Below are 93,994 nucleotides of genomic sequence, written 5' to 3'. Positions count from 1 at the left end.
CGAGACGCCGCCGAACGCACGATAGAGGCAACATGGCGCAGGATCGGTAAGCTGCTCGACCGCTTCACCCCGCAGGAATGTGCGAATTACCTTGTCAACTCAGGATACGCTTCAACCTGATCTCATCCTGCTCTAGTTGAAACATCTAGCCCCAGTGCGGCGTTGCCGACCGACAGGCCAAGTTCGCGCGGCGGATCAAGCAATTTGCACAGGCCGCACAAATCAATGCCAGCGCTTTTGAATCCAGTGTGGGCTCCGCTGCGTTTTCCGGAATTGAGACGCCCTGCAAGAGCCAACTCGATAATGTGTTCGATACTGCATGGACCTGTCACGTTTTCGTGCCGCTCCGATTACTCACTTAAGCTGCCTTTCGTTCGAAAGCCAAGGGACTCTTCCACCCGAGGGCTGAATGCACCGCTCCGGGTTTTCCGGAGGCTCCAAATCAAGGAAAGATTGGAGCCATGGAAAAGGACAACAGAGCGAACCGCTGTTCACCTGAGACACGCGAGCGAGCGGTGCGGATGGTGCTTGACAATCAAGGCAGCTATCCGATCTTAGGCCCTTGCTTTTGCGGTGACTTCATACCCCAAATGTGACGCGTTTGATCAGTCGCACAATGCTGAATCATGGCACTTTTCCTCTTTACAAAAGGGATCCCTTTTGTAAGTGGCGCTGTGCTTGGGTTCTGTCGGTCGAACTCCGCCGAAAAAACTGTGGAAAACTAACGCTGGCGGACTTCGAGGGTGAGTGTGTGATAGCCCTAGAAAGAGGGGTCCCTTTTGTGTGGCGATCAAGACTTGCCGCCAAGGATGCCTATCATGAGGACCCATACTATTCTGATCGCAGCCGCTGTCTCTGCTCTTCCCGGCCTCTACGGCCTTGGCTATGTGCAGGGCACAGGTGCCTGTAACGCTCAAAGGATCAAAGAAGCTTTTGGCGAGCTATCCCAAGGTGTTTTGATGAACACGCCTCTGATTAGTATCCTTTATAAGCTTGGGCTGAAGTCAGGTATTGAGGGGAACTGTAGCGAAGACGAACTGGTCGCACTGGTTTTCACTGGTCAGAGCGATTTGATTAACTTGGACACGCCTGAGGCATTGCGGTAGACAGGTTTCACCATTTGACGGCAAGCACAATGGAACTGGAGTGGCTGGCCTCATCTACCTTTCTCTCTTTCATGGTCATGATTGGTTGCTCTTGCAACCGAACTAGGCCTGTCCTTAGTCAGATAATTTGGTACAGCTGAGCGTTTTTTGATTGGAGGCTCTGGCTCAAGAAAGCCGCTGCCCCGAGTATGCTGCAAGCAAAGGGTATCTGGTTGCAGCGGTTTTCCCCGACACGATTTCAGGCGGCGGGGATTTCATGAAACGCCTTGGCATGCTGGCTTTGCTGTCGTTCTTGGATGCCCAGCCGAACACCAACTTCGTGGCGATGATTGACGATCTCAAGCGCTTTGCCCGTGACACGCGGTTCCATCTCGACCTGCGGGATGCGTTCCGCTGCCGCGGGGCCAGTATCGAATGCCTGAACTTTAAGTTTGAAGATACGCCCGAAGGAGAATTCATTGAGACCATCATGGCAGCCCAGGGCGCATTAGAGCGTAAGCAGAACGAGCGGCAAGTCTCTCAGAAGATGAAAGCGCGCATGCAAGATGGCTATTGGGTGTTCCCCGCCCCCATCGGCTATCGCTATGAGAAAATCCGCGGCCACGGCAAGATATTAAAGATGGATGGGTGCGCCAACAGGAAGTAACGCGCCTGCTGGACAGAGAGATTTATGCAGGGCTGATCAGCTATGGTCCCTGGGGCCTGTCGCGGATCAAGGGGCACCATGCGCCCATTATCTCGGCCGAAACCTTTAGACGCCTCCAAGAGCGCCGGTCGCAAAAACAGCTCGCCCCTGCAAGAAAAGACATTGGCGAGGATTTTGCGCTGCGGGGCTTTGTCACCTGCCACGATTGTGGCGCGGCCCTGCGGTCCTGTTGGTCGAAAGGCAAGACCAAGCATCATCCCTATTATCTGTGCCAGACGAAAGGATGTCCTTCTTACGGCAAGTCAATCCGACGCGATGTTCTGGAAGGGGATGTCGGCAAGCTTATCCGTCGCCTGGAACCGACCCCAAAGCTGATTGCCCTCGCAAAGCTGATGTTCCGCAAGGCATGGGACATGCGGATCGCACAACACCGTCACGATGCTAAGACCTTCGCAAAGCAGATCGCGGATATCGACAAACAGATCGATGTCTTGGTGGGTCGGCTCATGGACACCGACAATCCGACCGTGATCCGAGCCTATGAAACCAAGATCGCGGCGATGGAACAAGAAAAGATAAATTTACAAGATAAACAGGCCCAACAGCCCGCACCACACAGAGACTTTGATGCTGTGCTAGAACTCTCCCTCAGCTTCCTGGCAAGCCCTTGGAAACTTGGGGACTCTGGCCATATAACCTTCCGTAGAACCGTCCTGAAACTGGCCTTTGCAGACCGCCTTGCATACTGCCGGGAAACAGGGCCTAGAACACCCCAATTGTCCATACCGTTCAAGGCTTTAGCTGGAGCGGAAGGTATGTTGGGGACAAATGGTGGAGCCTAGGGGAGTCGAACCCCTGACCTCTTGCATGCCATGCAAGCGCTCTCCCAACTGAGCTAAGGCCCCAACACCAGCGTCACTTAAAGAACGACGGGGGCGAGATCAAGTGAAAACTCGCCCTGCGTTTAAGCTTTAGGAATCGTCGTCATCCGATGCGACATCGGCAATGTCGTCCAGCGAAACGCTGTCATCGTCGTCGTCTTCCAACACATCGTCGCCCAGATCAACATCCGCGGCGTCATCATCATCCAGAACCGCATCATCTTCTATATCAGCGGTTTCCATTTTGGCGGTTTCAGGATCTGCCTTGTCCGCGATCATGTTCTGGTTTTTTCCAGTGTCCAGCGTGACAACTTCACCAGTGTACGGGCTGACGACCGGATCGCGGCCCATGTCATAGAACCGCTTACCGGTCGTTGGGCAAAGGCGCTTTACACCCCATTCTTCCTTGGCCATCGGTTTTCCCTTTGAAACTTGTTCACATTGCAAGGTAATCAGCGCGAACTGCCATATGTTGCGCGTAGTGTCAAAGTGATTCACAGTCTTTTTGCAACCAGACGGGACGCGGGATGAATAAATATGTGCTAAAGGGCAACCCACCGGTGGAAATTGCGCTTAGACGCTCGGCCAGGGCGCGCCGTTTATCATTGCGGGTGTCGCAGTTGGACGGGCGCGTGACCTTAACCATGCCATCAATCATGCCCGCGACCGAGGCCCTTCGGTTTGCCGATGAAAAGGCGACGTGGGTCCGTGAAAAGCTGGCGGATCAGCCGGGTGAACTGCGCCCGGTCTTTGGTGAAAAAATGCTGTATCGCGGTGAATACCTGGACATTGTGGCCGGTGGGGGGCGCGTGGCACGGATCGAAGGCCATCAAATACGTGTACCTGGCAATCATGATGACGTTGCCCGGCGGATTGGCGCCTTTCTAAAGGCACAGGCCAAGGTCAATCTGCATCGGGCCAGCGAAAACTATGCGGATAGGTTGGGAAAGACGTACAACCGTATCACTCTGCGCGATACGCGGTCGCGGTGGGGATCATGTTCGTCGACCGGCAACCTGAACTATTCGTGGCGTCTGATTATGGCACCGCCCGAGGTACTGAACTATGTCGCCGCACATGAGGTCGCTCATCTGGCACAGATGAACCATTCACAAACATACTGGAATACGGTGCAGGCCATTCATGGCCCTTATGATGCGCCGCGACTGTGGTTGCGTCAGAATGGTCATCTGCTGCACCGATATCGGTTTCAGGATTGACGTTGCCGTGTTTTGTGATCACGTTTGACAGATGCTGATCCAGTCCAAATCCGAAGGCGGTATTCCCCCGCAAAGCGCCATTCACGATCAGATTTACCGCACACTGCGCACACGTATCATGCACGGAGAGCTTCTGCCAGGACAGGCCCTGACCCTGCGCGGGATCGGCCAGGAATATGGCGTGTCGATGACCCCTGTGCGCGAGGCGATGCGGCGGCTGGTCGCCGAGGGCGCACTGTTTCTGTCATCCTCGGGCCGCGTTTCCACGCCCGAGCTGTCAGACGACCGGATTGAGGAACTGGCGGCATTGCGCGCGCTTTTGGAACCTGAACTGGCATCGCGTGCTTTGCCACGGGCGCATATCGCGCTGATCGATCGGCTTGGTGCGATCAATAACACCATCGCGATCGTTGTCGCCAAAGGCGACGCTGTCGGCTATATTCGCAGCAATCTGGAGTTTCACCGCACGCTTTATCTGCGCGCGCAGGCACCCGCGATGCTGGCGATTGCGGAAACCGTGTGGCTGCAACTGGGGCCGACGATGCGCAAACTTTACGGCAAGCTGCAGCGCACCGAACCGCCGCGTCATCACCGTCTTATTCTGGCCGCCCTGAAAGCGGGGGATGAACCCGGCCTGCGACTGGCCGTCCGCACGGATGTCACAGCCGGGTTAAAAATGCTGACACAATAGCAGCGTCAGAGCGCCCCGTGGCAATGTTTAAATTTCTTACCTGACCCACAGGGACACGGATCATTACGACCGGGATTGCCCCAGGTTGAGGGATCATCTTCAACAAAGCCTTCAATAGCATTTGGAAACTTCTCGGCGGGCCCGGCCACCTTTGCCATCGCATCCCGTTGCGCCTGGATTTGGGCCAGCATCGCTTCCTGTTCTTCCGGGGTCATTGGACGGACCTGGGCCAGTTTTTGCGTAACCTCTTCACGCAAACTGTCCAGCAAACTTTCAAACAATTGGAAAGCTTCGGTTTTATATTCGTTCAACGGGTCGCGCTGCGCATATCCACGGAAACCGATAACCGTGCGAAGCTGTTCCAGGGTCACAAGATGTTCGCGCCACTTGGTGTCGATGGTCTGCAATAGTAGCTGCTTTTCAATCTGCCGCATCTGATCGGAGCCAAACGCAACGGCCTTTTTCGCCATGAATTCATCGCTGGCCTTTTCAAGCCGTTCGCGCATGATTTCGTCATCCACGCCCTCTTCCTGCGCCCAATCAGCGACGGGTGCGTCCAGCCCAAGGCGTTCCAGAACCGCATTTTGCATTGCCTGAAGATCCCACTGATCGGCATAGGTTTTGGGCGGCATGTATTCATAGACCAGATCATCGATGACCTGGTGACGCATGTCCTGAGTGATTTCGGACACATCATCAGTTTCCATAATTTCGCGGCGTTGGCCAAAGATCACCTTGCGCTGATCGTTCATCACATCATCGAACTTCAGCAACTGTTTGCGGATGTCAAAATTGCGGCCTTCGACCTTGGCCTGGGCTTTTTCAAGCGACTTGTTGACCATCGGATGCACGATGGCTTCGCCTTCTTTCATGCCCAAGGCCGACAGAACCCTTTCAAGACGTTCCGACCCGAAAATCCGCATCAGATCATCTTCCAGCGACAGGAAGAAAGATGAACGCCCCGGGTCGCCCTGACGCCCCGACCGACCGCGCAGCTGGTTGTCGATCCGGCGGGATTCATGGCGTTCAGTGGCAAGAACGAACAGACCGCCCGCCTCTTTCACCTTTTCCTTTTCATCAGCGACCTCGGCCTCGATCCGGGTGCGGACCTGATCCGGGTCAGCTTCGGGGTCTTCGGCCAGCGCCTGCAAGACGCGCATTTCGACGTTGCCGCCAAGCTGAATGTCTGTACCGCGTCCGGCCATGTTGGTCGCGATGGTCACAGCGCCCAGCTTGCCCGCGTCTGCCACGATCTGGGCTTCCTGTTCGTGTTGACGGGCATTCAGAACGTTATGCGGTATCTTTTCCTTGCTTAGAAGCGCGCTAAGGAACTCGGACTTTTCAATGGATGTGGTGCCGACCAGAACCGGCTGATGCTTTTCGTGGGCCTGTTTGATTTCGTCGACAATGGCACCGTATTTTTCCTCAGCGGTACGGAAAATCTGATCATGTTCATCAATGCGGGCAATCGGGCGATGGGTCGGAATTTCGATCACACCCAGACCGTAGATCTGGCCAAATTCTTCGGCCTCGGTCAGAGCGGTCCCGGTCATACCGGCCAGCTTGTCGTAAAGGCGGAAATAATTCTGGAACGTCACACTGGCGTGGGTGACGTTTTCAGGTTTGATGTCCACCCCTTCTTTGGCCTCGATTGCCTGGTGCAACCCCTGTGACAGGCGACGGCCGGGCGTCATGCGGCCGGTAAATTCGTCGACCAGCACAACCTCGCCGTTGCGGACGACATAATCCTTGTCTTTGGTAAACATCTTGTGGGCCCGCAGACCCTGGTTGATGTGGTGTACAATTGTGGTGCTTTCGGGGTCATAAAGCGTTTGATCTTCGGGCAAGATCGTCAATTCATGAAGGCGCTCTTCAAGAAACTCGTTGCCTTCATCGGTCAGCGAAACATTACGCTGTTTTTCATCCAGCTCAAAATGGTCATCTTGCAGTTCTGGGATGACCTTATCGATCGCCTCATATAGGTCAGATCGATCTTCGGCCGGGCCCGAGATAATCAGCGGTGTACGGGCTTCGTCAATCAGGATGCTATCGACTTCATCCACAATCGCGAAATTGTGTTTACGCTGTGCGATATCGCGCAGGCTGGGCTTCATGTTGTCGCGCAGATAATCAAAGGCCAGTTCGTTGTTGGTGGCATAGGTGACATCAGCAGCGTAAGCCGCTTTTTTCTCATCATCTGGCTGCATCGAATAGACAACGCTGCAGGTCAGACCCAATGCGTTATAGACCTTGCCCATCCAATCCGAGTCGCGCTTGGCCAGATAGTCGTTCACGGTCACGATATGCACGCCCTTGCCGGTCAGGGCGTTCAGGTAGGCGGGGAAGGTCGCAACAAGTGTCTTGCCTTCACCGGTCTTCATTTCGGCAATATTGCCACGGTGCAGAAAAATGCCGCCGATCAACTGCGTATCAAAAGCACGCAACCCAAGCGCACGGCGCGCAGCTTCGCGACAGTTGGCGAAGGCTTCGGGCAGCAGATCATCCAGACTTTCGCCCTTCATCGCCCGTGTGGCCAATTCTTCGGTCTTGTCTTTCAGGCCGTCGTCTGACAGCGCCTCGAATTCAGGTTCCAGGGCATTTATCTTTTCAATAAGCAGTCGGGTCGCCTTGACCTTGCGGTCGTTTGTTGTGCCAAAGACCTTCTTGGCAATTGTTCCAATACCCAACATAATCTCTCCGCGCCGTCGCTTAACGTCATTGTCATGAGGGAGTTGCTTGCTCGTCCGGGTTCCTGCCCATAGAACATGCCAGATACAGGCCCTCACGCACGCAAGCGATGTAAGGGGCCGGTTCAAGAGTGTCAACGTCGCCCTTACGTGCGGCTGATCCAAAGGATGAATAGATGTTGAAACGACATAACCTTCTGACCGCAACTGTGCTGACAGCGGCATTGGCGTTGCCCGTTTTGGGGCAGGACGCATTGCCCGACGCAGAGGACGGTGTAACGGCCGAAACTGTCGTCGCCACAGTCAATGGTCAGGACATAACAGTGGGCCATATGATCATCGCGCGATCGCAGTTACCCATGCAGTATCAGCAGCTTCCCGACGATGTGCTGTTCGAAGGGCTTCTGGATCAACTGACACAACAGGCGTTGCTGGCACAGTCAGTGGAAACGACCCCGCGGCGCGTGGAAATGGCCCTTGAAAACGAACAGCGCAGCATGCTGGCTGGCGAGGCCATTCAAGGCGTCACTGAAAGCGCCATCACTGACGAGGCGGTCCAGAAACTATATGACGAAACCTATGTGAATGCCGATCCTGAACAGGAATATCAGGCAGCCCATATCCTGGTTGAAACCGAAGAAGAGGCGATTGAAATCAAAGGCCAGCTGGACGAAGGCGCCGATTTCGCAACGCTGGCGCAGGAAAAATCGACCGGCCCATCGGGACCGAACGGTGGCGATCTGGGATGGTTTGGTGCAGGCATGATGGTTCAGCCTTTCGAAGATGCCGTTGTCGCACTTGAAGCCGGGCAGGTTTCAGACCCTGTTCAGACACAGTTCGGCTGGCATGTGATCAAGCTGAATGAAACCCGCGTCAAATCGGCCCCTGCACTGGATGACGTTCGTGCCGAACTGGAAACGCAGGTGCAGCGCGATGCCGTCGATGCGCGCTTGGCTGAACTGCGCGAACAGGCCGAAATCACCACCTCTGAAGAGGGCGCGGTGAACCCGTCGGTCCTGCAAAATGTCGATTTGTTGCAGAACTGAGCCATGAAAAAATCCCCATTGGCGCCGGATCATTTTCCGGCGCTTCCTATGATTCAGGGCGTTCGCTTTTCGGCGCTTGAGGCAGGCGTGCGTTATAAAGGTCGCGCCGATGTCATGCTGGCCGCCCTTGATGCGGGCACAACAATTGCGGGTGTCTTTACCAAGTCCACAACGCGCGCGGCACCTGTTCTGGATTGTCAGACCAAAATCGGCGGTGCCGCAGATCAGGGCGCTGCTTTCATTGTCAATTCCGGCAATGCCAATGCTTTCACCGGCAAAAATGGGCAAGAAGCTGTTTCGCGGATTACCTTAGCCGTTGCAGATCAGCTTGGCGTGCCCCAGGCACGCGTTTTCAGCTCATCCACTGGTGTGATTGGTGAACCCCTGCCGCATGACAAGATCACTGCGAAAATCGCACAGCTTTGGGATGGCTTGTCGCCCGATGGCATCGAAAGTGCGGCCCAGGCCATCATGACCACAGACACGTTTCCAAAGGGCGCTGGTTGTAGCCTGCTGATAGACGGGAAACAGGTCAATATCGCAGGTATCGCCAAAGGGTCAGGCATGATTGCCCCCAATATGGCAACGATGCTTGTATATATCTTTACTGATGCCGCAATCCCGCAAGCTAAACTGCAGCAGACGCTGACCGAACTGACCAATGTGACCTTCAACTGCATCACCGTCGATAGTGACACTTCGACGTCGGACACCTTGCTGATGGCCGCAACCGGTACGTCGGGCATAGATGTTAGCGGCGATGACAGCTTTCGAGAGGCGCTGCACAACATCATGCTGGATCTGGCCCATCAGGTCGTCAAGGATGGCGAGGGCGCCACGAAGTTCATCGAAATCAATGTCACCGGTGCCGCCAATGACGCCGATGCCAAAACCATTGGACTGTCGATTGCAAACTCACCTCTGGTGAAAACGGCAATTGCGGGCGAAGATCCGAACTGGGGGCGCATTGTTATGGCTGTTGGAAAGTCCGGTGCGCAGGCCGATCGGGATCGCTTGGCAATACGTTTTGGGGATATTCTGGTCGCTGAAAACGGGTGGGTATCGCCTGAGTATAAAGAAGAGCTTGGCGCGGGTTATATGAAAAATCAGGATCTGACGATCCGGGTTGATCTTGGGCTGGGGGACGGTCGGGCACGTGTCTGGACCTGTGATCTGACCCACGGATATATCAGCATCAACGCGGATTATCGGTCATGAAGGTTGTTCTGGTGTCCGCCGTTGCGCTGATTGACGTGGACGGCCGCGTTTTACTGGCGCAGCGCCCCGAAGGCAAATCGATGGCCGGTTTATGGGAATTCCCCGGCGGCAAGGTCGAAACCGGCGAAACACCGGAGGCTGCCCTGATCCGAGAATTAGACGAAGAACTGGGCATTAACACATGGCAAAGCTGCCTGGCGCCCCTGACGTTTGCCAGCCACAGTTACGATGATTTCCACTTGCTAATGCCACTGTTTGCCTGTCGTAAGTGGGACGGCATCCCCCAATCGAAAGAGGGTCAGAAACTGGCCTGGGCCCGCCCGAACGAACTGCGCAACTACCCGATGCCAGCGGCAGATATTCCCCTGATCCCGATCTTGCGCGACTGGCTATAGGTCACATCTGCACAAAAAATCTTCACATATTGCGTGAAATTTGTGCAAAAATATCAGTAATATGACGAAAATATAGCTGTTCAGTAAACAAATTCCGGCTATATTCAGCCTACCCAGAGAGGAGGGTGTGAAATGCTAAGAACTATAACAATAGGCAGTTGCGTTTCCGTGCAAGGTGTTTTGGTATCCAAGCTTTCCAATGGCAAGATCCGCATTCGTGTGGGCGAAAAGACTTACGAAGGCTTTCCCGTTTCAACAAAAATAGCCGCGTGAAGGCTAATAAACGACCAACGTAAAACAGGGGCGCTTTTGCGTCCCTTTTTGATTATTTCGCGTCCCTACATCGAAGGTTTGACGCAAAAATACGCAATCACCGGATTTATGTCCCGTCTTTGCCTTATTCCCTGCGATTTAATCGGGCATTCATATCCTGATGCTATGAGTTTTATGATTCCGGGCTGGACAGATGACGATCTGCTTACGTAACATTGACGTGAGGATCTGAAACATACAGCCTTGGAATCAATCCAGGTGTAACGAGCAGGACCAAGGTGTGACGCGATTTTTCTGTAAAGTGGTTTGCGGTGTTTGTACGGCAAGTGTGATGCTGACAACCCCGCTGATGGCCGAACGGAACAAGCTGTATCTTGAGGCAACGACATCCGCCGCGACCATGGGCGGGGGGACGTCGGCAAATCGCCAGAAAGCACCATTTTCCTATTATCGTCAGCTTGAAGCGAGCTATGTGCAACGCGGTCATCTGCGCAGCGAACATGCGCCGCAAGACGTGCCATGGGACCGTGCGACACTGGCTGAAAACTTCATTCAGATCGCGCTTTATAACGAATACAACAACCGCAATGGCGGCTTTTCATCCTCAAAAACAGAAAGTGTGCTAAGACGATGGGAAAAGCCCGTGCGCATCAGCACTGTGTATGGCAAAGGCGTTTCGCCTGAACGTCGCCAGGCCTTTTCCCGTGAAATCAGCCGGACGGTGCAGACCTTGCGATCCGCGACCGGTCATTCGATTTCCCGCAGCAATGATAAACCAAATCTTCTTGTCCTAGTGGTGGGCGAGAAGGAACGTCAAAACCTAAAGCCATTTCTAACCCAGAAACTGCCCGACATCAGTCCGCAAGGCCTTCGCGCGATCATCAATATGCCGAAAAACGTCATGTGCATGGTTCTGGCGCGCCCGTATTCGGACCTTAGACATGGGTATAAGGGGGCCGTTGTGGTGGTCCGGGCCGAACATTCGCAACGTATGCGTAAATCCTGCATTCAAGAGGAATTGGCCCAGTCCATGGGTCTGCCAAATGACAGCCCAATGGCGCGCCCATCAATTTTCAACGACAACGAAGAATTCGGGGTTTTGACCAATCATGATCTGGCACTTTTGCGGATGCTGTATGATGACCGCCTAAGGCCTGGAATGACGATTGAGCAGGTCAAACCGCTGCTGCCGGCCCTTACAAAAGCAGCATTACATTAACGTAAAGCAGATTCGCTGGGTCCCAGACTTGATCCTGGGCCGCATGAATCAACCAGCTGAAAACAAAAGACCCCGGATCAAGTCCGGGGTCTTTTAAGTTCCGCAATCAAAGCGTTAGTCCAAAGAACGCTCAATCTCTTCGCGTTCAAAGATTTCAATCACATCGCTAGGGCGGATGTCATCGTAGTTTTCAAACGCCATACCGCATTCCTGACCTGACTGGACCTCGGCCACTTCGTCCTTGAAACGTTTTAGGGTTTTCAGTGTACCTTCGTGTATCACCACGTTATCCCGCAGCAAGCGCACCCCGGCAGACCGGCGGGCAACGCCCTCTGTGACCAAACAGCCCGCGACCTTGCCAACGCCCGAGACTTTGAAGACTTCTCTGATCTCGGCATACCCGATGAAGTTTTCCTTGATCTCGGCACTCAGCAGACCACTTGCAGCAGCTTTAACGTCATCGACCAGATCGTAGATCACCGAATAGTACCGTATCTCGACACCCTTTTGGTTGGCCGTATTCCGCGCCGATGCATTAGCCCGAACATTAAACCCGAAGACCGGCGCACCGGACGCTTCGGCAAGACCAATATCAGTTTCGGTGATGGCACCAACACCCGAATGCAGCACGCGCACGCGCACTTCGTCGTTTCCGATCTTTTCCATCGCCTGAACGATCGCTTCGGCAGAGCCTTGAACGTCGGCTTTTACCAAAATAGGCATCTCGGTGACGTTTTCGTCTTCTTTCGCCTTGGCCATCAGCTGTTCCAGCGTTGTGGCAGCACCCGCCGCCGCACGCTTTTCTTTCGCGGCTTTTTCGCGATATTCTGCAATTTCGCGCGCCTGACCTTCGGTATCGACGACATTCAGAACATCGCCAGCCTCTGGCGTGCCGTTCAGACCCAGAACCTCAACCGGAACGGATGGGCCAGCTTCCTCGACACGGTCCCCCTGATCGTTGATTAGCGCGCGTACTTTACCATACTGCTCACCCACGACAAAGATATCGCCCTGACGCAAGGTTCCGTTCTGGACCAGAACAGTCGCAACAGGTCCACGCCCCACATCCAACTGTGCTTCGATCACAGCGCCCGACGCGGCACGTTCAGGGTTTGCTTTCAGCTCAAGAATTTCGGCCTGAAGCGCAATAGACTCAAGCAATTCGTCCAGACCTGTACCCTTGACGGCCGAAACCTCGACGTCCTGCACTTCACCAGACAACTTTTCGACGATCACTTCGTGCTGAAGCAGATCCGTTCGCACCTTGTCAGGGTTCGCACCGGGCTTATCAACTTTGTTGATTGCCACGATCATTGGCACTTTGGCAGCTTTTGCGTGGTTGATCGCCTCAATCGTCTGAGGCATCACAGCATCGTCTGCCGCCACCACCAAGATCACGATATCAGTGACCTGAGCACCCCGTGCCCGCATGCTGGTAAAGGCCGCATGGCCAGGCGTATCCAAGAATGTCAGCTTTGTGCCATTCTGGTCAACCTGATAGGCACCGATATGCTGTGTGATCCCGCCCGCCTCGCCAGATACCACCTTGGCATTGCGGATCGCGTCCAGCAATGACGTCTTGCCGTGGTCAACGTGACCCATGACCGTGATAACCGGCGGGCGCGACTGCAGATCGTCATCAGAGTCTTCGACCTGATCGATCACGTCCTCGACATCAGAATCCGAGACACGGGTGACCTTGTGACCGAATTCTTCGATAATCAACTCAGCCGTATCAGCATCGATGGTTTGGTTTTGCGTCACCATCATACCGTTCTGCATCAACGCCTTGACCACATCAGCCACACGTTCTGACATCCGGTTCGCCAGTTCTGACACCATGATCGCTTCGGGTAATTGAACGGTGCGGATAACCTTTTCGCGTTCCTGGCTACCGCCCATGGCTTTCTGACGGGCGCGTTCCTGTTTCCGCTTCATCGCGGCCATGGACAACTGGCGTCCGCCTTCGCGACCCGAAAGCGCCTGATTCAACGTCAGCTTGCCCGAACGGCGTCCACCATCATCACCACGACCGCGACCGCGATTATCGCGATCAGCCTGTTCAGCTTCACGACCCTTGTTGCGTACTGGTTGCTTGGCTGCACCGCCCCGCGCACCGGCATCATCCTTTGGTGCCGCTTTTTCCGCTGCAGCCCGCTTGGCCGCTTCTTCTGCTTCGCGCTGGCGGCGTTCGTCTTCCTCGGCCTTGGCTTTGGCACGTTCCTGCAGTTCGCGTTCTTCGCGTTCCTTGGCTTCTTGCTCTTCCCGGCGGCGCTGACGTTCTTCTTCGCGGGCTTTTTCTTCTGCTTCGCGCTGCGCTGCATCTTCCGCTTCACGCGCCTTAGCGGCCATCAGGGCTTTGCGCCGACGCTCCATCTCAGCATCGGTGATGCCTGCGGGCCGCTTTGATGCATCGCCTTTGACCGGCTGACCGCCACCACTTTTGGCCGCACCGGGCTTGGGGACCACAACGCGTTTACGTTTGGTTTCAACCACGACGTTTTTCGTCCGCCCATGGCTAAAGCTTTGCTTTACATTGCCCGAGCGTGGTCCGCCGCGCAGACCCAAAGTTTTTTTACCGTCGTCTTCACTCATCTAGAGTCTTTTCCTTTCCGGCGATCCTTACCACCGTCTATATCGCGCACGCCTTTCAGCTTTGCAGCAGTCTCTACAACACGTGTCGTGAGTCCACCAGTGGCGAGTGCGCCGTGTATCACACTTTCCCGTCCAAATGCCAAACCCAATTCTGCAGAAGTCAAAACACCGATAAAATGCCCACCTTCTGGCGTCCTGAGCTTGGATTTACCCCTTTCAGAACCGTCCGAAGCCTGCAACAGCACCTCGGCCACGTCCTTGATCAACCAGTCCTTGACCTTTTCGTATCCTGCGACCGCCTCGCCTGCTTTCCGCGCAAGTGAGATCAGATCAACCATGCGCCGCACAAGCTGGCGATCAATCTCGGCCATCAGACCGTCTGGCACTGTGACCTGTCGTTTCGCCCCGCGCGAAAACAGCCCCTTACGCGACGCGGTTTCCAGCGCTGTCTTATCGGCCGAAACCCACAGGCCGCGTCCTGGCAGCTTTTCCAGAACATCAGCGACCACATCGTCGTTTGGCCCTACGACAAAGCGGATCAGCCCAGCTTTTGGCTGAACCTCACCCGTCACCACGCATTTGCGTTCGGACAGATCGCGGTTTTTTGTTCGACCACCACGCGTCATCGGACCCCCAAGAAACAAGGCCCAAGATCAGGCCTCGGCCTCTTCTTCGACAGTATCTTCTTCATTGGCCGTCAATTCTTCGGGATCGACCCAGCCCAACATGACGCGCGCTGTCATGACCAGGTTCTGCGCTTCCTCAAGGCTGACATCGAACGGCTCAAGAATGCCGTCGTCTTTCACACGTTCGCCCTCAACAGTGGTCCAACCACCTGCCAATTCCCAATCAGCGCAGGTTGCGAAATCTTCCAATGTCTTGATGTCGTCCTTCGCCAAGGCCTCAATCATTTGGGGTGTCAGCCCCTCAAAGTCAACCAGGCTGTCCTCAACCCCCAGTTCGCGCGCCGCATCCAAGGCCTTTTTGTTCATCGCCTCCAGATGATCACGGGCACGGGCCTGAAGTTCGTTTGCGGTGTCTTCATCGACACCGTCGATGACCAACAGTTCGTCGATTTCCACATAAGCGACCTCTTCCAGATTGCTGAAGCCTTCGGACACCAGCAACTGCGCAAAGAATTCATCCAGATCCAGCGTGTCCATGAACAGCTTGGTGCGTTCGGCAAATTCTGCCTGACGACGTTCGGATTCATCGCTTTCGGTCATGATATCGATGTCCAACCCGGTCAGTTGGGATGCCAGCCGCACGTTCTGACCGCGCCGCCCGATGGCAAGCGACAGTTGATCGTCGGGTACAACGACCTCGATTCGCTCGGCTTCTTCGTCCAGAACAACCTTGCTGACCTCGGCCGGTTGCAGTGCGTTCACCAGGAAGGTCGGCTGATCTTCGTTCCAGGGGATAATATCGATCTTTTCGCCCTGAAGTTCGTTGACAACCGCCTGAACCCGGCTGCCACGCATACCGACACAGGCACCCACAGGGTCGATTGAGTTATCGTGGCTGATCACCGCAATCTTAGCGCGGCTGCCGGGGTCACGCGCGACGGCCTTGATATCGATGATGCCGTCATAAATCTCGGGCACTTCCATTTTGAAAAGTTCCGCCATGAATTCAGGTGCTGTCCGGCTGAGGAATATCTGAGGCCCCCGCTGTTCACGCCGCACATCTTTGATGTAGCAGCGGATGCGGTCGCCATTGCGATAGCTTTCGCGGCCGATCTTTTCGTTCCGGCGCAGCACAGCTTCGCCCGCGCCGATATCGACGATGACATTGCCGTATTCCTCGCGCTTGACCAGCGCGTTGATGATCGTGCCCGCGCGGTCCTTGAATTCTTCGTACTGACGGTCGCGTTCTGCTTCGCGGACCTTCTGCAGAATGACCTGCTTGGCGGACTGTGCGGCGATCCGGCCCATCTCAACGGGCGGTATTTCTTCGATCAGCAGATCACCAACGGCGGGGTTTTCCAGATATTGCTTGGCCTGCTCAACGGTGAACTCGGCTTGATAATTCTCAAGCTCTTCATCCTCGACCACCGTGCGTACGCGGGTGAAGGTCGCCTTACCGGTCTTGCGGTCAATGGACACACGAATGTCCATCTCGGCGCCGTAGCGCGACTTTGCGGCACGGGCCAGACTTTCTTCCATCGCTTCGACGACCAGACCGGGGTCGATCATCTTTTCGCGGGCCACGGCCTCGGCCGTTTGCAGCAGTTCAAGCTGGTTGGCGGATGTTATTGCCATATCAGTTCTCCTCGGACTGTGTCTCAGTCTCTATTTCGTCAAAATCATCTTCGTTCACAACGCCCGCCGCCTTGCGCTGGCGCAACATTTCCTTGATCAGATCATCGGTCAGCACCAGCTTGGCATCTGCCAGCCAGTCGAACTTCAGCCCGATCGTGCCTTCTTCGATATTGATCAGCACCTCATCGCCTTCGGTTCCGGCCAATTCGCCCTTGAACCGACGGCGCCCGTCGATCAGTTCAGTCGTCTCGATCTTGGCTTCATAACCTTCCCACTGATCGAAATCCTTCAGACGGGTCAGGGGGCGGTCGATCCCGGGCGAGGACACTTCAAGCGTATAGGCATCCACGATCGGATCTTCGACATCCAGCGTGGCACTGACCGCGGTCGAGATATCGGCACAATCGTCAACTTCAATCGTACCATCGGGCCGCTGCGCCATGATCTGCAGGGTCGAGGTCTTGCCCCCCATCAGCCGCACGCGCACCAGCTCATAGCCCATGCCTTCGATGACAGGGGTAATGATTTCAGCCAGACGGCGATCAATGGCAGCTTTCGCGATAAGGTCATTCATAGTGATCAGCTTCTGCGTATCCAGAGCACAAAAAAACGGGCGCGCGGCCCGTTGGTGTTTCCCGGTGGAGCGTCGGTGTGGACCCGAACGCGCCGCTGTTGTTGGTCATATACGCGCGGGTAGGTGAGTCTGCAAGGGCTTTTGCCAAGCTTAAATCAATCCTTTGACAGCAGCATCCTCAAAGCGCGTTGCCCTTTGCACATCGATATGCATAGTCAATATCGGCTTCTGATAATTCCGGATGACTTTCGACGTATTTCTTGACGATATTTTCGGTATCAGGATGGGCAACATGATTAAGCCCATGGAGCGCCGCCGATTGGCAATGGACAGATTCAAGCAGAAGTATCTTGGATAAGACTTCAAACATTGCATCCTGAATGCGTTTGTCATGCGGATTGTTTTCTGGGTCGGCACGTTTCAATGGATGAATTTCATATGCCAGACCATCCCACCACATTTCACAAGCCTCTCCTAATGGATCGACCGCAAAGAGATCGCGATATATGAAATACATTGATGCAATCAAATCTTCCTTGGTCTTGATTGGAATTGCGCTGTCCCAGATCAGGTAGTTCAAGTTTCCATCGAAACCTGAAAACATAGCCCAGCACCCCTGCTCCAACTTTTCTGAGTCGTATTTTGACAGTAATCCTTTTGCGTCTGTTAACATTTTGATGAAACAGCGCGCGTTGTGTTCGTCATCAAATCTAATTTCCAAATCAAATTGATGATACCACACCTGATCGCTACCGATGCTATGTACAGCATGATCAAAAACAAAATCTTTGAACTGATCTAATGAAGCGTTTCGGATATCAATAACTGTTCTCGGCATTAAAACTTTATGAGACAAACCGTTTTGTTTTGAAAGGGCGCTCGACGATGAGCGCCCTTAACTTCGTTTCAGAAATCAGTTGCTCGCCTCTTCCCAAAGCGTGTTGTCCCAGTATGGGAACGGACGCTCGTCGCGGACTTCGAACAGGATGCGGTCGGAGAATTCTCGGCCGTCGTCCAGTACTGCCGTCACCTCGATTACATGGGCCCCAACGGGCAGATTGGCGGGCATCTGCAGGCGCCACAGGTGGGTTGAGCTGTCGGCAATCATCCACGGATCAGCCGACTGGGGACTGGCCGGGCCAAAGCTGGATCCTTGCCAGACCTCAAACCCTTGCGCGCGCTGATTGTCCGTCTGCGATTGCCAGGCATAGCGTCCGATGGTCATCTGCCGCGGAACCGAAAACGGATCGGCCCATTCGGCCCCTGACAGAACATCTTCGCCGTTGCCGGGTTGAGTGCGGGTCATCGGCAGACGCTCACCCCCATTGATCGTCGCATAGACCTGCGTGTTCCGGTCCCCGCGCCAGATGTTCGCGGTCAGCCAGACGGTTTCACCTAATTCCTCGGGCGTGAACAGCTTTTGGTCGACCAGATCGTTGACGGTGACAGGCGGAAGTTCGGCCGCAGGATCTTCGCGGTTGGATGTCCATTCAAAAAGCTCATCAAACCAGCTGCGGAATTGCGGTGTATTGAAGCTAAGCGCCATTTGGCGATCCGGGTCCTGATTGGCCGCGTGGAAATGCACGGTGAAATCCGAGCCATCAAAGTCGACAATCATATACCCGGGGGGTGTTCCACCACGCGCGAATGACATCGGTGTTCCATCAAACCCCAGATCGCCCCAGAACCAGTTACCGGACGGCGCGCCGCCTACAACGTGATCAAAGGGCAGCCGCTTTACACCGACCTGTTCTTCCCAGCCCTGAAACCATTCCCCTGCAGCCAGATATTCAAATGTATGCGTATGACCGGAAAAGGATACCGCAGGCCGACCGGCCAAAAGCGCGTGAATCTCAGCCAGATTGTCCGTCTGATGCCGCCCGGTATTCGAATCGATGAAACTGACGAACGGAATGTGGTGCATCATGACGATCAGGCGATCTTCGGGGATTTCGGCCAAGGTCGCCTCAAGCCACTGCATCTGGCGATCATTCACACGACCATTATACACAACCCGTTCCGGATCGGTGCAGGCATCGCGCCCACCGGGGCCGTCATCTTCGGGTCCGCAAGGATAAATCACATTATCCAGCGCTATGAAGGTTACATTGCCAATATCGAAACTATAGTAGGCTGGCCCGTAAATCTGGCGCCAGCTGTCGGCAGAATGTTCATCGGTCGTCGCATCGAAATCAAAATCGTGATTGCCGTGGATGTAGTATTGCGGCAGATCAAGCACCGACCAGATGTTCATAAACCGGGGCAAAAGACTAAGGTCATCGCCCATCACATCGCCCAGCATGATCACACATTCAGCTTCCGACAGATCCCGATCCAACAGGCTGTCCAGAACGCCGTCACGAACATAGCTGACCTCGGTGTTCGAATAGGGTTGCGCGTCGCCCATCATAACGCAGGAAAACTGGTCATCCGTGCCAGTGCGGATCATCGGAAAGTTGATTTCTTGCGGCAAAGCCCCGGTGGCCTGCAAACCGCCATAGCGCAATGTCTCGGGCGTACCTTCGGGCAGGTGATGATAGAAAAACTGTGGCACGCCGTTTTCGTCAACGGGCACGTCCCAGGCCGATGGTTCATGCACCATGACGGTCATATTGTTATAAACCGGCAGGGAATAACTGCCATCTGCGGCGGTTGTCGTTACATCACGACCGTTCGACACGATCACGCCCGCCACACCGGGTTCATCATCCTGACGCGTGCCGTCGCGGCTAAGATCGTGGAAAACATGGCCAGTCACGGCCTCGGCTGTACCATCGTTACTGCCGCGGATCACATCGATGTCAGCAACGTAATCGGTTCTGGCTGAACCGGCTGTTGTGAAACCCATTGAGATGGCCGCGATTAAGCATACTCGACCTGTGAACGTCGTTGTCATTGGCGTCTCCGAAATTGTCGATAATGTTGCTTTAAGTTTTGAGTGCTACCACATCTGCCCGAGTCGGATGACACGCATATGGCAGCCAAGTTATTTAAAGGTGATACGGCAATAATCTGCCAAGCTGATTAGGCATGATGCACTGGTCCGAAAAGCCGGTTGAAGTCCTGTTCACCCGCTGGCGAAAACCGGACGACACGGCTGGCGCTGTCGCGCGTGGACCAGCCCAGATCTTCAAACCGGTGCATGAAGGCGCGGCCAAGGCTGCCTGCCAGATGCGACCTGCGTTCGCTCCAATCCAGACATTCTTTGCACAGGGGGGATTTTTTGGCCTTCAGCGCGTCCAGATCAATTCCAAAGTCGACAACAAACTGCTGGCCGGTTTCGGTCAAAACAGGCTCTTTCCCATCCGTGACCAGATGCTGACGTGCAATCAGCCCATCGAAAAGCTGAATGCCCATGTCACCGGCCAGATGGTTATAACAAACCCGCGCCTTACGCATGGCCGTGTCTTTTGGACCTGTCCGCGTCCTTAGATGCCCCGCACCGGCGGCAAGGCCCATCAGGCTTTCCAACACATGGGCCACATCATCGCTGGTCAGCGAAAAATACTTATGCCGACCTTGTTTACGCTGGCGTATCAAACCGCCATCGTCCAGTTTCGCTAGATGAGAGCTGGTGGTTTGCAGTGTTATCCCGGCCTCATTGGCCAGCTCACTTGCGGTCAATGCCTTACCGCTCATCAACGCCGTCAGCATATTCGCACGCGCCGGATCGCCGATCAGGGCGGCAATACTGGCAATATCGGGGCCTTCTTTCATAGTTCGATGATAACCGAAGCATTTGGGATACGCAATTCTTTAAAGTAGCCTTGTGATTACTTCAAAGGACCCAAACCATGCTGACTTGCATCATCCGCTATCACATCGACCCGACCAAAAAGGAACACTTCATCCGGTACGCCCAAAACTGGGGGCAGGCCATTCCCCGCTGTGGTGCCGATCTGATCGGGTATTTCGCGCCGCACGAAGGGTCCAGCACCCTGGCCTATGGCATCTATAACATTCCCAGTCTGGCCGATTACGAAACCTATCGCGCACGTCTGGCTGCTGACCCCTTGGGGCGCGAAAACTATGAATTTGCGCAGAAAGAAAAGTTTTTGTTGCGAGAGGACCGTACATGGCTGACGCTGGCCTCTGCACCACATGGGGGAAAAGAATGATCGCCGTGATTTTTGAGGTCGAACCAGCGGATGGCCGCAAGGATGAATACCTGGACATCGCTGCTGCGATGCGCCCGATGGTGGATCAGGTTCCGGGGTTCATATCGGTCGAGCGGTTTCAAAGCCTGACCGATCCCAAGAAAATCCTGTCACTGTCATTCTTTGAGGATGAGGCCGCCGTTGAACGCTGGCGCACCCTGGCCGCGCACCGTTCAGCGCAATCCAAAGGACGTGGCGGGATTTTCGACGACTACAGATTGCGCATCGCCCATGTGATCCGCGATTACGGGATGTTTAATCGGGCCGAGGCACCGAAGGACAGTAAAACTGTACATGACACTAAGATATCAAACCGTGAAGAGTGACGTGTCCGAATAGACGCGCCAATCGGCGATACGATCACCTTCAAAATTATATATATCCGTGCATGGGATGACGATCTTTGCGCCATCTTTCAGCCGCGTGAAATGAGAGTCCACTTCGAAAACCGCCGTCTGCCCCCGGCTAAATTTCATACGCAGATCATGGCCGTCCCAACGCACCAGCGCATTCTGCCAGGTCATGTAGTCCTTTATGCCCGAAAGTCCGAAAAACGGTGGTCTGTGGCCGACACGATATAGGACATCTGGCGTGAAGAATTCATCGGCCGCATCCCAGTTGCCCTGACCGACGGCGGCTTCCATTTGTTCAACGCGATCGGTCAGTAGGCTTGGGTCGATCTTGGGCAGCATCGCTTCCATCGGCTATGCCTTAATCCCATGTGTCACCATGGTTTTCTGAACAACCTCGGTTGCGCAGATACGATCGTAGAATGCATTTGTCGCAGGCCATTCGCCCAAACCGCCCTCGATCATCAGCGTGACCCACCGCAGCATGGGAACGGCATAGAAGTCAGCGACCGTGGTGGAAGCGCCAACAAACTGTTCGCGACCCCCAAGATGCGCTTCGATCTGGTCCAGCCCGTTGCGGACCAGTTTCATGCCCGCCTGCTTTACCTTGTCGCGGGCGGCATCACTGTCATCTGCGGTATAACGGTGGGGTACGAAAATGGGAAAGAAAGCGGGGTGAAAATCGCCCGTGAAAAAGGCGCACCACTTGGCAGTTTCGGCCTTAAGGCGCGTGTCATCCCCACCCAGAAGATCTTCGCGCCCTGCATCTTCGCAGATGTACTGCAAAATCGCGTTGCATTGGGTCAGCACATAGCCATCGGACAATTTCAGCGCAGGTACAGCACCATTAGGATTGATCGCGCGGTAGGATGCATCGCGTGGGGCCAGAACAGCGTCATACTCAGCACCAATTGCGTTCAACAGGATATGCGGTGCCAGCGCGCAGGCGCCGGGCCGATAGTACAAGGTCATTTTTGACATCAGCGTCCCCTATGTGGCTTAGTGTGCCTCGGCCCAGTTGGCCCCGCGTCCTGCATCGACCGTCATAGGCACGTCCAATTTAATCGCGGGGTCCGAGGCGTTTTCCATCACACCCTTGGCGACCCCGATCAGATCATCCACGGCATCCTCGGCGACCTCAAACAGTAGCTCATCGTGAACCTGCAGCAGCATTTTAGCGGGCAATGCTTCAATCGCGTCTGGCATACGGATCATCGCACGGCGGATAACATCGGCCGCGGTGCCCTGAATAGGCGCGTTGATCGCAGCGCGGCGAGCGAACCCGGCTGTCGGGCCCTTGGCGTTGATCTCGGGCGTGTTGATCTTGCGCCCGAACAGCGTCTGCACATAGCCGTTTTTCTTCGCAAAATCAGTCGTCTGATCCATATAGGCGCGAATGCCGGGGAAACGTTCGAAATAGGTATCGATAAACGCCTGCGCCTCGGCGCGCGGGATGCGCAGGTTGCGCGCCAGACCAAAGCCCGAAATCCCGTAGATCACCCCGAAATTGATCGCCTTGGCCTGACGGCGGATCATCGGGTCCATCCCTTCGATGGGCACATTGAACATCTGACTGGCGGTCATCGCATGAATATCCTGACCTTCGTCAAATGCCTGTTTCAACGCGGGAATATCGGCGATGTGGGCCAGGATGCGCAATTCGATCTGGGAATAATCCAGCGCGACCAACACATTACCGGGTTCGGCCACGAACGCTTCACGTATCCTGCGACCTTCTTCGGTGCGGATCGGGATGTTCTGCAAATTCGGATCGGTCGAGGCCAGCCGCCCCGTGTTCGCCCCCGCAATCGAATAGCTGGTGTGCACGCGGCCCGTATCCGGGTTGATGTGATCCTGCAGCGCATCGGTATAGGTCGATTTCAGCTTCGACAGTTGCCGCCAGTCCAGCACGCGCGCGGGCAGCTCATGTTCGGTTGCCAAGTCCTCTAACACATCGGCACCCGTGGCATAGGCCCCGGTCTTACCCTTCTTGCCGCCTTCAATCCCCATTTTATCAAACAGGATTTCGCCCAACTGCTTGGGCGATCCGACATTAAACGTTTGCCCGGCCAGTTCATGAATTTCCGCCTCAAGCCCCGCCATTTTCTGGGCAAAGGCATTGGACATCCGGCTAAGCGTATCGCGGTCAACCTTGACGCCCGTCATCTCCATCTGCGCCAACACAGGCACCAACGGACGTTCGAGTGTTTCGTAAATCGTCGTGACCTGTTTTTGATGCAACTGCGGTTTAAAGGTTTTCCAAAGGCGCAGGGTGATATCGGCGTCTTCGGCCGCGTATTTAAAGGCATCATTGATTTTGACCCGGTCAAAGGTGATCGCAGATTTACCCGTGCCAATCAGGCTTTTGATCGGGATCGGCACATGACTTAGATATCGTTCGCTTAGCGTGTCCATGCCGTGATTATGCAGCCCTGCGTTCAGCGCGTAGCTCATCAAAAGTGTGTCATCGATCGGCGCGACCACCACGCCATTGCGCGCAAAAATCTTCTGGTCATACTTCATGTTCTGGCCGATTTTCAGAATGCTGTCGTCCTCCAGCATGGGCTTCAGCATCTTCAGCGCTTCGTCTAGATCCATCTGCCCTTCGGCCAAAGCGTCGGATCCAAACAGATCATCCGACGCGCCATCCTTATGCGTCAACGGGACATAGCAGGCCTGTCCAGGTTCAACACACAGCGAGATGCCCACCAGATCGGCCAGCATTTCGTTCAGGCTGGTCGTTTCGGTATCCACTGCCACATAGCCGCGTTCATAAATCCGGTCGATCCACACCTGCAGGCCAGCGGCATCGCGCACCCATTCGTAATCATCTGGCTTGAACGGCAATGCTTCGGGCGCATCCACCGGGTTGGCACCTGCGGGATCGACATCGGCAATCACAGGCGGCTCAACGTCCAGCGCGGTGGCGATGCGCTTGCTGAGTGTCCGGAACTCCATTTCCACCAGAAACCCAAGCAGCTTATCCGCGTCGGGTTCACGCACCTCAAGATCGTCAATCGTGAAATCCAGCGGTGTGTTTTCGTCCAGCTGAACCAGCTTTTTCGACACCCGTATCTGATCGGCAAAATCAATCAACGTTTGGCGGCGCTTGGGTTGCTTGATCTCGCCCGCCCGTTCCAACAGCGTGTCCAGATCGCCGTATTCATTGATCAGCAGCGCCGCCGTTTTAACACCGATCCCCGGCGCGCCGGGGATATTGTCGACCGAGTCGCCCGCCAGCGCCTGCACATCGACCACACGGTTCGGCCCGACGCCAAACTTCTCCTCGACCCCTTCGACATCGATGCGTTTGTTTTTCATCGCATCCAGCATCTCGACCCCGCCGCCCACAAGCTGCATCAGGTCCTTATCTGAGCTGATGATCGTGCACCGCCCGCCCGCATCACGGGCCTGAACGGCCAGCGTGGCGATGATGTCGTCGGCCTCATACCCCTCAAGCTCTTTGCAGGCGATGTTGAACGCCTCGGTTGCGGTACGGGTCAACGGGATCTGGGGGCGCAAATCCTCGGGCATGGCTTCGCGATTGGCTTTATATTGATCGTAAATTTCATTGCGGAAAGTATGACTGCCCTTGTCGAAAATCACCGCCACATGGGTCGGCGCATCAGGGCCGGTGTTGCCTTCAACATAGCGCTGCAGCATGTTGCAAAAGCCGCTGACCGCGCCGATGGGTAGACCGTCAGACTTCCGTGTCAGGGGCGGCAGCGCATGATAGGCCCTGAAGATAAAGGCCGATCCGTCGATCAGATGCAGATGACATCCCTTGCCAAACGTCCCCATGCCGCGCCCCCTTGTTCTGCTGCCTTCCGACAGCTACCGCGTTGGCGGGGCGGGGTCCAGATACTGGTTAGCTATCTTCGGTCTCAATCCCGAATTTCGCCAAAACCTCGGCCGCGCGGCTTTCATGGACAAACAGCTTGTCGCAATAGCCGCATTCGACATACCCCGTGTCACGATCAACCGAATAATAGACACGCGGATGCCCCAACGCGCCTTCGCCCCCGTCGCAATGCACGCGCCATGTGGTCACTATTTCATATTCAGGCACGGGAACGGGCATATATGGCTCCTTTGGTTGTCGGCGGGCTGTACATGGCCTAAGTCGAAGCAGCAATAGTGCATGACGCGCAGCCGGACAAGGCCAGAGAGGGATCGAAATGCCAGAATATGCGATTGAAATCACTGGCCTAAAGAAAACCTATGCCGGCAGTGGGGGTGAACCGCCCAAGGATGCGCTGAAGGGTATTGAACTGACGATTCCAAAGGGATCGATCTTCGGCCTTCTGGGTCCCAATGGTGCCGGAAAATCCACGCTGATCAATATCCTGGCGGGCCTCGTGCTGAAAACCACGGGCCAGGTTCGGATCTGGGGCTTTGATCAGGATGTGAACCCCCGCCAATCGCGTGCATCCATTGGGGTCATGCCGCAGGAACTGAACCTTGATCCGTTTTTCAGCCCCCGCGGCGCGCTTGAGGTGCAGGCGGGGCTTTACGGTGTGCCCAAATCCCAACGTCGCAGCGATGAAATCCTTGAAATGATTGGCCTGACCGACAAAGCCAACGCCTATGCGCGCACCCTGTCGGGCGGCATGCGGCGACGGCTGTTGCTGGGCAAGGCGCTGGTTCATCACCCCCATATCCTTGTGCTGGATGAACCCACTGCTGGCGTCGATATTGAACTGCGCAACATGCTTTGGACCAATGTGCGCAAGCTGAACGAACAGGGCATGACGATCATCCTGACGACGCATTATCTGGAAGAGGCCGAACAGATGTGCGACGAGATTGCCATCATCAACCACGGTGAAGTCGTGGCCCGTGACAGCACCCGCGCGCTGTTGGGCCGTCTGGATGCGAAAACCATGCTGATTGAACCCGAAAATGCCTTACAGGGCGATCTGCACATGCCTGATGGGATCGAATTCTGCCCCCGCGATGATGGCTTGCTGGCGTTCAATTATAACCGTGTCACAATCAGCGCTGAAACTGTGCTGGAAGCCGTGCGTGACGCGGGCATCCGTATTAAAGACGTTAAAACCGTCGAGGCCGATCTTGAAGATGTGTTTCTGTCACTGACATCATCGGAAACCCTGGTATGACGACCCAGATAACCATCCCGGCCAAGGAAAAGGGCGTGGTTCGGATTTTCAGCGTCAACCCGCCCGAACCGTTCAATCCTGCAGATGACGACGCGCCACAATGGCTGTTGACCGCATTGGGCCTGTCGCATCTGCCTGAAGAAAGCTACGAGCTGTTCCCGATCCGGCAGTTGGACGGCATCGGACTAAGCGGATATCTGACCGAAGGCTGGGGAATTTCGACTGACGAGCTTGCACAACTTGCCCCACAACTGGATGCCTTGAAAGACCATGTTCTGCTGCTGCGGCCCAACGCGTTTGATACCGAAACCACGCTGGCCGTTCAGCAGCCCGTCCGCTATGTTGCCACTTTGCAGGAAGATCGCCCGCCGGTTCATTTCGATGCTTTGCCAAGCGGGTCAGCAGAGCTTCAGCTGGCGGAAACCCCGCAAAAGCAACCCTCAGAAGCCGCTATCATGGGTCGCGTTGCGATGGTCGCTTTGCTGGTCCTGTTTGCCTTGGTCGGCCTGATGATCTGGATTGCGTGATCAGACCTGCCAAATACACAAAGGGTCTATGATCTGACGCAACGCGTGATAAATGACAGATATGACAACGCTTTTCACGAACGCGCGCCTGATTGATCCTCAGGCTGGAACCGACCAGATCGGATCACTGCTTGTTTTGGATGGGCTGATCAGCAAAGTATTTGGGCAAGATACTGATTTAAAAGAAGAAAATATAACTGCCGTTAACTCTTTCGATTGTGCGGGCAAATGCCTGGCCCCGGGTATCGTCGACATCGGCGTCAAGGTGTGCGAACCGGGCGAACGTCACAAGGAAAGTTTCCGGTCCGCGGGGCAAGCCGCTGCTGCGGGTGGGGTTACGACGATGGTGACGCGGCCAGATACCCTTCCCGCCATAGATACACCCGAAACACTTGAGTTCGTCACCCGCCGCGCACAGGAAGACAGCCCCGTCAACATTCGCCACATGGCTGCCCTGACCAAGGGCCGTGAGGGGCGCGAGATGGTCGAAATCGGCTTTCTGCAGGATGCAGGTGCGGTGGCGTTCACCGATTGCGATAGGGTTGTTCAGTCCACAAAAGTGTTTGCGCGCGCGCTGACATATGCGCGTAGCCTGGGTGCTTTGGTCATGGCGCATCCCCAGGATCCAGGGTTATCGCAGGCAGCGGCTGTGACCTCGGGCAAGTTCGCGTCACTGCGCGGTCTGCCGGGTGTGTCGCCAATGGCTGAACGCATGGGTCTACAGCGCGATCTGGCCCTGGTCGAGATGACGGGTGCCAAATACCACGCCGATGGCATCACGACGCAATCGGCGTTGCCTGCGCTTAAACAAGCGAAAAGAGATGGTCTGGATGTCACAGCCGGTATCAACATCCACCACCTGACGCTGAACGCGCTGGATGTTGGTGATTATCGCACCTTCTTCAAAATCAAACCGCCCTTGCGCGATGAAGACGACCGTGTGGCCATGGTTGAGGCCATCGCGGATGGCACAATCGATATCATCAGCAGCATGCACACCCCGCAGGACGAAGAAAGCAAGCGCCTGCCGTTTGAGGAAGCCGCCAGCGGCGCCGTCGCACTTGAGACGCTGCTGCCTGCGGCGATGCGACTTTATCATTCGGGTATGATTAAGTTGCCCATTTTATGGCGCGCACTGTCGTTGAACCCGGCCAAACGACTGGGGCTGCCAGCAGGTCGTCTAAACCCCGGTGCGCCTGCCGATCTGGTACTTTTCGATCCAGACGCGCCCTTTGTTCTGGACCGGTTCAAACTGCAATCAAAGTCCAAAAACACACCCTTTGATGGACAACGGATGCAAGGCAAGGTCATCGCAACATTCGTGGGCGGCAAACAGGTTTTCGGCGCATGATACCGGCCATTGAAACCGCACCCGCGATGCTGTTGCTTTGGACAGCGGTTGGATATCTGTTGGGCAGCATTCCGTTCGGAATGGTTCTGGCCAAACTGATGGGGCTGGGCAATCTGCGCGATATCGGGTCGGGCAATATCGGCGCGACGAATGTTTTGCGGACGGGCAACAAGGCGGCCGCGTTTCTGACCCTGGTTCTAGATGGCGGCAAAGGCGCTGCCGCCCTGATCCTGGCGCGGGTTTTTGCGGGTGAAGATGCCGCACAGCTGGCGGGTTTCGCGGCCTTTTTGGGTCATTGCTATCCGGTCTGGCTTGGGTTTCGTGGTGGCAAGGGGGTCGCGACCTTTTTCGGCCTTATGTTTGCGCTTTATTGGCCACTGGGTTTGATCTGTGGGGCGATCTGGCTGTCGGTTGCGTTTATCTTTCGCTACTCATCGTTGGCAGCTTTGGTGAGCGCTGCCATTTCACCCGTTGCCGTCCTTTTGATCGGGCGGCCAGATGCAGCTCTATTGTGTCTGGGACTTGTCGCATTGATTTATCTGCGGCATGGCGCAAACATTCAGCGCCTGATCGCGGGAAATGAACCCAAAATCGGGAAATCCAAAGCAACTGATAGCGCTAAAGTTGAATAAAACTGCTTAAAAAGCGAAAAATGGCCAAGACAATTGATTTTCAGCAACGCCAAGCGTTTTTGAACAAAAAACCTTGGCCCGATGCTTGATTTTGGAAGCGATTCGGGAATTGTGGCAACCAGAATAAAACTAAACAAAGAGAGAGACAGCCAATGGGTTTTATGGAAGCGGTAAAGACGTGTTTGAATAAATACGTCACATTTTCGGGTCGTGCACGTCGATCTGAGTACTGGTGGTTTTATCTTTTCGCATTTCTGGTGACGCTTGTTGCTACGATTATTGATGGTGTCTTGGGCATCATGATCCTTTATCCTATCACTGCTTTGGGGCTGTTGCTGCCTTCAATTGCGGCTGGTGTGCGTCGTCTGCACGACACAGATCGTTCAGGGTGGTGGTACCTGATTGTCCTCGTGCCAATTGTTGGTCCGATCGTTCTGCTGGTTTTCTGGGTCATGGATGGCACCAAAGGCGACAACCGCTTTGGTCCTGACCCTAAGGGCGACACAGCTGACGTTGACGCCTTCACCTAGGATCAAAAAGATGTAAGAATGAAACGCCGTCCGATCTGGGCGGCGTTTTTTGTTTCAGTAGAAGCTTTGCGGGTCGATATCGATTGTCAGGCGCAGGTTGTTTGGCTGCTTGAATTGTGCGACCCAACGCGAAAGCGCTGCTTGCAATGGTACTGATTTATCCGCTTTGACCAATAACCTGACGCGATGACGTCCACGAACCCGTGCAATGGGGGCCGGTGCAGGGCCGAAAAGCTGGGCGTTCACCTGCCGAAGTGGTCCATCGTTGCGCGCCATTTCATTCCCGAAATCAAAGACTTCCTGAATATCGGGGCTGCTAAGAACAATGCCCGCCATCCGACCATAGGGTGGCACGGCCGCATGGCGACGTTCGGACGCCTCGGCGCGCCAGAAGTCCTCCTCATCCCCCGACAGGATCGCGCGGATCACCGGGTGGTCGGGTTGATAGGTCTGCAATAGCGCCTGCCCTGGTTTGTCAGCGCGGCCGGCCCGGCCAGACACCTGCCGCATCAGTTGAAATGTGCGTTCCGCCGCGCGCAGGTCGGACCCCTGCAGACCCAGATCAGCATCGATCACGCCGACCAGCGTCAGATTTTTGAAATTATGCCCCTTGGCCACCAACTGCGTGCCGATGATCAGATCGGCGCCGCCATTCGCAATTTCCTCGATCTGTGCCTTCAGCGCGCGGGCCGATCCGTAAAGATCCGACGACAGCGTGGCGATCCGCGCATCAGGAAACAGCTTCGTAGCCTCTTCCGTCAAGCGTTCGACGCCCGGCCCGACGGCGGCCAGCCGGTCCTCGGCCCCACAATTCGGGCAGATCTTTGGGATAGGCTTGGTTTCCCCACACTGATGGCACATCAGGCGTTTTTGAAAACGGTGTTCGACCATCCGCGCATCACAGTGGTCGCAGCCAATCTGATGCCCGCAGGCGCGGCATAGCGTAATGGGCGCATAGCCCCGACGGTTGATGAACAAAAGCGCTTGTTCGCCCTGATCCAACCGAGTTTGCACGGCCTTTTGCAGTGTATCAGAAATCCAGCGATCCGATGGCAGGGTTTCATCCCGCATATCAATCGCCCGCATATCCGGCAGCATCGATGAGCCAAACCGCGACGTCAGTTCAAGCCTGTTGTACTTGCCGGCCTCGGCATTGGCCCAGGTTTCCAGCGATGGCGTGGCCGAGGCCAGAATAACTTGCGCCCCAAGGATTGAGGCGCGCAAAACAGCCATATCGCGGGCGTTGTAAAGCACGCCGTCCTCTTGTTTGTAGGATGTATCGTGTTCCTCATCTACGACGACCAGACCCAGGTTCTGATAGGGTAAAAACAGCGCCGATCGCGCGCCCACCACCAATTGTGCTGCCCCCTGACCCACCATCTTCCAGGCGCGACGGCGTTCGGTCATGGTGACGCCGGAATGCCATTCAGCGGGCTGCGCGCCAAAGCGGTCTTGGACACGCGTCAGAAACTCAGACGTCAGCGCGATTTCCGGCAACAATACCAGGGCCTGCCGCCGCTGGCGCAGACATTCGGCGACGGCCTCAAGGTAGACCTCGGTCTTGCCAGAGCCTGTGACACCTTTCAGCAGCGTCGTGCCATAGTCGTCTGTGCGAATACTGGCGCGCAAAGCATCGGCGCAGGTGGCCTGATCGGTTGTCAGATCCTTGCTGGCATGATCGGAATCAAGATGGGGATAGGGCAGGTCGCGCGGGCTGTCTTCTTCGGCGACGGCGCTCAGTTTCACAAGCCCTTTGACAACAGACGTGGTGACACCGGCCTGTTCGGCCAGTTCCTTCAGTGTAAATGACAAACCACCATAATCGCGCAAAACCTGCAGCACGCGCGCCCGTGCATCGGTCAGGCGATCCGGCATGCTGGACCCCAAGCGATAAATCTTGCGCATCGATGGCGGATCCCCCAGGCCCGGCGCGCGGGTGGCCAACCGCAGCATCGCCGGCATAGGGGTCAGCGTATAATCGGCCGCACGGGTCAGAAACAGGCGCATTTCCTCGCGCATCGGGGCCGCGTCCAAGACACGGATAACACTGCGGATTTTGGCATAGTCATAATCACCGCGCCCTTTGCCCCAGACAACACCGATGACCTTGCGCGGCCCCAACGGCACCTCAACAAAAGCCCCCAGAGCACAGCCGCCCTCGGGCGCCTTATAGTCCAGCAGCCGGTCCAGCGGTTGCGTTGTCAGCACCGCGACCAGATCACCTTCGTCAAAGAAATCAGAAGTTTCCACGCCACGTCCATCAGGGGTTTCAGCCAGCCGTTCCTTGGGGTAAACGCTGAAGTGCAAAAGGCCAACCCTAACAGGATCACCAACATGAAATTCTTCGTCGACACCGCTGAAATCGATCAAATCGCAGAACTGAACGATCTGGGTATGGTGGATGGGGTCACGACGAACCCGTCACTGATCCTGAAGTCGGGTCGCGACATTCTTGAGGTCACAAAAGAGATCTGCGACCTGGTCGATGGCCCCGTCAGTGCCGAAGTTGTTGCAACCGAAGCGGACAAAATGATTGCTGAAGGTCGCCATCTGGCTGAAGTTGCGCCAAATATTGCCGTTAAGCTGCCATTGACCTGGAATGGCCTGAAAGCCTGTAAGGTACTGACAGGCGAAGGAAAAATGGTAAATGTAACGCTTTGCTTTTCGGCAAATCAGGCACTGTTGGCCGCAAAAGCGGGTGCTACGTTCATTTCCCCCTTCATTGGCCGGCTGGATGACATTAACCTAGATGGTATGGATCTGATTGCAGATATTCGTCAGATCTATGACAACTATGGGTTCGAGACGGAGATTTTGGCAGCTTCTATCCGGTCGGTGAATCATGTGCTGGACAGTGCGCGGATCGGCGCAGATGTGATAACGGCACCACCAGCTGTGATAAAAAAGTTGGCCGAACACCCGTTGACTGATAAAGGACTTGAAATGTTTCTGGCTGATTGGGCAAAAACAGGCCAGAAAATATTGTAACGATATAACGATAGTGGTGGGATCGTGGAAAATCAGCGTGAGGAACAGCTAGAGCAGCCTGCACAGATCGCTGAGGATGTGCGCGCAAAAATAATCGAAGAACCTGATCTTATCCTTGAAGATCAGGATGTTATGCGGGCGTTGGTCGATGGCAACACTCAGTCGATGGGTGACAATATCATTGATCTGCGTGGCATTGCCATGCAACGGCTTGAATCGCGGTTGGACCGCTTGGAAGGCACTCATAAATCCGTCATCGCCGCCGCCTACGAAAATCTGTCGGGCACAAATCAGGTGCATCGCGCCATTTTGTCGATGCTGGATCCGCTGGAATTCGAAGATTTTCTTTGCAACCTGAACGGTGACGTTGCCCAAACCCTACGAGTCGATGCCATTCGTCTGGTGCTGGAAACGGTGCAATCTGATCCTGATTTGAATGTTGATCAGCTGGATGACGTTCTGATCGTTGCCGAACCCGGGTATGTCGACAATTACATCACCTTCGGCAACGGCGTCACTGAACGCCCTGTTACTCTGCGCAGCGTCGAATACATTGACGAGGCGCTCTATGGCGAAGGGGCCGAGGAAATTCAGTCAGAGGCCTGCATCAAACTTGATCTGGGCAACGGACGTCTGCCTGGCATGTTGGTCATGGGATCGAAGGATAAAGATCAGTTTCAACAAAGCCAAGGCACTGATCTGTTGACCTTTTTCGGCGGGGTTTTTGAAAGATCGATGCGCCGCTGGTTGTCGTGACCCAGATTTCGCCTGCCGCACGCGATGCACTTGAAAACTGGCTGAAACATCAAAAATCGCTGTCGACATCGTCTGATAACACGATCACAGCTTATCGCACGGACGTCGTCGCTTTCCTGACATTCATGACGGGTCACAAAGGCGGCCCCTTGGGTATCAGCGCCTTTTCCACCATTAAAATCAGCGACATGCGCGCGTGGATGGCCCATGAGCGGGGGCGCGGTATCAGCGCACGGTCTTTGGCGCGGATGCTGTCGGCAGTCAAAAGCTTTGTCCGATGGCTGGCCGAGCGTGAAGGGTTTGGCCCCACCGCCATTCTGGCAACGCGATCCCCGCGCTTTCAGAAAAAACTGCCCCGGCCTTTGGCCAAAGACGCCGCAAAGACGCTGATTGAAACGGTTGAGCTGCAATCCATGATACCCTGGGTCGCCGCCCGCGATGTGGCTGTTGTGACGTTGCTGTATGGCTGCGGTTTGCGCATTTCCGAGGCCCTGGGCCTGACCGGGCGAGATGTGCCTTTGTCCGAAAGCCTTAGAATTATCGGCAAGGGTGGAAAAGAACGTGTTGTTCCGGTGATCGGTGCTGCGCGCGATGCGGTTCAGGCCTATGTCGACATCTGCCCGCATCCGATCACGCCTGATACGGCGCTGTTCAAAGGCGTTCGTGGCGGCGCCTTGTCCCCCCGTCTGATCCAGAAGGTCATGCAGCAAACACGACTGCAGCTTGGCCTGCCCGCAACCGCGACGCCGCATGCAATGCGCCACTCATTTGCAACGCACCTACTGACGGCGGGTGGTGACCTGCGGGCGATACAGGAATTGCTGGGGCATGCCAGTCTGTCGACAACCCAGGCCTATACCGCCGTTGACACCGCCCATCTGATGGAAGTTTACGAAAAAGCGCACCCAAAAGCCTGATTGAACTACCGATTTTTTTACGTCATGACATTTTGATGAGCCAACGTATCAAAGCCCTTCTAGTGCATCTTTTCACCGCAACCGGCGCCGTTTTCGCGATGCTGGCCCTGATTGCTGCGGTGGAAGAGGACTGGAGCATGATGTTCTTGTGGCTGGTCGTGGCCCTGGTGGTCGATGGCATCGATGGGCCCTTGGCACGGCGATACCACGTCAAATCCCACGCCCCCGAATTTGACGGCGTGCTGTTGGATCTGATCATCGACTATCTGACCTATGTCTTCATTCCGGCCTATGCGCTGTTCAAATCGGGGTTGCTGACGGGTTGGCCGGGTTGGTTTGCGTTGATTGTCATCACCTTCGCCTCAGCCATGTATTTTGCCGATACCCGCATGAAAACAAAGGATAATTCATTTGCCGGATTTCCCGGATGCTGGAACATGGTTGTGATTGTCCTGTTCACAACGCAACCGGGCGATTTGATCGTTCTGGGAATTGTGACCGTCCTGGCCATCGCGATGTTTGTCCCGTGGAAATTCATTCACCCGGTGCGAACCCTACGCTGGCGACCGTTGTCGCTGACCATGATGATCCTTTGGACGATCTGTGCGGTTTGGGCCGCTTGGGTGCAGTTTGACCCCAATCCGTGGATCATCTGGGCGCTTTCGATCAGCAGTCTCTATCTGGTGCTGGTCGGGTTGGTGCAGCAGGTATTTCCGGCGTCAAAGGCCTGATCCATCGGAAAAAGATAGAAACTGTTAACTAATTTGCCCCATCAAGGTGAACAGATGGTAAATCAGTTCAGAGGCCGGGTGTAACGTCGGATGGGGCGGTTTTGCAGATAACGCCAGTTCTTTTGTGTGGAGGGTCGGGGACCCGTCTTTGGCCACTGTCGCGGGGCAGCTACCCAAAGCAGTTTGCATCGCTGTTGGGGGACGAAAGCCTGTTTCAGGCGGCCGTGCGCAGATTTAGGGCGTCTGACTTCACACAGCCCATGGTCGTCACGGCTGATCCGTTCCGATTTATCGTTACAAAACAACTGGATGTGGTTCAGGCCCGCCCGACCGATATCCTGATTGAGCCTTTCGGGCGAAACACCGCACCCGCCGCTGCCGTGGCGGCATTAAGGGTGATGCAAGGCGACCCTGATGGTCTTATGGTTCTTGTTCCCTCGGATCACGCGATTTCTGACGCCAGGCAATTTCGTCAGGCGGTTAGGGCGGGCGTGCCAGCAGCGCTGGATGGTCAGATCGTGACCTTTGGGATCGTGCCGACGCGGGCCGAAACCGGCTATGGCTGGATCGAAGCGGGAACGCAGACGTATCCAGACACCAAAACACTGGTGCGGTTTACCGAAAAGCCGGATGCACCGCAGGCCCAGGCTTTCTTGAAAGACCCCAATTACCTTTGGAATGCAGGCGTTTTTTTGACCAAGTCCCGCGTTCTGATCGACGCCTATGCCGCTTATGCGCCTGATATCCTGGCTGCGGCGCGTCAGGCGCTGGAAGACGCGCAAATGGATCTGGGCTTTACCCGGCTGGACCAAAATGCGTGGCAGGCCATGCCGGATCTGTCGATCGATTACGCGATTATGGAGAAGGCAGACAACATGGCTGTCGTCCCCTTTGACGGGCAATGGTCTGATCTGGGCAGTTGGGGGTCGGTCTGGCAGGAAAGTGAGAAAGATAACGATGGCAATGCGTTAAGTGAAAACGCAACCGTGCTGGATTGCGAAAACACGCTGTTGCGGTCCGAGGCGGACGATATCGAGTTGGTTGGAATTGGTTTGAAAAATGTGGTGGCAGTAGCGATGCGTGATGCAGTGATGGTGGCCGATATCTCAGAGGCGCAAAATGTGAAACAGGCTGTGACGGTCCTGAAGGAAAAACAGACCCGTCAGGCCGACCAGCTACCGATCGATCACAGACCCTGGGGCTGGTTCGAAACGCTGGTGCTGGGCGACCGGTTTCAGGTCAAACGCATCCATGTGCATCCGGGTGCATCGCTTAGCCTGCAAAGCCATGTGCACCGGTCGGAACACTGGATCGTGGTGGCTGGAACCGCGCGTGCGACGGTGGGCGAAACCACGAAACTGTTGTCAGAAAATGAGTCGATCTATGTGCCGTTGGGCGTGCCGCACAGGCTGGAAAACCCGGGCAAAGTGCCGATGGTCTTGATTGAGGTTCAGACGGGCAGCTATCTGGGCGAAGATGATATCGTGCGGTATGATGATGCTTATGCGCGTAAGTAAGCGATTAGACTCAAGAGGTCCCGGATCAAGTCCGGGACTGCGACAGAGTTTGGCAAACATGCGCCGCCCCTGAAATCAGCACAAAATTTCAATGATGAAACAGCTCTTCGCTGGCGTGGCCCAGTCTTAGCAGGCGTTCTTCGGCGAAGGGCATGCCCAGCAAAGTAACCCCGACGGACGGTGTGTGGGTGGGTAGTGTCAGACCGCATAGGCCCATCAGATTGCCGATGCGTGTGTTTCGCAGGGCCAGCAGGTTTTGCGTCACGAAGTAATCGGAATCCGCGATCAGGCGATCAAGTTTGGGCGGCATGTTGGGGGCCGATGGGACGATGGCCGCGTCGAAGCCCGACAGGCGGGCCAGAAACGTGGTGCGCAGCTGATCCAGCTTTTGCCAGGCGGCGACGTAGTCCGGGGCCTTCACCTGGGCCCCCGCGCGAAAACGTTCGCGGACCTGGTCGAACATCATATCCGGGTTAGCCTCAATCATGGTGCCCCATGTGCCATAGGCCTCGGCCGTGAAAAGGGGACCGGCGATGGCTATTGCTTCGGCCACCTCGGGCGCGTCGACCTCGACCAGGATAACCCCTGCCCTAGCAAGCCGGTCAAGGCTGGCGGCGAATTCGGCCGCAATAGGTTCGGCCAGATCGTCGTGCGCCACGGTTTTCAGGACCATCATGCGGCGCCCTGAGAGCCCCGCACCGTTCAGATCGATCGGCGTGTTGCCCTCAAGCACTGCCAGCGCCAATGCCGCATCTTCGACCGAATGGCACAGCGGGCCGACGGTATCGAACTTCGGACAAAGCGGGACGACGCCCTGCAGCGACACCCGGCCCGAGGTTGTTTTCAGCCCGACCAGATCGTTCCACGCCGCGGGCAGGCGCACCGACCCACCGGTGTCGGACCCGATGGCCAGAGGCGCCAGATGAAAGGCGACCGAGGCCGCGGCCCCCGACGATGACCCGCCCGACACCGCCTGATCGTCATTCACACAGGGCGGCGTTGCGGTGACCGGGTTATAGCCCAGCCCCGAAAAGGCCAGTTCAGACAGATGGGTTTTGCCCAGGCAGATCAGGCCCATGGCGGTTGCGTTTTTCAGGACCTGCGCGTCGTCATCAGGTATGCGGCCCTTTAGCAGAGCTGATCCGGCCTCGGTCGCGGTGCCTGCGGTGTCGAACAGATCTTTCCAGGATGCGGGCACACCGTCCAGCGGGCTAAGGCGCTGCCCGGCCTTGGCGCGGGCGGCGGCGGCTTTCGCCTCGGACAATGCCCGTTCGGGGGTCAGGCGGGCATAGATGCGATCTTTCAGCGGGTGTGCGTTGATGGTGTCCAGAAAGCCCTGGGTCAGCTCAACCGGGTCAATTTCACCCGCCGCAATGCCACGGCCCAGGGCGGCTGCGCCCATTTTCTTCCAACGCCACATGTGACCCCCATGGATGGTTTTGCGGCAAGGTAGCGACAGCCAAACGCATGGACAATCCCGATCCGATGCCCATATTGCCAAATATGGAAAATATAAGCGATATTTTGATTGTGGGGGCCGGGTTAAACGGGTCAGCCATGGCGATTGCAGCCGCACAGGCGGGCTTTCGTGTGACGCTGGTCGACAGCCTGCCCACAGCGACCCGACGCCTGCCTGCTTTTGACGGGCGCAGCTATGCGCTGGCGCTGGCGTCACAACGGTTGTTGTCGGCCATCGGGGTGTGGGGTGCGGTTAGGGATAGCAGCCAGCCCATTTTGGAAATCAAGGTATCAGACGGTCGTGCGGGCGAAGGGGCGTCGCCGTTTTTCATGCATTTCGACCATGCCGAGATTGAGGAAGGCCCGATGGGCTTTATGGTCGAGGATCGGCATCTGCGGCGGGCGTTTCTGGATCAGATCAAGGCCGAGGATCGCATCACTTATATCCCCGAAGAAACGGTTATCACGCAAGAGGTTCACGCGACCCATTTTGTCGTGACGCTGGCGTCGGGTCGTGATCTGGCCGCGCGGATGATTGTCGGGTCGGATGGGCGGCAAAGCGGAACGGCGGAACGCGCCGGGATCAAGCGGACCGGGTGGGATTACGGGCAGACGGCGCTAGTTTGCGCGATTGAGCATGAAAAGCCCAACAACGGCATTGCACATCAGTTTTTCATGCCAGCCGGACCCCTGGCGATTTTGCCGCTGACGGGCAATCGGTCGTCGATTGTCTGGGCGGAAAAGACGGAAACAGCGGCCAAGATTACGCAGATGAGCGATAGTGATTTTCTGGATGCCCTGCGGCCGCGGTTCGGGGATTTTCTGGGTCAGATCAAGCTGGCCGGCAAACGGTTTTCCTATCCGCTGAACCTGACGCTAGCGAATAGTTTTGTGGCGGACCGGCTGGCGCTGATCGGGGATGCGGCCCACGGGATTCATCCGATTGCGGGTCAGGGGCTGAACGCCGGGCTGCGGGATGTGGGGGCCTTGGTTGAGGTTCTGGTGGAGGCACGGCGGCGCGGCGAAGATCACGGTACGCGCCCGGTGCTGGACCGGTATGAAGGCTGGCGGCGGTTTGATTCAGCCACGCTTGCGCTGGCGACAGATGGATTTAACCGGCTGTTTTCGAATGATAATGCGCTGCTGCGTTTGGGCCGTGATCTTGGGATGGGGCTGATCAACAAGCTGCCCCGTGCACGTCGCGCCTTTATCCGAGAGGCCGCGGGGCTGACCGGCGACGTGCCGAAGCTGTTGCAGGGGAAACCAGTTTAGGACAGCTTGCGCGCCTCATCCACCAGCATGATCGGAATGCCGTTGCGGATGGGAAAGGCCAGTTTGGCCCGTTTTGAGATCAGTTCCTGCTGGTCCGCGTCATAATCCAGACGCTCATGGGTTTGCGGGCAAACCAGTGCCTCAAGCATATGGCGGTCAAAGGTGGTTTCGGTCACTGCAGAATTTCCTCGCTGGTGCCGCCGCGCAGGGCGAATTCCATCAGCGTTATCAGCGTTTCGCGGCGCGTGGCAAGCGACGGGGCCTCGAGCAGGGCCTGTTTATCTTCGGCGTCGAAAGGACAAAGCATTGAAAGTGAGTTGATCAGCAATTCGTCTTCGGCCTCTTTCAGGCTGCTCCAGTCTGTTGACAGTTGCTGCGCTTCGAAAAACTTGCCCAGAAGGTCCAAAAAACCTTCGCGTTTAAAGCCAGTGTCATGTTCGGGTGCGCCGATATCGCGTTCGAAGCCCTTCCACGATACCTCGCACCGGCGGTAAGGGGTGAAACCGGTGATCTCACTCGTGACGCGAAACCTGCAAATTCCGCTAAGCGTGATCATATAGCGGCCGTCCTCGGTTTCGGAAAACGCCGTAAGACGCCCCGCGCAGCCGATAGAGTGAAGACGTTTTTCATCGGTCCCTGGCACTTCGTAGGGTTGGATCATGCCCAGCAGCCTGTGCGATGTCTTTAGCGTATCATCCAGCATCGCCAGATAGCGCGGCTCAAAAATATGCAATGGCAGCCGGGCACGGGGCAACAAAAGCGCCCCGGGCAGTGGAAAAACTGGAATGACGTCGGGCAAATCCGCAAGTTTCAGCATAGCGGTCTACCTAGGCCGATTTGGGTATTAGACAAATATCATCGATGAAAGTTTGCGACGTCCGTTCAAGGCAATCGGATCTTCGGGTTTCAGGGCGTCGAAGATGGTGAAAAGCTGTGTTTTTGCGGCCCCGTCGTTCCAATCCCGATCGCGGCGGAAAAGTTCCAGCAACTCGGCTACGGCTTCATCCACCTGACCACCGGCATGCAGGGCTGTGGCCAGATCAAAACGGGCCTGATGGTCGTCGGGGTTGGCGTCGACCTGGGCCTTCAGATCACCGATGGGACCGGCCCCGGCGGCTTGTTTGGCCAGTTCCAGCTGAGCGTGGGCGGCCTCAAGTTCGGGCGCGTTGCTGATTTCAGCCGGGGCGCCGTTCAGGATGGCTTCGGCCTGATCCAGATCGTCCATGGCCAGATGGGCGCGGACCAGCCCGCCATAGGCCGCGGCATTATTCGGTTCTTCGCCCAGAATGGCGGCAAAGGTCTGGGCCGCGTCAGCAGCGGCACCTTCTGCCAGCATCGCCTCGGCAGCTTCGACCGCGTCGGCCAGACCGCCATCGTCACCGGTCAGGGCGACGACGCGGTCGATAAACTGCTGCACCTCGGACGCGGGCAAGGCGCCCTGGAAACCGTCAACCGGCTGCCCCTGCCAGAACGCATAGACCGTCGGCATCGACTGGATGCGCAACTGTGCGGCGATCTGTTGATTACGGTCAACGTCAACCTTGACCATTTTGACCTTGCCACCCGCCTTGGTCACGGCATCTTCCAAAATAGGGCCTAATGTTTTGCAAGGCCCGCACCAGGTGGCCCAGAAATCGACGATGACGGGAACGGTCTGGCTGGCCTCGATCACGTCGGCCATGAATGTTGCTTCGGTCGAATCTTTGATCAGGTCGCCCGCGGGGGCATCAGAGGTTTGGCCTAGTTCAATCATGTCTCAGAATCCTTCTGTTGGACGTGATATGTGGAATGACGCGGCAGTTGTCAAAGGTCGAACGTCGCAAAAACCGGGGCATGGTCACTGGGTTTGTCCCAACCGCGCGCATCGCGCATGATACGAGAGCTGTGCGCGGCCCCCGCGATATCAGATGTAGCCCAGATGTGATCCAGCCGCCGCCCTTTGTCGGCCGCATCCCAATCCCGCGCGCGGTAGGACCACCAGGAATAAAGCTTGCCATCGGGAATGTCTTTGCGCGTCACATCCTGCCAGGCCCCAGCATCCTGGGCGGCTTTCAGGTGGTCGACCTCAATCGGGGTGTGGCTGACGACTTTCAGCATCTTTTTGTGGTCCCAGACGTCATGGTCCAGGGGCGCGATGTTCAGGTCACCGACAAGGATCGATTTCTGCGGTTTGTCTTGGTGGAAGGCGTCGCGCAGTTCGGTCAGATAATCCAGTTTCTGGCCGAATTTTTCGTTCTGTTCGCGATCCGGTGTATCGCCGCCCGCGGGCACATAGTGATTGTGGATGGTAACGCCGTTGTCTAGCCGTGCCGAGACATGGCGCGCGTGGCCGAGCGAGGCGAAATCGGTGCTGCCCACATCCTGCAGCGGCTGTTTGGCCAGGATCGCAACGCCATTGTAGCCCTTTTGCCCGCGGGCAACCATGTGGGTGTAGCCCAGCCCGTGAAACGCCTCGACCGGGATTTTGTCGACGGGGCTTTTGCATTCCTGCAGGCACAGAATATCGGGCGTCTCTTGCTGCAGAAGTTTCAGGACAAGCGCTTCGCGCAGGCGGACCGAATTGATGTTCCAGGTGGCAACGGTGAAAGGCATGGGGCACTCCGACAATGGTGCCCTAACAGCCCATAAAAAAGGGCCGGGCACAAGGCCCGGCCAGTCCAACAGGGAGGTACATGCCATAACCCCGGCATGTGGGGGATTTCAGGCTCGGTCCGTAGAGCGATGCTGGTACCCTAACGGACCGATGTACTGGTCAAACAACTACTCGTTATGCCACCAATCTATAGCCACCGGATTCGGTCACAAGAAGGCGCGCGTTTGACGGATCTGGTTCTATTTTTTGTCTCAATCTATAGATATGCGTTTCAAGTGTATGTGTTGTGACACCCGCATTATATCCCCAGACTTCGTGCAGCAGAACGTCCCGCGCGACGACGCCTTCGGTGGCGCGATAGAGGAACTTTAATATATTGGTCTCTTTTTCTGTTAGGCGGATTTTCTTGTCGTCTTCGGTGACCAAAAGCTTCTGCGCGGGCTTAAAGGTGTATGGCCCAAGCTGGAAAACGGCGTCTTCGGATTGTTCGTGCTGTCTTAATTGTGCCCGAATGCGGGCCAAAAGCACCGGAAACTTAAAAGGCTTGGTGACATAATCATTTGCGCCTGCGTCAAGGCCCAGGATGGTATCAGCATCCGAATCATGGCCCGTCAGCATAAGAATCGGGCACTTCACACCCTGCTTGCGCATCAATCTGCACAGTTCACGGCCATCGGTGTCGGGCAGGCCCACATCCAGGATCACCAGTTCGTAAAGCGATTCGCGTGTCTTCTCCATGGCCTCGGCACCGTTGCCAGCCTCAAACACGTCGAAATCTTCGGTCATGACAAGCTGTTCGCTAAGCGCTTCGCGCAGATCCTCGTCATCATCGACAAGCAATATTTTCTTAAGCTGAGCCATCTGCATTCTCCGGTTTTGTTGAAACCCACATGGAACGCGATCACGCATCTGACAAGATTTCCTGCAAAAGGATCACGCTGTCGTGTCAGGAATCGCCTAAATGTTTCATCTTGCAACAAGATCGGCTAGGTCATCGGTATGAGTTTTGCACCGAATCCCATAGAACGCCTTGCGCGCGCTCGGTCTGATCTGCGCATGGGTGTGCCCGTTGTGATTGCGGGTGAAGAATCTGCTGTCGTTTTTGCGGCTGAGACATTGACTGAACGCCGTTGGCGTAATGCGCTTGTGCAGTTGGACGAGCCATTGCTGGCAATCACAGTGTGGCGTGCTGATACCTTGCGGGCACGGGCCTATGACGGTGATCTGGCGCGTGTGAAGATCCCGAAGAAAGCGAAAATCGATTGGATGCGGTCGATTGCAGATCCTGCCTTCGATCTTGAAATACCGCTGAAAGGGCCGATTCGTACTGAACGTGAAGGATCAGCGGACCTGCATCGCGCCGCGATCAAGTTGGTGAAATCCGCACGCCTTTTGCCGGCGGCCATTGTATTTCCTGTTCCCAACGCCTGGACGTTTTCATCTATCAACGATTTGACAGCGGTTGAGCTGGATAGTCTGGGGATGGTCGATGAACCCCGTGTCATGACCGATATCGTGCGCGCCCGCCTACCGCTTGAGGTATCCGAGGCAGGACAGTTGCATGTGTTTCGCCCAGATGATGGCGGGGAAGAGCACTATGCCATCGAAATCGGCCAGCCGCCGCGGGATAAGCCCGTTTTATCGCGGCTGCATTCGGCCTGTTTCACCGGTGATCTGCTTGGATCCCTAAAATGCGATTGCGGCCCGCAATTGCGCGGTGCATTGCGTCATATGGGCGACGAGGGCCACGGCGTTTTACTGTATCTGAACCAGGAAGGGCGCGGTATCGGCCTGGCCAACAAGATGCGCGCCTATTCCCTGCAGGATCAGGGCTTTGATACGGTTGAGGCGAACCATCGGTTGGGTTTCGAAGATGATGAACGCGATTTCAGGATCGGCGCAACTATTCTGAAGACTATGGGCTTTTCGGCCGTTCGGCTGATGACGAATAACCCCGCCAAGGTCGCCCGGATGGAAGAAAATGATATTACCGTTGCCGAAAGGGTTCCTTTACGGGTGGGCGAAAATCGCCACAACGCACATTACCTAAAGGTCAAGGCCAGTAAATCAGGGCATCTTTTGTGACACCTGAAGATTTGGTTGTCACACGTCGGGGGGTGCGATTTTGGAGGCAATTTTTTCCCATAAGTATTGGGCGTGGTGGTTTGAGCGACAACAAACGTGAAGGCGACGGCGCGACACCACGGGGCATTCACAGGATCGTTGGGCTGCTGTATCGGCCTGATCGTCTGGCTAAACCGGTCAATTGGGCTGTTCCGATCCGGCCCTGCGATCTTTGGTCGGATGACCCGGCGGATGATAACTATAACCTTATGGTGCGCGCGCCGCACAGGTTCAGCCATGAAAGGCTGCGCCGCGCCGATCCGCTATATGATCTTGTCCTGATCACTGATTGGAATTGGCCGCAGGCGGTCAAAGGCAAGGGGTCCGCCATTTTCCTGCACCAATGGCGACGACCCGGCTATCCGACCGAGGGCTGCGTGGCCTTCCGGCGGGATCATCTGCAGTGGATCGCGCAACGGATCACCTATCAAACACGTCTGATCGTCAAGTAGCCGCAGGCGCCGGGCGTTCGCCAAAGATGGCGGACCCGACGCGGATATGCGTCGCACCCTGGGCGATGGCGCGTTCGAAGTCACCGCTCATGCCCATAGACAGGCCAGTCAGTCCGTTCCGGGCGGCAATCTTGGCGAGCAGCGCGAAATGAAGTGAGGGTTCCTCATCAACGGGCGGGATGCACATCAGTCCAACAACGGGTAGGTCAAGTCTTTGACATTTCTTTATAAAATCATCAGTTTCGGTCGGAATAACGCCAGCCTTCTGATCCTCTTCGCCCGTGTTGACCTGAATGAACAAATCCGGGCAGTGACCCAACTCCTGCGCCAGTCGGGCCAGGGTCTGGGCCAGTTTCGGACGATCGACGGAATGGATCGCGTCACATTGCTCCATCGCCTGCCGCGCCTTGTTCGTCTGCAGCGGCCCGATCAGATGGACGGATGTATCCGGAAAACGGTCCTTAAACGCGGGCCATTTCGCTGCGGCCTCTTGCACGCGGTTTTCACCGAAAAGACGGTGCCCCTGTTCCAAAACCGCCTCAACGCGTTCATTCGGCTGCTTTTTGGATACGGCGATTAGATGGGTTGAGCTCGGAACGCGGCCCGCCTTTTCTTCGGCCTTCGCGATCTTTACCTTGATCTCAGCCAGCGACATCAGCGTCCCCCCATTCATCCAGAAAGGGCTGCATGTCATCGCGGTACTTTTCCCAGTTGCGGGTGGATGAGGTATAGATCAGCTGACGCACCTGATGGATACTGAGGGTTTTCACCTGGCGGTCGTTGCTGCTGTAATCCAGACAGGCGTCGTCCCAATCCAGCCCCGCCGCGGCGATCAGATTTCGAATCTGGGAATCGGGGTCGGAAACCAGATCTTCGTAGTTGATCTGATGAAAACACTCGGGCCATTTTTCACGCCAGAAGTCGATGATCTTATCCGACGCCTTGATGTACCGCGCCAGGTGTTTCAGATCATAGGCATAGCGGTGAGTACCATCGGCGAAGACGTTTTTGTAGATCGACAAGGCGATGTCGCGCGGGTCACGGCGCACAACGATGATCCGGGCCGACGGGATGGCATATTTCAGAAAACCCATGATCAGGTGGCTTTGGATTGATTTATCGGTGATGTGGCTGTCGAAATCCCACTGCTCGCGCAGTTTGTCCTGATAGGTCGTGGCAAAGGTCTTGATATCATTGGATTTCACATCTGCCATCGGTCGGAATGTTGTGGGCGATGTCTGAAGCAGACCATAGGCCAGTTGCAGGCCGTGGCGCATTTCGCCGCCCGCGGTGACCTTTGGGTGGCTTGAGATGATCTGTTCCACCAGCGTCGTGCCCGACCGTGGCAGGCCTGTCACGAAAATGGGTGCAAAACTGTTGTCTGGCTTGGTTTCGGGTTTGAAATCAAAGCCCTGGAAGCTGTCGATCAGCGCATCAATTTCGGCCTCGCGCGCGGCGATGTCATAGGGGAAGGCTTTGGCCATCGCGCGGTTGGCGGGTGTCAGGTATTTGAAGACCTTTTCGGTTTGGCCGGTTTCCTCCATCGCTTTGGCCAGCGCAAACCCAAGGTGGGTTTTGCTGCGCCCTTTGACCTGGGGGTTTTGATAGGCCTTTTTCATTGTGGCGATCAGCGGGTCGCCCGGTTTCAGCTTTTTCGTGGCCAGGTACGTGCGGTACAGATCGCCGTCTAGTGGATTGAGTTTTAAGGCCTTTTTGAACTCAACCTCGGCCGCTTTGAAATCGCCCATACGCTGCAGCAACAGGGCTTTGTCGGCGCGGGGTTTGATAGACTTTGGGGCCAGGTTGATCAGGGCGTCATAGGATTTCAGGGCGTCAGTTTCGCGGTCGGTGCTGGCCAGCAACGCAGCTTCAGCCATCAGGATCGCGGGTTCGGTGGGTTTCAGCGCCTTGGCCTTGGTCAGATGGTCCAGTGCCAAGGCGGTGTTTCGTCTGGCTTGCGCGATTTGTCCCAGTTGGAAATGCGCCTCGGCCAGTTTGGGGGCGATGGCCAGAATGGCTTTGTAAATCGCCTCGGCCTCGGCCAAGCGGCCAGTCTTCTGCAGTTGCAGCGCCTGTTTGAAGGATGACGGTATTTGCGCGGTTGAGATATTCAGCATGGATCGCCCTGATCAGGAATTCCTCCAACTGCTATCACCCTATCCCCCCAAAAGAAAAGAGCGGGCAATGCCCGCTCTCTCTTTAAGCATGTGACGTTCGATTAGAACGAGAATGCCAGACCCAGTGAGAAGTCGTCGAAAGACTCGTCATCATCACCATCGTCCAAAGTGCTGATTGCATAACCAGCTTGAACAGATGCACCACCGCCTAGGTCATAGGCACCGACAAGGGCAAGACCTGAAGCTGAGCTATCATCGTCAAAATCAAAGATACCGTAGTTAGCATGCAATGAAACAGGGCCTGTTTCATAACCGACACCAAGGCTGTAGTGGCTTGAGTCTTCTCGGAACAGGACATCACCGGTTGTGTATGTGAAGCCAGCTTCAAAACCATTGCCGAAATCGGCTGCAACACTTGCACCAATAATATCAGCAGAGTCTTCATCATCAGAACCACTGGCTTCGAAATCGATCGATTGGTAACCTAGGCCTAGGTCAAGATCTACACCACCAAATTGTGCAGCATAGCTAACACCAACAGCAAAGGCATAGTCGATCTCGGCTACAGGCTGATTTATACCAACATTAGAAGAAGTAGTGATAACGTCGTCACCAGTACCCAGAATACCATCAGGTCCAGCATCTACATCTGTTGAGATTTCAAATGAATCTCCTACATCACCTGTAGATTCACCTTGCTCAATCGAGACTGCAAATCCAAAGTTTCCGATTGTGTTGTCGTAACGCAGGATCTGACCGTCATAATCACCAGCGCCATCGTGATAAGCGCCGAAGTAACCAGCATGCTCAGTCTCTGTGTCGCTGATTGTGCCTGGGTTGCCGATGTTACCGGCTTCAGTCATCGCCCAGTCCATAGCACCATCAGTGTCACCCAAGGTGATTGTACCGAAACCACCCGAGATGAAGACACTAAAGTCCGCATCATCTGTTTCGCCATCAGCATCCAGGTCAGGTGCTTCATCCAGATCAACAGATGTACCGAAAGACAAGCCGCCGTCCGTTTCACCAGTCATTGTGAACTTTACGTCAACATCTGTCCAGAATTGAGTTGTCGATTCCAGATCATCAATGTCTATGTCACCATCGAAGTTACCGAAACGATAGTCACCACCAACAAGGCCCATTTCGGCCGAGCCGGAGATTTCAATTTCAGCCAAGGCAGCGCCTGAGAAGGCGACCAGAGCTGTAGTAGCTAGGAGAGTTCTTTTCATCGTTTTCCCTCGTTTTTTCAAAAACGTGCACCTCAAGCCGGGGGAATCCGGTTTGGGTATGCAGCGTATTTCTAGCTTTCGTAGGGTGATTGCAAGGAACGCCGCAAAACTGGACGTTAACAAAGCCCCGGTTGGTGCATCTTTGCCACAAATCTGATCACACTATTGTAATTATTGGAAATGACAGGCCCTTGTAGGCCAAAGCAGGCTTGGGTATTGGAGTGTGGATCGTTTGGATGGAGCTTTTGCGATGCGCCTCACTTATTTGGCTAAATCAGGCATTGTTTTACTACTTTTGGTATTGCTGGCGGGCTGTGGCGACACCTTCAGAAGCATTACCGAGCCGAATGATGTTGAGGTCCCCGATGAAGACCCGCGCGTTCGGCAATCGACTGTGTGGGATTTGTTCAGCAATAATGATGACCCCAACACCAAGGTGGCGGTGAATAAATATCTGTGGGATGCGTCGCTGGATGTGCTGAATTTCATGCCGGTTCAGTCGGCCGATCCATTTTCGGGAATCATCGTGATGGGGTTTGGCACGCCGCCCGGCGGGAATCGCGCCTATCGCGCGACAATCTATGTACGTGATCCGGCGCTGGATGCGCGGTCTTTGACGGTCGCGCTGCAGACGCGCAACGGGCCTGCGTCGATTGAAACGGTTCGGGCTGTCGAAGACGCCATCATGACACGGGCGCGTCAGTTGCGGATTGAGGACACGCAGCTTTAAAGGCTATGCACCCAGTCCAGCTGTTGCGGCAGGCACTTTGTCTGTAGATCGTAGTTTTCCACGATATGCTGCCGCGCCGCCCGCCCAAGGACAGCGCGTTTGTCAGAATCATCTAGCAAGGCGCTAATATCCTGAACCAGCTGATCCTTGGCAAAGAAATCGACCAGAATGCCGATTTCATCATTTCTGATTAGTTCCCGGACAGGGCTGGTGTCGCTGCCAATGATGGCGCATTCGGCGCTCATCGCTTCCAGCAGGCTCCAACTCAGGACGAAGGGGTAGGTCAGATAGACATGGACGGTCGAGACCTGCAGGAATTTCTTGAAAACCGGATAATCGACCCGCCCCAGAAAATGCACACGCGCCCAATCGTTGTCGCTGATCTGCGCGCGGACCTCATCAATGAACATCTGCTTCCAGCTTTTGCCTCCATCGGGCGCTTTTGAATAGCTGACACTGTCACCGCCCACCATCAGCACATGCGCGTTGGGGCGGGCGCGCAGCAGTTCCGGCAAAGCGCGCATAAAGATGTGATAACCCCGCATCGGCTCAAAATTGCGGTTGATAAAGGTGATGACTTCGTTCTGGCGGGTCAGGGTCGGGCCATCCGGCACCCGAAAGACGACATCCGGATCGGGGCGCACGTCATTTGTGTCAATGCCGTCATGAATGACCGAAATGCGATCCTGAAACTGCTTGGGGAAGGTCTGAAACTGAAACTGGGTGGGTGTGATGCCGGCCTTGGCAAATTCGAAATGCAACTTTGTGCTAAGGTTTTTCATATCCAGACGGCACATCGCATCGGTCGTCACGGGGTCCTGAAATTCAGGGTCGAAGTAATTCGTCTGGTCGGTCGTATCGTAATAAAGTTCACAAAAAATCCCCACACGGGCGTTGGGCCAAACACGTGGCAGGTATAGGCTTTCACCCCACCCGGGGTGGCTGACGATGATGTCGGGGGTGAACCCGGCCTCTTTCACTTGCAGCGCCGCGCGATAGCAGGCCTCGGCCCGGATGATCTTGGTCTCAAAATCGATCAGCCAGGGATGTTCAGATGTCTGAAATCGTTTCTGCAGCGGATAGGGCAGGATATCGACGCCGCGCCACTGTTTGCGTTCCTTGAACCGGCAGGTCAGGGCGACAACGCGATGCCCTTGCGCCGCCAGCGCGGGGGCCAGATGTTTGAACTGACCCGGAAAATTCTGGTGGATGAAAAGGATATTCATACGGGCCTGCACAGTTTTGGTGGACAGGTGCTGTTGTGACGCGTCTTTCAGCGCAAGAAAACCAGTTTTTTGAACATCCTCTGGACCATGCCCGCTGTGCGCCTTATCACCCATGCTAAATGTAATACCGCTGGCGCGGTTCAGACCGGGGAATACAGATGTCGGGTTACGACGCGGCTAAGATCGAAAAGAAATGGCAGGCGGCCTGGGATAAGGCCGAAACATTCAATGCTGTGCGCAGCACGGATAAACCGAAGTATTACGTGCTTGAGATGTTTCCCTATCCATCCGGGCGTATCCATATCGGACACACGCGCAACTATACGATGGGCGACGTGATCGCGCGGTACAAGCTGGCCAACGGTTTCAATGTGCTGCATCCGATGGGGTTTGACGCCTTTGGGATGCCTGCGGAAAACGCCGCGATGGAAAGCGGTGGGCATCCCAAGACCTGGACCTATGAAAACATCAGGATCATGACCGAACAGATGAAGCCCCTGGGCTTTGCCATCGACTGGTCCCGCAGTTTTGCGACCTGTGATCCGGAATACTATGGCCAGCAGCAGGCGCTGTTCATCGATATGCTGGACGCCGGGCTGATCTATCGCAAGAACGCGGTTGTGAACTGGGACCCCGTCGATATGACCGTTCTGGCCAATGAGCAGGTGATCGACGGCAAGGGCTGGCGGTCGGGTGTCGAGGTCGAACGGCGCGAGCTGACACAGTGGTTCTTCCGGATCAGTGATTATTCCGAAGAACTGCTGGACGCGATCGACAGCCTGGATAACTGGCCCGCCAAGGTGAAGCTGATGCAGGCCAACTGGATCGGCAAATCGCGGGGGATCGAGATTTCCTTCCAGCGCGTGGATGGCGGCGATCCAATTGTCTGCTATTCGACCCGGCCTGATACAATGCGCGGAGCAAGCTTTATCGCGATCTCGCCCGAACATCCGCTGTCTCGCGCCCTGGCCAAGGATGACGCCGCATTGGCCGATTTCATCGCAGAAACGCGCAAGATGGACACGACCGAAGCGGCAATGGAAAAGGCCGAAAAGAAAGGCCTCGATACCGGCTTAACCGTTCGGCATCCGGTCTATGATGATATCGAGCTGCCCGTCTGGGTTGGTAATTTTGTCCTGATGGATTACGGTACAGGCGCTGTTTTTGGCTGCCCGGCACATGACCAGCGCGATCTGGATTTCGCCCGCAAATACAACCTGCCTGTTCGTAACGCGTTCTACATGCCGGGTCACGAGGTTGAGGTTGAGAATGACGCGTTGGTGCCCGTGAAGACGGAAAAGGTCGTCTATGTCGACCATTTCGCTGGCGTAGGAGAGGCAACGAGCCAAGAGGGGATCGATGCCACCATCGATTGGTTCGAGGCGAAAGGCCTAGGCACCAGCGTCGTCAAATACCGCCTGCGCGACTGGGGGTTAAGCCGCCAGCGCTATTGGGGTTGCCCCATCCCCGTTGTGCATTGTGACGATTGCGGCATTGTGCCTGAGAAGAAAGAAAACCTACCGATCGCGCTGCCCGATGACGTTAGCTTCGACATCCCCGGCAACCCGCTGGATCGGCATCCGACATGGCGCGATTGCATTTGCCCGGCGTGCGGGAAACCGGCCAAGCGCGAAACCGATACGATGGACACATTCGTCGACAGTTCCTGGTATTTTGCACGTTTCACCTCGCCCCACGCCGATGTGCCGGTCGATCAGGACGATGCCGCATACTGGATGAATGTTGATCAGTATATCGGCGGGATTGAACACGCGATTTTGCACCTGCTTTATTCCCGCTTTTTCGCACGGGCGATGCAGATCACGGGTCATTTGCCGAAGAAGGCTATTGAGCCGTTTGATGCGCTGTTCACTCAGGGCATGGTGACGCATGAAACCTATTCAACGCCGCACCGCGAACGCAACGATGTGCGGGTCTGGCACTTTCCGCATGAGATCGTGCATGGGGACAGCGGCCCCCAGTTGGCCGACGGAACACCGGTTGAAATCGGCCCGATCATCAAGATGTCGAAGTCCAAGAAGAACGTGGTCGATCCCGAAGATATCATCGCCACCTACGGCGCAGATACGGCGCGGTGGTTTGTGCTGTCAGACAGCCCGCCCGAGCGGGATGTGGAATGGACGGCCTCGGGGGCCGAGGCGACGTACAAGCACTTGTCGCGCGTGTGGCGCATTGCTGAAGATATTGCCAAGGCAACGGGTGATGGCACCGGTGATGACGAGTTGCTGCGCGCGATGCACAAGGCGATTTTCGATGTGACGCAGGGGGTCGAATCCTTCGGCTTCAACGCCGCCATCGCCAAGCTTTACGCCTTTACCAACACCCTGCAGAAATCGAAGGCGGGTGCCGACACCAAACGGCAGGCAGCCAAGGTTCTGGCGCAACTGATGTCGCCCATGACACCGCATTTATCCGAAGAAATCTGGTCGATGCTGGGCGGCGAAGGGCTGATCGCCAATGCACCCTGGCCCCAGTTTGATGAAGCCATGCTGGTCGAAGACACCGTGACGCTGCCCATCCAGATCAACGGCAAACGGCGGTCAGAAATTACTGTGGCCAAGGATTTGCCGAAAGATGAGGTCGAAAAACTGGCCCTGGCCGATGCTGCAGTTATGCGCGCACTGGACGGGGGCAAACCCAAGAAACTGATCGTTGTGCCGGGGCGGATCGTAAATGTTGTTCTCTAGACGGCTTTTCGTTTTAGGTGGCTTAGCGGCTTTGTCCGGCTGCGGCTTCGCGCCGGTATATGGACCCGCGGGCGAAGCGACCAAGCTGCGCGGCCGTATCAGTTTTGAAGAACCCACAACACGAGCAGCCTTTGATTTTGTCAGTCAGTTGGAAGACCGCCTGGGTCGCCCGCAATCTGCGGCCTACATGCTAAGCTATACGATCGAAACCGACGAAACCGGTGTAGCGGTGACATCCGATCAATCGACGACACGGTTCAACATTTCGGGCCGCATTCAATATGCCCTAAGCGATGTCGCAACTGGTGCACTGCTGACAGATGGCGATGTGATGAATTTTACCAGTTATTCCACCACGGGCACGACCGTGGCAACCCAGGCAGCCGAACGCGACGCCTATGAACGACTGATGACGGCGATGGCCGATCAGGTCGTCAGCCAGTTGATCGCTGCGTCCAACGATTTCTGACGATGAAGCTTTCGGCCCGCGATGCAACTTCCTATTTTGGCAAGCCCGATCCGAATAAGACCGGGCTATTGATCTACGGCGCTGATGCCATGCGGGTCGCTTTGAAGCGGCAAGAGATCATCGCAGCCCTGATCGGCCCCCAGGGCGAAGAAGAAATGCGCCTGACCCGCATCGCGGCCGCCGATCTGCGCAAGGACCCTGCGATGCTGTCGGATGCCATCAAGGCACAGGGTTTTTTCCCCGGCCCGCGTGTGGCCTTTGTGGAAGAGGCGGGCGATGGGCTAAGCAAGACAATCGCAGCGGCGTTGGAAGATTGGCAGGCAGGCGATGCGCAGGTCATTGTTACAGCCGGGCAACTGCCTGCACGATCCAGCTTACGCAAACTGTTTGAAGGTCATACAAATGCCTATGCAGTGGGCATTTACGACGACCCGCCATCGCGGGCTGAAATCGAAGGTATATTGGCCAAGGCGGGTCTGGACAATATCGATAGTCAGGCCATGGCGGACCTGACGGACCTGTCCCGCGTGCTTGATCCCGGCGATTTTCGTCAGACCATCGAAAAGCTGGCGCTTTATAAACTGAACGACACGTCCCCGGTCAATTCGGACGATATCACAACCTGTGCGCCCGCCTCGACCGAGGCGGATATGGATGACATCCTGCATATTGTCGCCGAAGCACGCACATCTGAGATCGGGCCGCTTTTGCTGAGGCTTGAGGCGCAAGGGGCGCAGCCCGTCGGGTTGTGTATCGCGGCAACACGGCATTTTCGGACGTTACACGCCGCCACCTCAGATCCAGGCGGGCCAGGGTCCGGTATTGCCAAGGCACGACCCCCCGTTTTTGGGCCGCGACGGGATCGGATGCTGCGACAGGCACAGTCCTGGGGCATGTTCAAACTGGAACAGGCACTTGGTATTCTGACCGACACCGATCTGCAGCTGCGCTCCACCGCGCAGGCACCGCAAATGGCTTTGATGGAAAGGGCCCTGATCCGTTTGTCGATGCTGGGCCGACGATAGCGCGGCAGTCCAGTGACACCCGGTGTTAAAACAAACACAACCCCTTGCTTTTCGGACACGCTCTGCCACCATGGATTGTGTGTTTAGGAGGGTTTGATGCGCGTATTCCTGGGATCGGTTGGACTGATTTTCGTTTTGGCTGCATGCGAAGCCCCCGATCCCATTGCAACAGCATTTCCAGAACGGCAAAGCTTTGAATTTGAGACGGCCGATGGCACGGCTGTAATGCGATATAAATGTGAGGTGGGCGCAGATAGCGAAGAAACCGAACAGCGCGCAGCCTCAGCGCATGAATTTGTTGACACCAGCCTGACAACCTTTGCGACGGAATATGCGGCACAAGCGGTTGAAAACGGTGATCTGGATCTGGAAACGGCAGAACAGGATGCCGCGATCTTTGCCGAACAGGTCGTGCAGGATGCCGAAACGCAGTATCAGTGTTTTTTCTATGACCGGGAAGCGTTTTGAAGCCACCGTGCAGCGCTTTGACCCGCGCGTCGTCCGGTGGCCAGGCAGGCCGTGATCAGATAGCCGCCCGTTGGTGCATCCCAATCGATCATTTCGCCTGCGCAGAATGTGCCGGGCCGCACCTTTAACATCAGATTTTCGTCCAATGCATCCCAACTGACCCCGCCCGAGGTCGATATCGCCTCGTCCATCGGTCGGGGCCCCGCGTGTTTGATGGGTAGGTTCTTGATCAGCGACGCCGGATCAGCGGGTAAGGGGCGGCCGAATTCCATCAGCAAGGCCGTTTTCGCGGGCGAAAGCCTAAGCGCCTTGCGCAATCGGTTTGTCAGGCTGGTTTTGGGCGAAGTTTGCAGCCGCTTTTGGATATCCTCTTCGCTTAGGTCCGGGGCCAGATCGAAATAAAGCGGGGCGCCGTCGCGCACCGGCTTCGATACGGCATAGATACCGCCACCCTCTAGCCCCGTACGCGATATGGTGCATTCTGCGCGCAATTGCTGGTTTCCGGCTTTAAGGATCAGCGGTTTTATCGGTTGGCCGAAGTGGGGCGCCATGTGGTGGCTCCAATCGACAGTCAGGCCCATATTGATCGGCTGAAACGGGGTCAGTTTTATATGGTTTTCCCGAAAAACCGGCGCCCAGGCGCCATCTGACCCCAGCCGCGCCCAACTGGCCCCACCCATTGCAAAGATCGTGGTGGCGGGCCGTACGGTCTGAGGTCCGTCGGGGGTGTCGAACATATGGGCATCGCCATCCCACCCGGTCCACCGCCAGCGCGTCCTGATCTGAACACCGTGATCATCCAGCCGCGCCAGCCACGCGCGCAGCAGGGGCGAGGCCTTCATAACCTTCGGAAAGACCCGACGGGATGACCCGGTGAAGATGTCTTGACCCAAGCCGTCGGCCCAGTCCTGCACTGCGGCTGCGTCAAAATCTGTGATGATACGGTCCAGCGGTGCTTCGTATTCCCCGTATGCCGTCAGAAGTTGCGATAACGGTTCGTCTTTCGTCAAGTTCAGCCCGGATTTCCCGGCCATCAGGAATTTTCGCCCGACAGACGGCTTTGCCTCGGCCACCAACACCCGGTGGCCCGCTTCGGCCAACTGTTCGGCCGCCATCAGACCGGCAGGGCCAGCGCCGATCACCAATGCGTCGGTCACTTGGCAAATCCACCTGATGCGCTAGACCTGACACTATGGAAGACGCGCCGATCTGCCCCTTGTGTGACCGCCCGATCCCACAGCACGCCAAGCAAAGCCTGCATCATCTGATCCCAAAGCTGAAAGGTGGTAAGGGCGGGCCGGTCGTTTTGTTGCATCAGATTTGTCATAACGAAATCCACGCGACGGTGACCGAGGCTGAATTGGCCCGCAGCTATAATACGATCGAGGCGCTGCGCAGCCACCCGCGGCTTGAGAAATTCATCAAATGGGTCAGCAAACGGCCCCCTGATTTTCATTCGAAAACCCCCGGTACGCGGCGCAAACGTTAGCGGCACAGCGCCTTGATCCCGTGATGGATGTCAGGCGATGCGGCCAGCGCATCGATGCACAGCGTCTTCGCCGTTTCCATAAGATCGTCAGGTTGAACGATCTGTTCGATCAGCCCAAAGTGATAGGCCTGTTCAGCCGTGATCTTTTGACCGCCCATCAGAATATACTTGGTCCGCGCCGCACCAATCAGGGCTGCCATACGTTTCGGATCGGACGGTTGGGGCAGAAAACCCAGCTTCATCACTGGATAGAAAAACTTGGCCTGAGGCACGGCAATCCGCAGATCACAGGCCAGGGCCATACCAAAGGCACCCCCAGCAAGCGTACCGTTCAAAGCCGCAATCGTCAGGCAGGGCAAAGCGGCGATACGGCCGGACAGTCGTTCCCAAACGTCATCGGTGGCAAGACCCGCACGCGCCTCATTCAGATCGGCGCCTGCGCTGAAAACCTTGCCACTGCCGGTCATGATCACAGCGCGGGCCGCCTGCGCGCGATCTGCGATATCGGTCAGTTCTTCCATCATCGCCTTGGTCAGCGAATTGGCCTTGTCCGGTCGGTTCAGCGTGATGATCCAAAGCCCGTCATGATCGTGAAGATCAATCATATCAGCCCGACCCGCCGGCGGATATCTTCGTCACGCAATGAGATTTCATCGCCGATAAACTCATCCGCATCTTGCGAACACATCCACAGCAGTGCCCTGGCAGGCCAATCGGCGGGGATGTGCACGTCCCAATCCAACTGACTGACCGGGTTGATGCCACTGTCCTTAATTTCACGCTGCATCTGCGTGGCGACCGTTCCGGGGGACAGACCCATAGCCCGGATGCCTTTATCGCCGTATTCATTGTCAACACAGCGGGTTAACATGGCGACACCGGCCTTTGATGCGCAATAGTGGCTCCAGGCCTCAACCGGGCCATGGGCTGCGCCGGATGAAATGGTCAGGATCGTCCCCGCACCTGCGGACAGCATAACCGGCAACGCGGCACGCATTCCGTAAAAGACGCCCTTCAGATTGATATCGATAATTTGCCCCCAGGCATCGGGATCAGCGTCGGCCATATGCGCGATGGGTTCGATCACACCGGCGTTGTTGATCACAATATCGAGGCTGCCGAATTCCTTGTGTGCTGCGTTGATCGCGGCCTCGACCTCCCAAAATCGACTCACATCACATGGGATCGCCAGCGCCTGACTGCCGATATCACCTGCCAGCTGCGCGATTTCGTCGCTGCTGCGCGCCAGCAGGGCAACATTCGCCCCCGCTTTTGCAAAAGTTTTCGCCGTTTCAGCCCCAATCCCACGACTGGCACCCGTGATCAGTACCGTTTTTCCAGTTAAATCCATGATGATCGCCCCCTCTGTCCATATTTCTATGTCGCGCAATTTCCGGCGTCCAGATGCTTCGGCCCTTGCACTTCCCCGTCGGTCAGCAGAAAATAGCGCCAGTGTTTACTCTGGGTGAGAGGATTCAAATGACCCATATATCAAAAAGTGCTTTAAGCGCTGCAGCAATTTTATTGAGCACAACAGCTATTTCAGCCGATATTACTGCCGATCAGGTTTGGGAAGACTGGCAAAAATCACTGGTTCAATACGGTGACACGATCGACACGGGATCAGCAGACCGCACCGGTGATACCCTGCGGGTGACAGGCGTCAGTGCGACGACAACAGACGATCAGACCGAAATGCTGATCAGATTTCCCGATATGTCCCTGCGCGAAATGGGCGACGGCACTGTTTCGGTGACAATGGACACCGACTACATCATCACATTCACCGATAATTCGCCCTTTTCCGAGTTCGACGAAATGCGGATGAGCGTTGGCCAGCAGGCATTTTTGATGACGGTCAGCGGATCGCCCGAAGAAATGAACTATGATCTGTCCGCCGACAGCATGACATTCTCTATTGACGAAATTCGCGATGGTGAGGATGTGTTTGAACTGATCGCTGATTTCACGCTGAACGATATATCCGGGACGTATCTGGTTACGCCTGGCGGAACGCGGCGCGTTGAACAGGACGTGACCGCTGAAACCGCGGTGATTGACGTCGATATCCAGGATCCACAGGGTTCGGGCCGGTTCATTGTCGATGGCACGATCAACAATCTGGTGATGGATGGCCTAAGCAACATGCCCGACGACTTGGATATGGCCGATCCGAATTCACTGTTCGCTGATAATGTCACCATTAATGGCGGCTACCGGTTTGATGACGCAAACTACACTTTCAGCTTTGAGGAAGGCAGCGATACCGCATCCGGCAGCATGACGTCGGGCGGCGGGCAAATGAGCCTTGAAATGGGCGGCAACACCATGCGCTACGAAGGCGAAGCCCAGGATCTGGCCGTAAACGTCCAGTCCAGCGAACTGCCCATACCGGTCGAACTGGACATGGCAAGCTATGGGTATGCCTTCGAAATGCCGGTCGCCCAGACGGAAGAGCCCGCGGATTTCGAACTGGGTCTGTCTTTCAGCGAATTTTCCATGAGCGATCTTTTGTGGAATATGTTCGACCCGGGCGAAGCACTGCCACGCGATCCGGCGACCGTTGCGTTTGATCTGACAGGCACGATGAGCTGGCTGTTCGACATCATGGACCCCGAGCAGTCGCAAGAGATGATGATGGCCGAAACGCCGGTTGAGCTGTATGAGGTGAACCTGAACAACCTTCTGGTTCAGGCTGTCGGCGCACGGCTGACCGGCGATGGTGCCTTTACCTTTGACAACACCGATCTGGAAACATTCGACGGCATGCCCCGCCCCCTAGGGTCGATCAACTTCAATCTCGAAGGTGCCAATGGCTTGCTGGACACGCTTGTTTCAATGGGTCTTTTGCCCGAAGATCAGGCGATGGGCGCACGCATGATGATGGGTATGTTTGCCGTTCCGGGCGAAGGTGAAGACACCCTGACATCGACTGTTGAAGTCAACGACGAAGGTCACGTTCTGGCAAACGGCCAGCGCCTGCGCTGATCAATTGGGGCAGCCCTTGGCGGTTGCCCCGCTTTACTTGCCCGTGACACAACCTATTGTCCCGGGCAAGGAGTAGGACTTCCATGCATAAGCTTGATGAACTGACGCAGTCAGCCGTTGCGGCGGCGCTGAAAGCCGGCGCTGATGCCGCCGATGTAATCGCTGTCGATGGCACTTCGATTTCAATCGATGTGCGTGGCGGTGTGATTGAACAGGCCGAACGATCCGAAGGGGTCGATCTTGGCTTGCGCGTGCTGATCGGTAAACGACAGGCCTGTGTGTCGACCTCGGATATCAGTCCGCAGACCGTCGAAAAAATGGCGGAACGTGCGGTCGCCATGGCCAATGAGGCGCCAGAAGACCCCTTTGCCGGTTTGGCTACAGCTGATCAGTTGGCACAGAATGCCGATATCGATGCGCTTGAACTAACCGATCCTGCTGCTGAACCTCAGCCAACCGATCTAGAGGCAGATGCCCGTCAGGCTGAAGCAACAGCGATGGCAGTCAAGGGGATCAGCCAGGTTCAGTCAAGCTCAGCCGCCTATACAAAACGGCACATCCATCTGGCCGCCAGCAATGGGTTCTCGGGCGGATATGCCCGCACAGATCGTAGTCTGTACTGCGTCGCGATTGCGGGCGAAGGTACCGGGATGGAACGGGACTATGATGGCGACAGTCGCATATTTCAGGCCGACCTGCGCAGCCCGCAAGACATCGGCCAATCCGCAGCCGACCGTACCATCGCCCGGCAGGGCGCGAAAAAACCGAAAACGGGCAGTTTTCCGGTTCTGTTCGATGAACGCGTTTCGTCCTCGTTGATTGGACACCTGATTACAGCGATCAATGGCACCATGATTGCGCGTGGGTCTTCGTGGTTGCGCGACGGCATGGGCGAACAGGTTTTGCCTGGGGCACTTTCGGTGATCGAAGACCCGCATCGACGCCGGATTGCTGGATCACGGCCCTTTGATGCTGAAGGGCTGCCAACCCGCCGTCGTGCGATTGTCGAAAATGGTATATTGTGCGAATGGACGTTGGATCTTGCCACAGCCCGCAAGCTGGGGCTGGACAGTACCGCAAATGCAGTCCGCGGCACATCCGCGCCGCCGTCGCCCAGTGTCAGCAATATAGAACTGACCCAAGGCGATAAAACGCAACAGGAACTTATCCAGGATATGGGAACGGGCCTGTTGGTCACATCTATGATCGGCAGTTCGATCAATCCGACCACAGGGGACTATTCGCGCGGTGCATCCGGGTTCTGGGTGGAAAACGGCGAAGTGCAGTACCCGGTGAATGAATGCACCATCGCCGGAAACCTGCGGGCAATGCTGAAAACGATCATTCCGGCCAATGATGCGCGGCCCTATCTGTCGCGCGTTGTCCCATCGCTTTTAGTTGAAGGTCTGACCATTGCCGGGGAATGACCTGACGCTGCTGATGGACGCAGCAAAAGACGCAGGTGAAATCGCAAAACGGTTCTTTCGCAGCGAACCTCAGGTCTGGGACAAACCCGATGGCGCAGGACCGGTGACCGAGGCTGATCTGGCCGTCAATGCCATGCTGCGCGATAGGCTGATGGGCGCCCGCCCTGACTATGGCTGGCTTAGTGAGGAATCCGAGGACGATCCGGCCAGATCAACCGCTGAACGAACATTCGTGATCGATCCTATTGATGGAACGCGGTCCTTTATGGAGGGCAATGCAACCTGGGCGCATTCACTGGCGATCGTCGAAAATGGCGTGCCGACCGCCGCAGTTGTTTACCTGCCAGCGCGGGATAAGATGTATCACGCCGAAACAGGTCAGGGTGCTTTTCACAACGACGCACCCCTTTTTGTGACCGGTAGGGATACCATGCAGGATGCCACCGTGTTGGCGGCCAAGCCCAATCTGTTTGCCGAAAACTGGAAAGGTGGCGCGCCACCGTTGAAACGGCATTTCAGGGCATCCTTGGCCTATCGCCTAAGTCTGGTGGGCGAGGGTCGTTTTGACGCCATGATGACCCTGCGTCCGACGTGGGAATGGGACATTGCCGCAGGTATGTTGATCGTTCAGGAAGCGGGCGGTGTTGTGACGTCGCCCGATGGGCAAGAATTGGTGTTCAACAATCGAAAACCTCAAGTTGCTGGCGTTGTGGCTGCAGGACCGCGTCTGCATGATCAGATCACGAAGGCTTTGTTGACTTAGACTTCTGCTGCTCCGCTTCCTCAAAAGCAGCATCAAAGACCGACCAGTCATCGATCTGCAGACGAACGGGCACAGTCAGAACCTTACGGCGGAAGCTATCCGGCAAACGAACGGCGTCTTTTTCCGTTGTGACCAACTGGGCATTCAGCATCTGCGCTTCGATCTCAAGCCGCTTCATCAGGACTTCGGTCAGTGGTTGGTGATCTTTCAAAGCCTCGCCCCGCAGCACATTGGCCCCCATGTTGCGCAAGGTCTCAAAGAACTTTTCCGGGTGTCCGATGCCCGCGAAGGCCAGACATGGCAGTCCGGCCCAGGGCATGCCGGTCGGCAACGGCTCTAGGCGCCCGCGGATATGCGGAATGGCAATGCGATCAGACCAGAGCTTGGCAAATCGATCCTGCGCGCGATCCGGCCCAATAGACAGCACCATATCCGCCCGTTTCAAGCCCGCTTCAACCGGTTCGCGCAAAGGGCCCGCCGGAATGACACGCGCGTTGCCAAAGCCTTTCCACGCGTCGACGACAACGACCGAGATATCCTTGACGACACTTGGGTTCTGAAACCCGTCATCCATGATGATGACATCCGCGCCCATGTCTTCAGCCATCCGAACACCGGCCGCCCGATCCTGCGCCACAATCGTTTCTGTGAAAGCTGCAATCAAAAGCGGTTCGTCGCCCACATCACATGCCTGATGATCGGCTGCGACCTGGATCGGGCCTTTCATCTGGCCACCGTAGCCGCGCGAGACACAGATACACTTCAGCCCCCGCGCCTTAAGACGTTCAACCACGGCAATCACCATCGGTGTTTTGCCCGTACCCCCCGCGTTGATATTGCCGATGCAGATTACGGGGCAGGCCGCTGCAGTACCGCGTTTCTTCAGACGTCTTGCGGTCGCTTGCGCGTAAAGCCAGCCAAGCGGCGCCAAAAGGCGCGCTTGCCAGGCCGGTTTATGCGGCGCTGAAAACCAGAAAAGTGGTGCTTTCATCGATCAAACGCCTTGATCATCAAGGGCTAACAGACTGATTTCAATCAGATGATCGGTCGCTTCTGCTGCATCTGATATAACATCCCATGCACCATGGGCCATTTTCGCAGCGTTGTTGGGTGATATCAGGTATTCGACGGCGCCTGCCAGTTGATCTGCGGATCGAACCGTTCTGGCGGCCTCGGCCTGCGCCAGACGCTGATAGCTGTGCCGATAACGCGCGATATTCGGGCCGTGAATGACGGCCGAACCAAGTGCTGCGGGTTCAAGGGGGTTGTGTCCAGGACCATGGGCCAAAGAACAACCGATAAATGTGATGGGCGCGAGGCGATACCACAATCCCATCTCGTCTTTGGTATCAGCCAGATAGATCTGCGTTGCCTCCCACGGTTCTTCGCCATTGGACCGTGTTGCGACAGACCAGCCCTGACCCTGCAGCATGCTGGCAATGTCTGAACCAGCCGACAGATCGTCAGGCACAAGGATCAATAACAGGCGGTGTGCTGTACGGCACGCCCGCCGGTGTGCCTGGGTGATCAGCTCAATTTCTTTTTCCGACGCATATGCGGCCAACCAGACCGGGCGATTGCTGAGTTTGGCAGACAGATGAATACGTTCTTCATCATCACAGACCAGTGCGGGCGTCCCTTCCTGGATCATGGGGGTGATCGTGACGCGATCAGATCTGGCACCCAAACGTTTCGCCATCGCTTCCGCCTCGCGGTCAGCAGCAAAAATCTGTTGAAAATGCTGCAAAGTATCGTGCTGGAATCCCAGCATCCACTTCAGATTTGAACTGTCGGCTGCGCCCGTTGTCAGATTGATCAGAAACATCGGCACAGATTGCTGCGCGAATTTTTCCAGCAGCACATGGCGCAGTTCGCCATTGCACCAGATCAACAGATCGGGCTTCCATATCTTCAAAAATATTTCGACAGCTTGCGGGGTTTCCGGCGGCAGTGGTTGCACCGTGACAATCTGAAATCGATCATCCGATGGCAGCACAAGCGTCTGCGGGACGGTCAGCAGAAAACGTGCATCATCGCGTTCCAATCGCAGCCGCGCCGCAAGTTCACACATTGCCAGCGCATCGGGTGCTTCGGACGCCTGCAGCCAGATCAGTGGCCCCTCGGCCTTGGTCGACAAAGCTGCGCCCGAGGTCAGGTTTTCACTTTTGTCCAGATGATCCGCAGGATGCGCCATCCGTCACAACTTAAGACCCAAGTTCCTCGGTCGGAGAGGCCTCGGTCTCTTCGTCCCGCAATCTGTGCAGATGGGCGATGTAATATCGCATATGTGCATTATCGACGGTGCGTTGGGCTTCGGCTTTCCAGGCATCAAAGGCCTTTGCATAATCGGGGAAAATTCCCACAATATGAATATCTTCGACGTTCTTGAACGCATTCTTGGTGGGGTCAACCAATTCACCCCCGAAAACCAGATGCAAACGTTGTGTCATGAAATGCCCCTTTTTATGTTGATCGCACTCTATGAATTTCGGCCCCATGGTCAAGCCGCGGCTGCAAAAGACATTTTAGGCACCGTCGTGTTCGTAGATGAACACATAGTGTTGAGTTCTGTCGACTTGCTTTGCGACAAAATAGCGCGAATTGTTAACGACAGATGCAATTTAACCGGAGTGTCCGATGAAACCCCTTGCTTTTGCTACTGCCATTGCCGTCTTGGCGACCCCTGTATTTGCCGCACCAGAAAGATATGCGCTGGATGCAAGCCACAGTCAGGTTCTGTTCAGCTATAACCATCTTGGCTATTCCACGACTTTTGGCATGTTTTCAGGCTTTGAAGGCGAAATCATGTTTGATCAGGAAGATCCCGCAAATTCAAGCGTGACCGTGTCGATGCCTGTCATGAGCATGTTTACAGGCTGGGAAGCGCGGGAAGAGCATTTTATGTCAGATGACTTCTTTGGCGCGACAGAAGATGACATGATTACCTTCAGCTCAACCAGTATCGAAGTGACCGGCGACAACACGGCCAACATTACCGGTGATCTGACAATGAACGATATCACGCAGTCTGTCGTGCTGGAAACTACACTGACGCAGTCTCAGCCGTTTCCGTTTGGCCCCAAGGAAGGCACACCAACCGTTGGCTTTGACGCCACAACGACACTGCTGCGGTCTGACTTTGGGGTAGGTGCATTTGCACCGGCTGTATCGGATGAAGTTGAGGTTCGGATTTCAATCGAAGCGCAGCAGGCTGAATAATTGAACAGCCATCGCCCCATGGGTGGTGGCTATTTCTTTTTCAGGGGCGGAGAGGCCCGCCTTTGGCCCAGGTTCGCATCGGAAAACTGAAATGGTGATCTGACCCCCGGCACGCCCGCGTAATCCTGCTGCATCATTCGGTGTTTGACCTGTGGATCGTCAAAGACCTCGGCTATCGTATTGATGGGCCCTGCGGGCACCCCGGCATCTTCACAAGCCTTCAATAGCGTATCTTTCGTCCAATTGGCGATGTAAGCCCCTAGATCGTTGGCCAGTTTTTCCCGATGCGAAACCCGGTCAGGATTGGTGCGGTATTTGATGTCAGTACCCAGTTCGGGGCAATTCAGCACCTGACACAGCCGAACAAACTGCGCGTCATTGCCCACTGCAATAATGATATGACCGTCGTTGCAGGCAAAAACCTGATAGGGGGCCAGGTTCGGATGCGCGGTGCCCAAACGCATGGGCGACGTGCCCGTAACCAGGTAATTCATCGCCTGATTGGCCTGCACGGCGACTGCAACATCCAGCAATGCCATATCAATGTGCTGCCCGCGACCAGTCACATGGCGCTGTTGTAAAGCCGCCAAAATGGCGGTGGTTGCATAAACGCCTGTCAGGATATCCGTGATCGCAACACCCACCTTTTGCGGCGGGCCGTCGGGTTCACCGGTGATCGACATCAGGCCCGACATGCCCTGGATAATATAGTCGTACCCCGCGCGATGCGCATAAGGTCCTGTTTGCCCAAAACCGGTGATAGAACAGTAAATCAACTGTGGATTCAGCACCGCGACGCTGTCGTAATCCAGCCCATATTTAGCCAAACCGCCGACCTTGAAATTTTCGATCAGGACATCGGCATCAGAAATCAGGCAAAGCACTTCATCGCGGTCGGTTTCCCGGTTGAAGTCCAGAACGACACTTGTTTTCCCACGGTTGCAGCAATGGAAATAGGCTGCAGACCGGGCGCCATCGTGATCGACAAAGGGCGGTCCCCATTGCCGGGTATCATCACCGGCTGGACTTTCGATTTTGATAACCTCGGCACCCAGGTCGGCCAAGGTCTGACCGGCCCAGGGACCGGCCAGAATCCGTGCAAGCTCAACAACCTTCAGGCCAGCCAGTGGCGTCATCAGTTGGAAAGTTTTTCGTCCAGAACACGGGCGAACTCACGATAGCTCATATTCGAGTATCTTTCGCCATTGATCACAAACGACGGGGTCGATTCAATGCGGTCGGCGCTTGCGTTGGCCTCATACCAGTTGATCAGTGCCTCGGCCTTGCCGCGATCTTCCATACAGGCGTTGACCTGTTCGCCTGACATGCCAGCCGCCCGCCCGATGGTGCGCAAGTTGTCAGCAATCTGCACAGGATCGCCCGAGGCCAGCCATTCACGCTGTTGGTCATAGATCATATCGGCGATGCCAAAGAAGCGCATTTCGCCACCACAGCGCGCCACCATTGACGCCCATAAACCAAAGCGGTCAAAATACACTTCGCGATAGACGAAACGAACCTTGCCTGTGTCGATATAGTTTTCCTTGATCTGCTCAAAAGTGCCTTCATGGAAGGTCGCGCAGTGCGGACACGTGAACGAGGCATATTCGACAACAGTCACCGGCGCGTTTTCAGACCCTATGGCCATTTCAACGATATCCGAGGGAACCTCGGTCGTGGTTTGAGCCTGCGCCGCGCCAATGGGGCTTGGCGTTTGGCCGGGTTGCATGAACAAATAAGTCCCACCAGCAGCAAGCGCCGCAACAGCAGCTATGGCAGCGATACGTTTCATTTTGTGCCTCAATCCTTATTTCCGTACTTGGATAGAATGTTTGTGCCCAGTTTTTCAAGGGCCGCGCGCAGGTCATCATTTTCTACGACCATAGCGACTTGTTTTGCCGATTGTTCCACCTGGACAGACGGCATCGGGCGCGCCTTTGGCTTTGGTTTGAACTGAGCCTGACCTTCGGCAAAACCGGTCGGCGCCGTCTGAGTCAGGCGGATCTGCGAAATCGCGTTGTATCCGTAACAGGCATTCACCCGATCCCTGATCTGCGGCAATTGCGCCTGCAACATCGGGGCCTGTGCACCAGTGGTCAGCAAGGTCAGCGTGGCACCGAACCCTTCGCGACCGTATCTGATCTTGACGGGCGTCGCGACATTGGCAACCGCATCACCCACGATGTCGGACCAGTGGGTCAACAGTCGCGTCACAGCGAACCCGCGCTTTTCCGTGGCCGAACGGATCTGTTGCGTCAGAAAACTGGACGCCGATTTGAACCCCGATTTATATGTGCGCTGGCCGATCACCAATATTCCTGTTTTTCATCAGTCACGCTCTATCTTAGACAGACTTGGACGGCAAACCAGTCTTAAACGACCAAACGGGGCGTAAACATTGCGTGACGATCAGTTCAGCGACGTATTGCTAGAATGGTACGACAGACATGCACGCGATATGCCGTGGCGGATTGGCCCCCATGATCGCAAGGCGGGCGTGATCCCTGACCCCTATCGCGTCTGGCTGTCCGAGGTCATGCTGCAACAGACCACCGTCGCTGCTGTTCGCGACTATTTCAACCGATTTACGGTACGTTGGCCGACAGTTCAGGCGCTTGCGGCAGTAGATGATGCAGATGTTATGGCGGAATGGGCGGGGCTGGGGTACTATGCCCGTGCACGGAACCTGCTAAAATGCGCGCGTGCTGTGCGGGACGATCACAATGGTATCTTTCCGGACACGTATGATCAGCTTCTAAAGCTGCCCGGCATCGGGCCTTATACAGCTGCAGCCATCGCCTCGATTGCCTTTGACCGGCCTGAAACGGTGGTCGATGGCAATGTCGAACGTGTGATGGCCCGCGTCTACAACATTCAGACACCCCTACCGGACGCTAAGCCTGAACTGACCAGAAAAGCCGCACAACTGACCCCGCCCATGCGGCCGGGTGATTACGCGCAAGCAGTGATGGACCTGGGCGCGACGATCTGTACGCCCAAGTCACCGGCTTGCGGTATTTGCCCATGGCGTGATCCATGTGTTGCGCGGCGCGAAGGCGTACAGGCAGACCTGCCCCGAAAAAAGCCCAAAGCGCAAAAACCGACCCGCTTTGGTATCGTTTACATCGCACGGCGGCAGGATGGTGCGTTTTTGCTGGAACGGCGGCCGGAAAAAGGTCTTTTGGGCGGCATGCTTGGATGGCCCGGATCAGATTGGGGCGATGATCCGCAGGAAAATCCGCCGCTGACCGCCGACTGGAGCGACCTGCAGGCCGAGGCACGCCATACCTTTACCCATTTTCATCTGCGCCTTCAGGTTAAGACCGCAACGCTGCCCCCTATGCCCGATCCGCCAGGGTTTTTCTTTGTATCAGCCCGAGATTTTCGGCGCTCGGACCTTCCCACAGTGATGAGAAAGGCATTTGACCTTACGACAGACCACTGGTGACAGACTTGAATGAAATGGTAATCTTTTCCTAACATACCTATGATCATCATCTTGGGGAGGATCACGATGATTACAGCCGCACAAGCCGCCCGATTGCAATCTGCATTGCCATTCTGGCTGTCACTGGCCTTGGTGCCATTGGCCTGGGTCGGCGCGATCTATGGCGGCTGGCTGGTTTTACTGCTGCCGCTGACGACCTGGTATCTGTTTTCGATCATCGATGCTTTTGCCGGATTGAATGAAGAAAACGCCGATCTTGAGATCAACGACGATCAGTTGTTCTGGTATCGACTGGTCACACTGATCTGGTTTCCGGTTCAGTTCAGCACCGTTTTCGGCATTCTGCTATACGTTTCGTTGACCGATCACTTGTCCGCGTTGGAATTGATCGGGCTGTTTTTCGGCGTTGGCGTGATCACAGGAACCGTCGGGATCAACTACAGCCACGAACTGATGCATCAGAAAAGCAAGCTGGAACGCTGGCTGGCAGACCTGTTGCTGGCGATGGTGCTTTATTCGCACTTCCGTTCCGAACATCTGCTGGTGCATCATCGCTATGTCGGCACACCCAAAGACCCGGTGACGGCCCGCTATAACGAAGGCTTTTACCGCTTTTTCCCGCGTGTCCTGCGCCAGTGTTTTGTTTCGGCATTCGCGGCTGAAAAGAACATGCTGGCGCGCAAAGGTCTGCCCTGGCATCACCGGTCCAACCCGTTCTGGCGGTATTGGGCGCTGCAGGGCGGTTTTGCTGTGTTGGCCATTATCATCGGCGGATGGGCCGGGCTTGGCCTGTTTTTGATCCAGGCCTTTACTGCAATCTGGCAGTTGGAACTGGTGAATTACGTCGAACATTACGGGCTGACGCGCAAGCATAAGGGCGACGGTAAATACGAACATGTCCTGCCGCGGCATAGCTGGAACGCGTCGCAGAAAGTGTCGAACTGGCTTTTGATCAATCTGCAACGCCATTCCGATCACCACTATAAACCTGACCGCCGATATCCCCTGCTGCAAACCTATACCGAGGCTGACGCACCGCAATTGCCCTATGGCTATCCGCTGATGACGCTGATGGCGATGGTCCCGCCGCTGTGGCGCAGGCGGATGAACCCGCGGGTCAAGCAGTGGCGGGCAATGTACTACCCCGAGATCACAAATTGGAAGCCCTACAAATACGGCACCAATCCGATGCCGCGGTAGAGGGCAATCAAGGCTTTGGATTCGCGCGGCGTACCATGCCAAACAGATCGCGCGGATCATCCGGATCGGCCAGCATATCCAGATCGATATAATGGCCGGTCTTTTGCAGCTGATCATAGACATAGCGCAGCGCTGAAAAATCCTCGGTCGCGAAGCCCACACTGTCAAACAGGGTGATCTGACGATCTGATGTCCGGCCGTCCTGCTGGCCCGCGATGACGCGCCACAGCTCAGTCACCGGGTGATCGGGATCAAGCTGCTGAATTTCGCCTTCGATCCGGGTTTGCGGCGGAAATTCGACAAATATATCCGACCGTAAAAGCACATCACGATGCAACTCGGTTTTGCCGGGGCAGTCGCCACCAATGGCGTTGATGTGCTGACCGGCCCCGACCATATTGTCGGTCAGGATCGTCGCATATTGTTTGTCAGCGGTGCATGTCGTGATGATTTCGGCGCTTGTCACAGCATCTTCGGGCGAAGTGCATTTGACGATATTCAGACCACTGCCCTGCAAATTGTGCGCAGCTTTGTCGGTGGCCGCCGGGTCAAGGTCATAAAGACGGACGCCCTCAATCCCCAGAACCTCGCGAAAGGCCAGCGCCTGAAATTCGCACTGTGCCCCGTTACCGATCATCGCCATCGTTTTGGCCCCCTTGGGTGCCAGATATTTCGCGGCCACAGCTGATGTTGCAGCCGTACGCAAGGCTGTCAGAATGGTCATTTCCGACAACAGGATCGGATAACCGTTATCAACGCGGGCCAACACACCAAAGGCCGTCACCGTCTGAAACCCGCGCGCCATATTTGCCGGGTGACCGTTGACGTATTTGAAACCATAGGTTTCACCGTCGGATGTTGGCATCAACTCGATCACGCCTTCGGTTGAATGCGCAGCCACGCGGGGGGTTTTGTCGAACTCTTCCCATCGTTTGAAATCGCTTTCGATATACTCGGCGATCTCGGCCATCATGCGGGCCGGACCAATATGGTTGACGATTTTCATCATGTTTTCGACGCTGACGAATGGAACCATCGCCAGGTCCGACGGCGCGGGGGGAAGTTTGGGCTGGGTCATCTGTCACCTCGTGATCTGTCAAAGACCTTGCGTCCCATCAGGCTGGCGCAAAGGTCGACCATCAGGGTCGCTGTTTTCCCGCGGTCGTCCAGAAACGGATTCAGTTCGACCAGATCAATCGACGTGACCAGGCCGCTGTCGCAAAGAATTTCCATGATATGATGTGCCTCGCGATAGGTCAGACCGCCGGGGACAGCGGTGCCCACACCCGGTGCAATGCCTGGGTCCAGTACATCCACGTCGAAACTGACGTGCAAGGCGCCACCTGCATCCGCGACGCGCTTAAGGAAAGCCTCAAGCGGCGCCTGAACGCCTTGCTCATCGACCTCACGCATATCATGAACCTGAATCGAGCCATTCAGAATGCGGTCATGTTCTGCGGGGTCGACCGACCGCAGCCCCAACATAAAGATATTTTCGGGCGGAACCGTCGCAAGCAAAGGCGGATAAAAGTCATCGAATCCATCCTCACCCGAAAAATAGGCAACGGGTGTCCCATGCAAATTGCCGCTGGCCGTCGTATCCAGCGTATGCAGATCGGGGTGCGCATCCATCCAGAATACAAATTGCGGCCGATCCAGATCATTTGAATAGCGGGCGATGCCCGGCACAGTTCCGGCCGAGATACTGTGATCACCACCCAAAAAGATCGGCACATCACAGTTCTGGGCCGTCTGATAAGCGATCTTTTGCAAGGCCTCAATCCATGCCGCAATATCAGATAAGCCATGGACCTTCGGATTATGATGCATAGCCGCATTGACTGCTGTTGGCGTCACGTTGCCTAGGTCACTGACATCATGGCCAAGGGCCTGTAATGCCACTTTCAGACCGGCTGTTCGGAACGCATCGGGGCCCATTAGGCACCCATCAACATCAGTTCCCGCCTGAACGGGCGCCCCTAAGATTTTGCATGTTTTGCCTGCCATAATCAGCCTTTCCCATTTACTTGAGTATTGCCATGCCAATTCGCTGTTTTTGAGTTTTAATTTGCTATATTTTCGGAATTTTTCTGACATACTGCTAAAATAGATCAACAATATGATAATGTGATGGATCAGTTGGATCAGGCCCTTATTCGTCTTTTGAAAGAAGATGCGCGCGCATCGGTAACGACCCTTGCCGGACGTTTAAACGTTTCAAGGGCCACTGTTCAGATGCGAATGGCGCGGCTGATCGAAAATAACGTCATCCGTCGGTTCACGGTTGAGCTTACAGATGCGCCCGATGATGCAATCCGCGCTGTCATGATGATCGAGTTACAGGGCAGCATGGCGCGTTCAGTTTTGTCAAAGCTTAGACAGTTACCGCAAATTATAGCGCTGCATACGACAAGCGGCGCCTGGGATCTTGTTGCTCAGATTCAGACACAGACACTGGGTGAATTTGACCAGACCCTGCGTAACGTGCGCGATATTCCAGGCGTGTCCAACAGCGAAACATCGCTTTTGCTGGCGCGGGAATATTAGGGGGCCACGCCCTTAACCAAGTTCACCCGCCAGCCCTTTTTCGATCAAAACAACAGTTTCGTCGACACCGTACAGCGCGATGAAACCGCCAAAACGCGGCCCCTGACTAGCACCCAGAAGAACTTCATAAATAGCCTTGAACCAGTCACGCAATGGCTCAAACCCGTGGTTCTTGCCGACGGCAAAGACGATGGACTGCAGAAAATCTTCGTCGCTGTAATCCGCTTCGGGCAGCGGGTCGTCATTGCCCATGGCTGCATTTTTCTGCGCGATGGCTTTCAGTGCTATATCCTGATCTTTCAGGGCATTCGCCAAATCCTGTAAGGCCGCCTGTTCCTGATCGGTTGGCGCGCGGAATACTTTGGCCGGTTTCACAAAATCATTGAAATAGCGCACAGCATATCCTGCCGCCGCATCCAGACCGGGGTGCGTTTCGGGCGACGCATCAGGCGCATATTTTCCAATAAAGCCCCACATGGTGCCCTTATCTTCGGCGCTTGAGGCACTGGCCAGATTCAGCAGCATCGAAAACGGTATGACCATATCAGACGTCGGTACATTATGGCCGTGGATGTGAAAGACCGGATTGGCAAGTTTCTTATCGGCATCCTGATCGGGATAGGCGCGCAACTGCTGGTGATATTCATCCACCGCTTTGGGGATCACGTCGAAATACAACCGTTTGGCCGTCTTTGGCTTTTGATACATGAAATATTGCAGGCTTTCGGGCGCGGCATAGGTCAGCCATTCCTCCATCGACAGGCCGTTGCCCTTAGATTTTGAGATTTTCTGGCCCTGCTCATCATTAAACAGCTCATACGACAGGCTTTCAGGTGGCCGTTGCCCCAGCACACGGCAGATTTTGGAAGATTGCGTGACGCTGTCGATCAGATCCTTGCCCGACATTTCGTAATCCACACCCAAGGCGGCCCAGCGCATCGCCCAATCGGCTTTCCACTGCATTTTCACATGGCCACCCGTCACAGGGATTTCGATGCGTTCGCCGTCGGGTTCTTCGTAAACAATCGTGCCTTTGGCCACATTGCGTTCCAGCGTGGGCACTTGCAGCACATGACCGGTTTTCGGACTAACGGGCAGAAAGCAGGAATAGGTTGCGCGACGCTCTTCGCCCAGTGTCGGCAGCATGATGTCCTGAATTTTATCAAAGCGTTCCAGCGCGATCAGCAGCATTTCGTCGAAACGGCCAGACGTATAATATTCAGTAGCCGAGGCGAAGTCGTACTCAAACCCGTATTCGTCCAGAAAGGCACAAAGGCGCGCATTGTTATGCTGGGCAAATCCTTCATGCGTGCCAAAAGGATCACGTACCTTTGTCAACGGCAGATTCAAATCCTGCGCCATCTCTTCCTGATTGGGAACATTGCTGGGCACCTTGCGCAGGCCGTCCATATCGTCGGAAAAACAGATCAACCGGGTCGGAATATCGCTGATCAGCTCAAACGCACGACGCACCATGGTCGTGCGCGCGACCTCTCCAAAAGTACCGATGTGGGGCAGGCCACTGGGGCCGTATCCGGTCTGGAATAGCACATAGCCTTTTTCTGGCGCGGCTTTTTCGTAACGTTTCAAGACCCGGCGCGCCTCTTCAAAGGGCCAGGCTTTGGAACGCATTGCACTATCGCGCAGATCAGACATCGAATTCTCCAACAGGATTTTGCATCGCAGCATAAACGCCCCTGTCCTATTGCCGCGGGCGAGCGACGTCAATAAACAGGGCAATGACAATGAAAGGATATTTCCCGTGACCGACGCTACTTCGATGACACCTCAGGATTGTCTTGCCGCTGTGATGATTGCCGTTTCAGCGTCGGATGAAAATATGCGGACCTCGGAATTGGTAAAAATCACCAACAGTGTGAATCATTTACCGATTTTCGCCGGCTATGACTCAGACCGGTTAAACACGATCTCAAACACCGTTTTTGATTTGTTTGAGCAAGAGGACGGCTTAGACGCATTCTTCGGACTGATCCGCAATAACCTGCCAGAACGGCTTTTCGAAACAGCCTACGCGCTGGCCTGTGATGTCGCGGCCGCCGACGGTATGATCGCGGCACCTGAACTGCGCATGCTGGAAGAAATCCGTTATGAGCTTAGCATCGACCGCCTGCACGCCGCCGCCATTGAACGGGGCGCACGGGCGCGGCATATGACGATCTAGCACAACTTCGTAAATCTTTTTGAGCTTGGGCAAGACACAGTCGGCTAACAAAGTGATGTCAGTTGTAATAAGCCTGTTTACAATCCCGGTGAAGCATTTCAACTTTTACCCGCAGTAAAAAGTTATAGCCCGGTAAAACTTCTAAAGAAACAATAACGGATTTGACCCGTGTTTTTGATAAATAGCTTTACGCTTTCATTTTCTGTGCTTTGGCGGCTTATCCTGCTGCTGCCGATCATAGTCATACTTTATATAATCTACATGATCGTGGCATTCATACTTGGGGCTATATTAAGCTGGCTTGTCCCGGCGCTTGGAATTTTACTGTCCTTAGCCGTTTTTCTGGCGGCCAACGTGATACCCGTCATGATCGCCATACGCCTTGGGCTTAGGGCAAAAGGTGAAGAAGTCACAGGCAAATACACAGATCTGTCTTTGCCTGCGATCGGCTATGGATTTGTAGAAGGCTTTGGAATTGTTGTTCTGTCCGGGCTGGTGCTTGGGGGTTACGTATTGATGTCACCACAGGATGCGACTGAAGTGCTTCGGTTTCTTGAAGGTGCGGCATCCCTGACTGGGGCCGAGCTTCTTAGGCTTGAAGAAACCTTGCCCTTCACAACTGTGGCATTTATCTTTGTTGCGATTGCATCAGCGATCCGTGCCGCAATTCTGGTGCCGATGGCGGCCTCGTCTGCGGGTGCGGGCATGTACGGGCGCTCTTATCCGTTCCTATGGAAGTTTGGCGCAGGTTTTGTGCCGTTGTTTATCCTGGTCGCGATATACCAGTTATCACCGTTCTTCATGTCGGATGCTTTAGAGGCCGCTGCAGATTTTATCGGGCAGGGCGACGCCTTACGTAGTGCCTTATTCAATCTGGAACAATTGGCGGAAGGAGATAGCAGATTTATCAGCTTTGGCGCTGAAGAAGCGATTGTTATCGGGTTGTTTATTCTGACGTCCCTCTGGCTTTTCTGCCTGCATTGTGCCGCCGCCGCATTGGTTTTTGTAGATCAAAGAGACAGTCATGATCTGGCAGAGGCGGCTGAGAAACAAGCCCAACAGGCTTCACCAGATGATATCAGGTCATTGCGTAAAAGCAGGTCGTAAGGCTTAGATTGTTATATTCGTTCGTCTATCGCGCTATTTTAGGCAATCAACATCTTCCACATCTGAATTTAGTTTAACTATCTCAGCAGGGTCAGACATGCGCACCGTATGCAATCCTCTGAATAAACAAAACGCCCGCAGCAATTCGCAACGGGCGTTTTCTTTTAACCTGCGCTTATTCAGGCAGCGGCCATTACAGCGCGGCCTGTCAGAACTTTGACCAGATGCGCGCGATATTCTGGGGTACCATGCAGATCGTTGATCATGCCGTCTGCGCTGACGCTAAGCCCCGAAATCGCATCGGCGGCGAAGTTGCTGCCAAGGGCTTGTTCTGCCTCAGTCCAGCGAAACACGCCTTCTTCCGATGCGCCGGTGACAGCGACCCTGACACCATCGGCATATTTCGCCACAAAGACACCCGTCAACGCAAACCGGGATGCGGGTTGCAGAAACTTCTGATAGTTCGATTTTTCCGGGATCGGCATGCGGACCTCGACGATGATCTCGCCTTCGTCAAGGGCCGTTGTGAACATCCCCTGAAAATAGTCATCCGCCGCGATTTCGCGTTTGTCGGTCCGGATTGTGGCACCAGTGGCCAAGGCCGCCGCAGGATAGCACGCCGCCGGGTCGTTATTGGCCAGACTGCCGCCGATCGTGCCGCGATTGCGCACGGCCGGATCACCGATGCGGCCCGCCAGACCGGCCAGACCGGGGAACAAGCTTGCTGCCTCGGCCTCGACCGTGGCGTGGGTCGTGGCCCCGCCGATCGACAGTTCGCCCGCATCGGTTTTGCAGACCCCCTGCATTTCCGCGATACCGATCAGGCTGACCAGCGTTTCAGGCGCTGCCAGCCGCTGCTTCATCGTCGGGATCAGCGTTTGCCCGCCCCCAAGCGGCTGCGCTTCGTCCCCTTGCAGTGCAGCTGCGGCATCGGCAACGGTGCCTGGTTTCACAAAGTCAAAATTGTGCATCTTTCTCTCCCTATTGGAGACCCCGCCCAAAGGGGCAGGGCCCGTTGCCTTAGCTGTTCATTGCCATCCAGACGCGGTCCGGGCTAAGCGGCATGTCGATGTGTTTGACATCATGCCCACCCCGCTGCAGCGCGTCGATGACTGCGTTGACCACCGCGGGCGGCGAACCGATAGCACCGGCCTCGCCACAGCCCTTCACGCCCAATGGATTATGCGTGCAGGGCGTCATGCAGGAATGGTCCACCTTGAACATCGGCACGTCATCGGCGCGGGGCATGGTGTAATCCATGTATGACCCCGACAGCAGCTGACCGTTTTCGTCATAGGCGCAGTTTTCCAGCAAAGCCTGCCCGATCCCCTGGGCCAGACCGCCTTGGACCTGACCTTCGACGATCATAGGATTGACGACGTTGCCAAAATCATCCGCAGCCGTGAACGACAGGATCTGGACCTTGCCGGTTTCGGGGTCGACTTCAACCTCGCACCCGTAGCCACCACTGGGATAGGTGAAATTCGCCGGGTCATAGAAGGCGGTTTCTTCCAGCCCCGGTTCAATTTCTTCCAGCGGATAGTTGTGGGGCACGTAGGCCGCCAGTGTCACATCCCCCCAGGCAACTGATTTATCGGTGCCCGCCACGGTGAATGTACCATCCTTCAGCTCGATATCCGCTTCCGAAGCTTCCAGCAGGTGGGCGGCGATCTTTTTGGCCTTGTTCAGGATCTTCTCGGTCGCACGCACGATCGCAGATCCCCCAACGGCCAAGGATCTGGACCCATAGGTGCCCATACCCATCGGTGTATTTGCCGTATCACCATGAACGATATCGATCTGTTTTTCATCAATCCCGATCATCTCGGCCACGACCTGGGCAAAGGATGTTTCATGCCCCTGCCCGTGGCTGTGCGATCCGGTCATGACACTGATCGAACCTGTTGCATTCACACGGACGGTCGCGCTTTCATAAAGCCCGGCCCGTGCGCCCAACTGACCCACCAGGTTTGACGGCGCAATTCCGCAGGCTTCGATGTAATGTGAAATACCGAAGCCACGCAGTTTGCCATTTGCCTTGGATTCGGCCGCCCGCACCTCAAAACCCGCGTGATCTGACAGCTCAAGCAGCTTATCCATCGTCGCGTGGTAGTCACCGGTGTCATATTCCACGGCGACCGGGGTGGCATAGGGGAATTCGGTGATGAAGTTCCGGCGACGGATTTCGACCGGATCAATCCCCATTTCACGGGCGGCTTTGTCGACCACGCGTTCAAGCTGGAATGTCGCCTCGGGCCGACCGGCACCGCGATAGGCATCGACCGGCACGGTGTTGGTGAACACCGCTTTGACGTTCACCGAGACAATCGGCGTCGTATAGTTACCGGCCATCAGCGTGCCGTGCAGCCATGTCGGAATACTGCTGGAAAAGGTCGACAGATAGGCGCCCATATTGGCCAGCGTGTCGGTATGAATGGCAAGAAACTTGCCATTTTCATCCAGAGCCAGGCGGATTGTAGTCACGTGATCGCGGCCATGGGCGTCGGACACAAAGGCCTCGGACCGTGACGACGTCCATTTGACCGGGCGCATACACTGTTTGGCGGCAAAGGTGCAAAAGGCTTCCTCGGCATAGTGATAAATCTTGGACCCAAATCCACCACCCACGTCGGGGGCCACCACGCGCAGCTTATGTTCAGGGATATTCAGAACAAAAGCGCCCATCAGCAAACGGATCACATGGGGATTCTGGCTGGTGGTGTAAAGCGTATAGTCATCATTCGCGATGCTGTAATCACCGACAGCCACACGCGGTTCCATCGGATTTGCAATCAGCCGGTTGTTGGTCAGTTCAAGCGTTGTGACGTGATGGGCTGAGTTCATGACCTGTTCGGCCTCTTCCGGGCTGTTGCCCAGGTTCCAGTCGTAGCACAGGTTGCTGCTGAGTTCGTCATGCACCTTGGTTGCGCCGTCGGCCAAAGCCGCCCGCATGTCCAGAACCGGGTCGATTTCGGTGATATCGACGTCAATCGCCTCGGCCGCATCGCGGGCCTGCTCCAGAGTATCCGCGACCACACCGACAATCGGGTCGCCCACATGGCGCACAAACCCTTCGGCCAGAATGGGATGCTTAGGTTCCTGCATGGGCTGACCATGACGGTCGGTCACCTGCCAACCGCAGGGAATGCCACCGGCGCCTTCGAAATCCTTGGCGGTAAAGATCTGCACAACACCCGGCATACCTTCTGCAACGCTTGTGTCGATCCCGTTGATCTTGCCATAGGCGACCTCGGACCTTAGAAAATAGGCATAAGCCTGTCCGTGAATGTTGATATCATCGGTGTAACGGCCTTTTCCCGTCAGAAACCGTACGTCTTCGCGCCGTTTTGAGCTGGCGCCAATGCCTCCGTCTTTTGGCATGGTATCCTCCCTTGGATTGCGAGCGTCAGCCGCTTACTCGGCTGCGATTTTGCTAACGTCCTGACCGGCCGCGGCCATGATCGCTTTGACGATATTGTGGTATCCGGTGCAGCGGCACAGGTTGCCTTCAAGATATTCGCGTATCTCGGCCTCGGACGGGTTGGGGTTTTCCGACAGCAGGGCGGCGGCCGACATCACCATACCCGGTGTGCAGAACCCGCACTGAAGGCCGTGATGATCCTGAAACGCCTGCTGGACAACGCCAAGCGACCCATCCGCGTTTGCCATGCCTTCGATTGTCTTGACCTCGGATCCATCTGCCTCGGCTGCCAGCATTGTGCACGCCTTGACCGCTTTGCCATCCACATGCACCACACAAGCACCGCACTGGCTGGTATCGCAGCCGATGTGGGTGCCCGTCAGCTTTAGATTTTCGCGTAGGAAAGCAGACAACAGCGTGCGGCCCTCGACCTCGCCGCTGGCTGGCTTTCCATTCACGTTCATTGAAACTGAGACCATTCAAACCTCCCTGTAAGTCCCAAAAGACGGCTGTCAGCTTTTGACTAAGCGTTTCAGCCACCCTTTCTTTTCCTCTGGCGCGTCCCCATCGTCCGCGTCTGTAATGTCTTCTTCTTCCTCTGGCCCGTGCAGAGTGTTCTGGAAATTCGTGAAAAACTGATCGGCCATTTTCTTGGAAAATCCGTCAATGATCCGGCTGCCCAGTTGCGCCAGCTTGCCACCGACCTTGGCTTCGACCTCATACTGCAGAATGGTGCCATCGTCGGATGGTGTCAGCGTTACCTTGGCGGCGCCCTTTGCAAACCCGGCCGCACCCCCCTTACCTTCGCCATTCATGGTCAGGCAGGATGGTTCCTGCATTTCCTCAAGTTTCACATGGCCCTTGAACGTCGCCTTGACCGGCCCGACCTTCTGCACAACCACGGCATCAAAGCCATCTTCGGGCGATCCGGTCATTTCCTGACAGCCCGGAATGCATTGTTTCAATATCTCTGGGTTCAGCAACGCGTCCCACACCACCTGTGGCGGCGCGCTGATCTCGCGTGAATCATTCATTTCCATAGAGTTTGTCCCTTTTGACGATACCGTATGAAGTCCTGTGGTTTTCGTGAATACGACTTACGGCCTATATATGTATGACACCGGGTGAAAGGACCGATACTTTTTGGTAAGAGACCCCGGCGATGCTTCGCTGTAGGCTGGGTATAGCAGTATAGGGAATAGTAAGATGCAGCTGCGCTCTGACAGCGTGGAAAAGACCAGCTTCAAGAAAGCGCTGGTGGTGGATGATCACCCGCTGTTTTGTGATGCGCTTGCCCTGACATTGAAAATCGTTTCTGAGATCGAAGATGTCAAAACCACTGATCGGCTTGAAAATGCCTTGCAGATGGTGGGCAACACCGAATTTCCCGATGTCATCATCCTTGATCTGAATCTGCCCGATGTCACCGGGCTGGACGGTCTGATCCGGCTGAAAACCGTGGCACCGCGCACGCCCGTCATCGTGGTGTCGTCGATGGCAGACAACCGGATGATTTCCCATACATTGCGCGCGGGTGCCTCGGGGTTTATTCCCAAACACAGTCAGCGCGAGGTCTTTCGCGACGCTTTTGCACGTTTGGCCGATGGTGAGACATTCACCCCCGACGGCTATGTCGAAGTCAGCGATATCGAAAGCGAAAAACACAGCCCGGACGACGCGCTGTCGCGGCTGTCCAGCCTGACGGTACAGCAATCACGCATCCTGCAACTGATCTGCGAAGGTAAGCTGAACAAGCAGATTGCCTATGATCTTTCGATCGCGGAAACGACAGTAAAGGCGCATGTCACGGCCATCATGCGCAAACTTGGCGTACAAAGCCGCACCCAGGCCGTTCTGATCGCACAAGAGGCCCGCTTTGCAAAGGTCTTGCCAAGCGAGCATTAGCGCCCCTATCCTGATCGTCAGATAACAATAAGCGGGAACGCACAGTGGATGGATCTAAAAATCCGTCTGCTTCGGAGGAGAAAGACGTCAGCAGCTTGCGCAGGGCGCAGGTGGCCAGCAATCATACTGCACCGATTGAGGCCCTGCAGGCGAAGTTGGGTTTGGGCGAATTTGCCCTGGTTTGTCTGTTTGTCAGCCCCGATGCAGACTTTGCGAAATTGGTCGGTCAGGCGAATGCTGCATTCGCTGGTACTCAGGTCATGGCTTGCACAACGGCAGGCGAAATTGGCCAGGGCGGATATCTGGATGATCAGATCGTTGCCATTGCTTTCCCGAAATCGCTGTTTCAGGTCAGTTGCCATCTGGTCGAAAACCTGACGGCATTGGATCAGGACAAGCATGTCGATGCGCTGATCCGGATGCGGGTGGACCTGATGGAAAGCGCTGCGAGCTTCGCGCATGAATTTGCCTTTATGGTCGTCGACGGCCTGTCACTCAGCGAAGATCAACTGGCCGCAGCTATCGCACCGGGCCTTGGACCCGTGCCGATGTTCGGCGGTTCGGCCGGGGACGGCACGCGTTTTGAGCAAACCCTGATTTCGCTGAACGGGACCATCCATCGGAACGCCGCGATCGTCGCCCTGGTCCGCACGCGTTGCCCCATCAAAGTTTTCAGCCTTGATCATCTGACACCAAAAGACGTCCGCATGGTCGTTACCAAGGCCGATCCAAGCCGCCGTATCGTCGAACGCCTGAATGCCGAACCGGCTGCCGCCGAATATGCGCGCATTCTTGGTAAAGACCCGCAGCAATTGGATAATTTTACCTTTGCGGCCAGTCCGGTTGTCGTGCGCCTTGGCGGAACCCATCACGTGCGTGCGATACAGCGTGTGACGCCAGACGGTGATCTGGTGTTCTTTTCCGCCATTGATGAAGGCATGGTTCTGACCCTGGCCGAACCAGAAGATATCGTTTCACATCTAAGCCAGGCATTTCACGATCTTCTGGCCGATAAAAAACCGGATGCAATTATTGCATTTGACTGTTTTTTACGCCGCATAGAGGCAACGCAGAAACAGGTCGGCCATCAGCTTGGCAAAATTCTTGACGAAAACCGTGTTGTCGGGTTTTCAACATATGGCGAGCAGCGCGGCGCCCTTCACGTCAACCACACCATGACCGGCGTTGCCATTTTCACGCCAGAGGATACCGAGTGATGTCACTGATCAATCCAGACGACAGTTTGGAACGACAGAACGAAAAGCTGCTTCAGATCGCAGATGCCTTGATGCGGCGCGTGGAACAGGACACTGACAATAGCGGTATTGCTTACGCTCAGTTTGAACGTGCCGCGCTGTTGGAAGATCAGGTACGGCAGCGGACGCTTGATCTGGAACACACGCTGGATCTTTTGCATGAATCGAACGCGCGACTGGCCGAAGCAATGGCCGAGGCCGAAGATGCCCGTACCAATCTGACCGATGCTATTGAAACCGTGAACGAAGGCTTTGGCCTTTTCGGGCCAGATGATCGGTTGATCCTGTCAAACAGTCGATTCTGCAGGCACATGCATGATATCACCGACCACCTTCAGTCCGGTTTGGACTTTGTTGAATACGTGCGGCTGATCAGCGAAAGCCGCTATCTGGCGCTGCCTGATGATGAAACACCCGATGATTGGGCCCAAAAACGGATGCAGCGTCACAAAGACAATCATGTGATGTTCAATGTGCGGCTGCTGTGGGATCGCTGGCTACAGGTCAGTGAACATCGCACCAAGAACGGCGGTACGGTGATCCTGCAGACCGATGTGACCGACATCATGCGGCTTGAGCGGGAAGAACGAAACAAGCTGCGCGATAAACAGGCCCGCATGATCCGCGCGACGCTGGATCACCTTAATCAGGGGGTTTGCATCTTTGACAAGGACGCGCAACTGGTCGGCTGGAACGCCAAGGTTGGTAGTCTTTTGTCTATGTCGATCAACCATTTTCGCCTTGGCGCGCAGTTCGACACACTACTGGATCAGATGCCAGGCGAGGTCGAATTCAGCGGCGGTTTCAGCCCCAAGAAATTTCGCGCCTGGGCTATGCAGCGGACAAAGCGGCGCCCCTTGTCTTTTGAAGTTCAGCGCAGCTCAGGCGTTATTCTGGATGTCTTCGCCCAGGAAATGCCGGACCAAGGCTTTGTGATCAGCTTCACCGATGTCACGTCCGAACGCGAGGCTGCGAATGCTCTGTTCGAGGTGAATGAGCTTTTGGAACAAAGGGTTATGGAGCGCACGCTTGAGCTGGAGGATGCTCTGGCCGCAGCGGAACGGGCCAATGCATCCAAGTCGCGCTTTGTGGCCGCCGCCAGTCACGACCTTTTGCAACCCCTGTCGGCGGCGAAGCTGTTCGTATCATCGCTGACCGAATCCAGCCGCAGCGCAAGCGATCTTGAGGTGATCGCCAAGGCTGAAAACGCCCTGGCCAGTGTTGAACAGATCATAGACGCGCTGCTGGATATCTCAAAACTGGAAGCGGGCAGCGCCAGTTTTGATATCGCGCCGGTGGCGATGAACGATATCCTGTTGCCGCTTCGCAATGAACTGGAACCGATCGCCAAGAAAAAGGGGCTGGATCTGCGGGTTGTGCCGTCAAATCTGACGGTCAAAAGCGACGCTGCCTTTCTGCGCCGGATCGTGCAGAACCTGATCAGCAATGCGATCCGCTATACAAACAGCGGCAAGGTTCTGGTGGGCGTTCGGCGTCTGGGGAAATCAGCGCGGCTTGAGGTTTGGGATACAGGCCCCGGAATTGCTGAAGAAAATCAAGATGTTATCTTTGAGGAATTTCGCCGCCTGGACGCCCGCGCCAGTGCCAGCGAAGGTATGGGGCTGGGCCTGGCCATCGTCGAACGGGCCTGTACGCGGTTAGGGCACCCATTAGGTCTTTGGTCTGAAGTGGGTCGCGGAACCGGATTTTTTGTCAATCTGTCGATCACCGAACCCAAGGGTACATTGGCGAAGAATGCTCCGATCAAGTCGCGGTTGCAGGCGGTGCAGGATGCTGGGCTGATCATTCTACTGGTCGAGAATGACCATGACCTAAGCCGTGCGATCAGCCTATTGTTGGAAAAGTGGAACGTCAGTGTGCTTGAGGCCACGGATGGCGAAGCGGCCCTGCAGTTACTTGAGGAAATCCAACTGAAACCGGATGCCATATTGCTGGACTATCAACTGTCAGATGACATGGATGGTATTGAATTATTTGAGATTTTACAGAAGCGATACGGCCCGGTGCCAACGCGCATTATCTCGGCCAACCGCAGTGCCGAACTGCGCCAGAACTGTATCAGGATGGGCGTTCAGCTGATCAGCAAACCCATTGATCCTGAGCAATTACGGCTGTTTCTGGAAGAGGTTTTAACCTGAGCGCATCAGGACAACAAATCAACGAATGCTAGGGCTGAAATCAATCAAAACTATGTAAGAGGTCCCGGATCGAGTCCGGGGCTGCGTAGATGAAAGCCTAATCGTTCGGTTCGTGCTGCAGTGGATGGTTGTCGATATTGCGCAAGGGCACGCCCGTGCGCACAGCTGCGCGGCCGATCATGTGGGCGGCCACGGGGGCCGTCAGCAGCAGGAACAGCACGATGGCGATGACACGAAAGATGACCTCGCCATCCTGAAAGAAAATCGCAGCGGCGGCCATGACCAGACCGCAGGCCAGGGTGCCCGCCTTGGTCGAGGCATGCATGCGCACCAGCACATCGGGCAGACGCAGAACGCCAAGGGCGGCGATGAAGGCAAAAAAGCCACCGGTCAGGGCGAAGAAGCTGATCAGATAATAGATCATTTCAGTCCCTCCATCTCTTCCAGTTTTTCGCTTTCGCGGCGGGCGGTGCGGCGTTCGGCAAAGCGCGCCAGCGCGACCGTCGCCAGAAACCCAACCAGCGCCAGCACGATGGCCACATCCAGAAACGCACGATCTTCGGCAACGATGGCAAACAGTCCGCAAAACGCGACGATCAGGATCGTCATCATGTCAAGCGCCACAACGCGGTCGGGCAGGCTGGGTCCCTTGATCAGTCGGATAAAACCAAAGACCAGCGCCGCAATCAGCATCCCGAACGAGATATTCAACGACAGGTTCATGAATTCCACTGGTGTCATGATTCAACGGCCTCCTTCACCCAGCGCTCCATCCCGGATTTCAGGGTTCTGCAAACCGCAACCGGATCATCGGCGAACATGGCGTGGACGATCAGCGTTTTGCGGTCTTCGGACACATCCAGACTAAGGGTGCCGGGGGTCAGTGATATCAGGTTGGTCACCAGAAAAATCCCGGTGTCCGAGGTTACATCCAGCGGCATGTGGACCAGGCCGGGGCGGCTGAGTTGCTGCGGTGTGATGACGTCCCAGACAACGGCCAGGCTGGATACGATCAGTTCATAGTGGAACATCACGATCAGGCGCAGCCAATAGTAGACCTTGCGAAAATAGGGGTTGGGGCCACCCAGAAGCGGTTGGATCAGCCACAGGGCAGCATAGCCAAAGACAAATCCAATGCCCAACGACGGGATCGTCAGGCTGCCCGTCAGGAAGGCCCACATAAAGGCCAGGACGGCATTCAGGCCAAAAAGGTTCATGGCGCGCGCTCTCCTAGAACTGTGGTCACATATTCGGTCGGATCAAGCAACTGGTCCGCGGCCCGTTCAGCGAAGGTGACAAAGGGTTCTGGGAATAAACCTATGATGATTGTCAGCGTGGCAAGGCCTGCGATTGGCAAAAGATAGCACCAGCGCTGGAATTTCGGCATATGGGACAGTTTTGGTTCGATGCCGTCTGGGTGGGCGGGCCAGAAGGCCTGCCCCCAGATTTTCGTCATCGAATAGATTGTCAGCAGGCCAACCAGCAGGGCAATGCCCGCGATGACCCAGGCTTCGATTTCGATCGCAGCAGCCACCAGGATGTATTTCGCCCAAAAGCCCGACAGCGGCGGGAAGCCAGCCAGCGAAAAGGCGGGGATCAGGAAAAGAATGCCCAGCAAGGGGGCCGATTTATAAAGTCCGCCGATGCGGGACAGTTCAGTCGATCCGGCGATACGGTTGGCGACACCGGCGATCAGGAACAGGTTTGCTTTGACGATGATGTGGTGAACAAGGTAGAAGACAGCACCGACAAGGGCAAATTTTGTCGACAGTGCCAGGCCCATGATCATATAGCCGATCTGGCTGACGATATGGAACGACAGGATCTTGCGGAAATCACTTTGTGCGGCCGCACCCAGAACACCGACGATCATGGTAAATGCCGCGACCCACAGCAGAAGCGTATGCGTGAATTGCACGTCGTGGTCAAAGACCAGCGTGAACATGCGGATCAGGGCATAGACACCAACCTTGGTCAGCAGCCCCGCAAAAACGGCCGAGACCGAGAACGCAGGCGTGTGATAGGCGGCAGGCAGCCAGAAAAACAGAGGGAAAAGCGCGGCCTTGACGCCGAAGGCGATCATGAACATCACCGCGACAACGGTCAGCAGCCCCTGATTTTCGACGCGCTCGACGGCCAGGCTTAGATCGGCCAGGTTCAGCGTACCCGTCATGCCGTAGATCAGGCCGATGCCCGACAAAAACAGAATGGTCGAGATAAGGTTCAGCGTCACGTATTTGATGCCGCCGTCTATCTGTTCCTTGCGGCCGCCCAGGATCAGCAGGCCGAAGGACGAAATCAGCATGACCTCAAACCAGACATAAAGGTTGAACAGGTCACCGGTCAGGAAGGCACCTGTGACACCGGCCAGCAGCACCTGAAACAGGGCGTGATAGCCCAGGTATTCCATCCGCTCAGTAATCTCACCCATGCAATAGATGGCAACGGCAAAGCCGGTGATGGCGGTGATCACGACCATCACGGCGCTGAGCAGATCGGCGACCAGCGTGATGCCAAAGGGCGCAGGCCAGTTGCCCATTTGCCCAGCGATGACGCCTTCCTGCAGGACGACATACATCAGCGCGGCACTGGCCAGCAGGCTGGCGCCTGAGCCTATGACGCTGATCCATTTACCATAGACCGATTTCCGCGCGAAAAAGGCGAAAATGGCGGTAATGAACGGGATGGCAAGGGGAAGAGACAGATACCAGCTCACCCGGCGTCCTCCGATCTTGGTTCGGCGACGCGCATATCGTCGGAATAGAGTGTGCCCAGCGTCGTGTAGGCGCGATAGACCAGGATCAGGGCAAAGGCGAACAGGCCAAAGCCGATCACGATGGCGGTCAGGACCAGCGCCTGCGGCAACGCGTTTGCCACACCTTCGGGGGGCAGCAATGCGCCTTCTTCGATCAGGGGGGGTGCGCCCAGCGTCAGGCGCCCGCTGGTGAAGATCACCAGATTGGCGGCGTTCGAAATCAGGATCAGGCCGAATATGAACCGCAGCACATTCCGGGCCAGCATCAGGTAAACGGCGGCGGCGACCAGAACGCCGACGCTGATGGAAAGAAGAATTTCCACCTAGATCTCCTCTTCCATAGCAAAGACAAGGGTCAGGATGCTGCCAAAGACCACCAGATAGACCCCGATGTCGAAAAACAGAACGGTTGAAATGGGATAGCCCTTGTCATCTTCGGTTTCGCCAATGAATAGCCATTGCCCGGTGAAGAACGCATCGTCGAAGAAAAACGAAAACAGACCGGCGGCCAGGGCGATGCCCAGACCGGCCATCGCGATGGATTGCGGCATGACGCGCAACGCTTCGCGGGCCATGGTGGTGCCGCAGGCGATGGCGTAAAGCACAAAGCCGGTGGCGCCGACAAGCCCGCCGATAAACCCGCCGCCTGGTTCATTGTGGCCGCGCAGCAGCATATAGACGGAAAAGATCAGCAAAAGCGCAGACAGATAGCGTGTGGCCACGCGCAGGATCAGCGATTTCATTACTGCGCCTCCTTCGCGGTGGTTCTCAGCAGGGCATAGGCCGACAGGGCCGCGACAACGACCACCGCGATTTCACCGAATGTGTCCAATGCGCGGAAGTCGACAAGGATGACATTGACGATATTGCGGCCAAAGGCTTCGGGCCAGCTGGTCTGTTCGAAGTATTCGGTCAGACGCAGGTCGATGGGCTGTTGCAGAACCAGCAACATCGTGATGGTCGTGACCGTCCCGACACCTAACGCCAGCACCGCATCCAGCGGGCGATGATCATGCCGCCCGGGCTTATCTAAAAATGGCAGGCTGAGCATCGCAATGGCGACCAGAACAACAACAAGTGTTTCGACCAACAGCTGCGTGATCGCAACATCAGGCGCGCCATACATGATAAAGATCAGCGCGACAGCGATACCCACCACACCAAGTGCTGCGATGGCCGTAATGCGCGAACGCGTCAGTACAACGCTGATCGTCCCGGCAATAATCAGTGCGACCACCGCCCATTGTTTGGGTGCCAGGACTTCTATGCCTTCAAGATCAGGCAGATCGGTGCGCAAATACAAAGTCGTTCCAATCGCGGCAAAAAGCGTGGCGAACGTAATGAAAATATAGCGGCGTAGAACACCGGACTGGATCAGGCGGGTCTGAAATTCGGCCAGTGCTTTCAGGCCGTCCAACACGCGGTCCCAGCCGCGGTCGAAGTTCGGCGCGCGGGCGTCAATGGCGGCCAGCGTCCGGCGCAGCGGTTGGTGGAAGACATAAAGGACGAAGCCAATGGCAAATGTCCCCAGACTTAGGAAAAGCGGCAGGTTGACGCCCGCCCACAGTTTGAGTTCCTTCGCCTCATCCGCGGACCCAAGCAGGGCGGCGACGGTCGGTGTGACAAGCGTGCCTTGGATCAGCCCCGGTGCGATGCCAACGATCAGGCCCAGCACTGCCAGAATGATCGGACCGGCCAGCATGGGCCAGGGGGCCTCGTGCGGTTCAACTGGTGTCGGCTGACCGGGCCGCCAGAACGGTTTGAAGGCCACGATCCCGGCCACCGCGAACATCAGCGCATTGGCCGCCAGCGCCATTGACGCGACAAAGACGGGGCTTGTCGCAGCCTCAACCGCGCCTGCGTACATCAGTTCTTTGGCGATAAAGCCGATAAAGGGCGGAATACCCGCCATGGACAGCGCGGCCAAAGCCGCCGCCGCGGCCGTGAAGGGCATGATGCGACCAAGACCGCCTAATATGTCGGCCTCTCGCGTGCCGGTGCCGTGGTCGATGCAGCCGACCATCAGGAACAGCGCGGCTTTATACAGTGAGTGCGTGATCAGGAAGGTTGTGAAAGCGGTGATCGCATAGCCGGAATCGAAAGCCAGAAACAGGGTCAAGGTGCCCAGCGCCATCAATGTGGTATAGGCCAGAACCTGCTTCAGGTCGGTCTGACGGAATGCCAGGACCGAGGCGAAAACAGCCGTGACCGCCCCGAAAATCGTCAGTGTCCACATCCAGACATCAGTGCCCGACAGCGCCGGATGCAGGCGCGCCATCAGATAAACACCCGCCTTGACCATGGTGGCCGAGTGCAGAAAGGCGCTGACCGGGGTTGGTGCCGCCATGGCGTTGGGCAGCCAGAAGTGAAACGGAAACTGCGCGGATTTGGTAAAGGCGCCGGCCAGCACCAGGATCAGGATCGGCAGATAGAGTGCATGGGCACGGATTTCATCACCTTTTGCCAGAATTTCAGATATTTCGAACGTGCCCGCCGCGACGCCCAAAATGATCAGACCCGCCAGCAGGGCCAGAGCGCCCGCACCCGTCAGCAGCAGGGCCTGCAAGGCCGAACGCCGCGATTTGGCAGATTCATTGTCAAACCCGATCAGCAGATAGGACGTGATCGTCGTCAGTTCCCAAAACACAAACAGCGATATCAGATTATCGGCCAGCACCAGGCCCAGCATCGCCAGCATGAAGGACGTCAGATACAGCATGAAGCGGCCATATTGCGGATGACCGGCAAGATAGGTGTTGGAATACAGCATGACCAACGCGCCGATGCCGCTGATCAGCAGGGTAAAGGTCAGGCTAAGGCCGTCGATCAGGAAAGACAGCGAAATCCCCAGGCTGGGCACCCAGTCATAGCTAAGGCGAACGACCTCGCCGTTTGACACAGGTCCGATAAACGACAGCGACCAGATGAAAATCGCCAATGGGATCAGAACGGGGACGGGCCCCAAGATACCGTTCGACTTTGGGCCATCCCCAGTGGCCTGCGCCATCTTATCCCCCGTTTCATCACTGCCCGACTGAGGGGCCTTATTGCCGTAAATCTTGCGGACCACAAGATAATCCAAGGCCCCGGTACTGCGGTCCGGGGCCTGCGCCATCAATTAGGTCACATTTTGCCCTGCGCAATATCCAAGCGCGTCAATTTGCGGCATTTTTTCAAAATTGCAGACTCTTTGCCATATTCACACACGATAATACTCGCGGTACCATTCCACGAATGCCGTGACCCCGTCGGCCAGTTCGGTTTGCGGTGCATAGCCTGTCAGTTTTTTCAGCAACTCGGCGTCGGCCCAGGTGGCTGGAACATCGCCCGGCTGCATCGGCATCAAGTTTTGTGTGGCCTGGCGACCGGTAGCTTTTTCTATCGCGGCGATGAAATCGATCAGTTGCACGGGCTGAGAATTCCCGATGTTGACAATGCGGTATGGCGCGACGGGCGACAGGCTGTCGCCTTCGATCGCGGGGCTGTCGGTGTCAGGTACGGCGTCGATCAGCAGCCGGATGGCATGGACCAGATCGGTGATATAGGTGAAATCACGCTGCATATCGCCTTGATTAAAGACATCAATGGGGTCGCCGTTCAGGATCGCCCTGGTGAATTTGAACAGCGCCATATCAGGCCGCCCCCAAGGACCATAGACGGTGAAAAACCGAAACATCGTGATCGGCAGATGGTAAAGATGGGCATAGGAATGGGCCATCGCCTCATTCGCCTTTTTCGTAGCGGCGTAGAAGGACATCTGGGTGTCGACCTTATCGGTTTCGCGATAGGGCATCTGCGTGTTGGCGCCATAGACCGACGATGTTGAGGCCAGCAGCATGTGTTCGGGCGGATAGGCACGGGCCGCTTCCAACAGCTCAAAAGTGCCAGTCAGGTTGGCCTCGACATAATCCTTGGGGGAGTCGATCGAATAGCGCACCCCCGCCTGGGCGGCCAAATGAACGACGATATCAGGGCGGTGATCCTGGAACAGCTGCATCAGACATCCCGGATCTTCCAGCTTACGATTATCCACAGTGAAGCCGCGCGATTGCAGCAACATCTGCTGACGGCGTTCTTTTAGCTGCACATCATAGTAATCGTTCAGCGAATCCAACCCGATGACGCGAAATCCATCGTCCAGCAGTCGCTTGCAGCAATGATATCCGATAAATCCAGCCGATCCCGTGACGAAAGCCGTTCTCATAATGTCCCTATGGCCCGTTGTTTGCCCCCTGTTACCGGACCTTTTATGCCAATGACCAGCCCCCGCAGCGGTTGACTTGGCCAGATCAAGCCGTCATGAGCAGGATTCAAACTGATCTATAAGGACCTTGGCCATGCGCATTGCAATGATCGGAACCGGATATGTCGGACTTGTTTCGGGCGTGTGTTTTTCGGATTTCGGGCACGATGTGATTTGCGTGGATAAGAACCCAGACAAGATCGACATGCTGAATAAGGGCGAGGTTCCGATCTATGAACCGGGTCTGAAACAGCTGATGGCCAAGAATGTCGAGGCCGGGCGATTGTCGTTCACGCTTGATCTGCCAGAGGCGATGGAGGGGGCCGATGCCATCTTTATTGCCGTGGGCACACCCACGCGGCGCGGCGATGGGCACGCCGATCTGACCTATGTGTATGCCGCGGCCAAGGAAATCGCCGCCAATATCAAGGATTATACTGTCGTTGTGACCAAATCGACGGTGCCGGTCGGTACAAATCGTGAGGTTGAGCGCATTATCCGTGAAACGAACCCCGATGCGGATTTCGATGTGGCCTCGAACCCGGAATTCCTGCGCGAAGGGGCAGCAATCGATGATTTCATGCGCCCCGATCGTGTGATTGTCGGCGTTCAGAACGACCGTGCCGCTCAGGTCATGTCAGATGTTTACCGGCCACTGTTCCTGCGGGATTTTCCGATTGTCACAACAGATCTGGAAAGCGCCGAGATGATCAAATACGCAGCCAACGCTTTTCTGGCGACCAAGATCACCTTTATCAACGAAATCGCGGCGCTGTGCGAACGGGTGGGGGCGGATGTGAAACAGGTGTCCAAGGGGATCGGGCTGGACAATCGCATCGGCAACAAATTCCTGCATGCAGGCCCCGGCTATGGCGGATCGTGCTTTCCCAAGGACACCAAAGCGCTGGCGCGAATCGGTCAGGACCACGCCTGCCCGATGGAGATTACTGAAACCGTCATCACCGTGAACGAGGCGATCAAACGCCGGATGATCGACAAGCTGAACGATCTGTGTGACGGGTCGTTCAATGGCAAGAATGTCACCGTTCTGGGCGTGACTTTCAAACCGAATACGGACGACATGCGCGATGCACCGTCGCTTACAATCGTGCCCGCACTGGTCGGTGGCGGCGCCAGGGTCAAGGTGGTCGATCCGCAGGGCAAACACGAAGGCGAAGCGTTGTTGCCGGGTGTAGAGTGGATCGAGGACGTCTATGAGGCCGCAACCGGCGCCGATCTGTTGGTGATCCTGACCGAATGGAATGAGTTCCGCGCGCTGGATCTGACCCGAATCGCCAAGGGCATGTCACAGCCCCGTTTGGCTGATCTGCGCAACATCTACTCGGCCAAAGACGCCAAAGATGCTGGGTTTGAGCAGTATTCGGCGGTTGGGCGTTAACGCAACGACACAACCATCGCGCGAAAAGCGTTAATGAAATATTATAAGTATTTGATTTTTAAATGCTTTTATAAAAAATTTTACATGGCTGGATTTAACTAAAAATTGAGATTTACCCAAGCAAATCGGTGTCAGACAGCACGGACCCGTGCAGGACGTAACCGCAAGGACAGGTCTTGGGATGAAAGATATCTATTCAAATGTTCGCTTTGCCGACGGTACCAAAGCCCCCGCTTACCGGTTTTACACGAGTATAGGAAAACGGGCATTTGATCTGTTATTGGCTGCGATCATCCTGCCTGTCATTCTGCCGATCCTGTCCGTGCTGTGGGTGTGCGTCCGCCTGGATGGCGGGCCCGGTTTTTTTGGTCAGGAACGGGTCGGCCAGAACGGTCGCCGCTTTACATGCTGGAAACTGCGGACCATGTGTCTGAATGCTGAAGCACAGTTGCACCGACTTTGCGCCGCTGACCCAAAGCTGGCGCAGGAATGGTACGAAAATCAGAAACTGGAAAATGATCCACGCATCACGCGGGTCGGGCGTTTTCTGCGCGCCAGCAGCCTGGATGAACTGCCACAGATCTGGAACGTCATCCGTGGTGACATGAGCTTTATCGGACCCCGTCCCTTTACCAGCGATCAGGAACATCTTTACCTGGCTGCGGGGGGCCGTGCCTATTTCAAACTGCGTCCCGGCATTTCGGGCCTATGGCAGGTTGAGGGGCGCAATGACACGACTTTTGTGGATCGCATCAAATTTGATAACCGCTACTATGATCAGGCGTCGTTGCTGTGCGATCTGGTGATCCTGCTGAAAACCGCGGGTGTTGTCATCAGCAGGACCGGTAAGTAGACCTTACAGGGGCGTCAGTCGCATCGATTTCAGCGTCGTCTTTGAAAGCGGTGGCCAGTACCCCTGATCCACGGTCTGGGCCGAAAAGACCTCTGTGCTGTCATCGCCATAGGTGACCGACACATCATAAAGCCCCGTCAGCCCCGTCAGGCCAATCTGATCCGCCGCGCGAACCGTGCTGCCGCCATCCGACAGGATAAAGCTGCTTGGGCTGACCGCTGGTTCCATCTGCATCCCCAGCAGAATAACGTCTTCGCCTGCGGTGCGGGAATTCGGGCCGAAGCCGATATTGAACGCCCCGGTGAAGTTCGGCACATAAGTAAAGCGCATGCGATAGGTTTGCGCGTCGGGCAACAGCACCTCGGCCAGATCCGTGACGGCACCCGCGGCGTTGCTGTCGAGCGTCAATGCACCTGCAGTGCCACCGACCGAGCTGGACGCGCCTGATCCACCATCTTTCAGGGTGACGGCCGCCATGCCCGAGGTTCCGGCGCGATAGTAAATCGTCACCGAATAGGCCTGGCCCATGTTCAACGTGGCATGGTCCAGAATGCGGTGCCAGTTCTGACCTTCCGAGATCACAGAAACGCCTGGAAACAGACCCAGCGCATTTAAAGACACGTCTGTCACCGTGGCCCCACTGCGCGACCAGCTATTTCGCGTGGCAATCGCATGGGGCAGAATGTTCACGCTGGAGGGCTCAATCAAAAGGCCCTGTCCGGTTTCGGGATCATTCGTGAACCGTGCAACATTAACGCCCACCTGGGTCAGATCACCGTTCAGGGCATAGAGTATCGCATCGGAGCTGCGCGAAAACTGGACACCCGCTGGCAGCGGCCCTGACAAAAAGTCAAAATCGATTGCCGATGGCCCCGTCACGCCGTGGCGCTGTGCTGACATGAAATCGAACCCAAAACTAAACATATTTTCCCTCCGACAGACGGTGCATCAACCTTTCGGAAACTTTTATGCGCGATTGGTTAACAGGGCCTTGGGCCACCGTACGCAGGGTTAGACAACGCCATGGGATCAGCAATTCACTTTTATTTGCCAGCCTTTAATGGCGGTGGAGCGGAAAATGCGATCATTCGTTTGTTGAATTACTGGCATGCCCTGGGCCGCCCCGTTGCGCTGATCGTTAACCAGGATACGGGTCCGCTGAGGCACAAGCTTGATGCAGCTATTCCGGTTCATGCCCTGGGATCGAAACACAGCCTGCTGAATACTGGTCGACTGGCCCGGCATTTGCGGCGGCACAGGCCCCGGCTTTTGGTGACGGCTTTGCTTAGTCCGAATGTTGCGGGTGTATTGGCGGGTGGTCTGTCGGGGCGGGTTTGCCCGGTCGTCTGTCTGGTACGCAATCACACCTCA

The 93,994-nt window shown here is 55.9% G+C and carries 94 protein-coding genes and 1 tRNA gene (1 of these 95 running past the window's edge); 45 read left to right on the top strand and 50 right to left on the bottom strand.

The window, feature by feature from the left end; all coding sequences use genetic code 11:
- Positions 1 to 818: 818 nt before the first annotated feature.
- The 3 genes from H7848_RS01560 (at position 819) to H7848_RS01550 (ending at position 2,594) form a co-directional block, all read left to right on the top strand.
- Positions 819 to 1,106 carry a hypothetical protein gene (locus H7848_RS01560; protein ID WP_208347434.1) on the top strand — a complete coding sequence of 96 codons (288 nt, stop codon included), beginning with the start codon at positions 819 to 821 and terminating at the stop codon, positions 1,104 to 1,106.
- 151 nt (positions 1,107 to 1,257) lie between these two features.
- Complete coding sequence (locus H7848_RS01555) at positions 1,258 to 1,752, top strand: recombinase family protein (RefSeq protein ID WP_208347432.1); 495 nt, start codon at positions 1,258 to 1,260, stop codon at positions 1,750 to 1,752.
- Positions 1,734 to 2,594, top strand: coding sequence for a recombinase zinc beta ribbon domain-containing protein (locus tag H7848_RS01550; protein WP_208347431.1), 861 nt, complete (start codon positions 1,734 to 1,736; stop codon positions 2,592 to 2,594). The genes H7848_RS01555 and H7848_RS01550 overlap by 19 nt, the downstream gene beginning before the upstream one ends.
- Here the strand turns inward: H7848_RS01550 and H7848_RS01545 are convergent.
- Both H7848_RS01545 and H7848_RS01540 read right to left on the bottom strand, forming a co-directional pair.
- Positions 2,582 to 2,657 (bottom strand) — tRNA-Ala (locus tag H7848_RS01545). The two genes, H7848_RS01550 and H7848_RS01545, sit on opposite strands and share 13 nt — an antisense overlap.
- Before the next feature lie 66 nt (positions 2,658 to 2,723).
- Positions 2,724 to 3,047, bottom strand: a complete 324-nt coding sequence (locus tag H7848_RS01540; RefSeq protein ID WP_208347429.1) for a TIGR02300 family protein — start codon at positions 3,045 to 3,047, stop codon at positions 2,724 to 2,726.
- A gap of 113 nt (positions 3,048 to 3,160) precedes the next feature.
- Between H7848_RS01540 and H7848_RS01535 the strand changes: the two genes are divergently transcribed.
- Positions 3,161 to 3,853 (top strand): M48 family metallopeptidase, encoded by a 693-nt coding sequence (locus H7848_RS01535; protein ID WP_208347428.1) that lies wholly within the window; start codon positions 3,161 to 3,163, stop codon positions 3,851 to 3,853.
- Between the two features lie 31 nt (positions 3,854 to 3,884).
- Positions 3,885 to 4,544 carry a GntR family transcriptional regulator gene (locus H7848_RS01530; RefSeq protein WP_208347427.1) on the top strand — a complete coding sequence of 220 codons (660 nt, stop codon included), beginning with the start codon at positions 3,885 to 3,887 and terminating at the stop codon, positions 4,542 to 4,544.
- Positions 4,545 to 4,549: 5 nt separating this feature from the next.
- On the opposite strand, the gene secA is transcribed toward H7848_RS01530, so the two are convergent.
- The gene (gene secA, locus H7848_RS01525) at positions 4,550 to 7,234 is read right to left on the bottom strand and encodes a preprotein translocase subunit SecA (protein WP_208347426.1); all 2,685 of its coding nucleotides are present in this window, start codon (positions 7,232 to 7,234) and stop codon (positions 4,550 to 4,552) included.
- A gap of 173 nt (positions 7,235 to 7,407) precedes the next feature.
- Here secA and H7848_RS01520 point away from each other — a divergent pair, with 173 nt between their 5' ends.
- From H7848_RS01520 to H7848_RS01505, 4 genes are all read left to right on the top strand, one after another.
- Entirely contained in the window at positions 7,408 to 8,277 is an 870-nt protein-coding gene (locus H7848_RS01520) for a peptidylprolyl isomerase (protein WP_208347425.1), read from the top strand.
- Positions 8,278 to 8,280: 3 nt separating this feature from the next.
- Positions 8,281 to 9,495 carry a bifunctional glutamate N-acetyltransferase/amino-acid acetyltransferase ArgJ gene (gene argJ / locus H7848_RS01515; protein ID WP_208347424.1) on the top strand — a complete coding sequence of 405 codons (1,215 nt, stop codon included), beginning with the start codon at positions 8,281 to 8,283 and terminating at the stop codon, positions 9,493 to 9,495.
- Positions 9,492 to 9,890 (top strand): (deoxy)nucleoside triphosphate pyrophosphohydrolase, encoded by a 399-nt coding sequence (locus H7848_RS01510; RefSeq protein WP_208347423.1) that lies wholly within the window; start codon positions 9,492 to 9,494, stop codon positions 9,888 to 9,890. The genes argJ and H7848_RS01510 overlap by 4 nt, the downstream gene beginning before the upstream one ends.
- A 604-nt stretch (positions 9,891 to 10,494) precedes the next feature.
- Positions 10,495 to 11,382 (top strand): DUF2927 domain-containing protein, encoded by an 888-nt coding sequence (locus H7848_RS01505; protein WP_208347421.1) that lies wholly within the window; start codon positions 10,495 to 10,497, stop codon positions 11,380 to 11,382.
- Between the two features lie 114 nt (positions 11,383 to 11,496).
- Here H7848_RS01505 and infB read toward each other — a convergent pair whose 3' ends face one another.
- From infB to H7848_RS01470, 7 genes are all read right to left on the bottom strand, one after another.
- Positions 11,497 to 13,977 (bottom strand): translation initiation factor IF-2, encoded by a 2,481-nt coding sequence (gene infB / locus H7848_RS01500; RefSeq protein ID WP_208347419.1) that lies wholly within the window; start codon positions 13,975 to 13,977, stop codon positions 11,497 to 11,499.
- A complete protein-coding gene (locus H7848_RS01495) occupies positions 13,974 to 14,603 on the bottom strand; it encodes an RNA-binding protein (protein WP_208347417.1) in 630 nt (209 codons plus the stop codon). Before H7848_RS01495 ends, infB begins: the two co-directional genes overlap by 4 nt.
- A gap of 27 nt (positions 14,604 to 14,630) precedes the next feature.
- Positions 14,631 to 16,238, bottom strand: a complete 1,608-nt coding sequence (nusA, locus tag H7848_RS01490) for a transcription termination factor NusA (protein ID WP_208347416.1) — start codon at positions 16,236 to 16,238, stop codon at positions 14,631 to 14,633.
- A gap of 1 nt (position 16,239) precedes the next feature.
- A complete protein-coding gene (rimP, locus tag H7848_RS01485) occupies positions 16,240 to 16,812 on the bottom strand; it encodes a ribosome maturation factor RimP (protein WP_208347415.1) in 573 nt (190 codons plus the stop codon).
- A 178-nt stretch (positions 16,813 to 16,990) separates the two neighbouring features.
- Positions 16,991 to 17,650: a hypothetical protein gene (locus H7848_RS01480; RefSeq protein ID WP_208347414.1), complete on the bottom strand. Its 660-nt coding sequence runs from the start codon at positions 17,648 to 17,650 to the stop codon at positions 16,991 to 16,993.
- A gap of 75 nt (positions 17,651 to 17,725) precedes the next feature.
- A complete protein-coding gene (locus H7848_RS01475; protein WP_208347413.1) occupies positions 17,726 to 19,660 on the bottom strand; it encodes a calcineurin-like phosphoesterase C-terminal domain-containing protein in 1,935 nt (644 codons plus the stop codon).
- 176 nt (positions 19,661 to 19,836) lie between these two features.
- Positions 19,837 to 20,529: an ArsR/SmtB family transcription factor gene (locus H7848_RS01470; RefSeq protein WP_208347412.1), complete on the bottom strand. Its 693-nt coding sequence runs from the start codon at positions 20,527 to 20,529 to the stop codon at positions 19,837 to 19,839.
- A gap of 77 nt (positions 20,530 to 20,606) precedes the next feature.
- On the opposite strand from H7848_RS01470, the gene H7848_RS01465 reads away from it, so the two are divergent.
- Complete coding sequence (locus tag H7848_RS01465; protein ID WP_208347411.1) at positions 20,607 to 20,930, top strand: NIPSNAP family protein; 324 nt, start codon at positions 20,607 to 20,609, stop codon at positions 20,928 to 20,930.
- Positions 20,927 to 21,295, top strand: coding sequence for an antibiotic biosynthesis monooxygenase family protein (locus tag H7848_RS01460; RefSeq protein ID WP_208347410.1), 369 nt, complete (start codon positions 20,927 to 20,929; stop codon positions 21,293 to 21,295). The genes H7848_RS01465 and H7848_RS01460 overlap by 4 nt, the downstream gene beginning before the upstream one ends.
- Here the strand turns inward: H7848_RS01460 and H7848_RS01455 are convergent.
- The 4 genes from H7848_RS01455 to H7848_RS01440 form a co-directional block, all read right to left on the bottom strand.
- Entirely contained in the window at positions 21,278 to 21,670 is a 393-nt protein-coding gene (locus H7848_RS01455; RefSeq protein WP_208347409.1) for a nuclear transport factor 2 family protein, read from the bottom strand. The two genes, H7848_RS01460 and H7848_RS01455, sit on opposite strands and share 18 nt — an antisense overlap.
- Before the next feature lie 3 nt (positions 21,671 to 21,673).
- Positions 21,674 to 22,300: a glutathione S-transferase family protein gene (locus tag H7848_RS01450; protein WP_208347407.1), complete on the bottom strand. Its 627-nt coding sequence runs from the start codon at positions 22,298 to 22,300 to the stop codon at positions 21,674 to 21,676.
- Between the two features lie 18 nt (positions 22,301 to 22,318).
- A complete protein-coding gene (polA, locus tag H7848_RS01445; protein WP_208347405.1) occupies positions 22,319 to 25,120 on the bottom strand; it encodes a DNA polymerase I in 2,802 nt (933 codons plus the stop codon).
- A gap of 67 nt (positions 25,121 to 25,187) precedes the next feature.
- Positions 25,188 to 25,400 (bottom strand): zinc-finger domain-containing protein, encoded by a 213-nt coding sequence (locus H7848_RS01440; protein ID WP_208347403.1) that lies wholly within the window; start codon positions 25,398 to 25,400, stop codon positions 25,188 to 25,190.
- Positions 25,401 to 25,497: 97 nt separating this feature from the next.
- Here H7848_RS01440 and H7848_RS01435 point away from each other — a divergent pair, with 97 nt between their 5' ends.
- The 5 genes from H7848_RS01435 to H7848_RS01415 all read left to right on the top strand — a co-directional run bounded on the left by H7848_RS01435 (position 25,498) and on the right by H7848_RS01415 (position 29,479).
- A complete protein-coding gene (locus tag H7848_RS01435; protein ID WP_208347401.1) occupies positions 25,498 to 26,439 on the top strand; it encodes an ABC transporter ATP-binding protein in 942 nt (313 codons plus the stop codon).
- The gene (locus tag H7848_RS01430; RefSeq protein WP_208347400.1) at positions 26,436 to 26,966 is read left to right on the top strand and encodes a hypothetical protein; all 531 of its coding nucleotides are present in this window, start codon (positions 26,436 to 26,438) and stop codon (positions 26,964 to 26,966) included. Before H7848_RS01435 ends, H7848_RS01430 begins: the two co-directional genes overlap by 4 nt.
- Before the next feature lie 61 nt (positions 26,967 to 27,027).
- The gene (pyrC, locus tag H7848_RS01425) at positions 27,028 to 28,317 is read left to right on the top strand and encodes a dihydroorotase (RefSeq protein WP_208347461.1); all 1,290 of its coding nucleotides are present in this window, start codon (positions 27,028 to 27,030) and stop codon (positions 28,315 to 28,317) included.
- Positions 28,314 to 28,949: a glycerol-3-phosphate 1-O-acyltransferase PlsY gene (plsY, locus tag H7848_RS01420; RefSeq protein WP_208347399.1), complete on the top strand. Its 636-nt coding sequence runs from the start codon at positions 28,314 to 28,316 to the stop codon at positions 28,947 to 28,949. The genes pyrC and plsY overlap by 4 nt, the downstream gene beginning before the upstream one ends.
- A gap of 152 nt (positions 28,950 to 29,101) precedes the next feature.
- Positions 29,102 to 29,479, top strand: coding sequence for a DUF805 domain-containing protein (locus tag H7848_RS01415; RefSeq protein WP_208347398.1), 378 nt, complete (start codon positions 29,102 to 29,104; stop codon positions 29,477 to 29,479).
- 54 nt (positions 29,480 to 29,533) lie between these two features.
- Here the strand turns inward: H7848_RS01415 and H7848_RS01410 are convergent, their stop codons facing one another.
- Positions 29,534 to 31,729 (bottom strand): primosomal protein N', encoded by a 2,196-nt coding sequence (locus H7848_RS01410; protein ID WP_208347459.1) that lies wholly within the window; start codon positions 31,727 to 31,729, stop codon positions 29,534 to 29,536.
- 84 nt (positions 31,730 to 31,813) lie between these two features.
- Here H7848_RS01410 and fsa point away from each other — a divergent pair, with 84 nt between their 5' ends.
- The 5 genes from fsa (at position 31,814) to H7848_RS01385 (ending at position 36,388) form a co-directional block, all read left to right on the top strand.
- Positions 31,814 to 32,467, top strand: a complete 654-nt coding sequence (gene fsa / locus H7848_RS01405) for a fructose-6-phosphate aldolase (protein ID WP_208347397.1) — start codon at positions 31,814 to 31,816, stop codon at positions 32,465 to 32,467.
- Between the two features lie 24 nt (positions 32,468 to 32,491).
- On the top strand, positions 32,492 to 33,223 hold the full coding sequence (locus tag H7848_RS01400; protein ID WP_208347396.1) for a DUF484 family protein: 732 nt from the start codon (positions 32,492 to 32,494) through the stop codon (positions 33,221 to 33,223).
- Positions 33,220 to 34,140 (top strand): tyrosine recombinase XerC, encoded by a 921-nt coding sequence (locus H7848_RS01395; protein WP_208347395.1) that lies wholly within the window; start codon positions 33,220 to 33,222, stop codon positions 34,138 to 34,140. The genes H7848_RS01400 and H7848_RS01395 overlap by 4 nt, the downstream gene beginning before the upstream one ends.
- Before the next feature lie 35 nt (positions 34,141 to 34,175).
- Positions 34,176 to 34,871, top strand: a complete 696-nt coding sequence (locus H7848_RS01390; protein ID WP_208347394.1) for a CDP-alcohol phosphatidyltransferase family protein — start codon at positions 34,176 to 34,178, stop codon at positions 34,869 to 34,871.
- Positions 34,872 to 34,972: 101 nt separating this feature from the next.
- Positions 34,973 to 36,388 (top strand): mannose-1-phosphate guanylyltransferase/mannose-6-phosphate isomerase, encoded by a 1,416-nt coding sequence (locus H7848_RS01385; protein WP_208347393.1) that lies wholly within the window; start codon positions 34,973 to 34,975, stop codon positions 36,386 to 36,388.
- Positions 36,389 to 36,476: 88 nt separating this feature from the next.
- Here the strand turns inward: H7848_RS01385 and H7848_RS01380 are convergent, their stop codons facing one another.
- Positions 36,477 to 37,808 (bottom strand): amidase, encoded by a 1,332-nt coding sequence (locus H7848_RS01380; protein ID WP_237072487.1) that lies wholly within the window; start codon positions 37,806 to 37,808, stop codon positions 36,477 to 36,479.
- A gap of 47 nt (positions 37,809 to 37,855) precedes the next feature.
- Here H7848_RS01380 and H7848_RS01375 point away from each other — a divergent pair, with 47 nt between their 5' ends.
- Positions 37,856 to 39,118, top strand: a complete 1,263-nt coding sequence (locus H7848_RS01375) for a UbiH/UbiF/VisC/COQ6 family ubiquinone biosynthesis hydroxylase (RefSeq protein WP_208347391.1) — start codon at positions 37,856 to 37,858, stop codon at positions 39,116 to 39,118.
- Here H7848_RS01375 and H7848_RS01370 read toward each other — a convergent pair.
- From H7848_RS01370 to H7848_RS01350, 5 genes are all read right to left on the bottom strand, one after another.
- Positions 39,115 to 39,267: a Trm112 family protein gene (locus H7848_RS01370; RefSeq protein WP_208347457.1), complete on the bottom strand. Its 153-nt coding sequence runs from the start codon at positions 39,265 to 39,267 to the stop codon at positions 39,115 to 39,117. The genes H7848_RS01375 and H7848_RS01370 overlap by 4 nt on opposite strands.
- Before the next feature lie 23 nt (positions 39,268 to 39,290).
- Positions 39,291 to 39,935: an LON peptidase substrate-binding domain-containing protein gene (locus H7848_RS01365; RefSeq protein ID WP_208347389.1), complete on the bottom strand. Its 645-nt coding sequence runs from the start codon at positions 39,933 to 39,935 to the stop codon at positions 39,291 to 39,293.
- Positions 39,936 to 39,962: 27 nt separating this feature from the next.
- A complete protein-coding gene (trxA, locus tag H7848_RS01360; RefSeq protein ID WP_208347387.1) occupies positions 39,963 to 40,871 on the bottom strand; it encodes a thioredoxin in 909 nt (302 codons plus the stop codon).
- Between the two features lie 50 nt (positions 40,872 to 40,921).
- Positions 40,922 to 41,710, bottom strand: coding sequence for an exodeoxyribonuclease III (locus H7848_RS01355; RefSeq protein ID WP_208347386.1), 789 nt, complete (start codon positions 41,708 to 41,710; stop codon positions 40,922 to 40,924).
- Positions 41,711 to 41,885: 175 nt separating this feature from the next.
- Positions 41,886 to 42,572, bottom strand: coding sequence for a response regulator transcription factor (locus H7848_RS01350; RefSeq protein WP_208347385.1), 687 nt, complete (start codon positions 42,570 to 42,572; stop codon positions 41,886 to 41,888).
- A 138-nt stretch (positions 42,573 to 42,710) separates the two neighbouring features.
- Here H7848_RS01350 and ribA point away from each other — a divergent pair, with 138 nt between their 5' ends.
- Positions 42,711 to 43,796 (top strand): GTP cyclohydrolase II, encoded by a 1,086-nt coding sequence (gene ribA / locus H7848_RS01345; protein WP_208347384.1) that lies wholly within the window; start codon positions 42,711 to 42,713, stop codon positions 43,794 to 43,796.
- The gene (locus H7848_RS01340) at positions 43,793 to 44,287 is read left to right on the top strand and encodes a L,D-transpeptidase family protein (RefSeq protein ID WP_208347383.1); all 495 of its coding nucleotides are present in this window, start codon (positions 43,793 to 43,795) and stop codon (positions 44,285 to 44,287) included. Before ribA ends, H7848_RS01340 begins: the two co-directional genes overlap by 4 nt.
- On the opposite strand, the gene H7848_RS01335 is transcribed toward H7848_RS01340, so the two are convergent.
- From H7848_RS01335 to H7848_RS01325, 3 genes are all read right to left on the bottom strand, one after another.
- Entirely contained in the window at positions 44,280 to 44,942 is a 663-nt protein-coding gene (locus H7848_RS01335; protein WP_208347382.1) for a YggS family pyridoxal phosphate-dependent enzyme, read from the bottom strand. The two genes, H7848_RS01340 and H7848_RS01335, sit on opposite strands and share 8 nt — an antisense overlap.
- Positions 44,929 to 46,404 (bottom strand): sulfotransferase, encoded by a 1,476-nt coding sequence (locus H7848_RS01330; RefSeq protein WP_208347381.1) that lies wholly within the window; start codon positions 46,402 to 46,404, stop codon positions 44,929 to 44,931. Before H7848_RS01330 ends, H7848_RS01335 begins: the two co-directional genes overlap by 14 nt.
- 101 nt (positions 46,405 to 46,505) lie before the next feature.
- The gene (locus H7848_RS01325) at positions 46,506 to 47,636 is read right to left on the bottom strand and encodes a porin (protein ID WP_208347379.1); all 1,131 of its coding nucleotides are present in this window, start codon (positions 47,634 to 47,636) and stop codon (positions 46,506 to 46,508) included.
- A 250-nt stretch (positions 47,637 to 47,886) separates the two neighbouring features.
- On the opposite strand from H7848_RS01325, the gene H7848_RS01320 reads away from it, so the two are divergent.
- The gene (locus tag H7848_RS01320) at positions 47,887 to 48,366 is read left to right on the top strand and encodes a DUF3576 domain-containing protein (RefSeq protein WP_208347377.1); all 480 of its coding nucleotides are present in this window, start codon (positions 47,887 to 47,889) and stop codon (positions 48,364 to 48,366) included.
- On the opposite strand, the gene H7848_RS01315 is transcribed toward H7848_RS01320, so the two are convergent.
- Positions 48,363 to 49,592: a glycosyltransferase gene (locus H7848_RS01315; RefSeq protein ID WP_208347376.1), complete on the bottom strand. Its 1,230-nt coding sequence runs from the start codon at positions 49,590 to 49,592 to the stop codon at positions 48,363 to 48,365. The two genes, H7848_RS01320 and H7848_RS01315, sit on opposite strands and share 4 nt — an antisense overlap.
- A 158-nt stretch (positions 49,593 to 49,750) precedes the next feature.
- On the opposite strand from H7848_RS01315, the gene leuS reads away from it, so the two are divergent.
- The 4 genes from leuS to H7848_RS01295 all read left to right on the top strand — a co-directional run bounded on the left by leuS (position 49,751) and on the right by H7848_RS01295 (position 54,262).
- Positions 49,751 to 52,300: a leucine--tRNA ligase gene (gene leuS / locus H7848_RS01310; protein WP_208347374.1), complete on the top strand. Its 2,550-nt coding sequence runs from the start codon at positions 49,751 to 49,753 to the stop codon at positions 52,298 to 52,300.
- Positions 52,287 to 52,769: an LPS assembly lipoprotein LptE gene (lptE, locus tag H7848_RS01305; protein ID WP_208347372.1), complete on the top strand. Its 483-nt coding sequence runs from the start codon at positions 52,287 to 52,289 to the stop codon at positions 52,767 to 52,769. Before leuS ends, lptE begins: the two co-directional genes overlap by 14 nt.
- 2 nt (positions 52,770 to 52,771) lie before the next feature.
- Positions 52,772 to 53,794, top strand: a complete 1,023-nt coding sequence (gene holA / locus H7848_RS01300) for a DNA polymerase III subunit delta (protein WP_208347370.1) — start codon at positions 52,772 to 52,774, stop codon at positions 53,792 to 53,794.
- 96 nt (positions 53,795 to 53,890) lie between these two features.
- On the top strand, positions 53,891 to 54,262 hold the full coding sequence (locus tag H7848_RS01295) for a hypothetical protein (RefSeq protein WP_208347368.1): 372 nt from the start codon (positions 53,891 to 53,893) through the stop codon (positions 54,260 to 54,262).
- Here the strand turns inward: H7848_RS01295 and H7848_RS01290 are convergent.
- Positions 54,241 to 55,419, bottom strand: a complete 1,179-nt coding sequence (locus tag H7848_RS01290) for a TIGR03862 family flavoprotein (RefSeq protein ID WP_419555483.1) — start codon at positions 55,417 to 55,419, stop codon at positions 54,241 to 54,243. The genes H7848_RS01295 and H7848_RS01290 overlap by 22 nt on opposite strands.
- Before the next feature lie 35 nt (positions 55,420 to 55,454).
- Between H7848_RS01290 and H7848_RS01285 the strand changes: the two genes are divergently transcribed.
- The gene (locus H7848_RS01285; RefSeq protein WP_208347366.1) at positions 55,455 to 55,751 is read left to right on the top strand and encodes an HNH endonuclease family protein; all 297 of its coding nucleotides are present in this window, start codon (positions 55,455 to 55,457) and stop codon (positions 55,749 to 55,751) included.
- Here H7848_RS01285 and H7848_RS01280 read toward each other — a convergent pair.
- Positions 55,748 to 56,356 carry an enoyl-CoA hydratase/isomerase family protein gene (locus H7848_RS01280; RefSeq protein WP_208347364.1) on the bottom strand — a complete coding sequence of 203 codons (609 nt, stop codon included), beginning with the start codon at positions 56,354 to 56,356 and terminating at the stop codon, positions 55,748 to 55,750. The two genes, H7848_RS01285 and H7848_RS01280, sit on opposite strands and share 4 nt — an antisense overlap.
- A complete protein-coding gene (locus H7848_RS01275) occupies positions 56,353 to 57,102 on the bottom strand; it encodes an SDR family oxidoreductase (protein ID WP_208347363.1) in 750 nt (249 codons plus the stop codon). Before H7848_RS01275 ends, H7848_RS01280 begins: the two co-directional genes overlap by 4 nt.
- 128 nt (positions 57,103 to 57,230) lie before the next feature.
- Between H7848_RS01275 and H7848_RS01270 the strand changes: the two genes are divergently transcribed.
- The 3 genes from H7848_RS01270 (at position 57,231) to H7848_RS01260 (ending at position 60,929) form a co-directional block, all read left to right on the top strand.
- Positions 57,231 to 58,739, top strand: coding sequence for a DUF2125 domain-containing protein (locus tag H7848_RS01270; protein ID WP_208347362.1), 1,509 nt, complete (start codon positions 57,231 to 57,233; stop codon positions 58,737 to 58,739).
- Positions 58,740 to 58,822: 83 nt separating this feature from the next.
- Positions 58,823 to 60,166, top strand: coding sequence for a TldD/PmbA family protein (locus tag H7848_RS01265; RefSeq protein WP_208347360.1), 1,344 nt, complete (start codon positions 58,823 to 58,825; stop codon positions 60,164 to 60,166).
- On the top strand, positions 60,153 to 60,929 hold the full coding sequence (locus H7848_RS01260; RefSeq protein ID WP_208347358.1) for an inositol monophosphatase family protein: 777 nt from the start codon (positions 60,153 to 60,155) through the stop codon (positions 60,927 to 60,929). The genes H7848_RS01265 and H7848_RS01260 overlap by 14 nt, the downstream gene beginning before the upstream one ends.
- Here the strand turns inward: H7848_RS01260 and lpxK are convergent.
- Genes lpxK through H7848_RS01245 form a run of 3 tightly spaced genes read right to left on the bottom strand, consistent with a single transcriptional unit; the run spans position 60,907 to position 63,379 of the window.
- On the bottom strand, positions 60,907 to 61,920 hold the full coding sequence (lpxK, locus tag H7848_RS01255) for a tetraacyldisaccharide 4'-kinase (RefSeq protein ID WP_208347356.1): 1,014 nt from the start codon (positions 61,918 to 61,920) through the stop codon (positions 60,907 to 60,909). The genes H7848_RS01260 and lpxK overlap by 23 nt on opposite strands.
- A gap of 3 nt (positions 61,921 to 61,923) precedes the next feature.
- Positions 61,924 to 63,123, bottom strand: coding sequence for a 3-deoxy-D-manno-octulosonic acid transferase (locus H7848_RS01250; protein WP_208347354.1), 1,200 nt, complete (start codon positions 63,121 to 63,123; stop codon positions 61,924 to 61,926).
- A 10-nt stretch (positions 63,124 to 63,133) separates the two neighbouring features.
- On the bottom strand, positions 63,134 to 63,379 hold the full coding sequence (locus H7848_RS01245) for a DUF4170 domain-containing protein (RefSeq protein WP_208347353.1): 246 nt from the start codon (positions 63,377 to 63,379) through the stop codon (positions 63,134 to 63,136).
- A gap of 187 nt (positions 63,380 to 63,566) precedes the next feature.
- Between H7848_RS01245 and H7848_RS01240 the strand changes: the two genes are divergently transcribed.
- Positions 63,567 to 64,148, top strand: coding sequence for a YceI family protein (locus H7848_RS01240; protein ID WP_208347351.1), 582 nt, complete (start codon positions 63,567 to 63,569; stop codon positions 64,146 to 64,148).
- Between the two features lie 29 nt (positions 64,149 to 64,177).
- Here H7848_RS01240 and H7848_RS01235 read toward each other — a convergent pair whose 3' ends face one another.
- From H7848_RS01235 to H7848_RS01225, 3 genes are read right to left on the bottom strand one after another with little or no spacing between them, the layout of a single operon-like run.
- Positions 64,178 to 65,284 (bottom strand): CaiB/BaiF CoA transferase family protein, encoded by a 1,107-nt coding sequence (locus H7848_RS01235; RefSeq protein ID WP_208347350.1) that lies wholly within the window; start codon positions 65,282 to 65,284, stop codon positions 64,178 to 64,180.
- Positions 65,284 to 65,940, bottom strand: coding sequence for a DsbA family protein (locus tag H7848_RS01230; RefSeq protein ID WP_208347349.1), 657 nt, complete (start codon positions 65,938 to 65,940; stop codon positions 65,284 to 65,286). Before H7848_RS01230 ends, H7848_RS01235 begins: the two co-directional genes overlap by 1 nt.
- A gap of 8 nt (positions 65,941 to 65,948) precedes the next feature.
- The gene (locus H7848_RS01225) at positions 65,949 to 66,458 is read right to left on the bottom strand and encodes a DUF721 domain-containing protein (protein WP_208347348.1); all 510 of its coding nucleotides are present in this window, start codon (positions 66,456 to 66,458) and stop codon (positions 65,949 to 65,951) included.
- Between the two features lie 88 nt (positions 66,459 to 66,546).
- On the opposite strand from H7848_RS01225, the gene mutY reads away from it, so the two are divergent.
- On the top strand, positions 66,547 to 67,596 hold the full coding sequence (gene mutY, locus H7848_RS01220) for an A/G-specific adenine glycosylase (protein ID WP_208347347.1): 1,050 nt from the start codon (positions 66,547 to 66,549) through the stop codon (positions 67,594 to 67,596).
- Between the two features lie 66 nt (positions 67,597 to 67,662).
- Entirely contained in the window at positions 67,663 to 68,796 is a 1,134-nt protein-coding gene (locus H7848_RS01215; protein ID WP_208347346.1) for an alkane 1-monooxygenase, read from the top strand.
- Positions 68,797 to 68,803: 7 nt separating this feature from the next.
- Here the strand turns inward: H7848_RS01215 and H7848_RS01210 are convergent, their stop codons facing one another.
- The gene (locus tag H7848_RS01210; protein ID WP_208347345.1) at positions 68,804 to 69,874 is read right to left on the bottom strand and encodes an ornithine cyclodeaminase; all 1,071 of its coding nucleotides are present in this window, start codon (positions 69,872 to 69,874) and stop codon (positions 68,804 to 68,806) included.
- A complete protein-coding gene (gene rocF, locus H7848_RS01205) occupies positions 69,871 to 70,803 on the bottom strand; it encodes an arginase (RefSeq protein WP_208347344.1) in 933 nt (310 codons plus the stop codon). The genes H7848_RS01210 and rocF overlap by 4 nt, the downstream gene beginning before the upstream one ends.
- Positions 70,804 to 70,926: 123 nt before the next feature.
- On the opposite strand from rocF, the gene H7848_RS01200 reads away from it, so the two are divergent.
- Complete coding sequence (locus H7848_RS01200) at positions 70,927 to 71,343, top strand: Lrp/AsnC family transcriptional regulator (RefSeq protein WP_208347342.1); 417 nt, start codon at positions 70,927 to 70,929, stop codon at positions 71,341 to 71,343.
- A gap of 12 nt (positions 71,344 to 71,355) precedes the next feature.
- Here H7848_RS01200 and H7848_RS01195 read toward each other — a convergent pair whose 3' ends face one another.
- Positions 71,356 to 72,999 carry a lysine--tRNA ligase gene (locus H7848_RS01195; RefSeq protein WP_208347340.1) on the bottom strand — a complete coding sequence of 548 codons (1,644 nt, stop codon included), beginning with the start codon at positions 72,997 to 72,999 and terminating at the stop codon, positions 71,356 to 71,358.
- 124 nt (positions 73,000 to 73,123) lie between these two features.
- Between H7848_RS01195 and H7848_RS01190 the strand changes: the two genes are divergently transcribed.
- Together H7848_RS01190 and H7848_RS01185 are read left to right on the top strand one after the other, a co-directional pair.
- On the top strand, positions 73,124 to 73,525 hold the full coding sequence (locus tag H7848_RS01190; protein WP_237072514.1) for a tellurite resistance TerB family protein: 402 nt from the start codon (positions 73,124 to 73,126) through the stop codon (positions 73,523 to 73,525).
- A 168-nt stretch (positions 73,526 to 73,693) separates the two neighbouring features.
- On the top strand, positions 73,694 to 74,632 hold the full coding sequence (locus tag H7848_RS01185) for a hypothetical protein (RefSeq protein ID WP_208347336.1): 939 nt from the start codon (positions 73,694 to 73,696) through the stop codon (positions 74,630 to 74,632).
- Positions 74,633 to 74,811: 179 nt separating this feature from the next.
- On the opposite strand, the gene H7848_RS01180 is transcribed toward H7848_RS01185, so the two are convergent.
- The 4 genes from H7848_RS01180 to H7848_RS01165 are packed head-to-tail and all read right to left on the bottom strand — an operon-like array spanning position 74,812 to position 79,093.
- Complete coding sequence (locus tag H7848_RS01180) at positions 74,812 to 75,603, bottom strand: FAD binding domain-containing protein (protein WP_208347334.1); 792 nt, start codon at positions 75,601 to 75,603, stop codon at positions 74,812 to 74,814.
- A 49-nt stretch (positions 75,604 to 75,652) separates the two neighbouring features.
- Positions 75,653 to 78,013, bottom strand: a complete 2,361-nt coding sequence (locus H7848_RS01175; protein WP_208347332.1) for a xanthine dehydrogenase family protein molybdopterin-binding subunit — start codon at positions 78,011 to 78,013, stop codon at positions 75,653 to 75,655.
- 33 nt (positions 78,014 to 78,046) lie between these two features.
- Complete coding sequence (locus H7848_RS01170) at positions 78,047 to 78,532, bottom strand: (2Fe-2S)-binding protein (RefSeq protein ID WP_208347330.1); 486 nt, start codon at positions 78,530 to 78,532, stop codon at positions 78,047 to 78,049.
- Between the two features lie 33 nt (positions 78,533 to 78,565).
- Positions 78,566 to 79,093, bottom strand: a complete 528-nt coding sequence (locus tag H7848_RS01165) for an SRPBCC family protein (protein ID WP_208347328.1) — start codon at positions 79,091 to 79,093, stop codon at positions 78,566 to 78,568.
- Between the two features lie 166 nt (positions 79,094 to 79,259).
- Between H7848_RS01165 and H7848_RS01160 the strand changes: the two genes are divergently transcribed.
- From H7848_RS01160 to H7848_RS01150, 3 genes are read left to right on the top strand one after another with little or no spacing between them, the layout of a single operon-like run.
- Positions 79,260 to 79,958 carry a response regulator gene (locus H7848_RS01160; RefSeq protein WP_208347326.1) on the top strand — a complete coding sequence of 233 codons (699 nt, stop codon included), beginning with the start codon at positions 79,260 to 79,262 and terminating at the stop codon, positions 79,956 to 79,958.
- A 44-nt stretch (positions 79,959 to 80,002) separates the two neighbouring features.
- Positions 80,003 to 81,175, top strand: a complete 1,173-nt coding sequence (locus H7848_RS01155) for an FIST N-terminal domain-containing protein (RefSeq protein ID WP_208347324.1) — start codon at positions 80,003 to 80,005, stop codon at positions 81,173 to 81,175.
- A complete protein-coding gene (locus H7848_RS01150; RefSeq protein WP_208347322.1) occupies positions 81,175 to 83,373 on the top strand; it encodes a hybrid sensor histidine kinase/response regulator in 2,199 nt (732 codons plus the stop codon). The genes H7848_RS01155 and H7848_RS01150 overlap by 1 nt, the downstream gene beginning before the upstream one ends.
- A 97-nt stretch (positions 83,374 to 83,470) precedes the next feature.
- Here H7848_RS01150 and mnhG read toward each other — a convergent pair whose 3' ends face one another.
- The 8 genes from mnhG to H7848_RS01110 form a co-directional block, all read right to left on the bottom strand.
- The gene (gene mnhG, locus H7848_RS01145; protein WP_208347321.1) at positions 83,471 to 83,797 is read right to left on the bottom strand and encodes a monovalent cation/H(+) antiporter subunit G; all 327 of its coding nucleotides are present in this window, start codon (positions 83,795 to 83,797) and stop codon (positions 83,471 to 83,473) included.
- Positions 83,794 to 84,114: an MrpF/PhaF family protein gene (locus H7848_RS01140; RefSeq protein ID WP_208347320.1), complete on the bottom strand. Its 321-nt coding sequence runs from the start codon at positions 84,112 to 84,114 to the stop codon at positions 83,794 to 83,796. Before H7848_RS01140 ends, mnhG begins: the two co-directional genes overlap by 4 nt.
- Entirely contained in the window at positions 84,111 to 84,590 is a 480-nt protein-coding gene (locus H7848_RS01135; RefSeq protein ID WP_208347319.1) for a Na+/H+ antiporter subunit E, read from the bottom strand. The genes H7848_RS01140 and H7848_RS01135 overlap by 4 nt, the downstream gene beginning before the upstream one ends.
- Positions 84,587 to 86,089 (bottom strand): Na+/H+ antiporter subunit D, encoded by a 1,503-nt coding sequence (locus H7848_RS01130; RefSeq protein WP_208347318.1) that lies wholly within the window; start codon positions 86,087 to 86,089, stop codon positions 84,587 to 84,589. Before H7848_RS01130 ends, H7848_RS01135 begins: the two co-directional genes overlap by 4 nt.
- On the bottom strand, positions 86,086 to 86,451 hold the full coding sequence (locus H7848_RS01125) for a Na+/H+ antiporter subunit C (protein ID WP_208347317.1): 366 nt from the start codon (positions 86,449 to 86,451) through the stop codon (positions 86,086 to 86,088). Before H7848_RS01125 ends, H7848_RS01130 begins: the two co-directional genes overlap by 4 nt.
- A complete protein-coding gene (locus tag H7848_RS01120; protein WP_208347316.1) occupies positions 86,452 to 86,871 on the bottom strand; it encodes a Na+/H+ antiporter subunit B in 420 nt (139 codons plus the stop codon).
- Positions 86,871 to 89,243 carry a putative monovalent cation/H+ antiporter subunit A gene (locus tag H7848_RS01115; protein ID WP_237072486.1) on the bottom strand — a complete coding sequence of 791 codons (2,373 nt, stop codon included), beginning with the start codon at positions 89,241 to 89,243 and terminating at the stop codon, positions 86,871 to 86,873. Before H7848_RS01115 ends, H7848_RS01120 begins: the two co-directional genes overlap by 1 nt.
- 84 nt (positions 89,244 to 89,327) lie before the next feature.
- On the bottom strand, positions 89,328 to 90,332 hold the full coding sequence (locus H7848_RS01110) for an SDR family NAD(P)-dependent oxidoreductase (protein WP_208347314.1): 1,005 nt from the start codon (positions 90,330 to 90,332) through the stop codon (positions 89,328 to 89,330).
- A 133-nt stretch (positions 90,333 to 90,465) separates the two neighbouring features.
- Between H7848_RS01110 and H7848_RS01105 the strand changes: the two genes are divergently transcribed.
- Together H7848_RS01105 and H7848_RS01100 are read left to right on the top strand one after the other, a co-directional pair.
- A complete protein-coding gene (locus H7848_RS01105; protein WP_208347312.1) occupies positions 90,466 to 91,770 on the top strand; it encodes a UDP-glucose dehydrogenase family protein in 1,305 nt (434 codons plus the stop codon).
- A gap of 181 nt (positions 91,771 to 91,951) precedes the next feature.
- Positions 91,952 to 92,623, top strand: coding sequence for a sugar transferase (locus tag H7848_RS01100; protein WP_208347311.1), 672 nt, complete (start codon positions 91,952 to 91,954; stop codon positions 92,621 to 92,623).
- 3 nt (positions 92,624 to 92,626) lie between these two features.
- Here H7848_RS01100 and H7848_RS01095 read toward each other — a convergent pair whose 3' ends face one another.
- On the bottom strand, positions 92,627 to 93,547 hold the full coding sequence (locus H7848_RS01095; protein WP_208347310.1) for a phage head spike fiber domain-containing protein: 921 nt from the start codon (positions 93,545 to 93,547) through the stop codon (positions 92,627 to 92,629).
- A 99-nt stretch (positions 93,548 to 93,646) separates the two neighbouring features.
- On the opposite strand from H7848_RS01095, the gene H7848_RS01090 reads away from it, so the two are divergent.
- Positions 93,647 to 93,994, top strand: partial view of a glycosyltransferase gene (locus H7848_RS01090; RefSeq protein ID WP_208347309.1) — the 5' end (the start) only. Its footprint extends 771 nt past the window's final position; only the first 348 of its 1,119 coding nucleotides appear in the window; it begins with the start codon at positions 93,647 to 93,649; its stop codon lies beyond the right edge, outside the window.

The sequence above is a fragment of the Pseudaestuariivita rosea genome (assembly GCF_017592335.1).
Classification (GTDB): Bacteria; Pseudomonadota; Alphaproteobacteria; order Rhodobacterales; family Rhodobacteraceae; genus Parasulfitobacter; species Parasulfitobacter rosea.
This window is presented reverse-complemented; position numbering and strand designations above follow the sequence as displayed.

Bases quoted from the DNA above. Each gene is read 5' to 3' on its own strand.
- H7848_RS01275 (WP_208347363.1), bottom strand. From the start codon at position 57,102: ATGGATTTAACTGGAAAAACGGTACTGATCACGGGTGCCAGTCGTGGG.
- H7848_RS01230 (WP_208347349.1), bottom strand. From the start codon at position 65,940: ATGAAACGTATCGCTGCCATAGCTGCTGTTGCGGCGCTTGCTGCTGGT.
- H7848_RS01105 (WP_208347312.1), top strand. From the start codon at position 90,466: ATGCGCATTGCAATGATCGGAACCGGATATGTCGGACTTGTTTCGGGC.
- rocF (WP_208347344.1), bottom strand. From the start codon at position 70,803: ATGGCAGGCAAAACATGCAAAATCTTAGGGGCGCCCGTTCAGGCGGGA.
- plsY (WP_208347399.1), top strand. From the start codon at position 28,314: ATGATACCGGCCATTGAAACCGCACCCGCGATGCTGTTGCTTTGGACA.
- H7848_RS01375 (WP_208347391.1), top strand. From the start codon at position 37,856: ATGGACAATCCCGATCCGATGCCCATATTGCCAAATATGGAAAATATA.
- H7848_RS01370 (WP_208347457.1), bottom strand. From the start codon at position 39,267: ATGCTTGAGGCACTGGTTTGCCCGCAAACCCATGAGCGTCTGGATTAT.
- H7848_RS01150 (WP_208347322.1), top strand. From the start codon at position 81,175: ATGTCACTGATCAATCCAGACGACAGTTTGGAACGACAGAACGAAAAG.
- H7848_RS01195 (WP_208347340.1), bottom strand. From the start codon at position 72,999: ATGTCTGATCTGCGCGATAGTGCAATGCGTTCCAAAGCCTGGCCCTTT.
- H7848_RS01200 (WP_208347342.1), top strand. From the start codon at position 70,927: ATGGATCAGTTGGATCAGGCCCTTATTCGTCTTTTGAAAGAAGATGCG.
- H7848_RS01245 (WP_208347353.1), bottom strand. From the start codon at position 63,379: ATGACACAACGTTTGCATCTGGTTTTCGGGGGTGAATTGGTTGACCCC.
- H7848_RS01460 (WP_208347410.1), top strand. From the start codon at position 20,927: ATGATCGCCGTGATTTTTGAGGTCGAACCAGCGGATGGCCGCAAGGAT.
- H7848_RS01295 (WP_208347368.1), top strand. From the start codon at position 53,891: ATGCGCGTATTCCTGGGATCGGTTGGACTGATTTTCGTTTTGGCTGCA.
- H7848_RS01140 (WP_208347320.1), bottom strand. From the start codon at position 84,114: ATGACACCAGTGGAATTCATGAACCTGTCGTTGAATATCTCGTTCGGG.
- H7848_RS01190 (WP_237072514.1), top strand. From the start codon at position 73,124: ATGACACCTCAGGATTGTCTTGCCGCTGTGATGATTGCCGTTTCAGCG.
- holA (WP_208347370.1), top strand. From the start codon at position 52,772: ATGAAGCTTTCGGCCCGCGATGCAACTTCCTATTTTGGCAAGCCCGAT.
- H7848_RS01480 (WP_208347414.1), bottom strand. From the start codon at position 17,650: ATGCCGAGAACAGTTATTGATATCCGAAACGCTTCATTAGATCAGTTC.
- H7848_RS01505 (WP_208347421.1), top strand. From the start codon at position 10,495: ATGCTGACAACCCCGCTGATGGCCGAACGGAACAAGCTGTATCTTGAG.
- H7848_RS01355 (WP_208347386.1), bottom strand. From the start codon at position 41,710: ATGCCTTTCACCGTTGCCACCTGGAACATCAATTCGGTCCGCCTGCGC.
- H7848_RS01335 (WP_208347382.1), bottom strand. From the start codon at position 44,942: ATGTCGCTGGCTGAGATCAAGGTAAAGATCGCGAAGGCCGAAGAAAAG.
- H7848_RS01120 (WP_208347316.1), bottom strand. From the start codon at position 86,871: ATGAAATCGCTGATCCTGCGCGTGGCCACACGCTATCTGTCTGCGCTT.
- H7848_RS01285 (WP_208347366.1), top strand. From the start codon at position 55,455: ATGGAAGACGCGCCGATCTGCCCCTTGTGTGACCGCCCGATCCCACAG.
- H7848_RS01365 (WP_208347389.1), bottom strand. From the start codon at position 39,935: ATGCTGAAACTTGCGGATTTGCCCGACGTCATTCCAGTTTTTCCACTG.
- polA (WP_208347405.1), bottom strand. From the start codon at position 25,120: ATGGGGACGTTTGGCAAGGGATGTCATCTGCATCTGATCGACGGATCG.
- infB (WP_208347419.1), bottom strand. From the start codon at position 13,977: ATGAGTGAAGACGACGGTAAAAAAACTTTGGGTCTGCGCGGCGGACCA.
- lpxK (WP_208347356.1), bottom strand. From the start codon at position 61,920: ATGAAAGCACCACTTTTCTGGTTTTCAGCGCCGCATAAACCGGCCTGG.
- H7848_RS01380 (WP_237072487.1), bottom strand. From the start codon at position 37,808: ATGTGGCGTTGGAAGAAAATGGGCGCAGCCGCCCTGGGCCGTGGCATT.
- H7848_RS01495 (WP_208347417.1), bottom strand. From the start codon at position 14,603: ATGACGCGTGGTGGTCGAACAAAAAACCGCGATCTGTCCGAACGCAAA.
- H7848_RS01235 (WP_208347350.1), bottom strand. From the start codon at position 65,284: ATGACGCCACTGGCTGGCCTGAAGGTTGTTGAGCTTGCACGGATTCTG.
- H7848_RS01455 (WP_208347409.1), bottom strand. From the start codon at position 21,670: ATGGAAGCGATGCTGCCCAAGATCGACCCAAGCCTACTGACCGATCGC.
- H7848_RS01115 (WP_237072486.1), bottom strand. From the start codon at position 89,243: ATGGCGCAGGCCCCGGACCGCAGTACCGGGGCCTTGGATTATCTTGTG.
- rimP (WP_208347415.1), bottom strand. From the start codon at position 16,812: ATGAATGACCTTATCGCGAAAGCTGCCATTGATCGCCGTCTGGCTGAA.
- lptE (WP_208347372.1), top strand. From the start codon at position 52,287: ATGTTGTTCTCTAGACGGCTTTTCGTTTTAGGTGGCTTAGCGGCTTTG.
- pyrC (WP_208347461.1), top strand. From the start codon at position 27,028: ATGACAACGCTTTTCACGAACGCGCGCCTGATTGATCCTCAGGCTGGA.
- H7848_RS01390 (WP_208347394.1), top strand. From the start codon at position 34,176: ATGAGCCAACGTATCAAAGCCCTTCTAGTGCATCTTTTCACCGCAACC.
- H7848_RS01135 (WP_208347319.1), bottom strand. From the start codon at position 84,590: ATGAACCTTTTTGGCCTGAATGCCGTCCTGGCCTTTATGTGGGCCTTC.
- H7848_RS01250 (WP_208347354.1), bottom strand. From the start codon at position 63,123: ATGGCGCATCCTGCGGATCATCTGGACAAAAGTGAAAACCTGACCTCG.
- trxA (WP_208347387.1), bottom strand. From the start codon at position 40,871: ATGATTGAACTAGGCCAAACCTCTGATGCCCCCGCGGGCGACCTGATC.
- H7848_RS01215 (WP_208347346.1), top strand. From the start codon at position 67,663: ATGATTACAGCCGCACAAGCCGCCCGATTGCAATCTGCATTGCCATTC.
- H7848_RS01520 (WP_208347425.1), top strand. From the start codon at position 7,408: ATGTTGAAACGACATAACCTTCTGACCGCAACTGTGCTGACAGCGGCA.
- mnhG (WP_208347321.1), bottom strand. From the start codon at position 83,797: ATGATCTATTATCTGATCAGCTTCTTCGCCCTGACCGGTGGCTTTTTT.
- H7848_RS01415 (WP_208347398.1), top strand. From the start codon at position 29,102: ATGGGTTTTATGGAAGCGGTAAAGACGTGTTTGAATAAATACGTCACA.
- H7848_RS01465 (WP_208347411.1), top strand. From the start codon at position 20,607: ATGCTGACTTGCATCATCCGCTATCACATCGACCCGACCAAAAAGGAA.
- fsa (WP_208347397.1), top strand. From the start codon at position 31,814: ATGAAATTCTTCGTCGACACCGCTGAAATCGATCAAATCGCAGAACTG.
- H7848_RS01470 (WP_208347412.1), bottom strand. From the start codon at position 20,529: ATGAAAGAAGGCCCCGATATTGCCAGTATTGCCGCCCTGATCGGCGAT.
- argJ (WP_208347424.1), top strand. From the start codon at position 8,281: ATGAAAAAATCCCCATTGGCGCCGGATCATTTTCCGGCGCTTCCTATG.
- nusA (WP_208347416.1), bottom strand. From the start codon at position 16,238: ATGGCAATAACATCCGCCAACCAGCTTGAACTGCTGCAAACGGCCGAG.
- H7848_RS01510 (WP_208347423.1), top strand. From the start codon at position 9,492: ATGAAGGTTGTTCTGGTGTCCGCCGTTGCGCTGATTGACGTGGACGGC.
- H7848_RS01350 (WP_208347385.1), bottom strand. From the start codon at position 42,572: ATGGCTCAGCTTAAGAAAATATTGCTTGTCGATGATGACGAGGATCTG.
- H7848_RS01270 (WP_208347362.1), top strand. From the start codon at position 57,231: ATGACCCATATATCAAAAAGTGCTTTAAGCGCTGCAGCAATTTTATTG.
- H7848_RS01180 (WP_208347334.1), bottom strand. From the start codon at position 75,603: ATGCACAATTTTGACTTTGTGAAACCAGGCACCGTTGCCGATGCCGCA.
- H7848_RS01440 (WP_208347403.1), bottom strand. From the start codon at position 25,400: ATGCCCGTTCCCGTGCCTGAATATGAAATAGTGACCACATGGCGCGTG.
- H7848_RS01560 (WP_208347434.1), top strand. From the start codon at position 819: ATGAGGACCCATACTATTCTGATCGCAGCCGCTGTCTCTGCTCTTCCC.
- H7848_RS01110 (WP_208347314.1), bottom strand. From the start codon at position 90,332: ATGAGAACGGCTTTCGTCACGGGATCGGCTGGATTTATCGGATATCAT.
- H7848_RS01265 (WP_208347360.1), top strand. From the start codon at position 58,823: ATGCATAAGCTTGATGAACTGACGCAGTCAGCCGTTGCGGCGGCGCTG.
- H7848_RS01095 (WP_208347310.1), bottom strand. From the start codon at position 93,547: ATGTTTAGTTTTGGGTTCGATTTCATGTCAGCACAGCGCCACGGCGTG.
- H7848_RS01530 (WP_208347427.1), top strand. From the start codon at position 3,885: ATGCTGATCCAGTCCAAATCCGAAGGCGGTATTCCCCCGCAAAGCGCC.
- H7848_RS01540 (WP_208347429.1), bottom strand. From the start codon at position 3,047: ATGGCCAAGGAAGAATGGGGTGTAAAGCGCCTTTGCCCAACGACCGGT.
- H7848_RS01320 (WP_208347377.1), top strand. From the start codon at position 47,887: ATGCGCCTCACTTATTTGGCTAAATCAGGCATTGTTTTACTACTTTTG.
- H7848_RS01280 (WP_208347364.1), bottom strand. From the start codon at position 56,356: ATGATTGATCTTCACGATCATGACGGGCTTTGGATCATCACGCTGAAC.
- H7848_RS01175 (WP_208347332.1), bottom strand. From the start codon at position 78,013: ATGCCAAAAGACGGAGGCATTGGCGCCAGCTCAAAACGGCGCGAAGAC.
- leuS (WP_208347374.1), top strand. From the start codon at position 49,751: ATGTCGGGTTACGACGCGGCTAAGATCGAAAAGAAATGGCAGGCGGCC.
- H7848_RS01160 (WP_208347326.1), top strand. From the start codon at position 79,260: ATGCAGCTGCGCTCTGACAGCGTGGAAAAGACCAGCTTCAAGAAAGCG.
- secA (WP_208347426.1), bottom strand. From the start codon at position 7,234: ATGTTGGGTATTGGAACAATTGCCAAGAAGGTCTTTGGCACAACAAAC.
- H7848_RS01430 (WP_208347400.1), top strand. From the start codon at position 26,436: ATGACGACCCAGATAACCATCCCGGCCAAGGAAAAGGGCGTGGTTCGG.
- H7848_RS01315 (WP_208347376.1), bottom strand. From the start codon at position 49,592: ATGAATATCCTTTTCATCCACCAGAATTTTCCGGGTCAGTTCAAACAT.
- H7848_RS01210 (WP_208347345.1), bottom strand. From the start codon at position 69,874: ATGACCCAGCCCAAACTTCCCCCCGCGCCGTCGGACCTGGCGATGGTT.
- H7848_RS01165 (WP_208347328.1), bottom strand. From the start codon at position 79,093: ATGGAAATGAATGATTCACGCGAGATCAGCGCGCCGCCACAGGTGGTG.
- H7848_RS01100 (WP_208347311.1), top strand. From the start codon at position 91,952: ATGAAAGATATCTATTCAAATGTTCGCTTTGCCGACGGTACCAAAGCC.
- H7848_RS01170 (WP_208347330.1), bottom strand. From the start codon at position 78,532: ATGGTCTCAGTTTCAATGAACGTGAATGGAAAGCCAGCCAGCGGCGAG.
- ribA (WP_208347384.1), top strand. From the start codon at position 42,711: ATGAGTTTTGCACCGAATCCCATAGAACGCCTTGCGCGCGCTCGGTCT.
- H7848_RS01325 (WP_208347379.1), bottom strand. From the start codon at position 47,636: ATGAAAAGAACTCTCCTAGCTACTACAGCTCTGGTCGCCTTCTCAGGC.
- H7848_RS01330 (WP_208347381.1), bottom strand. From the start codon at position 46,404: ATGCTGAATATCTCAACCGCGCAAATACCGTCATCCTTCAAACAGGCG.
- H7848_RS01535 (WP_208347428.1), top strand. From the start codon at position 3,161: ATGAATAAATATGTGCTAAAGGGCAACCCACCGGTGGAAATTGCGCTT.
- H7848_RS01450 (WP_208347407.1), bottom strand. From the start codon at position 22,300: ATGTCAAAAATGACCTTGTACTATCGGCCCGGCGCCTGCGCGCTGGCA.
- H7848_RS01435 (WP_208347401.1), top strand. From the start codon at position 25,498: ATGCCAGAATATGCGATTGAAATCACTGGCCTAAAGAAAACCTATGCC.
- H7848_RS01240 (WP_208347351.1), top strand. From the start codon at position 63,567: ATGAAACCCCTTGCTTTTGCTACTGCCATTGCCGTCTTGGCGACCCCT.
- H7848_RS01475 (WP_208347413.1), bottom strand. From the start codon at position 19,660: ATGGGTTTCACAACAGCCGGTTCAGCCAGAACCGATTACGTTGCTGAC.